Genomic DNA, 115,343 nt, shown 5'->3' on the forward strand with positions numbered 1-115,343 from the left:
GGCATTCAGCGCCAGGATGTTGGTCTGGAAGGCGATGCCGTCGATGACCCCGATGATCTCGGCGATGCGCTTGGACGAGTGGCTGATCTCCTGCATCGTGTGCACGACGTTGCCGACCATCTCGCCGCCTCGCGTGGCGGCGGCCGCGGCCGACGACGCCATGCGGTTGGCTTCCTGCGCGGTCTCGGCGTTCTGCTTGACGGTGCTGGAGAGCTGCTCCATCGAGGCCGCGGTCTGCTGCAGGTTGCTGGCCTGTTCTTCGGTGCGCTGGCTCAGGTCGGCGTTGCCGGTGGCGATCTGCGACGAGCCGGTGGCGATGCTGTCGCTGCTGGCGCGCACCTGGCCGACGATGCGGCAGAGGTTGTCGTTCATCTGGCCCAGCGAGCGCATCAGTTCGGCCATCTCGTCGCGGCCCTCGGCCTCGATGCGGCCGCTCAGATCGCCTTCGGCGACGGCGGCGGCGACTTCCACCGCACGGCGCACCGGCCGCACGATCGAGCGCGTGATCAGCACCGCCGCGGCGATGCCCAGCGCGAAGGCGGCCACCACCATCGCGATCAGCGCGATGCGGGCCTCGGAGTAGGTGCTCTTTGCCGTCTCGGCCTGCTGGTTGCTGAGCTTGAGGTTGTAGTCCCACCAGCGGCCGACGGCGGCGTGCGCGGCCTCGTAGGCCTTGGCCGAGGCGCCGGCGAGGTAGGCGGTGGCGTCTTTCTGCTTGCTCACGTCGCTGGCCGTCTTGCGCGACAGCGCCTGCAGCGTCTGCCAGCTCTCGAGGTAGGCAGCGACGGCCTTGCGCGTCTCGTTGAGCAGTTGCCGGTCCTGGTCGTCGGAGAGCAGCGACTTCTCGTACAGGTCGATCTGGGCGAGCACGGTCTTCTGGCGCTCGGCGATCAGGCCTTCCATCTTGTCCATCTCGCCCGTCTCTTCGGCGAGGATGTGGCGCGCCTCGAAGCGGCGTGCATCGCCCAGCGCCAGCGCGATCGTGTGCTGGGCCTCGTAGGACGGCACCAGGTTCACCGCGTAATAGGTGGAGTTGTCCGCCAGACGCGACATCTGGAACGCGGCCAGTGCGGCCATCGCGCCGAGCAGCGCCAGCAGGAGTCCGAAGGCGAGCGACAGCCGCTGGCCGATCTTGAGTGAGCTGAGCATGGTGATGGTCTCGTCGTGGGTGGGCACAGCGTGCGTCATGCGCCAGGGCAGGCTCTGGCGCATTCGCCCGTCTCCGGGGGGGCGGCCCGGTGTGGGTCTTGTCGTGTCGATCAGATCTTTCTGGTCATCGGCACGTCGTCCATCCAATTGATGAGGGAAGACCCGTCGATCGTGAACGGCGTCATGCCCGGCCCCGGCTTGGGGGGCCAGACCCTGGATCAGAAGCTGGTCCAGTCGTCGGCCCCGGCCGGCGCCGGGATCCGCTCGGCCGGCACGGCGGCCGGCGCTGCCTTGCGACGCGAGGCCGCGGACACCACCGGCGGCGGCGTGCGCGGCGGAGCCGCGGGGCGCGGCGCGGCGACGGCGGTGGCCGCTGCGGCGCTGGCGGCTTCCAGCTTGAAGACGCCGACCAGTTCGGTCAGTCGCGCGGCCTGGATGCGCAGACTCTCGGCGGCGGCGGCGCTTTCTTCGACCAGCGCGGCGTTCTGCTGCGTCACCTGGTCGAGCTGGCCGACGGCGTCGCCGACCTGGCTGATGCCCGAGGACTGCTCGACGGTGGCGTTGGTGATCTCGCCGATCAGCTGGCTGACGCGCTGCACCTGCGACACGATGTGCGTCATCGATTCGCCGGCCTCGTCGACCTGGCGCGTGCCGATCTCGACCTTCTCGACGCTGGCGCCGATCAGGCTCTTGATCTCCTTGGCCGCCTCGGCCGAACGGCTGGCCAGCGTGCGCACCTCGCCGGCCACCACCGCGAAGCCGCGGCCCTGCTCGCCGGCACGGGCGGCTTCCACCGCCGCGTTGAGCGCCAGGATGTTGGTCTGGAAGGCGATGCCGTCGATCGTGCCGATGATCTCGGCGATCTTGCGCGACGAGTGCGCGATGTCCTGCATCGTCGTGACCACCGTGCCGACCAGCGCCCCGCCTTGCGAGGCGGCGTCGGCGGCGGCGCCGGCCATGCGGTTGGCTTCCTGCGCCGTCTCGGCGTTCTGCTTGACGGTGCTGGAGAGCTGTTCCATCGACGCCGCGGTCTGCTGCAGGTTGCTGGCCTGCTCCTCGGTGCGCTGGCTCAGGTCGGCGTTGCCGGTGGCGATCTCGGAGGAGCCGGTGGCGATGCTGTCGCTGCTGGCGCGCACCTGGGTGACGATGCGTGTCAGGCTGTCCTGCATCGCGGCCAGCGACTCGAGCACGCTGTTGCGGGGCGCTTCGGCGGCACCAGCCACCGGGCTCAGGTCGCCCGAGGCCACGCGTTGGGCGATCTGCCCCAGTTCACCCGGCTCGGCGCCGAGCGAGCTGCGCAGGCTGCGCACCAGCGCCCAGGTGACGGCGGCGCCGATGACGGCCATCAGCACCGCCAGCGAGGCCAGCAGCAACGAACTGCGGCTCGAGGTCTCCAGGGCTGCCTGGGCGACCTCCTTGGCCTTGGACTGCTGCAGGCGCGTCGATGCATCCACCGCCTTGAACAGGATGCGCTGCTTCTCCAGCACCGGGCCCATCAATAGCTTGCCGGCGGCGTCGCTGTCGCCCTTGGCGTCCAGCGCCAGCGCCTCGTCGAGCAGGCCGTTGTAGACGGGCCGCGTCTCGCTGATCGTCTTCATCAGCGCCCGCCCCTCGGGCAGCACGACGATCTTGTCCAGTTCGTCCAGCAGCTTGGAGTTGTCGGCCCGGGCCTCGGCGATCTTCTTGCGTTCGCCGTCCTCGAAGGCCTTGTCGTTGCTGACGATGACGATGTTGCGCGCGTAGCGCGCGATCGCGTTCAGGTTGTCCTTGACCTGCGAAAACTTCTCGACCTTGACCATGCGGTCGCTGGCGACTTCGTCGATCTGCCCGGCCAGGCCGCGCAGCTGCACCGTCGCGACGACCGCGGCGATGACCCCGAGCATGGTGACCGCGGCGAAGCCCAGGGTCAGTTTGGTGGCGACCTTCATCGCCGGTTTCTGCAAGCTCACTCGATACCTCCGCAAGGCCACGCGCCGTCAGAAAGATGAGATCTGACGGCTGGAACGATTCCAGAAGTATCCTGTTAAAAATGGTAAAAATGAACCGGTGGCGACGATCGCTTATGTGATTTCGCTCACGGCGGGATGCAGGCATCGCCGCTGCGAGAGCTGTCCTGCGGCCGCACCGAGGCCCGGTGCCGGCCCCGGGCTTCAATGCCGATGGCGGTCCGGATCGCGCGGCGTCTGCACCCTGACCTTCACCTCGACGCTGCGGCGTGCTCGAAACGCAGCGTCAGCGGGAAGCGCTCGCCGTCGCGCAGCGGCGCCGACAGGCCGAACAGCGGTCGGCTTCGTGGCCGCGGTTCGTGATCGCGCGGAAATAGACCGCGCCGGTCTTCAGCCCGGCGGCGTCGGCGTCGCGTAGGGGTGGTCGATCGCAAGGTCGCCGGCGTGTGCGCCGTGGGCCTGCGCGCGCTGGCGCCGATGGCGGCGAGTGCCAGGCAGAACTGGCGGCGGCCGAGGGACGACACGGGCCGCACGCGGTCGTCGAATCGCGTCTTCATGGAGTTCTCCTGCGTCGCCCGGCCACGCGCGGCGGCTCGGCGCGTGCGTGGCGGGCAGGGCGGGTCGCTGCCGGGCAGCGACCGCATCAGAAAGCGCCGCGGTGGCCGCGGCGCTGCCCGTGCAGACGCGTGGAGTCGATGGGCCGCACGAGGCGGCGCGTCATCGGCGGCAGCGGCGGCTCAGTCGCCCAGCTTGGACAGGTCGCGCACCGCGCCCTTGTCGGCCGAGGTGGCCAGCAGCGCGTAAGCCTTCAGCGCCGCCGAGACCTTGCGCGGGCGCGGCTGCATCGGCTTCCAGCCGACGACGTCCTGCTCGGCGCGGCGCGCGGCCAGCGTCTTGTCGTCGACGAGCACGTCGATGCGGCGGTTCGGGATGTCGATGCGGATGCGGTCGCCTGTCTTCACCAGGCCGATCGTGCCGCCGGCCGCCGCCTCGGGCGAGCAGTGGCCGATCGACAGCCCCGAGGTGCCGCCGGAGAAGCGGCCGTCGGTCAGCAGCGCGCAGGCCTTGCCCAGGCCCTTGCTCTTGATGTAGCTCGTCGGGTAGAGCATCTCCTGCATGCCGGGGCCGCCCTTGGGGCCTTCGTAGCGCACGACGACGACGTCGCCGGCCTTCACCTGGTCACCGAGGATGTGCTCGACGGCCTCGTCCTGGCTCTCGACGACGTGCGCCGGGCCTTCGAAGACCAGCAGGCTGTCGTCGACGCCGGCGGTCTTCACGACGCAGCCGTCCTCGGCGAGGTTGCCGTACAGCACCGCCAGCCCGCCTTCGCGCGAGAAGGCGTGCTCGATGGCGCGGATGCAGCCTTCGGCGCGGTCCAGATCCAGGCTGGGCCAGCGGCTGGCCTGGCTGAAAGCGACCTGGCTGGGGATGCCGGCCGGGCCGGCGAGGTAGAAGTTCTTCACCGCCTCGCTGGGCGCACGCGCGATGTCCCATTCGTCCAGCGCGTGCTTGAGCGAGGGCGCGTGCACCGTCGGCACGTCGGTGTGCAGCTTGCCGGCGCGGTCGAGCTCGCCGAGGATGGCCATGATGCCGCCGGCGCGGTGCACGTCTTCGATGTGGTACTTCTGCGTGTTCGGCGCCACCTTGCACAGCTGCGGCACCGAGCGCGACAGGCGGTCGATGTCGGCCATCGTGAACTCGATGCCGGCTTCCTGGGCGATGGCCAGCAGGTGCAGGATGGTGTTGGTCGAGCCGCCCATCGCGATGTCCAGCGTCATCGCGTTCTCGAAGGCCTTGAAGCCCACCGCGCGCGGCAGCACCGACTCGTCGCCGCCTTCGTAATAGCGCTTGGCGAGTTCGACCACCAGATGGCCGGCGCGCTTGAAGAGCTGTTCGCGGTCGGCGTGCGTGGCCACCACCGTGCCGTTGCCCGGCAGCGAGAGGCCCAGCGCCTCGGTCAGGCAGTTCATCGAGTTGGCGGTGAACATGCCCGAGCAAGAACCGCAGGTCGGGCAGGCCGAACGTTCGACCTCGGCGACGGTCTCGTCGGAGACCTTGGGGTCGGCGGCCATGATCATCGCGTCGATCAGGTCGAGCTTGCGCAGCTCGATCGTCTGCGTCGCCGGGTTCGCCAGCCGCGTCTTGCCGGCTTCCATCGGGCCGCCGGAGACGAAGACCACCGGGATGTTCAGCCGCATCGCGGCCATCAGCATGCCTGGGGTGATCTTGTCGCAGTTGGAGATGCACACCAGCGCGTCGGCGCAGTGCGCGTTGACCATGTACTCGACCGAGTCGGCGATGATGTCGCGGCTGGGCAGCGAATACAGCATGCCGTCGTGGCCCATCGCGATGCCGTCGTCGACGGCGATCGTGTTGAACTCCTTGGCGACGCCGCCGGCGGCCTCGATCTCGCGTGCGACGAGCTGACCCAGGTCCTTCAGGTGCACGTGGCCGGGCACGAACTGGGTGAAGCTGTTGGCGATGGCGACGATCGGCTTGTCGAAGTCGCCGTCCTTCATGCCGGTGGCGCGCCACAGCGAGCGCGCGCCTGCCATGTTGCGGCCGGCGGTGGAGGTCTTGGAACGGTAGGCGGGCATGGGCGGCACTCGTGGCTGGGTTGTCCTGGCGGCGACGGCCCCGCAGCGCGGAGCGGGCCGGTCCGCGATTCTCGCGCAGGCGTGCGCGGGTGGCCGGGCCGACTTGTATACCGTTGACAGTTGGAGGGGGCAGCCGGCCGCGCACCGCCGCGTGCCCGTAGCATCCAGGGCCGCCCCAGGCCTTGCCGCGAGACCCGCATGCACGTCGCCATCCTGACCTTCGAAGGTTTCAACGAACTGGACTCGCTCGTCGCGCTGGGCATCCTGAACCGCGTGAAGCGGCCCGACTGGCGGGTCTCCATTGCCTGCCCGACGCCGCAGGTGCGCTCGATGAACGGCGTCGTGCTGCAGCGCCAGGCGACGCTGGAGGAGGCCTGCCGTGCCGACGCCGTGCTGGTGGGCAGCGGCATGCAGACGCGCGAGGTGGTGGCCGACGCGGCGCTGATGGCGCAGCTGCAGCTGGACGCGCGGCGGCAGCTGATCGGTGCGCAGTGTTCGGGCACGCTGGTGCTGGCCAAACTGGGCTTGCTGGCGGGCGTGCCGGCCTGCACCGACACGATCACCCGGCCCTGGGTGGAGGAAGCCGGCGTCGGCGTGCTGAACCAGGCCTTCTTCGCCCAGGGCAACGTCGCCACCTCGGGCGGCTGCCTGGCGTCGCAGTACCTGGCGACCTGGGTCATCGCGCGGCTGTTCGGCGTCGACGAGGCCCGCGCCGCGATGCACTACGTGGCGCCGGTCGGCGAGAAACAGGACTACGTCGAACGCGCGCTGGGCCACGTCGCGCCCTTCCTGCCGGCAGCGGACGGCGGCAGCGTGCATCCCGCCGCCTGAGCCTGTTCGATCGGCTCGGCCTCGCGCCGCCCCGCTACGATGCGACACCGAGTGCCGATGGCTCCTGGGAGGTGGCTTGGCTCGCGATGTCGCCTGGGTGAAGGTCTTGCTGCTGGGCGGTGCCGTCGCCGCGCTGGCGCTGGTCTTGTGGCCAGGCGCCCAGGACACGCCTGTTGGGGGCGGTGTGGTGCTGGCGTCCGATTCGCCGTCCGTCGCACCCGCGGCAGCCGCTGCGTCGATGACCGCGCCTCCCGCGGCGCTCCGGGTAACGGATGGCCCGTCGATGGCGAGGGAGGTCGCGCCCCCGAGCTTGGCCGCCGAGGTCCGCCGGCTCTCGGCCAGCGGTGATCCGCGGGAGTTGTTCCGCGCCTATCGGCTGGCCCGCGCCTGCCTCGATGCCATGTCTGCTGCCGTGCGGTCCCGTCCGAAGGGGGCGGCCCTGGCCGGCGAGGCCCTCTCGCAGGAGCTCAACCGGACCTGTGGCGATCTGACGGAAGCCGATCTGGAGTCGCGCCTTCGCCTGGTGGAGCGCGCGGCCGCCGAGGGTGTCCCGACGGCGGCGGTCTGGATGATCGCGGAAGGGCCGGACGGGGATCCGGATGCGCTGCAGACCCAAGGCTCGGACCCGCTGGTGCAGGCCTGGAGAAGTCGTGCGCTCGACTATCTCCGGCTCGCCGCGCTCAAGGGCGATGCGCTGGCCTTGCTGTCGATGGCGAATCAGTACGAGAGCGGCGAAGGCATCGTCGCCGAGCAGAACCCCGCGCTGGCGATGCAGTACCAAGTCGCCTTCCAGCGCGTCGATGAAGCGAACACCGGCAGGAAGTCCTGGGGCGCTGACTGGGAGATCGCAGGTCTGAGGAGCAGCATGCCGCCGGCCCTGGCCGCTTCCGCGCAAGCTGCCGGCGAGGCCTTGGCGGCGCAGATCCTGGCGGCCAAGGCCGCTCCGGGTGGGACTCGGTAGACGGCACCCGTCAGAACGTCACGCCGGCCACCAGGATGACGTTGGCGTAGGGCGTGCACTCGCCGGTGCGCACGACGACCCGGGCCTGCTGAGTGAGGCGCTTGAAGTCCTCGTGCGCCAGGGTGCGGGGCGTCAGCGCCAGGTGGCGCGAGTACCAGCCCGGGCAGGCGCCGCCGGCGCGGTCCAGCGACTCCTGGGCGAGCCAGGTCGACTCGACCTGCATCTCGCCCAGCACCGCGGCGAGCACGTCTTCCAGCCCCGGCAGGCCGGCGCGCACGGCGAGGTCGATGCGTTGCGGGCCGGGTGGCACCGGCAGGCCGGCGTCGGCGATCACGACCATGTCTCCGTGGCCGAGGGCGGCGATGCAGCGCGCCAGCTCGGGGTGCAGCAGGCCGTTCTTCTTCATGCTTGGCTCCAGGTTGCGGGTGCGGCGCCGGCGGGCAGCGGCACGGCGGGCGGGGGTTCGGCGCAGGCCAGGGCGCTGTCGCGGTGCGGGATGCTGGGTTGCGCCCCGGCCGTCTGCACGCACAGCGACGCGGCGCGCAGGCCGGTGCGGGCCGCCGTGTCGAGGTCGCGGCCGGCCATCAGTTCGGCGACGACGGCGCCCAGGAAGGTGTCGCCGGCGCCGGTGGTGTCGACCACCTGCGCCACCGGCACGGCCGGGTGCAGGCGTTCGCCGCGGGCGTCGCTGACGACCACGCCGTGTTCACCCAGCGTGACCAGCACCTCCGCGCAGCCGCGCTCGCGCAGCGTGCGCGCGGCGCGAGCGGCGGCCGCGGCGTCGGCCACCGCCGTGCCGGTGTAGGCCCCGGCCTCGCTCTCGTTGACGATCAGCAGCGACACGAGCGGCCACCAGCTCTCGTCCAGCGGCAGGCTGGGCGACGGGTTCAGCACCACGCGCAGGCCGCGCCGCTGTGCCGTCTCGGCCACCTGGCGGGCCGTGGCCAGCGGCGTTTCGAGCTGCATCACCACGGCGGCGCAGCCGTCCAGGGCCTGCTCGCAGGCGCTGTCGTTCTCGAAGGCCAGCGTGGCGTTGGCGCCCGGGTGCACGACGATGCGGTTCTGGCCGCTGGCCTCGACGACGACGACGGCGGTGCCGGTCGACGCCTGGGCGTCGCGGCGCAGCCAGCGCACGTCGATGCCTTCGGCGCGCAGGCCGTCGGCGAGCCGCTCGCCCGGCGCGTCGGCGCCGACGCAGCCGATCATGCGCACCGGCGCGCCCATGCGGGCGCAGGCGACCGCCTGGTTGGCGCCCTTGCCGCCGTTGACTTGCTGCAGGCCGTCGGCCTGCACCGTCTGCCCGGCTTCAGGCGCGTGCTGCACACGCAGCACGAGGTCGAGGTTCAGGCTGCCGACGACGGCGACGGTGGGGCTGCCGGCGGACGGGCTGGGGGGCGGGGAGGAGGCTGGCATGGCGTTGTCCTAGAGGGCAGGTGCGGCGGCGGCCACGCGCGGGGCGGCGCTCGACGCGCGCACGACGAGGCTGGGCGCCAGCGCGCGGGTCTGCGCCTCGTGCCGCCGGCGCTCGATGCGTTCGATCAGCAGATCGACCGCCAGGCGGCTCATCTGCTGCTTGGGTTGGGCGACGGTGGTGAGCGCCGGATGCACCCAGTGCGCCAGGTCGACGTCGTCATAACCGACGATCGACACGTCCGCCGGCGCGGCCAGCCCGGCCTGGGCCAGCGCGCCGAGGGCGCCGATCGCCATCGCGTCGTTGCAGGCGAAGACCGCCGTCGGCGGCTGCGGCTGCTGCAGCAGGCGCTGCATGGCATCGAAGCCGCCTTGCGCGGTGAAGTGGCCGTACTGCACCTCGGGCGCTTCGCCGGCCAGCCCGGCTTCGGCCAGGACCTCGCGCCAGCCGGCTTCGCGTTCGCAGCTGACGGCCGTCGCCGGGCTGTCGCCGATGCAGCCGATGCGCCGGTGGCCCAGGCCGACCAGGTGCTGCACGGCCAGGCGCGCGCCGGCGCGGTTGTCGTTGCAGACGGCGTCGAAGCGCATGCCGGCCAGCGGCCGGTCCAGCAGCACCACCGGCATGCGCAGGCCGTCGAGCTGGGCCAGCACGGTGGCGTCGTCGCCGGTGGGCACCAGCACCAGGCCGTCGATGCGGCGCTCGGCCAGCACCTGCAGATAGGCGCTCTGGCGGCGCGGGTCGTCGTTGGAGTTGCACAGCACGACGTGGTAGCCGGCGCCGAAGCCATGGTCCTCGACGTACTGCACGATCTCGGCGAAGTACGGGTTCGACGAGTTCGGCGTCATCATGCCGATGGTGTGCGTCTGCCGCTGCTTGAGGCTGCGCGCGATGGCGCTGGGCACGAAATCGAGCTCGCGCATGGCGGCCTCGACACGCGCGCGCAGCGCGTCGCTGACGTGGCGCGTGCCGTTGAGCACGTGCGAGACGGTGGCCACCGACACCCCGGCGCGTTCGGCCACGGTGCGGATGGTGCTGGGGGACGATTTCGAGGTCACGGCGAGCCGGGTTCCGGGTAACGCTGGTGCCGACCTGACGCCTCAATGGCGCGCCGCCTGGCTGCGCTGGCGCAGCGTGTCGGCAATGACGGCGGCGACGATGACGAAGCCGGTGATGATGCGCTTGCTCGGGTCCGACGCCCCGATCTGCGCCAGCCCGGCGTCGAGCACCGCGATGATCAGCACGCCGAACAGCGTCGTCACGACCGAGCCGCGCCCGCCCATCAGGCTGGTGCCGCCGATGACCACCGCGGCGATCACCTGCAGCTCGATGCCGGTGCCGGTGTTCGGGTCGGCGGCTTCCAGCCGTGCCGACTGCATCAGCCCCGCCAGCCCGGCCAGCAGCCCGGTCACGGCGAAGACGGCGATGCGCACCGGCCGCGGGTCGATGCCGGCCAGGCGCATGGCTTCCTCGTTGGTGCCGATGCCGATGATGTAGCGGCCGTAGGTGGTGCGCGTCAGCACGAGCTGGCCGACGACGACCAGCGCCAGCGCGATCAGGAACGCGACCGACATGCCGCCCCACACCGGCGCGGCCAGCGCGGCCATGGACTGGCCGACGTACTGGGTGCGCGAGTCGGTCACGAGGTAGGCGCCGCCACGCAGCGCTTCGAGCATGCCGAGCGAGACGATGAACGACGGCAGCCGCCAGGCCACCGACACGGCGCCCGTCACGGCCCCGCAGGCCAAGCCCACGCCCAGCCCGAGCAGCGAGGCCAGCCAGGGCGCGGTGCTCCAGTTCAGCATCGCGCTGGCGGCCACTGCCGCCGACAGCGCCATCACCGAGCCCACCGACAGGTCTATGCCGGCCAGGATCAGCACGAAGGTCATGCCGACGGCCATCACCGTCAGCGCCGGGATCTCGTTGACGATCGACAGCAGCGTGTCGCGGGTGAAGAAGTATTCGCTGAGGCTGGAGAACAGCAGCACCATGCCGACCAGCACCGCCGTCAGCGCCAGATAGGTGCCGGCCTGGCCGCGCAGGGCCGACCAGGCGCTGCCGGGCGTTGCGCGGGTGTCGGGGGCTGCGTTCATCGTCGTTCTGTCCTGCATGGGGAGGTGTTCAGTGGGCGGCCACGGGCGCGGGCTTGGAGGCCGCGGCGCCGCCGGTTTCGCTGAAGGCGGCTTCGAGCAGGCCCTGCTGGGTCCATTCGCCGCGCTTGAAGATCGCCACCAGGCGGCCGCCGCTCATGACGCCGATGCGGTCGCTCAGCGCCATCAGCTCGCGCAGGTCGCTGGAGACGACGAGCAGCGCCTTGCCGGCGGCGGCCATCGCGTCGAGCTGGGCGTACAGATCGGCGCGTGCGCCGACGTCGACGCCGCGTGTCGGCTCGTCGAGCAGCAGCGCCTTGCAGTCGCGGCGCAGCCAGCGCGCGAACACCACCTTCTGCTGGTTGCCGCCCGACAGCGTGCCCACCGGCTGCTCGGGCCCGGTGCAGCGCACACGCAGCGTGTCGACCCAGCGGCCGGCTTCGCTGCGTTCGGCGCGCTGGCGCAGCCAGCCCAGCCCGGCGGTGAAGGCGCGCAGGTCGCCCAGCGTGGTGTTCACGCGCACCGACTGCGGCAACAGCAGGCCTTGCGACTTGCGGTCCTCGGTGACGAGGCCCAGCCCGGCGGCGATCGCCTGCTGCGGCGAGCGCCAGCCGCAGCCTTCGTAGGCCACACGTTCGCCGTCGTACAGCGTCAGCCGGCCGCGGTCGGCGCGGTCGGCGCCGAACAGCAGGCGCAGCGCCTCGGTGCGCCCCGAGCCGACGAGCCCGGCCAGGCCCAGCACCTCGCCGGCGTGCAGCGTGAAGTCCAGGTCGCGCACGGCCTGCCCGCGGCCCAGCCCCTGGGCGCGCAGCACGGCGGCGCCGGCCGGGCGCGCCGGGCGTTCGGCGTGGTCGTCGACCTCGTGGCCGACCATGGCCTGCACGATGTCGGTTTCCGCCACGCCGCGCATCGGCCGCAGGCTGACCAGCGCACCGTCGCGCAGCACGGCCAGCGTGTCGGCGATGCGCAGCACCTCGTCGAGGCGGTGCGAGATGTAGATGACGGCCACGCCGCGGGCCTTCATCTGCTCGATCTCGCGGAACAGCTGCTCGATCTCGCGCGGCGTCAGCATCGCCGTCGGTTCGTCGAGGATCAGCACGCGCGTGCCGTCCTGCAGGTTGCGCGCGATCTCCACCATCTGCTGCTGGCCGATGCCCAGCGCGGCCACCGGCAGCATCGGGTCGATCTGCGTCAGACCGACGCGTGCCAGCTGCGCGCGCGCCTGCGCGGCCAGCGCGCCGCGGTCGACCCAGCTGGCGCGGTTGGGCAGGCGGTCGATCAGCAGGTTCTCGGCCACCGTCAGGGTGGGGATCAGGCCCAGCTCCTGCAGCACCATGCGCACGCCGGCGCGCTCGGCCTGCGTGCGGCTGCGCGGCGCATGCGCCACGCCGGCCAGAGACATGGCGCCGCCGCTGGGCTGCTCGAGCCCGCAGATGATCTTCGACAGCGTGCTCTTGCCGGCGCCGTTCTCGCCCGTCAGCGCCAGCACCTCGCCGGCGCGCAGCTCGAAGGACACGTCGGTCAGCACACGCGCCGCACCGAACGACTTGGCGATGCGGTCGACCCGCAGCACGACTTCGCTCACGTCGAAGGGACTCCGTTGAAACGTTGGCGGCCGGCGCGATGACGGGCGTCAGCCCATCCACCGCGCGGCCGGGGGGCGATTACTTGCTGCCCTTGGTCACCAGGACGACGTCGGTCTTGACCTGCGCCGGCATGTCGGCCTGCTTCTGCTTGGCCTGCAGCGCCTTGAGCGCGGTCTCGATGCCGAACACGGCCTGCTTGGCGCCGTACTGGTCGGCGGTGGCCAGCATGCGGCCGTCGGCCAGCATCGGCTTGACGGCCGAGATGTTGTCGTAGCCGACGACCAGCACCTTGCCCGTCTTGTTGGCCGCCTTCACGGCCGCCACCGCGCCGATCGCCATGCTGTCGTTGCCGGCGAGCAGGGCGCGCAGATCGGGGTGCTCGCGCAGCATGCCGGCGGCGACGGTGTTGCCCTTGTCGATCTCCCAGTCGGCCGACTGCACGCCGACGACGGTGATGCCGGCGGCCTTCATCGCGTCCTGGAAGCCCAGCGTGCGCTGCTGGGCGTTGAAGGTCGTCGAGACGCCTTCGAGGATGCCGACCTTGTCGCCGGCCTTCAGCGACTTGGCGAGGTAGTCACCGACCAGGCGTGCGCCGGCGCGGTTGTCGGGGCCGACGAACGGCACCTTGAACTGCTTGTCGGCCAGCGCGGCGGCGTCGAGCTGGTTGTCGATGTTGACGACCAGCACGCCCTTGTCGGCGGCGGCCTTGAGCGCGGGCACCAGCGCCTTGGAGTCGGCCGGCGCGATGACGATGGCGTCGACGCGCTGCGCCACCATCTGCTCGACCATCTTGATCTGCGCGGCGGTGTCGGTCTCGTTCTTGATGCCGTTGGCGATCAAGGTGTAGGTCTTGGCGTTGGCCTTCTGGTGCGCCTTGGCGCCGTCTTCCATCGTGCGGAAGAACTCGTTGGCGAGCGACTTCATCACCAGGCCGATCTTGGCCGGGGCGGGGTCGGCGGCGTAGGCCGGAAGGCTGACCAGGCCGCCGAGGGCCAAGGCGGCGGTGACGAGCGTCAAGCGACGAGTGGTGTCCATCCAAGATCTCCTTCAGAACGAGTTGTAGCCGGCGGCCGCCGACGATTTGCTGTGAAGCGGGCCTCTGACGACGCCGCTCGGCGACCTGGCGATGACTCCATCGGCGGTGCCGAAGCGTTGGGCTTGAGACCTGCTGGGCGAGATTTGGACACCGAAAAAACGTTTACGCAATCGTTTTTCTGAGCTCCGGATTCAGGGTTTTCCCTGGGGTGGGAGGGTGTATGGACCGGGGAGATGGGTAACACCCGTGCGAGGACATGGGTGACAAAGAGGACGTGGTCAGCCCACCGCGTCCAGCTCGATGGCATCGAGCTTGTGATGGCAAAAGTAGACATCGAAGGAGCCATCGCGATCAAGGCGAGGCCGCAAGGCGACGTGCTGACCGATCAACGCCTTGCCCACTCGCAGCTTGAGGCCCCGGATGCTGATGCGACCGCCGTCGCCGACGCGTCTGACGATGTCTTCGGGGCCGTACTCGACGTCAGGAAGCTTGCCGGGCATTGAGCGCATGCTGGCGCTGTAGCGACTGGCTGGCGTCTGCATACCCAGGGCTTCATGCGGGCGCTCGAAGTTGTAGACGTGACGCCAGGAGTTGAAGTGCTGCTGGACATCGGCCAGGTCGCGAAACTTGCGGCCCAGCAGCACTTCGGCGGCCAGCGTGCGGTGGAAGCGTTCGTCTTTGCCGTTGGTCTGCGGATGAGCGGGTCGACTGTGGCTCAGGCGCACTCCCAGGCGGATCAGCCACACGCCCAAGCCCGTGAGCGCACCCACGGTCGGTGCGCCCCAGGGCGGGCCGTTGTCGGCATTGATGCGCTCGGGCAGGCCATAGCGCCGAAAAGCATCTTGCAGGGCCTGCCGCACCGGTTCGCGTCGTTCACCGGCCAGAGCCTGCAGCACGAGGTTGAAGCGCGAGTGATCGTCCAGCACGGTCAGCGAATGGCAGCGCTGCGTGTCGGTGGCAAAGTGGCCCTTGAAGTCGATCTGCCACAGCGCATTGGGCGACTCGTGCTCGAAACGCTGCCACGCGGTTGCCGCTGCGCTCGCGCCGGGGCTGATCAAGCCGTGGCGCTTGAGCACCGAATTGACCGTACTCGCTGCGATGCACACGCCTGCGTCGCGAGCCAGTACATGGGCGATCTTGCGGCCACCCCACGCCGGGTGCTCGCTTCGAACGGCCAACACCTGGTCCTGCAGCTCCTGCGCTGTGCGAGATGGCGAATGGCATGGACGACGAGATCGGTCCTCCAAGTCCTCGCGGCTGAGCCACTTGTAGCCCGTCTTGCGGCTGATCCCGAACCGGCGAAACAGCTCACTGACGTTCGCATCCGCTTGGCGGGCCAGACCGACGAACTCCTGTCTTTGATCCTTCACGGTGACTGCGCTCCACGGCAACTTCGTTCTCCGCTGGCTAGGCAGGAAAAAGTGTCACCTATGTCCTCGCACACCTGTCACCTATGTCCCCGGTCCATACAGGAGGGTGGTGGGGGCGGTGGTGGGGTCGGCGCCGAGTGCTTGGGGCGTGGCGTTGAGCGGCGGCGGGCGCACTGTCGAGGGCAGCAAGTCGTAGTGCCAGTTGGGCGCTGATCACCTCTTGCGGGGAGTGCTTGCAGGCGAGCGCGAGGGGATGCGTGCGCTCGTTCCGATGACGATGCTGTTCGAGCCTGACGTCTCGCGCTTGTCTTGCCAGCCTTGGCTTCCGATCTGGACGTCTGCACGCCGGGGAGCAGACAGTCGCAAGTGCGCGGGGGAGACTGCTGTACGGCGGGAGGCGTGCGCCAGCAATGCAACACGGGACGACTGCTGACGGCCATGACCAGTCCGTTGCCGACGACAGGTTGCGGTCGGATTTATCGCCCCCACTGAAGAATAATGTGTTGTGGCCAATCAGTTAATATTCTGTCCCCGCGGGACTCGTTGGGCCCGTGTCGGAGCTGGCAAAACGGAGCGACAAGGCCGGCGGCCTGGTTGCTGCGCTGTCGCTTGTCGCGGTGTGAATCAACTTATTTCAGGGTGTCGGTATGCATCACATTCAGCGCAGAATCTACGGGCTAGTCGCTGCGTGGGTCGCGGTCGGTTTCATGCTGTCAGGATGTTTCGGTGGAGATGCCCTGTCGTATGCCGATCAGAGTAAATTGACCATCAGCACATCGTCTGCGGGACCCAGCCCGTTCATCCAGAACGTCGAGTTCACTGGGCTACAATTGGGGCGCATTGCCTTGATCAGTTTCACGATCCGGCCCCACTCCGGATCGGCATCGAAGCCGGTTAACGTCACGCAGTACAAGTCCCACCTCGTTAGCAAAGGCTATCTGTCCAGTGACGCGAAAAGCATGCAAGTTCCCGTGTTTGGTTTGTACGCTGGCGGCACCAACACGGTTGACTTCTCGGTCGAATTTGAGGATGGGTCCCGCCTTGCATTTACCAAGGAACTGACGACTGCGGCATATGTCGATCCCCTGGCGATCTACGACCGGCTGCAAGTACTGAAGACCCGAGCTGCAGGCGATCAGATTGGATTCGACTACTTCGCGCTGCAGTCCGGTAGCGGTACGCCCGCGATCTACGACACGGATGGGCAGCTTCGCTGGGTCGGTGTACCGCCAGTGGTCAATGCGGCTCACTCGGTTTTCAAAGCCGGTGGATTCGTCATCGGTGGCAGTGATGGTATTTCTAGCATGATGCTTACCCGACTGGAGCTCGACGGCACATCGACCAGTAAGCTCTTGGTGGCTCCGCCATATATCAACTTTCACCACAATCTAGATTTCGGAAAGTTCGGCTACCTCGCCGAATTCGATGCCCTTATCAATGGTGTGAACTATATTGAAACCAATCTGGCCGAAATCGCTGACGATGGCAGTGTCATAAGCAATTGGGATCTGGGAAAGATCATTGGTGACTTCATGACGCAGTACGGTGACGATGCGACGCAATTCGTTCGGCCTGGAGTCGACTGGTTCCATATGAACGCGGCGCTATACGATCCGCAGGACGACTCCGTCGTCGTGTCAAGCCGCGAGAACTTTCTGATCAAGTTGGGCTACAAGACTAAGGAGATCATCTGGATTTTCGGTGACCCGACCAAGTATTGGTACACCTTTCCGTCCCTGCGCAGCAAGGCCCTGGTCCTGACGGCGGGGGGGCTCTATCCTATTGGTCAGCACGGCATCAACATTTCCCCTGACAAGTATCTGCTGCTGTTCAACAATGGGCTACAGAGCGCGCAGCAGCCGGTCGGTGCGCCGGCGGGGGAATCGCGGAACTACAGTGCGGTCGTGTCGTACAAGATCGATAATGCGAACCGCACTGCCACTGAGAATTGGCGCTTCGACTACGACAAGTCCATTCTGTCCGACATCTGCTCGAATTCTCAACAGGTACTCGATGGCAGTGTTTTCGTCAACTACGCTTCAGCCAGCAACCGCACGAAAAGCAGGCTGGTCGGGCTGAATCCGCAGCACCAAGTCGTGTTTGATTTCGAGTTGCCGACGACACTGTGTCAGACGAGTTACCACGGTACGGTTGTACCGCTCGAAGCGCTGACACTGAGGTAGGTTAAGGCCTGCTGGCCAGGTGTTGAAGGGGCAGGAGCCAAAAGCAGTTGAGCGACCGCTTCAGCGTTGCGACGCAGGCCAAGCGGAAGTCTGCAACGGGTCGATAGCGGCAGGTGGCGCATCTGCGGGGCTAGCTGCCGCAGGTCGCTATCTTCGGCCGGACCAAGCCGCGCGACGTGCCGAAGTTCCGCTGGGTCAACTCCGTGCTCGGCAACCAAGCGAGCCCTCGACGGTGGTCACTTCAGCCTTAGGTGGCGCAAGTACGCCGACCCGCACCTCGCAGGTGTCAAGCGACATCGAGAACTGACCCCCCGGCGACATCCAGAAGTGACCCCCGGGTGGTGGTTCAGTTGGTTGTTGCGGGGTTCGCTCCGGCCTGGTTAACCAGGCCGGAGCGGCGCTTGGTCCGCAGCCGGTAGCTGTCGCCGCGGATGGTGAGGACGTGGCTGTGGTGCAGCAGCCGGTCGAGGATGGCGGTGGCGACGACGGCGTCGCCGAAGACGCCGCCCCACTCGGCCACCGAGCGGTTGCTGGTCACGAGCATCGAGCCGCGCTCGTAGCGGCGGCTTACGAGCTGGAAGAACAGGTGTGCGGCGTTGGCCTCGAACGGCAGGTAGCCGAGTTCGTCGACGACCAGCAGCTTGGGCTTGGCGAAGTGCACGAGCTTCTCCTCCAGCCGGCCTTCGACGTGCGCCCGCACCAGCTGCGTCACCAGGCTCGTCGCTGGCACGAAGAGCGTGCTGTAGCCGCGCACGATGGCCTCGCGCCCGAGAGCGACAGCCAGGTGCGTCTTGCCGACGCCGGGCGGCCCGAGCAGCAGCACGCTGTCGCCGTTGGCAACCCAGCGCGAGGTGGCCAGCTCGCGGATCTGCTTGGGGTCCACCGACGGCTGCGCGTCGTACTCGAAGCCCTCCAGCGTGCGCACGCAGGGGAACTTGGCGATGGACATGCCCATCTGGATGCGCCGCTCGTCCTTGCGGGCGACCTCGGCCGCGCACAGCATCGACAGCGCCTCGCGCAGGTTCAGCTCGGCCCGCGCGGCCTGGTCCAACAGCGTGTCGAGCTGGTCTCGGATGGCGGTGAGCTTGAGCCGCGTAAGCATGGGCTCGAGCGCGTCGAGTTCCTCGGTCTTCTTCGACGCGGCCATCACCAGCTTCCTCCGGCGACGGCCTCGTACTGATCGAGCGGGCGCTGCAACTCGCCAGGCACCGGGGCTATCGGCGGCGGCATCTTCGGTAGCCACGTCATCCCGGCCAACTGGCCGCCGACGATGCCCACCAGGTGGCTGCGCTCGATGACGCTGCAGCGCCGCAGCGCGCTCTGCGCGTGGCAGGCCACTTCCTGGCCGGCGTAGAGCACTCGCACCTGACGCTCGGCGACGACGACGGTGACCGTCTCGCCGATGAGCCGCCACGGCACGCTGTAGCGGTTGGTGTCCAGCTCGATACAGGCGTCGGTGTGCACGCGCCGCGTGACCTCGCGCACCTGCAGGAACGGCGCCTTGGACGGCAGCGGCCGCAACGCGGCGCGCTCGTGCCGCTCGAAGCGCTGCAGCGGCGGCTCGCCGGTGCTGCCGTGGATGCGCACGTCGGCGACTTCGCGCACCCAGCGCTCCAGGTGCGCCTGCAGTTCCTCGACGCTGGCGAAGCGGTGCCCGGCGATGGCGTTGCGCTTGACGTAGCCGACGCCACGCTCGTCCTTGCCCTTGGTCCGCGCGCGATACGGCGCGCAGGCCCGCGGCGTGAAGTCCCAGTAACGGCAGAACGCGTGGAAGCGGTCGTTGAAGCGCACCTCGCGCGTCTGCGCGTTGTGCTCGGTGACCAGCGGCTTGGCGTTGTCCAGCAGGACTTCGTGCGGCACGCCGCCGAAGCGCCGGAAGGCGCCTTCCAGGCCGTGCAGCCACGACGACTGGCGCTCATGCAGGAAGACGGCGACGTGACAGCGCCGGCTGTAGCCGAGCGTGGCGACGAACAGGTGGATGCGCAGCGGCTCGCCGTCCACGATGACTGACGTGCTGCCGAAGTCGATTTGCAGTTGCTGGCCGGGCGCGGTCTCGTAGCGCACTGTGGCCACGCTCTCGGCCCGCAACTCCCGACGCAGCGGCTCGACGGCACGCTGGACGGTGCGCAGGCTCACGCGGATGCCCAGCTCTCGCTGCAGGTCCTGGCGCACGACGTCGGCGTTGCCGCGGTGCTGCCGCAGCCGCTCGGCCAGCCACTGCCGGTGCGGCTCCAGGACGCTCTCGCGGTGCGTCGTGCGCATCGGCCGCCAGCCGCCTTGCCGCAGGTACTCGCGCACCGTGTTGCGGCTGCAGCCCAGTTCCCGGCTGATGCGCTTGGCTCCCCATCCCAGCGCCTGCAGCGCCAGCATCTTCTGCACCTCCTGTGGCGCCAGCATCGTGTCGCTCCCCGGGCCTCGTTGGACCGGCTGAGCTTGGAACACTTCCTCCATCGACCTCTCCTTCGTCAGCGAAGGGGGTCAGTTCTCAATGACGCCAGGGGGGCAGTTTTGCGTGTCGCCCAACAGCAGGCTTTGCCTACCGCTTCAATGGACACTCAGGCTGGCGTGGCATCGCTCTCTCGACCGATCGTCCACGGCACTGTCCTGCGCCGCTCCGCCGCTCCGCCGCATCCGGGCCGCTGAGGAGACGCGGGTTCGCGGGCCGCTTTCGGTACAGGCGGATACCGCCAGACGGCCTGCGCCTGTCTAGCTTTCCGGAAACGGAAAATTTGGCCGATCGGCAGTTAACCCATAAAGCGGCAGACGGCCACCTCATGGTTGGCGGTATATGGCCTTGTGACGTTAAGTGATTGCTGGCCTCGAAATCAAGCAAAAGATGGCCGGTTGCCCCCGTTGGAACCGATGCTGGCGGTGCTCAAATAAAGAATATCCTGGCGAAGCGGAAGAAAATAAACCAATTAGTGGCAAAAAATATTTTGCCCTAGATGGCCGCCTTGCCACCTCGCGCCAAGAGGCTGGTTGGGCGGGTATATTGAGGGGTGCCTGCGTCGGTTGCTGGCGCCGCAGTTTAGCTGACTTGCTTCGAGCTTGCGTCCACTTGATCCGTCTGAAGGGGTAAGTTCCTGATCCTGAGAGATAAGGCCTTCGGTCGCCTCCGTGATCGCGGGAGAGCATCTATTCAATAACAGTGGCTCGGATTATCTTGGGCAGGCGAGTGTTGAGAATAGTGCAGCGCAGTCGCTGGCCTTCACGGAGTGATCGCACATCGACGCCGGGGGTCTCGGGGGTAATAACATACTGTCGGCCCGTGTCGTCGTTTGCGCGCGCCTGTTCGATTTCGTCGAAGAGGTTGGCGATGACAGTGACTTCGATTGTCAGGTGAGATTCTCTTGGGGTGGTTTCTATGGTCGAAGGAGTGCTTCTGTTGGTCTGATTCTCGATAATTACGGCAGGATATCCCAACTCTCCTTCTGGCAGTTCCTTGGCGTCGGGGTAGAGTCGTCGCATGTGGATCGCTGGGGCCTCGCACAGACGGCAATGAGTCAACTCGTACCGGCGTTCTTCGGACAAGGTGCTCATGTCTGGAGTCTTGACGAGTTCATGAATCACTCCGCATGCTCGGCAGACAACGAGCTTCAACTGTTTATCCCGAGGGGTTCGGTGTTGATCAGGCGCTGTTCAAGTTTCGCGGTCAGATCGCCCAGGCCGAGGTCACCGCTGTTTCTGGGGTCGAACGCTTCAACAGCTATCCACTGCTTCTCTTGTCCTTCGTGAACATAGCTAGCGAGATCGTCGATCAGCAGCACGTCTTCGACGTCGCAGCCGTCGATAAATCTTAGATCCTTCGTCGCCCCGGACCAGCTGATATATTCGACTTCGAGAAACCAGTCTGGCGCCACGCTTTCATTTGTTAGTGTTTTGGCGATCTCGCGAAACCGACCCTCGGGGACGGAAGTAAATATCACAATCCGCGGGAATAGCTCTTTGCATCGCTTAAGAAAAGAGAATAGTCCTGGGCGCGGGATCTGGGAGACAGCAGAGCTGATGAGGGTGAACTCGAGGTCGAGCGCCAAAACGGTCGGGCGCCTGGGAGGTGCACTGTCCTGGGTCAACTTCTCCGTGCTGCTGGAGGTGATGTCTCCTGCCGTTCGCGGCGTCCGAGTTTGCGGGGTGGCGACTTGTCTCTCAGGCTTCGTTGGCTTCATGTCCGATCTCCGGTGGTCGCGAGGATTCTCGCGCGAGAGATCTCGGTTGGTGCCTTAACACTACTGCCAGTGTGTGACGCATGAGAACTGTGTGCACGTTTTCTTATATACGTTGTGTTAAGTGGCGAGCCTTCGAGTGATACCGGTTGTCAATCGCTCCGCGGGGTATTAGGCTTGCGGAATTCCCGCTGACTTTCGTCTCGATCGGGCCCCCTATTTATGAGGGGGGTGAGAGATGAGGGGGGCCGCGTATGGGAGTAGGGCGAGCTTCGGCCGGAGGCGCGGCGGCAGCTGTGCATGGGCCGATGGGAAGCTGCTGCGCATCTCAATGCGCCGCCGTTCAGAGCTCCGAGAGCGCGCCCGCTTTGGGGTTGAGGGGTCGGCGCCTGCGCGCTTCCCGGTCGGCGCGCGCGAACTGCTCCCGTGCCAAGCGCTGCCGTCTTCCGGCGGCAGAGACGTCCACGCCCGAGATATCGAGTGTCTCGACGTCCAGGGCCAGCAGGCAGGCTATGAAGAAGCTCGCCTGGAACTTTTTCCGGTTGACCTTGCGGTTCAACCGCGCCGGCGTCTCGACGAACCCCAGGGATGCCAGCCGTTCCGACAACTCGGCATAGCTCAGCTTGCGGCTGCGCATCTGCTCTTGGATCAGGCGCTTGGCCGCCGATTCCAGCTCTTCCTGCGCCGCGGACTGGGGCAGTGCTGCTGCCAAGGGAGGGGCGATTTGGGAGGGAGTACTCATGACAGGTCGGCGGTGGACAGCGGTCGTTTGCGACCGATTTTCGCGCCATCGGGCATCGGGCTTCCTACATCCCCCGTATGAGACCTTCCCTCAACCCGTCGGCGCTGACCAAAGAGCGCTTGACCGAGCTCTTCGATTGCCTTGGTGTGCCCCCGCAGGGGCGGCAGCTTGTCCAGCGCGCGATGGTCGAGGCACCCGTACGCGATGTGTACAGCAGTGGCCGCAACGTCGTTTCGCACTTCCACAGCCGCAAGAACGGCACCTGGATCGGCACCGAGAGCCGGCACGTTGAGTTTCCTGCAGCGGTCGTCTACGAGAACGACGCCAAGACGCTGGCCTACTTTCCCCAGCCCTTCACACGGGTCATCGAGCACGTCGAACCCGATAGCGGCGAGGTTCATACCCTGCGCTACACGCCGGACTTCTTGGTGCTGCGCGACGACGGCATCACCGTCGTTGAGTGCAAGCCCCATGCGACGCTCCTCAAGGAGTCAGCGAAACGCCCCTTCAAGTACCGGCTGGCAGACGACGGGAGCTGGTACTCGCCACTTTTCGAGGCTGTGTTCGGCGAACTGGGGTTGCAGTATCGCGTCATCTCGGACTTGGCCTTCTCGAAGGTCTGGGTCGAGAACTGCCTGCACTTGGCCGACTACTTGGGCGAAGCGGCGGAGCCGTGTCCAGATGAGGTCTTGACGCAGGTGCGCGCGCTGCTTGCTCAAGAGGGACGGATGACGCTGCATGAGCTAGTCAATGCCCCGTACAGCTTCTCTGCTGACCACTTGCTCAAGGCCGTCGCCGACGGTGCTCTCGTCGCAAACCTGCAAGAAGAGCCTCTGTACGAGCCGCGCTGCGCCTGGCTCTATCGCGACGAGGTCTATCGAGACTTCGTGCTCTCGCAGCGGGATGTTCGCCGTCCCGGCAAGCCGAGCTTTGTCGTCGACATCGGACCAGGGGCCTTGTTCAGGTACAGCGGCGAGACCTTGACCGTTGCCCTCGTCTCCGATGACCGGGTGGTCTTGAACAGACCGACCGGCGGGACGTTCGACGTCAGTCGAGAGTGGTTGCTCCGCGCCCTAGAAGGAGGTCAGGTGGAGTCGGTCGCAGGTGCAGACGGCGGACAACTGCGCTTCCACGACTACTCGGATGCGCAATTGGCGACGGCACTACATCGCAGGCGCCAGTTGGAGGGGGGAACATTTGGAGCGCTCCCCAGTGCGCGAACCATGAGCCGGCTGCGTGCTAAGGAGGCTGCTGCACGTGCTTCGGGAGGCAACGAGGATCTTGCCCTGGTCCCGATGACCCATCTGCGTGGCAATCGCACGCCCCGACTGGATCCAGCCTTGGTGGAGATGATGAGGCAGGTCCACCAGAGTGAATGGAGAGACGCCTCGGCAAAGAACTATCGCGCGTGCCACAACGCGCTGGTGGCGCTGTGCGCCAGCAAGGGCTTGAAGGCGCCCTCGTATCCGACCTTCATCGGCTTCATCAAACGCGCGGGCAGCGACGCCGACGTTCGCATCCGGCAAAGCTCTCGGTATGCGTACCAGCAGCAAGCCTTTGTCGACTCGATCGAGTACGAGGCCCCGGTTCACGGTAGCCGGCCGCTGCAGTACGTCCACATCGACCACACGCAGGTCGACCTGGAGTGCCTCTCCTCGCGCACGGGCCGGCCTCTCGGCCGGCCTTGGTTGACCTTGGCTGTCTGCGCGACGACTCGCGAGATCGTCGGCCTGTACTTGACCTTCGAGCCGCCATCGTACCGCTCGGTAATGATGGTCATTCGCGACATGGTCCGACGTCACGGGCGGATGCCCGAGTTCGTCGTTGTCGACAACGGGTCCGATCTGCGCAGCATGGCGTTCGCCGCGTTCCTGCAGATGATGGGCACGCATCTGCGTGCGAGGCCAAAGGGCTCGCCGCGCCATGGCGCCGTGATGGAACGGCTCTTCGGCAAGGCCAACACCGAGTTCATTCACAACCTGGCTGGCAACACCAAGGCGACGAGGCACGTCCGCATGGTCACCGGGAAGTCCTTGCCAGTCAACAACGCTGAGTGGACCCTGGAGAGTCTCTACTACGGACTCTGCTACTGGGCGTTCACGCACTACGCCGAAGCCGATCATCCCGCGCTGGCCGCGTCTCCGAAGCACACCTTCGAGCGTCTGCAGCGCGAGTGCGGGAGCCGCCCGCAGCGGCGGGTGCTGTTCAACCGCGACTTTCTGATCGCGACATGTCCGCCCGCGGATCGCGGTGGTGTCCGCATGGTCAACCGCCAGACCGGTGTGAAGGTGTTTGACCGGTTCTACTGGCACCAGGCTTTCCGCGATGCCGCTGTGGCGGACACCCAAGTGGATGTGCGGTACGACCCCTTCGACGCCAGCTCGGTGTACGTGCGTGTCAAGCAGCAGTGGGTTCAAGCACGCCATCGCGCACTGGCTCAGCTGCCGTCCATGTCTGAGGCGGCGTTCAAGACTGTCAGCGAAGAATACCGTCGTCGCTTCAAACCTTCGGTCAACCAAGAACACGATCTCCAGCGACTAGTCGAGTTCCTCTCGACGTTTACACCGGAGGGCGCCACCGCGGCGCACATGGAGCGACTTGCTCAGAGTGAGTCCTTGGTGGCGCAGTTCGGGGATGGCCCGATTACGCCGCCTGAGCGCGCGACTGGACCGCAGTACCTCGCCAGAGGGGCGGTGTCTGAGCCTTCGCTGAAGGCGCCCAAGTTCGCCGATCTCGGTACCAAGTCCGCCGACTCACAGCCTGATGCGGCCTCCGGGCAATCTGAACCGCTTCTCGACGACTTTGACAGCTTTTGACTTTGAAGACCCGCGCTATGCAAGTTTCCACTGATACCCCTACGCAGTCTCCTGGGATGCCTCACGCAGAGCGCCGCGTGACGGCAGACCACGCCGTGACGGCGCTCTCGGCACATCGGGTTCGCCATCCGCGCATCACTGAACGCCTCAACGACTTGTCCGCCCTGATGTACCCGGTGAGCACTGACGACATCATCCTCGTTTGCGGGCCTTCCGGAGTCGGCAAATCGACGCTGTCCAGGTTCTTGGTCGAGGACGCGGTCAGAGGCTCCCAGGCGGCGATGAACCGGGATGCAGGTCTCGTTCCAGCCATCTACGTCGAGGCACCCAGCTCGGGGGAACGCGAGTTCAGTTGGGCGCTGCTGTACCAGAACATCCTCAGCCAACTCGAAGGTGAGTTGCCGATGCGCCGGCATGCCTACAGCGTAGATCCGGCAACGAACCGCCTGTCGATTCTTCCGGGCTTGAGCCCCAACAGCCTGGCGGCGCTTCGCACCGCTGTCGAGCGCGCGCTCCGCGATCGGGGCACCACCCATGTCGTCATCGACGAGGCTGCACACATCATGCAGCACCAGAACACTCGGCGGCTGACGGCGAACATGAACACGCTGAAGTCCTTGTCCAACCGTTCCGGCGCGCAGTTCGTGCTGAGCAGTTCGTACGACCTCTTCCAGATGATGAGCTTGTCCGGGCAGCTTGCGCGTCGAACCCAGGTCCTTCACTTCGATCGCTACCGCCAGGACAACGATTCGGACGTGCGCGCGTTCCGAAGCTGCGTCCAGTGGTTCGAGAAGCAGCTGCCCGAGCTGTTCGCCGGTCGGCTCTTGCCCTACAGCGAGGTCCTGCACGACAACGCCCTGGGCTGCATCGGGACGCTGCGAGACGTGCTCACTCGTGCTGCGCGCTTCATGGCCGCGAAGGGTGGCTGGTCGCCAGAGCTGCTCCGGCGGTGCTTGCTCACAGACGCACAACACAAGCGGATCTTGGAGGAGATCCTCGAGGGCGAAGAAGCCATCAACCCCGGCATCTCTCATACCGCGATCCGGCCGCGCAGTCCGAAGAAGGCCGCTTGAATGATCACCCCGCTTCAAGTCTCGCCTCTACGCTCGAGCCTCCACGCGCTGGCGCCCATGGGGCTCGGCACCCCGGATGTCGAGAGCCTCGTGAGCTACTACTGCCGCCTGGCTGTCTCGCATGCCACGACGACCGATGAACTCGGGCGCTTCGTCGCCCAGGCAATGCGTCTCGAGTTGGCGCCCGAGTTTGACTGGCACGCTCGCCAGCTCTCCGGTCTGCGTGATGCGGCGATGAGCTGGTCGTCGGCCTTGTCGGCGCTAACCGGCGTCGCAGGTCTAGACGGACTGACGTTCTTGCCTTGGCGCGAGGTCATTGCGCAGAACGGACGCTCGCTTGTCGCGTCTGGGCAGTACTGCCCGCTGTGCTTTGCCGAGGACCTCCAGCAGGCTCGCAAACCGTACTTCCGCCTCGCGTGGGAGTCTTCGCAGTCGACTGTCTGTCACCGCCACGGTACGCAGTTGCGGCAGCAATGCCCGTCCTGTGCAAGGACGAACATTCGACATGCCGCTGCGGTGGTCGTGCCCGGCTGGTGTACGAAGTGCGGCGAGTTCCTGGGGCGCGCGATTGAAGATCCGATTCCGCAGGCAGACGTTGGCGCACTTTGGAAGGCTCGGCAGATCGCGCAGTTGGTGGCCGCACAGCATTCGCTGACGACGCAGCCTTGCCGAGCCTCGATGCTCCGAGCCGTAGAGCAGATCATGGCGGCTATGGACGGCGGCCAGGCCGCAGCGTTCGCGCGCCGCCATGGCTTGGGGAAGAGCACTGTGCACCACTGGCTCAAAGGCCCAGGTACACCGAAGCTCGACGTCAGTTTGAGCATCGCGCTCCACAGCGGATTGAGCCTGGTTCACTTGCTTACCGGAGACTTGAGCAACTGGACACCGCCAACGTGCAACGCCCAGCTTGCCCTGCCGCTCGAGCTGCCGGCCCGGCCGGATCGGGCACCGGCTCGGCAGCTGGATTGGGGTGACATCGAACAGCAGCTTCAAGCGATTCTTCAGCTGCCCGAGCCCATCCCAGTCCTGGAGGTGGCGCGTCGCCTGGATGTCGAAGCGCGCCAGTTGTACTTGCGCGCCAACCGCTTGACTCGAGAGCTGGGCGCGCGCTGGGTCTCGTATGCGCGCTCCCGCCGGGACCTGCGCTTGGCCGTTATAGGTCCGCACCTGGAGGCCATTGCTCGCGATGTGCTGGCCGAAGGCAAGTCGCTGAATCGGCGCGAGGTAGCGAAGCGCATCTCGCCTGAGATGCTGGCCAGCGTCCCGAGACTTGACGCAGTCTTGAAGGACGTGCAAGTGCGGATGCTGGCCGAGCAGGGGGCCTGCGGGTCGGGAACCGCCCATTGACGCGGCCCGGTGCCGCCATGTCGCGTCATGGGGCTGTCGCGTGTCTATACGGTGAGTACCTCTGCGACTTACGACATCCTGCAACGCGAGAAGCTGCAGCGTCCTGGCAAGGCGTCCTCGGCGAGGGCGATGTCGACCTCCGGCGCGGCGCGCCGGAGGTCAGTGTAGGCAGCGAGAAATCTGTCCTTGGCGATCGCCTTCGGCGATGCTCCCTGGACATGTCCAACGACGCTGTGGGCTTGCCGCCCCGGTACCGTGCGCTCGGTCTCTGGCAATCTGGCAGCGAGCGGCACGTTCAAGCGAGCTACTGTGGAGAGCAGCTTTAACAGCTCGGCGGTTGTCCTTGATGAACCGCGCTGCATGAAGATCAAGGGGGCCAACCGTTGCGCTCTGCGGCAGCTACGTAGGTACCAGCACTTCGCCCGTCCCGGCGGAGAGGCTGGGCCTACCCGCAACGCGGCGCCGAGCAGCAACCAGGCCGGAGGCTACGGCCTCCGGCAAAGCGCCACGCTTCAACAGATGCTCCGGGTAGGCCATACAGCTCTAGATGCCCGAGGATGGATCTACAGGCGAGGCTGCTGTCGACGACTCGATCTCGAATCGTCCCGTGCCCTCGTTGCCCAGGCGCTACGCGCCTTTACGCGGGAATGTGCACGTTGCCAACCGGGCCCAAGCCGTGGGTTGACCCTTGGCCGGTCAGGAAGAAGACTGGCCTCGTCGAGGGAGGCGCTGCCTCTCAAGGAGGTGTCGGTTGTCACAGGTGAAGCTCGTCAAGGGGGCAGATGAGCGTCTGCTCTACCTCGACTTCGATGGCGTTCTACATCACGAAGCGGTGATCTGTACGCGCAAGCGGGGCATACACGTCTCTCCGAGCGAAGCTCCCGGCCGGGTGCTGTTTGAGTGGCTTCCGCTGCTCGAGGAGGCGATAGAGCCGTACCCCGCTCTGAGGCTTGTTCTGAGCACGAGTTGGTGTGTGCGTCCTGGGTACGGCAAGGCTCTGAAGCGCCTGCCGGCAGCGCTGAGGCCGCGCTTCCTCGGTGGAACGTTCCACCGTCGTGTCCACGGCCTCGCGCAGGCGGACTTCCGCGCGACACCGCGCTGGGCTCAAATCTTTAACGACGTACAGCGTCGCCAGCCGGCCGGATGGCTAGCGGTTGACGATGACGTCGCGGACTGGCCAGCGAGACTGCGCCGGCATCTCGTGGCTTGCGAAGGGGACACCGGGCTCTCGGCGCCGGCTGCTCTAGAAGAACTGAGAAGCAGGCTGAGTGGGTTGTTCGATTCCAGCTGACCGCCGATCTCGAAGGAGGCTCGAGCGCGATGCATCTGGGCTTGGCACGCCATCTTCTGCCAAGCACTACCTCTCTCGGGGGCGCAGTCCCGATGGCAGCGAGCGTATGTCTGGAGGGCAAGTTGTCAAAGATCACCACGGTTTCTACAAAGGGCCGCGTCAAAATTCCGCGGAAGGTGAGGAAGCGCCTCGGCTTGCGGCCGGGAGACAAAGTCTCGTGGGTTCTGCTTAGCGACGGGACACTAGTCGTCAGGCCGAAGACGCGGCGCCTGAGCGAGCTATCGGGTTTACTAAGAGGTGCACATCCAAGAGATGGGGCTCTCGCAGTCGAGGACATGAAGGTCCGATGATGAAGATCGGATGCACTTCCGAGATGCTGCGGCGCTGGGTGCACCGCAGAGCCAGGCCATTTGGGAGGGCGTCACAGGTTCAGTCGGATGCCATAGAGGTCTTCGGAAGGTAAGGCAACACTTCCGGCCTGTTGAGCAGCGCAATCTGCTGGGCCTCCGGAGGTGCCTCTTGTCCAGCAAGCAGTCCCAGCCGTTTGAGCGTGTAGAACAGCAGCGCTTGTCTGCAGTCGAGGGTGACTCGTCCGTTCGTCATACCGTAGTCCAACTCGATGACGCGCTGGGCCGCAACGGACAAAGCTGGGTTGGGGCCGAGCAGCAAGCTGACCTTGCGATGCCACGCCTCGTCCTTGTCGCCGGCGACAGCAGTCTCATCGGTAGCTCGTGCTTCGATGATGCGTGCAATTACGAAGTCGAGGTACTGCTCTCGACGGTGGCAGTGGGCCCGGACGTGCCAGCGAAAGCCGTCGAACGCAATCGCATGCGGAGACAGGTGTCGTTCCACGGGCTCCATTGATGACATTGACTGGTAGCTGACTTGAACCTGCTTTCCCTCACGTATGGCCGCCAGCAGCGGGAGCAGAACCTCGGCGGGGACTTGACGACCAGGGCTGGCTGTCAAGCCTGTCGAGGGGGTCCAACCGATAAACGTCAGCTCGGGCTGGAGTACCCCGGCAGCCTGAGCCAGCAGTTCGTTGAGGAACCGCTGAGGGGTGTTGCTTGGGTAGAGGGGCTTGAACCGCTCCCCCGCCAGGTAGACCCGCGCGCTGCGGTCGTACACGGCATTGTCCGGAGCGAGTTCCACATATCTGGCGATGTCGAGCGACGCCTGTGGCACCGAGATGCCGAAGAACGTGGTTAGGTCGCTACGGTTGATGCGACCATCCCAGCGCAAGCGGACGTCGATGAACTCCAGCCGACGTTCCTGCCCCCACCGACTGGTGGTCTTGGGCTGCTTGGGCGATTGAGTCATCTTGTGCGTGCTCGGCCGGGCGGGGCTGTCCGAACAGCCAGTATGCGTATAGAAAAAATACCCATACAATAAGCATACGGTCTCTCAAACAAGAAGGCAAGTCAAAGGGTGGCGATGCAGGGACGAGCAACCAAGTACCAGCTTTGTCGAATGGTGCTCATTAACGCTGGGACGAACATGCATGTTCCCAGTGGGCGCATCACGGCGATCGACCCTCGAGGCGGGGCCGCAGTGCTTGGGGACAACGGGGTTGGCAAGACCACCACTTTGCGCATCCTCCCGCTCTTCTTCGGGCACCTTCCCAGTCAAATCGTTGCCGCTGGCCACGGCCAGGAGGCCATGGTTCGATTCGTCTTGCCGACCGACGCCAGCGCCATCGCCTTCGAGTACCAGCGTGGCTCGGACGCTGAGCATGACCTGCGCTTGGCTGTCATCCGGCGGCGCGCCGATGACCCCGATGTGCCGTTCTACCGCCTGTACCGGTGCGGCTTCCGCAAGGAACTCTTCGTCGATGAAGGGCGGTTCCTGAGCGATGACGAAACGCAGCTCAAGGCGACCGAGCTCAACATCCCGACCACCGGCAAGTTGACAACATCCGAGTACCGCTCGGTCATCTTGCGAACGCCGGCCGTCTCCAAGGAGCGAGAGAAGCTTCGCCGCTTCGCCATCGAGTGGTCATTCGGCCCCAAGCAGCTGGACAACCTGGACCGTGTCGTCGCGGCCATGGTGAAGAAGCACATCAACTTCGCCGACATTGTCCAGGTCGCGGTTAGCCTGGTTCAGCACGACCTGGGGCAGGGTGCCGAACGCGCCAAGCTGACGTTCAAGCAGGGGAAAGCGCCCATCGAGCGCTGGCTGCGTAACCGCGAGGCCTGCGCAGAGGCCTTCCGACTCGCGCCTGAGTTCGCCGAGCTGGATGACGACCTTCGCGACCTCCGCGCTGCCGAAGCGCGTTACCGGGCATGCCGTGCTGACGTCGCCGCCCTGACGATGGCGCGCGTGCAAGAGGCCGACGGGCTGAAGAAGACGCTGGAGCACTTGGCGGCAAATCGGGCGGTAGCGCTTGAAGCCGAAGGGGTGAAGAGAACTGAGCTGGCGCGCGCCGCGTCAGCCGCCGCGAGTGAGTCGGCCACTGCGAAGGCTGAGTTCGATGAGGCACACCTCCAGGCGCGACGCTTCGAGACGGGTAGGGCGGCCGATTGGGAGAAGCTCGTAGAGGAACTCCCGAGCCTGAAGGCTCGCGTCCAGACGCTCGAGTCCCAAGTTGGCGCGGCAGAGGCTGTGCAATCCGAGGCGACCGCCAAGTACGCAAGGCTGCAGGAAGAGGCCAAGACCCGAACCAGCGAGCAGTGCCTTGCTCTGGAGCGCACCAAGGGTCCCCACCGCGAGCGATTGGCGGAAGCGCTCCGTCAGATTGCCGCCGCAGAGACGGGTGCTCTGACGCTATGCGACGAGGTGGCTGTCGCCCGACGGCAAGAGCTGGACGACCAGATGGAGCCCCTGCAGGGGCAGCGCGGCACCTGGGAGACGCGTCAGTCCAACCCCGCGGCCTCTGACGAAGCGCTTCGGGAGGTGCAGGAGGCTGAGACCCGGCTTGAGCGGCATCTGGGAGATGTCAATCAGGTCCAGCAGGTGGCTGGCACAGCCCAGACCGAGCTTCAGGCAGCAAGTCACGCGTTCGAGCGCCAAGAGGCAGAGCTGCGCAAAGCGCGCTCTGACTTGGCTTCGGCCAAAGCCCAGCATGCCGAAGCACTGGCGAGGCTCAACCCTCCAGAAGGGACGTTCCTGGCAGCCCTTCGGGCGCATCCAAGTGACGACTGGAAGCGCAATCTCGCGAAGGTTGTCAACCCGGAGCTTCTCAGCCGAGATGACCTGGACGTCGCCGCGGTCGAAGATGCGGCGAACACTCTCTACGGCTGGAGGCTCAACACGGGCGTTATCGGTGCGCCGGACTGGGCTGATGATGCGCTGGCGCGCCAGTCAGTCGAGACCGCCAGGGCAAGGGTGACCACGGCAGAAGCCAGGGTGGCGGAGCAAGAGGCTGAGCTTGCCAAGCGTGGCCGCAACCGTGACGACGCGACACTCAAGGTGCAGACGTCGCAGGCCCGGCTGGCCGTGCTTAAGAACCAGACGGAAGAGCGCCGAAGTCAGCGCGACGCTGCCCGTCAGCGAGTCGATACGGAGAAGCGGAACGCCCGCGAGAGGGCTGCGGCCGAGCTGGCGAAGGTGCGGACCGCCATTGACGAGTTCAAGAAGCAACTCAAGACGCTCGGCGTCGAACACGCCACCTCTCGCGCTGCCGTCAGGGCAGCACATGACAAACAGCGCGTCGACGCCCAGCGGCTGTGCGACGAGGCCGTGGCCGCCATCGACGCCCAAGCGGCTCGACTCCAGCAAGAGCTTGAGGCGACGCTTCGCAGCCTCGCGGAGCAGCTGAACGAGCACCTCAACAGAGCGGGTGTTGATGTTCAGCGCCTCGACGGGCTGCGAACCGAGGTGAAGGGGCTGCGCAAGGGCATCCGCGAGCGGGAAGACAACCAGGCACTGGTGGAAGCCTGGAGGGTTTGGCTCAAAGCGGGCGGCGCAACGCGCGTTGAGACCCTTAAGGCGGCAGCAGCCAGGTCAGCTGAAGCTTCCCGGGTAGCGGCCGCAAAGGTCACCGAGTTCGAGCAAGCAGCCGAGAAGTTGGGCCGTGAGTACAACGCTACCGTGGCCTTGCATGAGCGTCGGCTGGGCGACGTCGCTGACGAAATCAAGGTCCTGCAGGAGATGGATGAGTCGTTCGGCGACTACCTGGCAAGCGGAACTTCCGTCATCGACCCGAACACCTCGGCTCGCGACCTGCGGTCTAAGGTGCGCACCGTCCGTACGGAAATTGACAAGCTCGAAGAGGCCATCAATCGACGGACCTCGACTCTGCGGCAGACCTTGACCGCCAAGAACAGCCTGGTCAAGGAGTTGGTCGACACCAGCCTGGAACAGGCCAGCGGGGACGGCATCATCAGTCGCGCGACGGCGCTCTCCATTTGCTACCGGCAGGTCGGGCCCCAGGTTGCGAACGACGTCAACCTCACCTTGCGCACGCTGCTGGCGAACATCGGTGCGTTCCAGAAAGCCATTCAGGCTTTCGAGCGTGAGGTGTCAGCTTTCAACCGTCGCCTGCAAGAGGGGCTCACCGAGGTCAAGTGCTTCGAGCGGGTCAAGGACCTGCGCCTGGACATCGTCACCAACTTTGAGGGCCTGGGGTTCTACAAGAAGCTCTCGCGCATGGAAGAAGTCGTTCGCCTGCACGCAAGCGAGGTCGGCAAGGACTACACGCGCGAACTCCCGCCGGACGAAACCGCCCGTGCTTTGGGTGACTTCATGAGTGTTATCGGCGCGGACGGCAACGTCGAGGTGAACCTCTCTCAGCACATCACGCTGAAGGGGAGCGTTTCCGACAACGGGCAGCACAAGGAGTTCAAGCGCGCCAGTGAGTTGGAGAACATTTCTTCGGAGGGCTTGACGTCGCTCGTCCTCATCACGCTGATGACAGCTCTTCTCAACACGATCCGCGGGACGGAGCCGGTGCATGTGCCTTGGGTCACCGATGAAGTCGGCAAGTTCGACCCCAAGAACTTCCGCGCGCTGATGCAGATGCTGCGGGACAACCGCATTGACGTGGTTACGGCCTCGCCGGAGCTCGGGCCGGCGCAACAAGCCATGTTTGCGCAGCGGTACCTGTTCGAGGACCGAGGTCGGATTCGTGAGTACAGGCCTCTGGAGGCTCTCGTCGCTGCCGCAGCGACTGCTGCAGAGGAGGTCCAGCCATGAACTCACGTGTCCTGAAGCTGTTGCTCGCCGGCGAGTACATCTGCTCGGTTCGCTATCGCGATGAGTTCAGCCTTCTTGATGACGATGACGAACAAGAGGCCGTGAACACCTGGCTCGAGAGCCTGAACATGAGACTCGCCAGGCTCGGGGAAGACGGTGCATTTTTTATGGCACCGGCGTACATCGGGGTGAAGGAAATCACCCAGGTCAAGAACGAGCTGCTCAAGTTCCGTGACGAGTATGGGCCGGCCGTCCTGCTGCTTGACTTCATTCGGCAAACCGATGCGGGTAGCGTCTTCCTGAGTCCCGGCGAGTACATCGCGCTGTACCAGCTTGACGCCGCGGTGTCGCAATCGACGATGATGGAGACCCAACTCAAGAGCCTCCTGAGCGTCATCAGCAACGCCTCGCAGCGAAACACCAATCACGAGAACCTGCGGCGACTCTTGGACCAGTTGGTCAAGGACGGGTACGCCATCCTGGTCAACAAGGACTCGGGCACCTACCAGGTCACTGGCAAGATTGAGCAGCTGTACGCAGTACTTCAGTTCTTGGACGAGAACAAGGTCATCCCCGACACCGAGGTCGATGACCGCGAAGCGGACGAGGCGGGCGAGGACCTCGTCGACGCTGCCCAGGCAGACGAGGGGACGGCAACGTGAGCGAGCGTGGCGACCAGGTTCAGAAGCTGCTGGCAAGCCTTGCCAAGCACGCGGACCTCATCGCCGAGGCATTCGACGGAGCCGTCTCCGGCGGGGACAAGCAGCGGAACGCCGGGATTGAAGCGCTGTTCGGGCTGGGCGTCCTCAAGCCTTACGACGAGGACAGCTACCGGCTGAATCCTCGCCTGCGCGAGTTCTTCGCTGACTACTTCTCAAGCTACCACGCCTTCCAGGCGCTGCGCAGAGTGTCAGGCACGATGCAGCAAGCGCAGGAGCAATGGCGAGAACTGCGTCGGCTCAAGAGGCTCGGTGCTTCGAAAGACGTCGCCCGCCTCTACGCGGCCTTCGATGAGTCCATCGTGGAGATGGCGTACTCCATCGAGCACAACCTCGCCATGCTGCACTCGCTGCTGTCGACCCAGTACGGCAACGTCGATGACCTGAGCTCGAAGCTGCGGCAGAACCGCTACTACTCCAAGCAGGTCACGCAGTTCCTTCGCGACGTCAAGGGCATCGACGCGTTTGTGGAGCAAATCGCTGAAGAAGCCGTTGCTTCAGGGATGACCGATGTCAGGCACTTGGTCACCCGACGGCTCGGGGCACGATGCCTGAACTGGACCTCGCAAATCAAAGACGCGCAGGCCGTCATCAGCAAGCGGCTGTTCGAGGCCAAACTGATGGAGGACCGCCTAAAGCGGCTGTCGCGCTTCGCGCTATGGCTGACGCGCCACAAGACGGCTGACGGCTGGGACCTCGCCGTTGAGAACAGCGCCAGCGAAGCTCTCTTCAGGCCGGAGTGCATCGAGCTTCGACCGCAGCCAGACGTCGCAGACACCGACCCCTCTGCCTGGGACAACCTCCTCGTTGCGGTTTCCAAACTTCCGCCCAAGAAGGCCCCGCCTGCGCCGAAGGCTGAGGAGGGTCCACAGCTCCTGCTCGAGGACGAAGCCAACGAGGTGGTGGAGGTCGTTGACCCAGCGCGAAAGGCGCTGCGGGAGCTTGTGGCCCACGCATCCCAGTTGGACGCGCCAATCTCGTTGCTGCATTGGAAGCGAGCGAGGCCTGAGCTGGCCGATGTGAGCGACGAAGCGTGGCTGATGTTCTCCTGCTTGCAGCTCAAGGGCGGCGGGATGCGGCTGAGCTTCGTCGAGCAGCCTGTGCTTGACCCGTTCCCCGTCAACGAGGCGTTCTACGACGTCGAGGTTCGAAGACCGTTGCATGAGGCTGCCTGATGACGTTCACATCGCAGCAGATTCAGTTCCTCCAGCGCCTAGTCAGCGAGCGACCCAGTCAGCGGCGCGTGGGTGACGTGTCGCGGCACTTGAGCGAGCACTACAGCCTTGGAACGATGGTCGGACGCCAAGTGGAGTACCGCGACGAACACTTGCGGATGGCTGAAGCGCTCCTTCGAACCCACGACCTTCCGGTGAGTCCGATGGCTCCCTCCGCGACCCGTGCCGATGTGGCGGCGTTCGGGGGGGTGTCCGAGAAGGCGCTGAGCGCTGCACCCCACGCCGGGTCCATCGGCGTGAAGTGCGTTGGCTCGTGCACGCTGGACGGATTACCACTCCGCACGCCGGATGGCACATACCTGGTCGTGACTCCGGAAGTCGCGCGCCGCATCAGGTGTGACCGACTCATGCTGGTGGAGAACCTAGAGACGTTTCGACAGCTCGAGCGATACGGCTGGATTGACTACCTCGGGTGTTCGGTGCTTGTCATCTATCGAGGGGACTCCGTGCTGTCTACCGGTGAGGCTCTCCAACTGCTGCGGGTCAGGCGGGAGCCCGTCTGGGCGTTTGTCGATTTCGACCCGGCGGGTCTGGTCATCGCGAACGCGTTGCCAACGGAACGCCTTGAAAGAATCGTTCTTCCCGAGCAGGCGTGGCTTCGCAAGGCAGCGAACACCTCTCGCGGTCGCCAACTGTTCGAGGAGCAAGAGGCTAAAGCACGTCCAGGCCTAGAGCGCGCTGTTCATCCGGAAGTACGTAGGGCTTGGGCTGAATTGACCGAGCTGCGCAGTGGCGTGACCCAGGAGCGGATGCTGTCCATTCGGGGGGAGGCGAAGACCGAATGAGCGCTGGCTGCTAACTGGCGGCGCTATTCTGTGCGTACTGCCCCGGCAGAGGAGCGACCAAGGGAGGCTGAGACTGTGGGTAAGAAGAAGAGCTCTAACACGAGCAGCGGTGTTGTCATCCTGTTGATTGGCGCAGTGGCGCTGATTGCAGCCATTCCCAAAGAGGTCTGGATTGGTGCGGCCTTGCTCGCTGGGGTCGGCATCGCCGTCTACCTCTACTCCAAGTCAAAGAGCTATCGGTCGCCTGCAGTCGATGAACGTCCCTCTGCGCTCGAGTCGCGCCCCGCGACCAGGCCTGAAGTGGCGCCCCAGAGGGTCGCCGCGCATACGATTGCTCGCTTCAGTGAGGTTGACGAGCCCGTCAGCACCGGCGCAGGGCAAGGCCGGGTCTCTGCCTTCCGCATCCCGGCAGCTCCCAAGGGGTTCGGTCAAGCATCCTGGGTTCCTCCTGGGCAGTCCGTTGACGTCGGTGGTGTGACCATCCCGGGTGGAATGGTCTACGTCGGCACAAAGCTGCAGACGCCTGCTGGTGCCAACGACCCCTGTCTCATCGACCCGTCGAAGTCGGTCGCTCGGCAGGGCGACTACACCGAGCGGCAAATGGGTTACTGGCCCAGCTACTCGGAGATTTCCGGTGGGGCACGCCGGGCCTACCTGAACTGGTTGGCAGGCGGGCGCAAGGGCCCAGAAGCGGACATCGGCTACGTCTTCCTGTTCTTCTACGGCCTGGAGCGCCGTGCCATCATCGACGCGACGAAGGACGAGGCCGCTCGTGCGGACTGGCCCGCAATCGCCGCTGAGCTCCGCCGCCTTCTCGGCATCTACGGTGACAAGTCTGGGTCGTTTCGCGGCTACGCAGCAGCATTGCTCGACTGGGTCGCCCTTGCAGAGCACCCGGTGCGCCTCTACGAGAAGCCCGTCCTCTCTTTCCCCAAGACCTACGAGCTTCCACTTTACGTACGGCTGGCGTTAGGTCAGGCCGCAGTGGACGGCGCGCCAGTTCCTGTTCACCTCGCACTTGCCTGGGCTCGACTCGAGCCGAACATCTATCTTCGGACGCCGGCCACTCGGTGCGCGGCTGAGTTTGAACAGCTCTTCGCCGCCAAGTACGCTGAGGCCTTCGGCGCCGGCATGGTCATGCCGCGCAATCGCACCAAGCTCAAGCTCGTCTACCGACCGGCCTCTGCAGGCTTCCGCGGGTACGACGAGTTCAAGCTCACGTTCCGCGAGACGCCTGACGTGACAGTGCTGACCGCTCCCGTGAAGAAGCTTCAGGAGGTGGTCGAAGCAGCAACGAAGCCGTTGGAGCCATTCAGTCGGCTGGTCGGCAAGAGTCCCGAAGCCAAGGACTCCCTCGAGGCGTTGCTGCAACTACCAGCGCCACTCTGGCCTGACAGGGCCAAGAAGACGCTACAGGACCTCAAGACGAGCATGGGCGACGGCATGGTTGCGATGCCATTCCAGGACTTGCTGAGCTCTCTTGGGGCCAAGACGGCGTTCACCAAGGACAAGACCATCTCGCTTGCCCGAACGCTCGAATCCGCGAACGTGGGCCTCGAGCCCGATGTACTTGCTGGGGCCAAGGCGCCGAAGCCTGAAGATAAGGTTGTTCTGTTTGCTCTGCCACCGGCTGAGCCGCAGTCTCGCGTGAATGGGCCGTATCTCGCGGCTGCGCTGACGTTGCAGCTAGCCTCAGCTGTGGCCTCGGCCGACGGCGATTTCGGCACCAAGGAGATGAGCCACCTGCGCGAGACTGTGCTGTCGTGGAACCACCTCACACCCAGCCAAACGCGCCGTCTCCTGGCGCACTTGCGGCTGTTGATGCAGGCTCCGGCATCGTTGACCTCCCTGAAGAAGAAGCTCGAGCCGCTTAACTTGTCCATCAAGGAGACGATTGCCGCGTTCATGGCAACGGTCGCGCAGTCAGACGGCGTTGTGGCCCCGGCCGAAGTCAAGATGCTGGAGAAGGCCTACAAGGCCCTCGGTGTGGACGCGAAGAAGGTGTTCTCCGATGTTCACGCGGTCGCAGCTGGCGTGACACCGACCGCCGCAACGGTAGCCAAGGTCGAAGAGTCGGGCTTCAAGCTCGACCCGACTCGGGTCGCTGCGCTCCAGAGGGATACCGAAAAGGTGTCGGCGTTGCTCGCCAACATCTTCACCGAGGCACAGGAGCGCGGGGAGGAGACAGCGGCTGAATCCGTGGAGGAGGAACCGGGCACCGAGCCGACGGAGTCGACTGAGGTGGCTAAGGGCCTCCTTGGTCTGGATGAAGCTCACTCGGCGCTCGCCCGGATGATGCTGTCACGCCCGCAATGGAGTCGGGAAGAGCTGCTTGACGTTGCGGCGGACCTCGACTTGATGCTCGACGGGGCGCTCGAACACATCAACGACGCCGCGTTCGATACACACGACATGGCCCTGTTCGAGGGCGACGACCCCGTGACGGTGAACGCTGAGATTGTGGAGAAGGTGGAAGCATGACGACGACGATTCGCCCCAAAGACCGCGACGCTGTCATCCAGTCGCTGCGCGCCGGTGTCGTGCCCCGCATGGGGCAGCACCTAGTACAGGTAGGCCGCACCCGGGAAATCGAGACGCTTGTCAGCGACATTGAACGCATCGCCGACGGTGGGTCGGCCTTCCGAGTCGTCATCGGCGAGTACGGTGCCGGCAAGACGTTCTTCCTCAACCTCGTGCGAGCGGTGGGGATGGAGAAGAAGCTTGTCGTCGCGAGTGCTGACCTCAATCCGGACCGGCGGCTGCATGCCAGCGGAGGCCAAGCCCGTTCGCTGTACGCAGAGCTGATGCGCAACCTCTCGACGCGCACGAAGCCAGATGGCGGCGCCTTGAGCGGCATCGTCGAGAAGTTCATCGCCACGGCCAAGTCCGAGGCGAAGGGCTCCGGCCAGACCACTGAGGCCGTGCTGCGCCAAAAGCTGGACCAACTGACCGAACTGGTGAACGGCTACGACTTCGCCGACGTCATCGCGGCGTACTGCCGCGGCTTCGAGGAGGGCAACGAGCAGCTGAAGTCGGATGCAGTCCGCTGGCTGCGCGGTGAGTTCTCGACCAAAACAGACGCCAGGCAGGCGCTGGGCGTGCGGACCATCGTCGACGACGCAGCCGTGTACGACCAGTTGAAGCTGATGGCGCGATTTATCCGCCTTGCCGGGTTCTCCGGGCTCCTCGTGAGCCTGGACGAGCTTGTGAACCTCTACAAGCTCGCAAACACGCAGGCACGCAACTCCAACTACGAGCAGATTCTCCGCATCCTGAACGACTCTCTGCAGGGAACCACAGTGGGTCTGGGCTTCGTGCTCGGCGGAACGCCAGAGTTCTTGCTCGACACTCGACGGGGCCTCTACAGCTACCCGGCGCTCCAGAGTCGACTCGCGCAGAACACATTCGCAACCAACGGCCTGGTGGACTTCAGCGGGCCGGTGGTGCGACTTTCGAGTCTCACGCCGGAGGACTTCTATGTCCTCTTGCAGAAGATTCGCGGGGTGTATGCCTTCGGTGACCCCACCAAGCACCTGTTGCCCGACAACGGGGTGATGAGCTTCATGGAGCACTGCTCCAAGCGCGTCGGCGACGCCTACTTCCGCACGCCGCGTACGACCATCACTGCCTTCATCAATCTGCTGGCGGTGCTGGAGCAGAACCCTGGTGCAGCCTGGCAAGACTTGCTTGGCGGCATTGATGTCGCTGCCGATACGGGCGGCGCTGGCGACCAGGCGGTTGAGGCAGAAGACGGCGACGAGTTCAGCTCGTTCAAGATGTGAGCCTGGATCGAAGGAAGCGGTAGGTGTCCGACTCCAGTTCTTTCCACCTCCTCGATGAGCGCATCCAGCGCTTTATCTGGGCGGAGGGCTGGGAGTCGCTCCGGGAGGCCCAAGAGGCTGCCATCCCCCTGATCGTCAAGGCTGACCGAGACGTCATCGTGGCCGCTGCCACCGCAGCAGGTAAGACAGAAGCGGCGTTCCTTCCCGCCTTGACGCATTTGATGGCGTTGGAGCCGCCGGGCCTCATCGTCTACATCAGCCCGCTGAAGGCTCTCATCAACGACCAATTTGGTCGCCTGGACCGACTCTGCGAGCAGTTGGAAGTGTCGGTTTGGCCGTGGCACGGCGACATCTCTTCATCCGTGAAGACGCGGTTCTTGGCCAAGCGGCAAGGGGTCTTGCTCATCACCCCGGAGTCACTCGAGGCGCTTCTGTGCAACCGCGGCACGACGATTCGCGCAGCCTTCGAGCGACTGACCTTCTTCGTGGTCGATGAGCTTCACGCTTTCATTGGCGCAGAACGTGGCAAGCAACTGCAGTCGCTGATGCATCGCATCGAACGTGTCCTTGGTCGAACCGTACCTCGCATCGGGCTTTCTGCCACCCTCGGCGACATGAGCCTTGCTGCCGGGTTCCTGCGGCCTGGCCGTGGGGCGGCGGTGGCGATGGTGGAGTCGAAGTCCGCCGGAAGCGAGCTCAAGATTCTGGTCAAGGGCTACGAGGAACCCTTGGTTGTTTGCCCAGAAGAGGGCGAGGACCCACCGGAGCCGACGACACCGGCTCAGATTGCTGCGCATGTCTTCAAGGGCTTGAGAGGCTCGAACAACTTGGTGTTCCCCAACTCCAGGCGCGAGGTGGAGAGGTACACGCACTTGCTCAATAAGCTCTGCACGGCGCAGCAGGTACCGAACGAGTTCTGGCCCCACCACGGTAGCTTGTCCAAGGAAATTCGCTCGGAGACCGAGTCCGCGCTCAAGCAGAAGGAACGCCCCGCTACCGCCATATGCACGAACACGCTCGAGCTGGGCATCGACATCGGGGCGGTCAAGAGCGTCGCGCAGATTGGCCCGCCTCCCTCGGTGGCAAGCCTTCGTCAGCGCCTTGGCCGCTCGGGACGAAGGAAGGGCGACCCTGCAATTCTGCGTGGCTACTGCATCGAGGACGCGCTGGGCGGAAAGTCGTCTATCGCTGACGACCTTCGACTTGGAACAGTGCAGATGGTGGCGATGATTTCGCTGCTGCTGGAGGGGTGGTTCGAGCCACCGCGGTCGCATGGAGCACACCTCTCGACGTTGATTCAGCAGGTGCTGTCGTTCATCGCTCAGAACGGCGGAGCCACCATCGGTCAGCTCTATAGCTTGCTGTGCGCCCCGGCCACGCCATTCGCGGGGGTCTCAAAGGACGAGTTCATTGAGCTCGTCCGTCACCTCGGGCAGAAGGAACTGCTGATGCAGGACTCTGCGGGCACGCTTCTTCACGGGCGCGTGGGTGAGAAGCTAGTCAACCACTACACCTTCTACGCAGCGTTCGCGACAGACGAAGAGTTCCGCATCGTGGCTGGCGGCAAGACACTGGGTACTCTGCCGGTGTCGCAGGCGCTCGTCATCGGTCAACGCATCCTGTTTGCGGGCAAGACTTGGCGAGTCGAGGACATCGACGAGGACCAGAAGGTCATATTTGTTGCCCGAGCTGGCGGGGGCGCTCCGCCGCTGTTCTCTGGTGGGGCGGGGAGGACCCACACGCAGGTGCGGCAACGGATGCGCCAGCTGTTGGAGTCAGCGGAGGTGCCGCCCTACTTGGACGAAGTCGCGAATCGGTTCTTGGTCGAGGGCCGAGCTTGCTACGCAAGTCGCGGGCTCGGGCAGGCGTACTGGGTGGACCAAGGTTCGGAGCTGCTCTTGTTGACTTGGCTCGGAGATTCCGCAAACGAAGCGTTGGCTTGTTTGCTGCAGCGTCGCGGCTTCATCGCTACTCCTGGCGGCCCAGGAGTGCAGGTCCTGAAAGGCAGAAGTACCACCGAGGCCGTCGTAAGCGTCTTGTTCGACGCTGCCGTTGACGAAGCGCCGCCATTGGACATGCTGCTGGCCAAGACAAAGAACCTACAGCGTGAGAAGTGGGATTGGGCATTGCCGGACCCCTTGCTGCGAAAGGCATACGCGAGCCTGTACCTAAACATGGGCGAGGCGCTTGCCTGGCTTCGAGCGCTTCCGAATCGAACTTGCGATGACTGACGGTTCAGCAGACCCTACGTGGATGTCGCGGCGAAACCCGATTAGCAGGGGTTCCTTTGCCAGCAAGATGGTCTGCTGAGGAACGGCGGCGATGGCAGGAAGTGCTCGACCAGGTTGCGAGGCAACCGGCGAGCGATAGCCTGCCGGATGGGCCCGTCGTATCGGCCCAAGGAGCTGGGACGTCAGAGAAGGCGGCGGCGAGCGAGCTGGCTGCGCCCTCCGCCGTGCCAGCGGAATGTGAGGACACCGTCCGGCTGGACGAGTTCGACCGGCTGTTCGGCGCCAAGGCGCCCCAGGTCGAACTCACGCATTCGGTGCCGGACGCGCCGGTGCACGTGGAACAAATTGCTGCTCGCACTTCGGCACAAGAGTTCAGTTTGCCGAAGCCGCCTGCGCCAGAGCGTCCCCGATGGTATGGCCCCACCCACACTGTTGAGGTGCGCGGTCTCGTCCTGCCAGGACTACTGAGCGTCGCGCTGAAGCCTCCGCCCAAGGGCGTAGTGCTGCACCCCGCAACCGTCGCGGCGTGGATGCCTGCAGACCTCGGTGTGCCAACAGACGGCGTTGAACCTATCCGGGATGTCTGGTCCATCCCCAGCTACGCTTCGCTGACCGTCGCCCAGCGAGGCTTGTATCTGAAGTGGCTCGCCTCCGGTAGGGAGCTTTCCGTGCCGGCGCATCTGGCACTTCTCTTTGTTTGCGGGCTCGAGTCTAGGGTCGTCGAGGCAGGCCCGACCGCCCTCGCGGACGAGGAGCGCCGGGCGATTGCATGGGCCTCTCGGGACGTTGTCGCTCGGTTTGGGAGTGCGTTGCCGCAGCTTCGCGAACACTGCCTTAACCTGGCGGGCTTCTTGGATGCGGTTGACGCGCCAGCCCGCTGGTACTTGCTCGATGTCCCAGAACTCGCAGAGACCTATGACCCTTCGGCCCCTTTGCAAGTGGCCCTTGGGCAAGCGGCCCGTGACGGCGCGTTCCTTCCCCCCGCTTGGGCGCTTGCATCCGTGCTGAGTGACGTGCGTGTGCCAAAGAAGACGCCCGTTGGCCGCTGCCCCGAGGAGATGCGCGAACTGTTCTGTATCCACTTTCAGTCAGCTTTTCCAAAGGGACTGAAGGTGGAGCGCAGGCCGTTCAATGCGCTCAAGGTCGTCTACCGGGGTACGCCTGACCGACGTACGGGTGCGCCGGCAAGCACTTCGGTTGTTGTCCCGTCCGCTGACCAGACTTGGTTCACACAGGACCAGGTTCAGGCTATCAGAGAGGCATTTGACCGATGCGCTGATGAGTTGTCGGCGTACAGTAGATTCATCGGCCGCATGCCTATCGCAAAGGGTACTCCCGATGCCGAAGTGCGCCTGCCGCTAAGCCTCCTTCGGCGGCGGCTTGCCGCCAACTTCGAGGTGCTGAGTGCAAGTCTCGGTCGACGCAAAGAAGTGTCATTGGACCAAGCTTGGATGGCTCTGTGGGGGAAGCTGCCCGAGCGCAAGGACAGTACGTCTTTCTTGCGCGCACTGCTTGAGGCGGAGGGGTTAACTGTCGTCGCGACGTTGCCGGTGTCTACCCAAAGGGCGGGCGTCCCATCCCCTCCAGGGCGGCCGTTCCGGCTAGACCCAGAGAGGCTCGAGAGGGTCCGCAAAGACGAGGCTGCTGCTACCAAGCTGCTCTCGGCTCTCTTCACCGACACAGCGGAACAGGCCACGCCTGCATCGCCGGCGACCGTGCATGTCGACCCGGACCGGGCGTTGTTTCCGCAGCTCGATGACGACCACTTCCGGCTCTTGATAAGCCTACTCAATGCAGACGCCTGGACTCGGGAGCGACTGAAACAAGCGGCCAGCCAGCTCGGCCTGATGTTGGATGGTGCGCTGGAGGTCATAAACGATGCCGCGTTCGAGCTGACTGGCGGGCCTCTGGTGGTTGACAACGGTGACTTGGGGGTGGATTCGGCGACTGCTCGCCAGATCGGTGGAGCGCTGGTGTCGTTTCGGCAGGCGCTCCGTTGAAGTCAAATCTGTTGAGGGGCGCTGAAGCCCCCCTCGAAGGTTCAGCTTTGCCCCTGCAGGTGGAGAAGCTGTCGTCCAAGGCGTTGAGATGAGGGGCAAGTTGCCCAAGTGGGCGCCTTCTTCCCAGTGCCCGGTCTGGACTCCTCACGGCTGATGGTAAAAACGTGTTGCAATTTGCAATACGGGTCCTTGACGCATGAACGCTGAGAAATCGGTCGGACTGACCTTCCGGGTGACACCGAAGACCAAGCGGCTCCTCGTCGCAGCGGCTGAGTACGAAAAACGCACCTTGACCAACATTGTTCGAGGTGCTTGTGGCGGAGTTCTGCCAGCGCGCGGGGATAGTGGAAGCTGAGGCGAGGAACGCCCCGAAGAGGGCCGCAAGTTCAGGGAAGAAAGTGCATGAGTGAAACTGCGAAGCTGCTAGGCGGCATCCACCCGTCTCTGCAGACCCTTCATGGGCTGCCGCTGTGGGTCTTCCTGTTGGTCGTCCTGCTGACCAGTATTTTCCTTCTGGGTTACTTGCTCAAGGGAACGCAGGTCTGGTGGCAACTGAGGTCAACTGTCCGCGCGGTGCGGTCCTTTGGGGGGCAGAAGGCGCCGCCAGACCCGAAGGCGGTTGGTCGGGCCTTCCAGTCGGAGCCCCTGAAGCACCTATGGGAAGAGTACGACGACACCTTGCATGAGCTGCGCAAAGCAGCCTCTGGAGAGGTTGCCCTCGTCGAGGTCCGGGCAACTGTGCCAGCCGAGGCGATGTTCACGAGGGATGTACTCGTGGACAGCCGGCTCTTCGACGACTTCACCCGTCACCTGCCTGGCGTTCTCACTGGCCTAGGCATTATCGGTACCTTTGCAGGGCTGCTCGCTGGCCTGCAGGACTTCAAGCCATTTCCTATTGAGGAGGCGGTCAAGGGGCTGGGGCCGCTGCTGCTCGGGGTTCAACATGCTTTCGTTGCCTCGGGCGTGGCCATCGGCTGCGCCATGGTTGTCGTGTTCGTCAGCCGATTCACACTGGCGTACCTGTATGGGCTCGTCGAGCAGCTAACGCATGGCATCGACAGCCTCTACTCCACCGGCGCCGGTGAGGAGTACTTGGCCCGGCTCGTCAGGTCCTCGGAGCAAAACGCAGCCAGTACCGCACAGCTCAAGGACGCGCTTGTGGAAGACCTCCACAAGATGATGACCAACCTGGTTGACCGGCAGATTGCCGCTCAGGAGGCCTCAACGCTAGCGCTGGGCAAGCACATCGGCGAAGCCATCTCGACCGCTGTCGCAGGACCCATGGAGCGAATGGGCAACGCCATGGAGGCGACCGCCCGCGGAAACGGAGAGCAGGTCAACTCGATGCTTGAGACCTTGCTCACCGGTTTCATGGCCAAGTTGGAAGACACCTTCGGCGGGCAGATGAGGGGCATCAACGAGCAGATGCAGCGCTCCATGGACTCGATGGCGGCCGTGCAAGCCTCGCTGCAAGGGTTGCTCGCAGACATCAAGCAGACCAACGAGCATGCGGCAACACAGATGTCCGGCACTCTCGAGGAGGCCATGAAAAGGGCAGCGGACAACCAGCAGCTGCTGACTGACCAGATGCGGGAGTTCGTTCAGGACTTCCGGCGCCTTGTGACCGAGGAGCAGAACAAGTCCAAGGCCGCCATGGACGAGGCCGTGATGAAGGTGTTAAGAGAAGTCGCCGTCGCGATTGAGGGCCTGGAAGGTGCTCGCAAGGCATCAGCTGCCGAGGAGGCGGGGCGCAACGACCGCTTGGCCTCGCAAACCAATCAGCTGGTTGGGGGGCTCACCGCTCAGGTCGAGGCGCTTCTGGGTGCCGTCTCCGACCAAGTAGCCAAGACTCAGCGCAACATTGACGCACTGTCGCAAGTCTCCCTCAGCGCTATCGACGGCATGAACCACGGAGCGCTGACGATGAGCAGTGCTGCTCAGCGATTTGAGACCGCGGGCAGCGCGGTTTCGACGGTCTTCGAGCGCTCCACGAAGGTTGCCGACACGCTTGCCTCCGCGTCAGCTGCACTCCAGGCGGCATCCACGGCGGTCCAGCGCGGGTTCGAACAGTACGACTCGACCAGGCGAACCGTGGACTCTCAAGTCGCGGTACTGACTGGCCTGATTGAAGCGGCCAAGAAGGAAGCTGGCGTTTCCCAAGAGTTGGTCGCGAGCATCAAGGCAAGCGCTGATTCCATGCGCGCGGCCGAAGCACAGAGCCGGGAGCACCTTGCGGGCGTCAATGCGGCACTGCTGAAGGCTTTTGAGGACTTCGGGATTCAGCTGGTAAGTCGCATCAAGGACGCCATCGCTGAGACGGACCGCCATCTAGCCCAGGGCACGGGGCACCTGAACGGAGTTGTGCAGGAACTCGCCAATGCGGTTCAGCGCATGAAGAGGGCCTGAGATGCTGACCAGTATCGTCCTCAAGCGGCGCGGCAAGCCTGAGGGGGAAAGTCCGTTCTGGATTTCATTCTCTGACCTGATGTCGGCCTTGATGGTGCTGTTTCTGGTCGTGATGGCGGTGACGCTGGTTGCGGTGACGCAGAGCATTGATGCGGCAACGCGCGCGTCCATCGAGCGTAGCCAGGCCATCAGCAAGCTGATGTCGCTTATTGCCGAGGACTCGAAGAAGAGTGGGGTCGGCGTAGACCAAAGCAACTTCCGCATCGACCTGGGCAAGGACGTCAGGTTCGATAGTGGCAGCTACACCATCACTCCTGCGGCGCGTCAGTTCCTGCGAAGCTACGTCCCGGTTCTGCTGAAGGCCAAGGACACACCAGAGGGGAAGCGCTGGCTGCGTAGCGTGGTCATCGAGGGGTTCACCGACGAGGACGGCACGTACCTCTACAACCTCCTGTTGAGCCTGGACCGTAGCAGAAGCGTCGTCTGTGCGTTGTTCGAGGGTGCCAGCGGGAGCGAGGGCCTACGTCGGGACCAGCTCCAGAAGGTGCAGGAGCTGTTCCTCGTAGGGGGCTACTCCTTCAACTCCATCAAGAAGGACAAGGCTGAGAGCAGGCGGGTGGAGTTCAAGGTGGACTTCTGGGGCCTCGAGGAGACTCCGGTGCCGCCCAGTGACGTTCTGAAGGACAAGGAGTTTGGGAAGTGCTAGCCGCTCAGGCCCTCCAGGTCCTCACCCGTGACCTTGCGGCTTGCATAGCGAGGATGGGCCTGGGCGGTGGCAACTTCGGAGTGCCCGGCCTGGTCGAGAAGCCTGTACGGGAAGCCGAGCGAATCTTCCAGGGCTATGCCAAGGCACAGCCCAGGCAGGAGGACTCGTACGCAGCAGCCCGCGCCTTCTTGCGAGGTCAAAGGCTCGATGCTTGGCAGCGCGACCTTGTCGCCAGCGCAGTTGCCCAGCCCATCCGGGAGGCTGGCGACGAGACAGCTCTGGGGTCCCAGCGGTTCGACACGCTTCTTGGCGAGTACCAAGCGGAGGCTGAACGAGGCGACCTTTGGCGCCTGACCTGGCACGGCTTGCTTTACTCCTACTTCCAGTACGACATCAGTGCGGCCGGTGGCACTGCTGCCCAAACTGGGTGGGAAAAGCTAAGGGCATTTCTCGAGCGGACCTGGCCGCTCATCGACCGACAGGTTGGAGCTGGTCTCGTCCCGGACTGGGTGCATGTGCTTCGCAAGGAAGGGGCTGTGCTGTCCAGAAGCCCAGTCGACAAGTACGCGCGAGGGTACCTTCGAGGCGACTCCGCAGCAGTAGACCAACTGGCGGAGGACCTGGGCATCCCTCCGTCGTCTTGGTTCTGGCACGCACTCGTCCTGGGGGCTGTAAAGCGGGCGACCGCCGACTCCGATGCCGAGTTCCAACGTCTGGTGCCGCAGCTGATTCAACTCATCAAGACAAGGCCCGGCTTCCGGGACGAGGCGCTTGAGTACATTCTTGTGCGGTATCACGCCTGTAGAGCCGCGCCGCAGGACGAGCTGCTTCGCGACTTCGTATGCGCTCCGGCCGTTTGGAGGAACCCGAAGCTCAAGGCAGCAGGGTATGCCACCGCATGGAACCGTGTTCCCGAGCCCGTTTGGCAGATGGTGCTGGGCTGGGTCAACGAGCGCAATCTCAAGGACTTCTTCGACATTCTTGCCGCGCGCAACCAAGCCGATGAGGGTCGGCTGGCGTTCTGGTCGCAGTACCTGAAGCAGATTACCTGGACGAGGCTCGTCTTCGGCGCTGACACGATGGCGCTTCAGCGAAGAAGCCCGGAGGTCAGGAACCTCATCGCACGCGAGGAGGGTGCGTACGCGCGGCTTGACGGCAAATCGGAGGTTGACGCTTTCATGATGCAGATTGGGTCCTACCTCATCGTCGAGTTCAGCAAGAAGCCCAACGCCTGCTACGCCTACAAGGTTGATGAGCTGCCGTTCGAGCCCTACGCGAAGCACTACGACGGCGGAACCACCGACCTTGCGTATGGCTACCGCGGAGAGAAGGCTGCCCGAATCGTCCACACGCCGGGTTGGCAAGCTCGTGCTGCGGAGGAACTCCGACGACTCGGCATTCGGCCGGACCGGCCCGATGCGCAGCGCGTCGTGGGCGGAGGCGCAGCCACTGGCTCGGCTACAGCAGGCGGGTCAAGACCGGATAGCGCTTCGCCTGGTCCCGACATGCCGGCGCTTGAGGCGTTGATGAGGCGATTCCGAGGGGCCACGATTGATGACCGACGCGGTCCTGGGGGCGGCCGACTTTGGGTGGAAGACCCATTGCAGAGGGTGCAGCTTGGCTCTGAGTTGAAGGCTCTGGGCTTTAAGTGGGCGAATCCCCGCCAGGCTTGGTACTACCCGGAGAGCTGATGGGACTCTTTGACTTGTTCAAGCGCGCGGTCCGCGCGAAGTCTGATGAGCCTCAGCTCCAGACCTCGTGGACACCGGGCGGCGTGCGCATCGAGTTCGCTTCACGCCTTGCGTCGCCCACACCTGACGGACTCCTTGAGGCTATCCACGACGCCGGGCCGGATGAAACGGTGTTGGGCGCGTACCTCGCACAGTTGGCGGCAGAGGACAGGTGTCTTCTGAGCCCGGATGGAGCGTTGGTGCGATGGGAGGACGTTTTCGCCCTTCAAGCGATGGCGGAGCATGCGGGAGCTTTGCGGCTGCTTGGTCTGCCACCCCAGGGTCCGCTCAGACCGGTCTTGGACTGCACAGGCGGCCTTTCGGATGCCGACTTTGAGCTCGAAGTTGCTGGGTGGACCGATGGCTCCCAGCAGGTAAGGCCAGACTCAATTGTTGGTGCTGTAGCGTCTGTTGCCGGCGAGGAGCAGCTGCTGTCTGCGGCTGCATGGGCCACGCTCACCGAAGTTGAGCGCTTCAGGGCGCGCGATGCATCGGGTCGCGCCCAGCATGAGCAGGAGCTTGCGTGGGGCCGCATTCGCCGGCTTGCCGACAAGGCCGGCGCCCTCTACGCGAGCACCTTCCTTGAAACGACCTTGGTGCTCACGCCGGATTCGCTTCGTCTGCCCCTGACAAGGGAGGAGACGCCGTTCGGACGCGTCGTGACGGTCGGCCCCACCTTTGACGGTGCGCCCGACGGCTGGCTCAAGGCGTTCGATGGGTTCAACTCTGTTCAACAGCACTATGACTTGACCAAGGGCGGCGGGCGGGTCCGTGTTGTCATCTCGGAGCCCGTGCGCAAGGTTCTGAGCGTCATCAAGCGCGAGATGCCTGGTCGGAAGGTGTCGGGCGCCAAGGCAGAGAAGTTCATCCACAACCCGTTTGCGTTCCTGGGGGACGTAGCTCACGAGGTTCTTCGCGAGGAAGAGTTCGAAGCCGATAGAGCTCAAGCTGGTGCGGTGGCGGCAGTCTTCAGCATTGTTGGCCGCTACGAAATAGGGCGTATCAACTCTGTTGACCTAGTGGTTACCGAGCACTTCGGAGACGCCCATTCGCGGACAGACAGCAAGCCATTTGCCTCGCCGGAAGAACTGGAGCAGTTCCTGCTGGCCCTCAAGGCGGCGCTTGAGCAGGAGCGGGAACGGTTCCCCTGGGACGAGTACGACTTGGACATCGACGGGGAAACCACGATCCAGTTCGAGGCCGGGCTGCAGCTTGCCCACGTCTGGCGGACCCAGCCAGCCCAGCGCATCAGCTTTGAAGATGTGTACGAGCTTGAGGGCTATAGCGGACGCATCGAAGGAATCGGTGCTGCCAAACCCATCTACGTACCGGTGTTCCAGAGGGACAAGAAGGAGGGCGAGGACGGGGGCTGGTTGCCGTCAGACTTAACGCCCATGGTCAAGGTGACGCTCCAGGGCCACGAAGGGGATGTGCTGATACCGCTGACCAAGGAGTGGGTCCAGGCGTTCGATGAGCAGGTCACCCAAGCCGAAAAGGACGGGCGAGCTGAGGTCAAGAACGACAGCCTTCCGACAGCGGTGTCGACCCAGCAAGCCCGGGCCTTTGCCGACGCGTTCCAGAACATGGTCGGAGCGCAGGACCGCATCAAGCGCGATGGTGGGTCCAAGCAGAAGGAACGCAAGGGTCCGCGGCAGACCTTGCTGGTCAAGACGAACTTCCACGGTGTGGACTACCTGGAGGAACGCAGAGCCTCGCTGGCACTACCGGAGGGCGCTGCCGCAGACTTGCCGCGCTGCCTGAGGCCCGACATTGAGCTGAAGAAGCACCAGCTCTATGGTGTCGCCTGGTTCCAGCATCTTGTGGGCAAAGGCACTTCGCAGTGCCGTGGCGCGCTCTTGGCCGACGACATGGGGCTGGGCAAGACTCTGCAGCTCCTGTCGCTGCTGGCTTGGTACTACGAGCGAAACCCGACCAGCGCTCCGTCCGTCATTTTTGCCCCGAAAAGCTTGCTTGAGAACTGGGCCAACGAATCCAAGAAGTTTTTCACTCAGTCGTTTCCCGAGGTCGTAGTGCTGTACGGGGATGCACTGAGCTCGCGCAAGCAGCCACTGGGCCTTATCGACAGTCAGTTGCAGGAAATGGGCATCGTCGAGCTACTCAAGCCCGACTGGGCGGGTAGCTCCAAGGTCATCGTTACCACCTACGAGGTGTTGACCGCTTACGAGTTCTCGCTGGCCAAGCAGCCCTTCGCGCTTGTCATCTGCGATGAGGCGCAGCGAATCAAGACGCCCGGTACCTTGGTCACGCTGGCTGCCAAGAAGCTCAAGGCTGACTTCCGCATCGCTTGCACCGGAACGCCAGTGGAGAACTCGCTGGCCGACCTGTGGTGTTTGTTCGACCTGGTTCAGCCCGGTCTGCTCGGCGCGTTGGAGGAGTTTGGCAAGACCTACCGCCGCCCCATCGAATGCGAGAGTGAAGACCAAGTTGAGGCGCTCAAGCGTCTGCAGGCTGCGATTGCTCCTCAGACGCTGCGAAGAACCAAGGCCGACATCGCCGCAGACCTGCCGAAGAAGTACTTCGCCGCCAAGAAGTCCTCAGAGGCAGCGCTCGCGTTCAAGGACTGCCTCGGTGAAGAAGAGCGTCTTGAAGTGCAGCTCACCGAGCACCAGCGCATGCTCTACAAGGGTGGCCTCAAGAAGTTGCAGGACGCAGCGCAAGAGTCCAACGGCCGCAAGCGTGCACAGCTTTCCTTTGGTGCCTTGCATCTGATGAGGGCGGTTTGCGCAGAGCCCTACTGCCTGCCGGGAAGCAAGTTCCTGGTCGACAAAGGGGGGCGTGAGACTCATCTTGCAAACTCGCCAAAGCTTGCCTGGTTGCTCGACAGGCTCCAGGAGGTGCGAAACGCCGGCGAGAAGGCTATCGTCTTCACCGAACTGCGCGAGGTCCAAGCTGCCCTGTACTACTTCCTGAAGGATGCCTTTGGACTGCGACCGTTCATCATCAACGGAGACTCGCAGGGCCGGCAGGGCTACATCGACCGCTTCTCTGCGACGTCGGGCTTCGATGTCATCATTCTTTCAACTCTCGCTGCGGGCGCCGGCCTGAACGTGACGGCGGCCAACCACGTCTTCCACTTCACCAGAGCGTGGAACCCGTCCAAGGAGGCGCAGGCGACAGACCGTGCCTTCCGCATCGGTCAAGAGCGTGACGTCTTTGTGTACTGCCCGACCGTCGTGGCCGATGACTTCACGACTTTCGAGGTTCGACTGGACCAGTTGCTCAAGCGCAAGGCCGGTCTGGCTGGCGCCACACTTGACGACGGCGGACTGACGTCCATGCTCAACGGCTCAGGCAAGGATGCCAGCTATCGAGAGCTCGTGGGCGATGGCGACGGCGGTGAGGCCGTTCCCAAGAGGTTCCTTACGATAGACGATGTCGACCGCATGGACGGGGACTCGTTCGAGGCGTTCTGCTGCTTGCTGTGGGCCAAGCAAGGGTTCGATGCGACGGTCACACCCAAGCGGGGCGGTGATGGAGGCATCGACGTCGTTGCGCTCAAGGGCACCGAAGGTGACCTTCTGCAGTGCAAGAGTTCCAAGTCGGCGGAGGTGGGCTGGGATGCTGTCAAGGAAGTGGTTGCCGGTGCGGCCCGCTACCAAGCTAGGTTCAAGGGGACGCGCTTTCGTCGCCTGGCGGTGACGAACCAGCACTTCAACCGGGGAGCAATCGAGCAAGCCGAAGCCAACCGGGTTTCGCTGGTCACTCGTCCCAGGCTTGAGGAACTCCTCGGAGCTCATCCTGTCAGCAACCATGAGTTCGACGAAGCGCTTCACAGCTTCGTGGAGTTCGCTGCCGAGGCATGAGCTGGAGGTCTGTCCCGGCCCGCAGTTGCTGGCCTGCTCGCCAGGCGCGCAATCGGCACCCATGGCAAACCTGGCTGCTGTACTGAAGTCTGAAGTTGGTCGCCTTGCCCGCAATGAAGTGCGAGCCGAAACTGAAGCCTTAAAGAAGACGGTAGCTGCTCAATGAGCTGAACTCGCTGGGCTCAAACGCAAGTTGGCCGTTCGAGAAGACGCTGGAGGTTTTAGCTCGAACTGCAAGCGCTTCCAAGCCGCCGCAGGAACCAAGCGTGAGCGACGAGGAGGGCGGCCGGTTCCGCTTCCGCGCCGCTGGCATGACCGCCAACCGCAAGCGCCTCGGGCTGTCGGCTGGGAACTTCGAACTGCTGGTCGGTCCCCTATTTGGGCGGTCTTCCCGCAGCTTTGCCATCAGCTTTGCCCTTCTCTGTGGCTATGGCACTCAAGTAAGCCATAAGGGTTGTCATTGCTGCTGTCCCAAGCGTGGTGGCAACTGTGCGCAGCTTAGCGGAGTGCATTTCGCAAAGTTCATTTGCATAATTCTTCGTTGCTTTGGCGTAATTTGTGCAGCCGGGCATGCGGCATTGATAGATTGTGTGCTTGCAGTGCGGGCATCGAAGTTTGTTGCGTGCAAGTCTCTTGCCCTGTTCAACAAACTCGGGTTGGACATCTTTATTACAGAACGGGCAATTGCCGAGCTCCATAAACTTCGGTCGATCAGCTGGCGCGACTGCGTTCTTAACTAGTGGCTGCTGGTTACGTTTTGGCATAGCTGCGCAGGTCGGAAGTAGGCCACGATAAGTGCTGCAACCTTCAAAGTGTGCCGCGCGGGACGTCGCGATGGAAGGGAGGCGCTGGCGAGAGCGAGGGGGCAGAGACGCTAACAGGCCCTTGAAGAACTGATCTCGCGCACGTTCCAGCCCCTCAAGATGCGAGGCCCCGAGGTGATCCAGTACGTCGCGGCGGCGGGAGCGGCCTTCCGTAGGCCTTCAAGGCGCCATTTCTCGCCCCGAAGTCGGCAGTTCCGCGGCTCTTGTCCCCCACTACGCCCTGCAGACGCACTGCGGCCAAGCCGCGCAGTTGCGTGAGGTTGTAGGCGGCCATCGTCAGCGTCAGCAACTGGTCCACCTTATCCAGTCCGCGCAGCATCACCTATCGCATCCGGCCAACGACCTTGTCCCAGCCGAAGCACTGCTCGATGCACTTGCGCCGCCGCGGGCTGACGGCGTCGCCGCCGTGCCGCTTGGTGCGCCCGTCGATGGCGCTGCCGCCTCGGCGGCCCAGGTTCTGCGCGACGTGCGGGGTGACCTTGTTCTCCCGGCAGACCGTGATGAAGCCGCGGGTGTCGTAGGCCTTGTCGGCGCCCACGGTGATGCGCCATCCCGCGGCTCTCTGAGGGGCTCGACGAACTAGTGATTGATACATTTTCACGCCATTACTTGATCGGCGTCATCGTGACGTTTTCCCGGTCGAGCACGCTAGCTAATAGTCCTTGAAAGCGGCACTTGCAACTGGGCGTCTGGATAGGAGGTTCAATGTTCGATTAGGGTTGTGGATTCAACCGGTCGCGAAGGCTCGCTGCCGGGCAAAAGCAGCCATTTGAACGAAGCGTCCCCATGTTTGGCAAGCATCCATGTCAATATCTTGGTTAATTTGATGCCAAAGGAATAGCCTTGAAGAAGAAAATCATACCTTTTAACGGGTCTGAGTCATCTTATGGTCGCGACTATAAGCTGGAACATACTGAGCGGGAATCAAAAAGAAATATTGAATCGACTGATATATGGTTGTATCTGGGTGCCGATGTGGTAGATAAAAATTTCGCCAAAATTGGCATTACGATGGGGGACCTCGCGTCAAGATCGTATAGTTCAAGCCGCCCAACTTATTATTTGTTTTGCGCCTTCAAATTTAAGTGCAACGTATCCGCGCAGGAAGTTAAGCGTGTAGAAGTCGATGTGTTGTCAAGGATTGATGGGCTGCATCGTAATAAGGATGGCTCATCTAAGAGGATGGTTCATTGCGAGTCGGGTGTGCCTTCAGAGTGTTTTTATCCTGTAGAGTTTTTTGCTTTTTTCAAAGATCTGCATGATGAGATTTATGATCATCATCGAGGTAGCTTCGTGATTTCTGGCTATGAAAACGAATGCGGCGTAGAAGATGGAGAGTTTGTTGACTGTATTTTTAGCCCGCTCCAAGAGAGGCGCCATAACGAATATAGAAAAATGATTCTCCGATATGATTAAAAATTGAAGCCGATATGAGAATAAAAGTGACGGCTGACTGCTCTGGGTCGAGTCGAGACCGTCGCGCGAAAAGGGACCGGTCGTTGACGGCCAATGCCTCCCCGGCGGTGACGCCGCGGGAGTCGGCTGTCTGACGGTTTGCCGACGCCCACGGCATTGCCGTTCGTAGCGGTGAAGGTCGGCTTGGTGCAGTGACCGTGAGTTCACCCAATGACCGCCACCGGCCGCAATCGCTGCGAAGCTGCCTTCCGTAGCCTGGCGCACTGCGGATCGCGCCGCCCGCCAGGCGCGGATCCGCCGATCAAGCGAGTCCAGAGTATTGCGAGACGGCCGCTCCGGTAGGTCTGCGATGTAGGTCGGCGCAGCGTCGTTGAGGGCAGCAAAGCCCACGAAGGTCGGGGCAGAGGCTTGAACGCCTAACATCACTGATTCGATAGTTTTGGAGAACCAGTTGGGTGTCTTGCAGGATGCAGTCGGCGCCGGTGCGCGTGAACGCGCTGCCCAGGAGATCCGCGAGCTTGTTGCTCGCTTCGCGATCAGCGAGACGGACCTTCGCCGGGCACTGAGCGAAGTCGAGCGCGAACGCGAGAGGCGGGCACTGGTGGAGAGCCGCAAGGCTGAGCAGGACCATCGGCGCGCACGCGAGCGGGCCCTGCATGTTGCGCGGCAACTGGTCGAGTTCTGGCGCATTGAGCCACGGGAGCTCGCCGCGCGTCAGCCGCGCGCAGCACAGGTCGAGGCGACGCCAGCGGTTCGGTACCGACACCCGGTTACCGGTGAGTCTTGGGACGGTCTAGGCGGTCAGCCTGAGTGGCTGCGCCGGGCGCTGGGTAAAGAGGGCTACCGCGTCGCTGAACTGCAACCTGGCACCGACGACTTCGCTCGCGCTGCGGCGACCCGGGTTCGGTCCGAGTAGCGGTACTGCTGAGTCTCAGCCGCGCTGGGGCCGTCGCTCTGAAGCCGGGCATTGCATAGGGGCCGCAGAATCAAGCCTTGGCGAGCGGGAGCCGACGGCAAGCTCCGAGCTAAACTGCGCGTACTTTGCGTCCGAGAGACCCGGAAAGGCGTCCCGGTGACCAGGCCTGTGCACAGGGCCTGGAGTGATGAAGAAAATGTGCGTCCTAGCGAGGGGAACCTCGGACAACGCGACCGATCAAGGTGTCGGAAGCTGGGTGCACAGCCGTCCTTCCTTGGATGCAAAGTCTTTTCTTGAGTCCAGCTGACGAGCATTCGCGGCTTGGACGTCGCGTCAGCAGCCGCGAATGTTTACCTGAAGTCCCGACTCTCCGTCGTCAGCCTCCCGAGCAGCGGCGTCAAGTCCTCGACGTGTCCAGCGATCAAGTTGCGGACGTCGCCTTCTCGCTGCCACCGGCCTTTCACCGCCATCAGCCGCGCCCTGAGCAGCGGCCCACGTAGCCGTTCCTTCACCGCCCGCCAGACGATGACCTGAACGCTGCCCGTCTCGTCTTCGAGCGAGACGAACATCGTTCCGTGCGCGGTCTCCGGCTGCTGGCGCACCGTCACGATGCCGCAGGCGCTCACCAGCCGCCCGTCGGGCAAGTTGTGGAGCTGTTCTGCCGTCATCAGCTTTCGGGCTGCAAGCAGCGGCCGCAGGATCGCCAGCGGATGACGCCTCAAGGTCAGCCCGGTGGCCGCGTAGTCCCAGACCACCTCTTCGCCTTCCGGTGCCTCGGGCAGTTCCAGGTAGGCCTCGTCGACCGGTGCCTCGCGCAGCAGCTTGGGCGTTGACCTGAGCGCCGCCGCCTCCCACACCTGTTGCCGCCGGTGCCCGGCCAGGCTCATCAGCGCGTCGGCGCCCGCCAGCAGCGTCATCTCGTGCTGTTCCAGCCCGGCCCGGCGGGCCAGGTCCTCGGCGCTCGTGAACGGCGCCGCTTTCCGCTCCTGCAGGATCCTTTTGGCCGACTCGAGCTTCAGCCCCGCGATCATCCGCAGCCCCAGGCGCACCGCGGGTGGATCTCCGTCGCCCTCCAGCGTGCAGTCCCAGTCGCTGTCCATCACGTCGGCGCGCCGCACCTCCACGCGATGGCGTTTCGCGTCCTGGACCAGCTGACTGGGTGAGTAGAACCCCAGCGGCTGCGAGTTCAGCATCGCCGCCAGGAACTCCGCCGGGTGGTGGCACTTGATCCAGCAGCTCGCGTAGACCAGCAGCGCGAAGCTCGCCGCATGGCTCTCGGGGAAGCCGTACTCCGAGAACCCCTTGATCTGCTCGAAGATCGCCTCGGCGAAGGCCTTGTCGTAGCCACGCGCGGTCATCCCGTCGACGATCTTGGCGTAGTAGTGCTGCAGCCCGCCCTTGCGCTTCCAGGCGGCCATCGCTCGTCGCAGGCCGTCGGCCTCCCCCGGTGTGAACCCGGCGGCCAACATGCTGATCTGCATGACCTGCTCCTGGAACACCGGTACACCCAGCGTTCGACCCAGCGCCTGCTCCAGTTCCGGGCTGGGGTAGCTCACCGGCTCCTTGCCCTGGCGCCGGTTCAGGTAGGGGTGGACCATGCCGCCCTGGATAGGCCCGGGCCGCACGATGGCGACCTCGATCACCAGGTCGTAGAAGCGCCGCGGCCGTAGCCGCGGCAGCATGCTCATCTGCGCCCGGCTCTCGATCTGGAAGACGCCGACCGTGTCGGCCTTGCAGATCATGTCGTAGGTCGCCGGGTCCTCAGACGGGATGTCCTGCATCCCGAAGGCCCAGCCCTTGCGCTGGCCGATGAAGTCCAGGCTCTTGCGGATCGCGGTCAGCATGCCCAGCGCCAGCACGTCGACCTTGAGCAGACCCAGCGCGTCGATGTCGTCCTTGTCCCACTCGATGACAGTGCGGTCGGCCATCGCCGCGTTCTCGATCGGCACCATCCGGGACAGGGGGCCCTTGGTCAGCACGAAGCCGCCCGGGTGCTGCGACAAGTGCCGCGGAAAGCCGATCAACTGGCCGGTGAGCTGGATCAGCTGCCGCACGGCCAGGTCCTGCAGCGACAGGCCCAGCTCGACGAGGCGCTCGGTGCGGATGTTGATGCCGTCCCACCAGGTATGGCCCTTAGCGACCTGGTCGATGACCGCCTCCGGGAACCCCAGTGCCTTGCCCACGTCGCGGAGCGCCGACTTGGGACGGTAGGAGATCGCCACAGCGGTCAGGGCGGCCCGCTCGCGCCCGTACTTGGCGTAGAGGTACTGGATCACCTCCTCGCGCCGCTCGTGCTCGAAGTCCACGTCGATGTCCGGCGGCTCGTTGCGCTCCTTGCTGATGAAGCGCTCGAAGAGCACCGACATGCGCGCCGGATCGACCTCGGTCACGCCCAGGCAGTAGCAGACCACCGAGTTCGCCGCGCTGCCGCGGCCCTGGCACAGGATGTGGCGCGACCGCGCGAACGCCACGATGTCGTAAACGGTGAGGAAGTAGTGCTCGTAGTGCAGGTCGGAGATGAGCTCGAGCTCGTGCTCGATCTGGGCCTGGACCTTGGCCGGCACGCCCTGCGGCCAGCGGCGACCGGCACCTTCGTAGGTGATCTGGCGCAGATAGGACGCCGGCGAGTGGCCCGAGGGCACGACCTCATCCGGGTACTGGTAGCGCAGTTCGTCCAGCGAGAAGTTGCAGCGGGCGGCAACCACCAGCGTCTCGGCCAGCAGCTTGTCCGGGTAGGTCTGCGCCAGGCGCAGTCGGGTGCGCAGATGACGTTCGGCGTTGGGCTGCAACGCGCTCCCACACTCGGTCAACGGCTTGCCCACGCGCGTGGAGGTCATCACGTCCTGCAGCGGCTTGCGCGAGCGCACATGAAAGTGCACGTCGCCGGTGGCCACCAGCGGGATGGCCGACAGCTCGCTGGCCTGGCGCAGCCGCAGCAGCCAGACCTCGTCGTCGAGCTGGCGCAGCAGCTCCACCCCGAGCCAGCAGCGCCCGATGAAGTGCGTCAGCAGCCAGCCTGCCAGGGCCAGCAGTTGCTCGTCGCCGGCCGATCGCTCGGTTGCGGCGATGACGACGCAGTCTGCCAGCTCGGCGGCGTCGAAGTCTTCAACCGCCAGCCGGTAAGTGCCCTTGTCGGAGCGGCGGCGCAGCCGGGTGATGAACTGGCACAGGTTGCCGTAGCCGTTGAGGTCGCACGCCAGCGCTACCAGGTGGAACGCTGGCAGCGACGGCTCCGAACCCGGCTGGACCTGGAACTGCGCCCCGACGAGCAGCTTCAGGCCGATCTTCTTGGCCGCCACGTGTGCGCGCACCATTCCCGCCATCGAACATTCGTCGGTCAGCGCCAGCGCCGCGTAGCCCAGTTGCTGCGCGCGCTCGACCAGTTCCTCGGGCAGGCTGGCGCCTTGGAGGAAGCTGAAGTTGCTGACGCAGCGCAGCTCGGCGTACTGGGGAATCGCGCCGGACCTGCGGCCGCCGTTCTCGGCAGTGACGTGAGGCTCGTCCATGGCCGCTCACGCGAAGACCCCGTGCAGGTACCAGGCGGTCTCGTCGTTGGCCAGCCGCTCCTGGTAGATCCACAGCACCCCGGCGTGCTCGCTCAAGGCCACCCAGTAGTCGCGCTGTACGTTGGCGGTGGTCGCGGCTTCGCCTTCGCCGATGCGGTGCCACCACCCGCCTTCGACTCGGTGCGGGCCGGTCAGCAGCAGCAGCACGCCCTGGTACATCGGCCGGGGGCCGCGGGTGGCGAGCTTCAGGGGTTCGGGCAACACCCAGCTCGGCTGGGGCATCGCCTTGATGGCCGCGCTCTTGCGCGGCCGGGGTGCGGCAGCCGGCTGCCACATCTGCATCCATTCGACCCGGTGGTCGTCGACGATCACCGGCCGCAGCACGCGGTCCGGCCCCAACCGGGCGGCGATGCGCTCCAGCACCAGTTGCAGCGACTCCCCGTCCTGCGCCGGGTCGGGCAGCAGGCTGGCGCTGGCCGCTTGCAGCGGCACGACTTCGTCCGCCCTGAGTTCGAGGTCGCCCACCGGCGCCGCGAGGCTCACCTTGGCCAGGTGCTCGGCCAGCAGCCGGCACAGGTGCTCGAGGTCGCGCGTCGGCGCCGCGGTCCGGATCGTCAGCTCGCCACCCTCGCCCGCATCCCGGGACCGCATTGAGTCGTGCGCCCAGCGCAGCGTGTAGGCCGTCGTGCCGCAGTGCCGCGCCGCCAGCCAACCGCAGAGCTGCTGCAGCAAGCGCCTCGCCCCGAAGAGCAGGGCCGGCGCCGTCTCGACCCGCGACATCAGCTCCAGCCGGGATTCGAAACGCTCGGGCAGCGCGACCCAGGTGTGGACGCAGGGCAGCAGCCCGTAGGCCTGGTCGATCGCGGCGAGCAATTCCTTGTCGAAGCGGCGGCTGACGCCGCCCCGGGGCAAGCGGCGGATGTCGCCCAGCGTTTTGCAGCCCAGGCGGGCGAGCGTCGCCTGGTGCGGGCCGACGGCGCTCAGGACGCCCATCGGCAGGCTGTCCAGGAGGTCCGGCAAGGCACGCTTGAAGCCGTTCTCGACGCCGACGCGGGCCAAGGCCAGGGCGGCGAGGCTGGTGCCGGCCCAGGCCACGGCCTTGACGCCCTGGTCAGCGGCCTCGTGCACGACCTGGTCGCGCAGCGCCGTCTTGCCGCCGAACAGACGCACGCTGGCCTGCACCTCCATCAGCACCGCTTCGTCGCACACCGTGACCCGGGGCGTGAACTGCAGCGCCCAGACCGCCAGGCCCTGCAGCGCCTCAGCGGACGGTGGCGTGCCGTCGGGCCGCGAGGGAAGCAACAGGGCTGCCCAGAGCATGAGGGGCCACCTTGGAGGGGACGTGAAGGAGCCGGCTGGGGTGCCGCAGCCGCGGCGTCAGCACCGCGCCCAGCCCGCCGGGAATCGACGCCAGCTGGATCACGCCGTCGTATGCCGCACCGCGGCGTTTGAGCAGCCGCAGCTGCAGTTCCCAGTCCAGCCCGAAGCTGGCCAGCACCCGCAGCGGGGCCGCCGAGGGCTCGTGCTGGGCCGACGAGGGCCGAAACAGGAAGACTGGACCGTCGCAGGCCGGAGCGCAGACTTGCAGGCGGCGGATCTGTTCCGGGCGGGCCTGCGGCAGCCAGGCGAGCACCGCGCCGCAGGTACCGGCCTTGACCAGCTGTTCGGTGCACCACAGCCGCTCAGACGGGGCATCGGCCTGGATCCAGACCAAGTGGGCATCGTCCAGGCCTTCGTGGCGCAGTCCTGGCAGGTGCGGGGTCTTCGGCGGACCGACCACGACCACCGAGCCACCCCGGCCGACGACGGCGCGCAGCGCCGGGCCGAGCAGCCGCCACTCCAGCACCGAAGGCTGCGGGCACAGCAGCTCGGTCAGCGACCGGCAGGGCCAGCCGCCGCCAGGCAGCTCGCGGTCCAGCGCCTCGAAACCGCTGCCCAGCACCGGGCCGGCCTGCAGGCCCAGCTCGGTGCCGCGCCACAGCGCCGACTCGACTTCGGGCGGCAGCTCACCCGGCTGCGAACGCCGTGAGCGGGACTGGACGGGACGGTTGAAGGCCTGGACCGGCACTTCCCCGTCGCTGCCGGCCCATTCCAGGGCGGCAGTCATGTGGACTCCGGTACTGTATGGATAGCCAGTATGCCACCAGGAAATCCGGGATGCCAACGGGGCTGGGGCGCGGGCGTTCCGTACACTGCACCGGACCGCGGGCGTCGGTCGAAGGGAAGGCTCAGCGATGTGCTACAGCGCCATGGTCGTGGCCGACTACATCCGCTACACGCGGGACTACGGCGTCGAGCTGTCGATCCAGGACTTCTACGAGCTGTTCCACCGTCGTCATGCCGACCCCAGGATCAAGATCCCGAAGGCGATGGAACTCGGCTTCGCGGGGAACGAGGCGGCCGCGGGACAGCAGATCAACGCCCTAATCGCCGCGTTCAACGCCGAGCAGACGATCAAGCTCGAGCAGGAGTTGTTCAAGCAGCGCAAGCGGCTCGCCGACGCCCAGAGGAGTCTGGCGGCCAAGGTGACTAAGACTGCCGCGGACAGCGAGCGCATCGCCAGCGACAAGGTGCGCTGGGCGCTGGCCAAGCTGGCGGACCTGCGGCGGACCACCCTGGAAGACCGCGACGCCCGCATCTTCCCCGGGCACTACGCGCCTGTGATCGTGATCGAGGGCGGGCGCCGCGTTTTGAAGCCGATGCGTTACCAGTGCCGGCCGGCGGGCAAGCCGGCGTTCTACGACCAGAAGTACCCGGGGACCTACAACGCCCGCCGAGACAACCTGGGCGGGTTCTGGAAGGACCTGTTCGGCTACTCGCACGGTCTCATGCTGGTCAACGCGTTCTTCGAGAACGTCGATGCGCACAAGGTCCAGGGCCGAGAGCTGGCTGAAGGCGAGAAGCCGACCAACGTGGTACTGGAGTTCCGGCCCCAACCGGTGCAGGACATGCTGGTGGCGTGCCTGTGGTCGCGCTGGTCGGCGCCGGGCGAGCCGGAGCTGCTGTCCTTCGCGGCGATCACCGACGAGCCGCCGCCCGAGGTGGCGGCCGCCGGCCACGACCGCTGCATCGTGCCGATCCGACCCGAGCACATCGACGCTTGGCTCAGTCCGGACCCGAAGAACCTGAAAGCGCAGTTCGAGATCCTGGACGACCGGGCACGGCCGTACTACGAGCATCGGCTGGCGGCGTAGCGCGACACCCTCATGATCCGATACGAGAAGGACTTTGAGCGCTTCGTGCCACTCCACGGGATCGGGTCACACACCGATGCCCGGGCGTCCCATCGCGGCGAGCCGGATCCGCGGACGCCGACCTTGCCCTGAACCTCAAGACCATGGCCGCCACTCACAGCCCTGCCGCCGAGCGCAACCGCGGCCCGATCTTGGCCGAACTGCAGCGCGTGCTGCCGAGTACCGGGCTGCTCCTGGAGATCGACAGCGGCAGCGGGCAGCATGCGGCTTTCTGCAGCGAGGGCCTGCCGGGCTGGCAGTGGCAGCCGACCGAAGCCGACGCCGCCGCGCTGGACTCGATTGCGGCCTGGTGCGCAGGCTTGCCGAGGGTCAGGCAGCCGCTGCTGCTGGATGTGCGCCAGCCCGTCTGGCCATGTCCCGAGCCGGTGGACGCAATCCTCTGCGCCAACCTGCTGCACATCGCGCCGTGGGCGTGCTGTGCGGCGCTGATGCGGGGCGCGGCCCTCTTGGAAGACGGTCTTCCGACCGCTCCGGGCAACTTGGCTTTCGACGCCGATCTGAAGCGGCGCAATGCCGAGTGGGGGATCAGGCGGCGGGAGGCCGTGGAGGCAGAGGCGCGGACGGTAGGACTGGCGCTGCACGAGCGCGTGGTGATGCCGGCAAACAATCTCCTACTGGTGTTCGGACGCGGAGGGGACCCCATCCCGAGGGACTGAATTGCAGTGGGAGCTGTCCGAGGCCTCAGGTTGTCATCGTCACGATGACCGCCGCCTTGCAGTCATCCGCTGCAGCACAGGCGCATCGGACTGAGGGACCGGAGTCCGGCGTGCTGCGGACATCGCCGGTGCCGAGTCGACGCATGTTCCCGAACGACCGCTTTCCGACCGCCTGAACTGGCGGTCTCGACCCAGAGCAGTCGATCGCGGCTCCAGATGGGCAGCTCGAAACTTGACGTTCGGGGCTGGCGTAGGCCAGCGCCAGCTTCCATCGCACAGCTGACTTCCGGAACATATAGCTAAAGAAACTGGCACCCGTCTCTCTGGGGCGTCACGATCGTCGTGCGCCGGATGGCCCGCGTGACCGCGACGCGCAGCGCCAGCCGCGACTGCGCGATGCGCCTTGCGTCGGCGTTCGCAGCCACGATCCGCCCGGAGTAGGTGCCCTCATAGATCACGACCTCGTCAAACTCCTTCCCCTTGGCCTTGTGGATGGTCATCAGGTGCAGCCCGCGCCACTCCTTCTGCGCGACGACGAAATGCTCCTGGAGCAGGGCGTCGCGAAGCGCCTCCTCTGCACCGAGATAGTCACCCTGCGTCCTCCACATCTCGCTAAGCGCTGTGCGCAGCGCAGAGCCCCTGTGCAGCAGGCGGAGAAAGCGAGCGTCCTCGGCCACGCGGGCCACTTGGGGCGCGGCCGAAGCGGCGATCAGCGCGCGCACGGCGGACCAATCTTCCTCGGGGTTCCCTGAGAGGCAGAGATCCGCGCGTTCCGCCGCAATCCTCTGGCACTCCATGACGACGAGCTTCCTGTTCTTGCCTCGGATCTTTCCAGTCGACATATATGCGCCGATGGCGCCAGCGAGGTCCATCTCCACCTGCGCCGGAGCCTTGTTTCCACCACGGCCACGGATGTGGGTGTGCAGCGTGGCGACTAGGCGTGACGCCAGCGCCGCGATGTCGCCGCCTTCCAGCAACACTGCGATGACGTTCGCCGCCAGAGACGGCGACTCCGCGTCCATCGCAACGTCATGCCGAAGTGCAGGCAGGCCATCCAGGTCAGACGACAGGTACTGCGAGAACTGCAGCATGAACGCCTTCGACGGCACGAGGACGGACACCGATGTGTTTGGCTGGTCGCGCAGACGCCGCAGCGCGGCGAGAACCTCCGCCTTCGCCCGAAAGTGCGGGCTCTGGTTCCTGCGGAAGCCATAGCGCACGATCTTCACGTGCGTGTACCGTCTGCCGCGGTTCCGATCGGTCAACAGGTCGTTGCCGAAGGCGGCTATGTCCGTTCCGTTGCTGCGGTGGTTCTCGCCCGAGAAATCGAAGCTCCCCGGTTGGAACGCCTCGACGAACTCACCCAGGCGGCGGGGATCGGCACCGCGGAACTCGTAGATCCGCTGGTCGGGGTCTCCGAGCGCGATTAGGCGGCTATGCCGACCCAGCTGACGGATCATCGCCCATTCGTCGGCGTTTGTGTCCTGGAACTCGTCCAGGATGACCATGGGATAGGCGTCGCAGTAGATGCCCGCCAACCGGGCGCTGCGCTGGAAGAGCTGCGCGACCAGCCGCGCGAACAGGTCGAAGTGCAGCCGCCCCTCCTGCTCGAATAGACGAAGCATCTCCTGCTCGCGGACGCTTGCGTCCACGTCCGCAAAGTGGGCCGCGGCCTCCGGCGGCGGCAGAAGGGTGATGGACCTCGCGGTGTTCAACAGATAGCCGTGGCTGCGCAGGATGCTCCATGCGAACCCGTGGTACGTGTTGATCTCGAGGCGCTTGAGTTTTTCCGGCGAGATGAGCTCGGCCGCCTTCTCGAGGATTCGCGCGACCGTTGGCCTTGCAAAGCTCAGGAACAGCACCTTTTGGCCTGGGTTCAACGCTCCGTGGGCAACCTGCTGCTGGGCTTTGACGAGCGCCACGTGAGTCTTGCCGGCGCCCGGGCCAGCTAGGGCCAATGCATGTCCGGGGCAGCCCAGGAAGGCGAGCTTCTGCGGACTCCAGACCATGGACTTCAGGCCGCTGCGGCTTCTGCTGGGGGCGCAGGCGGCGGAGCCGGAGACGGAGGCGGTGCAGGCGGCAGAGGCTCCACGACCCGGAAGACTCCGTGCAGGCAGCTTGAGATGTATTCAGGCATCTCCTGCCAGCCCGCGCAGGACGCCAGCAAGTCGGCCGCTTGGCCGCTGCCCTTGCCCCAGGCGAAGTACTGCGACAGCGCGTTGGCTATCGAAGCACTATCGGAGTCTGCCCTCGGTGTGACGGGGATCAAGTGCTGCGGCCAGTCGCCGTCGGCAACCACGCCCAGCGCGTAGCGCCGGATCGCGTTCTCGCTAGTACCCTGCAACACCAGCGACTCGAATCCCTTCATATGCGATTCGTACGGGTAGTCGACAGCGGCACGGATAAGGGCAAGCTGTGTCTCGTCCTGCTTGTCGAACACAGCAAAGACGGTCTTGCCCAGCCCCCTAAAGAAGTTGCCTAGCGGCGCGACTTGGGAGTCCGACTTGGCGTCGATGATCGCCACGCCGAGCGCCTCGAGCGACTTGAAATACTGGGGATCGGTCTGGCTGAGTCTGCGCGCGGCGGTCGGCAGCGCGTCGTACTCCGTGCGGCCCTCGACGATGAGGACGTACTTGGCGAGCAGAGCCTCGCAGAAGCGCGCCCGGAACTCCGCCTTGTAGGTCTTCGGCTTAATCGTGGGCGGCAGGCTGGCAGGGACGGAGGTCAGCACGCCACTCACGCGCTTCAGCACTTTGATCTGAGCGGGTTCGAACTCCTCGAGCACGAATGGAGAGTGCGACGTAAAGAGGGCCTGTGCGGACTTCTCGCGCACGCTGTTGACGATGCGCTTCTGAGTATGCGGAGGCAGCGCCGTCTCTGGCTCCTCCATGGCGAAGATGACGTTCTGCTTGAGTTCGGCAATGATGGACAACAGCGCAAGCACCAGTGTGTTGATAGTGCCGGTGCCCTGATGCTGGTACGGAGCGGCGTAGCTGCTGCCGTCAGGGCGCTTCACGCCGGTACCCATGAATACTGTAAGCGTGCGACGCAGGGTCTCGCGGGTGAGATCCGAGACGCGCATGTGCGGATCCTCGGCCCAGTCAGACGGAACGAACTTCTTGATCGAGGCCTGCACCGCGGCCAGTAACGTGGTGACGCCGAGTTCGGGTTTCTCGGCGACCGGTAGGGTGCGCAGAGACACTAGCAGTTCCTCCCACATCTTCAGACGCGACTCTTGAAGGCGCAGGATTACGTCAAGCAGCGACCCCCGTTCCAGACTGAGTGCGCGCGAGCCGGTACGTACCGTTCGCAGGTAGAGAAATCCGCACTTGCGCTTGTCGGAGGCGCGAAACGTCGGGTACTCGCCGGCGCCAATTGGGGCGGGCAGGGCGAAGAACGTGTTGCCAAGGAAGTCGTCTTCTTCAGCGTCGTACGCGCCGCGAAAGAACACGCGCAGCGCAGGCCCAACACCTGCAGCATCAGTTCCTTCGACGGGCGGGCCGGCTAGCAGCACCTTCGCGTTCGTATCCCACCATTCGATGTGTTCACGAAAGTGCCGGAGCTGCTCATCGTTAAGGTCCGCAACGATGACTTCGACCGACAGTGGGATCGCCTGGCCGTCAGCGGTTAGGTATTGGCCGGCGTAGAAGTCGTGCTCGTCGACGACGGGACGGCGTGAGAGTCGCTCCGGGCCCAACACGAGGTCGATCGCCTCAAGCAGCGTGGACTTGCCAGCGTTGTTGTCTCCGACGAGCACGCTGTGGCCGTCGAAGTGGACAGTACCCTCCGCAATCCCTCGAAAGTTCGCGACCTTGATCTGAACGATCTTCACGAAGCCTCCCTCGCCTGCGGCTTGTTATCGCGGCCGCTTTCGCATGATTGTGAACCGGTCGAGTTTCCTCGCGACACTGGATCGAGATGGCGCGGTTGCTGCAGCGGTTGCAGTCGTAGCTGGCGATCCTGCCATAAGGGAGCCCAGAAGATTCGCTGCCGCAAAGCGGCCGTCGGCGGCTGGCAGCTCGTGGCCGGGACCGTCCGGACGGCGCGGCACCCGTAAGCCGCCGATCGCCCCTCACCAGTCCGCCGGACTTGGCGTCGCGGCGATAGGCTCCGGACGCAGTCAGATCTCAGTCTGTTCCGAGATCTCCAGCGCGTCGTCGACCTCGATGCCGAGGTACCTCCTCACTGTCGACTCGAGCTTGGAATGACCGAGCAGTAGCTGGACGGCCCGGAGGTTCTTCGTCCGCCGGTAGATCAGGGTCGCCTTCGTGCGCCGCATCGAGTGCGTACCGTAGTCCGCGCGATCCAGGCCGAGGTCATTGACCCACCGGCCGAGGATGCGCGCGTACTGACGGATCCCCAGGTGCGGCGATTCGTGGATACGGCTTGGAAACAGGAAGTCATCGGACTTCAGCCCGGCCTGCTGGATCCAGGCCTGAAGTGCTTCCCGGGTCGCTGGCGTGATCTTGAATTGCACGGGTCGCAGCGTCTTGTGCTGCATCACGATGGCCCGCGTCGCGGCCTAGTCTCCATGGCAGACGTCGCGGACCTTGAGGCCGATGAGGTCGCAGCCGCGCAGCTTGCTGTCGATGCCGAGGTTGAAAAGCGCGAGCTCGCGCACCCGGCCCTCCATCTGCAGGCGCACCCGCAGCGCCCAGATGTCCTTGACCTTGAACGGCGACTTCTGCCCGACGATCTTGCCCTTGTTCCAAGGTTCGCGATGAACGACGGTGGCGTTGGCTTCCATGATGGGCTCCCATCAAGTTGTGGGCCAACCAAGATCCGCCTTCGACCTCTCGATGTCGTAGCACCTGCGCAAGAGCGCGAGGCCGGCGGAGTCAGCGACGCGCCGCCCAGCGACTGGCCGCTTTCGGGCGCACTTGGCTACAGGCGGTCCCGGCCAGGAGCGGTCGCTCGCGGGCGACCCCTTATGGCGGATTCACTTGGCCCTTGGGACAAGTTGCCGGTCGGCTGACTACCGTCTTCCGCGTCGGAAAGAACCCGTCAATTTCGGTAGCAAGAATAGCCCAATTCTATCTGCATCGCCGTCGAAGCAAGGAAAGATAGATCGCCCTTCAGAGCCGCTCAGACTGGACGGAAACCATAGCCTGGGACTGCGCGCTGTTTTGGCGCGCCGCCACCCCTTGCACGAAATCATTTATCAACACACATGCACGAGAAGTTTGTTGGGATGCGCCCTGCGTTTCCGCCCTCATTTATCGCGCAGCCATTCTTTTCACCAACCGTGGTAAAACCGGCTCTATCGGCAGTATCATCGGTTACGCCGGGCGTTGCCGGTGCCGAGCAAACGTAGCTTTCCGGATTTCCGGCGATCCTTCCCAGCAACACAGGCAATTTACCGTCTGGACAAACCGCATCGCAAGTCTTCTCGTTGGCCTTGACCCAAATAGGTTCGGCAGCCGCTGCTAAAGACGTCGAAATCAAGATAAAGAAACCCGCCGCAATACGAATTAGATTGATCATTGCAATTCCTTCGCTAGGCCATTCGTTCGAAGGGCGAAGAGAGAAGCAGCATCATTCTCTGCCTCCGCCTTCGTGAGAACGCACTATAGTCGAAAGCGCCGAAGAGGGGCGCTATTGTCTAGGGGTGATGCCAAAACTTCGGGAAGGTACGATGCGGGTTACTTTTGCCGCCAGGTGCCAAACCCGACGGCAAGAATTCCGTGGACTAAAGTGTCCCGGCGAAGAGACACTCACAGCCAGCGTCAAAGCGCGGTTGCGACCGGCAGGTTCGGCTCTACAAGTCAAGAGCGAATGTCTCTTCTGGGTCAGCTGTGACCAGTCAGCGCGACGCTGAGCTGACATCGGCGCCGGTCACCTACCCCCTAGTTCAAGCGACGGCTGTCGGCGAAGCCGCCCGCAGAGCGGGCCCTGCCATGACAAGAAATCCATGACCGTCCACTGCGCGGCTGGCCGGCGCCCCACGCGCGCTGTTATCTCGCGTACTAGGGATGCGCCACCGTCGCTGCACGTGTTGAAGTCGCCTGTTATCGAGCATCGGTAGCAAATCACATAGCGTAGTCACACGCAGTAGCCGCGCATCGTTTGGCGCACAACATCAAGAAGATCGCGACTCGGGCGGGGAGATCGGCGAAGACCAGGGTCGGGCCGCGATTCGAGCGGCAAGTCCTGAGCTGGGCGTCAGTGAAATGAAGCTTCTTCCTGCTTCATCCGACGCCCCAACAACGGGAAGACATAGGGGACAAGATGATGAGTCAAGCTAAGGGCAAAGCATTTCCCTCGAAGTTAGGTTTGGCAAAAGGTGACGCCGGTGACGACGTTGCACTTCTGCAAGCCTATCTGCAGAAATTTGGCTACCTTCGCATTCCTTCTCTCCGTGAAGAGTTTGTTGCTGCGAGAATCCACGCCAAGCCCCCTGTAGGCGAGCTGGGTAAGTTCGATGCCTCAACACATGAGGCGTTGCTAAGGTATCAGGCCTTCTTTGGGTTGCCAGCCACCGGCGTTCTCGACCAAGCAACCGTGGACGAAATTAGGAGGCCGCGATGTGGGTTTCCAGACTTGCCTAGCGATGCACTTGCCGAGTTCGCCTCCCAGGGAAGCCGTTGGCAAAAACTAAATCTGACTTACGGATTCTCTGAATTCTCGCCTGACTTGGATTCCAATCAAGCACGTGGCGCGGTTCGAGCAGCCCTTGACCTTTGGGCCAATGTCACCTCGCTTACCTTCACCGAGGTATCAGCGACAAATAACCCCGACTTCATCATTCGCTTCGTTGCCGGTGACCATGGAGATGGCTCGCCCTTCGATGGGGTAGGTCGCGTTCTGGCCCACGCATACTACCCACCGCCCGCGGGTGGCGGTCTCGCCGGCGATGCACACTTTGATGAGTCGGAAACGTGGACTGTGATACTACCCCCGCCAGCAAATACTATTGACTACGTTACGGTAGCGGCGCACGAGTTTGGCCACTCCTTGGGGCTCGCTCACTCGCAAATTGCAGGCGCGTTGATGTTTCCAAGCTACTCAGGACCACATCGCTTCCTGCATCAGGATGACATTGATGGAATACGGTCCATTTATCCGTGGGGGTGGGACCATGTGTATCGGCAGGTCGATCCGGGCTCAGGGATCGGTGGCTTTGATCTCCGCTCACCTGGCGATCGAGTATTCGCTTTTGACTACGAAGGCTCTGGCCGCCTTGATCATCTGGTCTTCTTCCGCCCTGGCACTGGGGCCGTATTCATACTCAAGAACGCGGGTGGCACGTTCTTGCCGGTCTACTCCCAAGTGGATCCAGGCGCCGGCATCGGCGGCTTTGATCTTCGCTCGCCGCTTGACCGAGCCTTTGCGTTCGACTACGCCAAGACGGGGAAGCTCGATCACCTCGTCTTCTATCGGCCTGGAACAGGGGCAATCTTCATCCTCAAAAACAATGGCGGTTCCTTCGCTCCTGTGTACTCACAGGTCGACCCGGGCGGCGGTATTGGTGGCTTCGACCTGCGCTCTCCTGCCGACCAAGGCTTCGCCTTCGACTACGACGGCTCCGGGCTCCTTGATCATCTGGTCTTCTTCCGCCCTGGCACTGGGGCCGTCTTCATACTCAAGAACGCGGGTGGTACGTTCTTGCCGGTCTACTCCCAAGTGGATCCAGGCGCCGGCATCGGCGGCTTTGATCTTCGCTCGCCGCTTGACCGAGCCTTTGCGTTCGACTACGCCAAGACGGGCAAGCTCGATCACCTCGTCTTCTATCGGCCTGGAACAGGGTCAATCTTCGTCCTCAAAAACAATGGCGGTTCCTTTGCTCCTGTGTACTCGCAGGTTGACCCCGGCGGCGGTATTGGTGGCTTCGACCTGCGCGCTCCTGCCGACCAAGGCTTTGCCTTCGACTACGAAGGCTCCGGGCGCCTTGATCATCTGATCTTCTTCCGCCCTGGAACTGGGGCCGTCTTCATACTCAAGAACGCGGGCGGCACGTTCTCGCCGGTCTACTCTCAACTGGATCCAGGCGCCGGCATCGGCGACTATGACCTGAAGGCTCCCGCCGACATCGGTCTGGCATATGACTACAAGAGTTCTGGAAGACTCGATCACCTCCTTTTCTGCCGTCCCGGTCGGGGCGCCATTTTTATTCTTGAGAGAGAGCTATAGGGACGCTGGTGCCTGCCGGTGTGCCCGATGCAGGGCCCCTTCGGCCGCCTTGCACGGGTTTTAACGGCAGCGACAGGCGCGAGCGGCAGCTTCGTGGCGACGAATTCAAGCCAGTGGATGGCACATTCGGGTCGCGACCGCCAGTTCAGGCGGTTGGCAAGCGGTCTGCCGCGATCACGTGCCGGCTGGCGCTCGGCGGTGTCAGCAGCACGCCGGACTACGGACACTCAATCGGATGCGCCCGCGCTGTATCGAATGACCGCAAGACGGCGGTCATCGTGAGGGCGACCACCGGCGGCCTACGACAGCACCCGCTGCACTGCAGCCGTCCAGCCACTAGCAACTGCCCTAGACTGGATGCGGTCATCCATGCCCCATCTGGCCGGCGTCCGCGTCGCAGCGTGCGGTGAGCGTGTCGCCGTCGGCGATGCCGATGTTCAGGCATGAGAGGACAGCTGCAGCGAGGGGCATCAAACCCTCAGCGCATGCAGGGTGCCGCTGGAGCGACCGAGGGCTCAGTTGTGCACGCTTACGGTCGTCACGTTGCCGTCGTCGTCCATCGGGTGCTTGAAGCTCCCCAGGAAGACGGCGGAGCCGAGCAGCCGGTTGTACTCGTCGACGAAGAATTGGCGCTGATCCCACGCCTCGAAGCACTTCCGGTGCATCACAGCGTCGGAGTACTTCCAGAGCGGGTGGTCGGAGGAGTCGAGGAACTGGGTCGTGGCGACGATGTCCCGGTCGTCTTCGATCACATGCTCACAGAGGGGGCACGTCGTCACGCCGGGAAACAGGATAGCCATCAGTTCGCTGGGTCGCAGAGTCGGTTCCGGATTCTGCGACGGTCAGCGCCGGCCCGGCGCAAGGCTGCAGCGGAGAAATCCACCCACCGCCGGACGGCCAAGGCATCGCTCGCGCCGCGGTGGCTCCAGAGGTCGGCGCTTCCCTCGCCACGGGGCACCCTGAAGCGGGATGCCCAGGAGCCGCAGAGGTTGCAGCATGGCGCCGCGCCGGGACAGTGGCAGCCGCTGCAGCGGTTGCTGGCCGCGGACCCTCGGGCGAGCGATCGTGCCGGTGCTCCGCGCTATCCTGCGCTGTCATCTGAACAGCCGGCGCGACACATGTGCACCCCGGATCTGGAGCGCCTGCGAGCAGCATTTATCGCCTTTCGAGTCGAGTCGGTCGAGCTTCGGGCGCTCTACGACACTCACCAGGCGCTGTTCTCCTCGGGTCAGGATGTGGACGCGCTTCTACGCGAGATAGCGCCGCTCTTCTTCTCTGATTTGAGCCGCATGCTTGTACAGCAATGGATCCTCGGCGTCGCTCGCCTGACTGATCAGGCGCGGAGCGGAAGGAAAAACCCGCGGAACAACCTCACGGCGGCGCAGTTGTTGCAGCAGTTGAAGGCGCTTCCGCCAGAGGCCCTGGGCGGCGAAGGTCCGCAGGCGTTGGATCTGATCGACCGCTGCAACGAGCGGCTCGACTCCTACCGCGCGCTCATCAAGGACGCTCGAGACAAAGTGGTGTCGCATGCCGACTTGGAGGTCCACTTGTCCAGCGCGGTCCTGGGCGAGCATGCGTCGGCAGAAGTCGATGGCTTCCTGGACTGCCTGCAGGAGTTCAACGATCTCGTAGGTAATGCCTTGGGCGAGGGCTTGCTCGACTTCACAGGCACGGGCGGTCCTGGTGATGCCTACGACCTGATCCGCGTGCTGAAGGCAGCGCACCATGCCGAGAGGTAGGCCCACAAGGAACATCGTGCAGCGAGATCAGGCCTGCCGCCAGATCAGATCAGTCGCAGACGACTGGTGGGCCTAAGCGAAAACTACAGCGCAGGAGCCGCCTCGAAGTTGTCCTCGGAGCCAAGTTCACCGTTCCGCCGCCTCGCCCGGCGTTCGGAACAGCCAGGCGTCTTCATCCTCGCGCTCGATCGGGCACGATTGCGCACTTGTCCTGCTGGCCGGCCGGCGTCACGGGCTGGATCGTGACGGCGATTCTTCCTTCAACGGCCTGCTAATGCCGGCCGGGCTGTCGACTTCGCAGCAGTGGCGAAGAGGATGAGCTCTGGAGCGTCGCTTCTCGAGGGAGGGCCTGCCGATGAGCGGGTCGTAGACGACCGGCCTCGGTCATTTCTGATCCTTCGAACTGCGGGCATCGTCTTCCCGCATGTTCGTTGACGGTACCGCTCCAGGTCCCGCACAGCCGGGATCCGGCCGCTGAGGAACATGACAGCAAGAGCGGGGCTCTCTGACCTTTGCAGCGCACGCCAAGCTGAAGTTCAGAGATTGGGTGCGCCTAACACATTTTTAGAGAAAGGCAAAATGTGGCCGATCGGCAGTTAACCCATAAAGCGGCTATGCGGCCACTTTATGGTTAACGGCACAGGCCTAAGTGCTTGTCCTGCCTGGACTTTTGGCGGAAGCGGTGAGATTCGAACTCACGGACGGTTGCCCGTCGCCGGTTTTCAAGACCGGTGCAATCGACCACTCTGCCACGCTTCCTGGGTCGTCCGGCGTGATGCCGGAGCGGCCGATTCTAGGGCGGCGCGGGGCCGTTCAGGCCCCCGGTCGCTGCGCCTGGCGGCAGCCGACCTGAACCAGCTCCTGGCGGCCGCCGTCCACGCGCACGGCGCTGAGCTGGCCGCCCCAGACGCAGCCGGTGTCCAGCGCCATCAGCTCGGGCTCGATCACCAGCCCCAGCGTGCTCCAGTGGCCGAAGGCGATCGGCTCGCCGGCGCTCCTGCGGCCGGGCACCTCGAACCAGGGCATCAGCCCCGGCGGCGCTTCGGCGGCGCCGTCCTTGGTCTTGAAGTCCAGCGTGCCGTCGGCGCGGCAGAAGCGGATGCGCGTCAGCGTGTTGACGACGAAGCGCAGCCGGTCGGTGCCCGCCAGCGCGTCGTCCCAGCGCGCCGGCTCGTTGCCGTACATGCGCTGCAGGAAGGCCTCCAGCTCCGGGCCGCACAGGCAGGCCTGCACCTCGGCGGCCAGGGCCAGCGTCTGCGCCGCGTCCCATTGCGGCACGACGCCGGCGTGCACGCACAGCCAGCCGGCCTCGACGTGCGCCAGCGGGCGATGGCGCAGCCAGTCCACCCAGGCCGCGGCGTCGGGCGCGGCGAGGATCTCGCCCAGCGTGTCGTTGCGGTGCAGCGCCCGCACGCCGTGGGCCACGGCCAGCGTGTGCAGGTCGTGGTTGCCCAGCAGGCACACCGCCGCGTCACCCAGCTCGCGCAGCCGGCGCAGCACGGCCAGGTTGGCCGGGCCGCGGTTGACGAGGTCGCCGAGCACGACCAGCCGGTCGCGCGACGGGGAGAAGCCGATGTCGGCGAGCAACTGTTCCAGCGCGTCCGCGCAGCCTTGCACGTCGCCAGCGAGGTAGATCATGGCGCGGATTCTGCTACGCTCGCCCGCCTCCCCACAGCCCGTCGCCGCCGTGTCGCGGCGGCTCGAATGGACGTTACCCTTCTCGTCTTCCTCATCCTGCTCAACGGCGTGTTCGCGATGTCGGAGATGGCGCTCACCGCGTCACGCAAGATCCGGCTCCAGGTGATGGTGGAAGACGGTGCCCCCGGCGCCCAGGCGGCGCTGGCCCTGCACGAGAACCCCACGCGTTTCCTCTCGGTGGTGCAGATCGGCATCACCTCCATCGGCATCCTCAACGGCATCGTCGGCGAGAACGCCTTCTCGGCGCCGCTGGCCGACTCGCTGATCGAGCTCGGCGTGCACGAGCACACCGCGCGCATCGGTGCGACGGCGATCGTCGTCGTGCTGATCACGATCCTCACGATCATCTTCGGCGAGCTGGTGCCCAAGCGCCTGGGCCAGCTCTATCCGGAGACGGTGGCGCGCCTGGTGGCGCGGCCGATGAACTGGATCTCGCTGGGCGCGCGGCCGCTGGTGCTGCTGCTGTCGGCGTCGACCAACGCGATGCTGCGCCTGCTGGGCATCCGCGACGACGGCCAGCGTGCGGTCACCGAGGAGGAGATCGCCGCCAGCCTGGAAGAAGGCCTGGACGCCGGCGTCATCGAGGCCCAGGAGCACCAGATGGTGCGCAACGTCTTCCGCCTCGACGACCGCCAGATCGGCTCGATGATGATCCCGCGGGCCGAGATCGTCTGGCTCGAGGCCGAGGCGCCGATCGGCGAGGTGCTGGCGCAGATCGCCGAGCACGGCCATTCGCGCTACCCGGTGTGCCGCGGCAGCCTGGACGACGTCATCGGCGTGCTCGGAGCGCACGCGCTGCTGCTGCCCTTGTCGCGCGGCGAGACGCCGCAGCTGCAAACGCTGCTGACGCCGCCGGTCTTCGTGCCCGAGACGCTGTCGGGCATGGAGCTGCTGGAGCACTTCCGCCAGTCGCGCGCCGACCTCGTGTTCGTCGTCGACGAGTACGGCGCGGTGCAGGGCGTGATCTCCGAGCGCGACCTGCTCGAGGCGATCACCGGCGAGTTCGGCAACCAGACCGACGAGGACGCCTGGGCCGTGCAGCGCGAGGACGGCAGCTGGCTGATGGACGGGCTGATCCCGGTGCCCGAGCTGAAGGACCGGCTCGAGCTGAAGGAACTGCCCGACGAGGAACGCGGCCGCTACAACACGCTGGCCGGGATGGTGATGCTGCTGCTGGGCCGGCTGCCGAAGACGGCCGACTCCGTGACCTGGCAGGGCTGGCGCTTCGAGGTCGTCGACCTCGACGGCAAACGGGTCGACAAGGTGCTCGTCTCGCGCACTGACAACACAGGAGAAAACGAATGATCAACCCGCTGCTGCACCGCAAGCCGGTGCCCGTGGACCGCAACGAGCACCGCTCCGTCCAGCTGACGCTGCCGGTGCAGGACTGGAGCATCGCCTCCGAGCTCAACTCCGTCTTCATCGCCGCGTCGGAGTTCGCCGACGTCGCGCGCGAGTTCCCGATCCTCTTCGTGCAGGCCGGCACCGACGAGGCCGGCAAGCCCGAGATCGCGCCGATCGCCGTCTTCGGCCTGGTGCAGAAGCAGAACCTGTTCGTCGAGCAGGGCGGCTGGCGCGCGACGTCGATGCCGACCACGCTGCGCATCTATCCGTTCTGCGTCGGCCGCGTCGACGCCGAGCGCTGGGCGGTGTGCCTGGACGCCGGCTGGAGCGGCGTCGTGAGCGAAGGCGGTCATGCGCTGTTCGGCGCCGACGGCGAGCCGACCGACATGCTCAAGGACGTCGGCCGCCAGCTCGAAGCCTTCGAGGCCGTGACGCAGCAGACCCGGGTGCTGTTCCGCCGTCTGCGCGACCTGGATCTGCTGCGCCCGATGCGCTTCGACGCCAAGCTGCCCGACGGCAGCACGCTGGGCGTCGACGGCTTCCTGACGGTCGACGAACAGAAGCTCCAGGCGCTGGACGCGGCGACGGTCTACGAGCTGTTCAAGTCCGGCCTGCTGGGGCTGGTGCACGCCCACATGGTGTCGCTGGGCCACGTGCGCAAGCTGCTGGACTGGCACATCGCGCGCCTGCCGGCCGCTCCCGCGGCCTGAAGCTCAGGTGACGGCGTCGGCCTCGGCCGGCGCCGGCTCGCCGAACATCAGCGCCTCGACGCGGCGCGCGTCGTTGGTTTCGCGGATGCGCGCGAAGGCCTCGCCGGCCTCCGGAAAGCGCCGCCGCATCAAGCCCAGCCACTGCTTGAGCCGCCCGGCGCGGTGGCGCGCCTCGACGCGCGTGCCGACGCTCGCCCAGAAGCGCCGCAGCTCGGGCTGCAGCGCGTCCCAGCCGGGCACCGGCTCGCCGCGGATCGCACGCGCCAGCCCCGGGTCGGCGACCATGCCGCGGCCCAGCATCAGCGCGTCGCAGCCGCTCTCGGCCAGGCAGCGGCGCGCGTCGTCCACCGTCCAGACCTCGCCGTTGGCGACCACCGGCAGCGCCACCGCCTCCCGGATCTCGGCGATGCGGTGCCAGTGCGCCGGCGGCCGGTAGCCCTCGGCCTTGGTGCGCGCGTGCACCACGAGCTCGGCGGCGCCGCCGTCGGCGATCGCATGCGCGCAGTCCAGCATGCGCGAGTCGTCCAGGTGGCCCAGCCGCATCTTGGCCGTCACCGGCACCGCGGCCGGCACCGCGCGCCGCACCGCGGCGACGATGGCGTGCACGAGCTCGGGCTCGTCGAGCAGCACCGCGCCGCCGCGATGCCGGTTGACCACCGGCGCCGGGCAGCCGAAGTTGAGGTCGACGCCGGCCGGTGACAGCTCGGCCAGGCGCGCGGCGTTCTCGGCCAGGCAGACCGGGTCGCCGCCCAGCAGCTGCGCACGCACCGGCGTGCCGGCGGCGGTGCGGCCGCCGGTCAGCAGCTCGGGTGCGATGCGCGTGAACACGCGCGCCGGCAGCAGCTGGTCGGTGACGCGGATGAACTCCGACACGCAGAGCTCGACGCCGCCGACACGCGTCAGCACGTCGCGCAGGCTGCAGTCGAGCAGCCCCTCCATCGGGGCGAGCAGCAGGCGCGGGGCGGCGGGCGGGGCAGGGCGCAGGGTCATCGGGGCGCGCATGATGCCGCAAGCCGCCGGTCGCGCCCGCGACGCGGGACAATCACCGCTTTTGCCTCGTCGCCCGTGGGCGACCTGCCGCCGATGTCCGTCCTCCTGAAAAAGCCCACCGCCCGTGCGACGCCGATCCGCGTCGTCGACCGTTCCACCGTTGCCGAGCAGCTCGCCGCCGCCCCGGCGCCGACGCGCCGCTGGCTGGAGGCCACGGGCTTCACCGGCGCGCCCGACACGCACGCGCTGGTGCCGGCAGCCGACGGGGCCGTCGCCGAGGTCTGGGCCGGCGTGCGCGCGGCCTCGCATCCGTGGGCGCTGGCGGCGCTGCCGCGCGCGCTGCCGGCCGGCAACTACCGCCTGTCGGCCGACGGCCTGGCCGTCGCGCCCGAGGTGGCGGCGATGTCCTGGGAGCTGGGCGGCTACCGCTTCGACCTCTACAAGCCGGCCAAGAGCGAACCGGCGACGCTGCTGCTGGCCAAGAGCGCGGCGGCCGAACGCGGCCTGCTGCTGGCCACCGCCATCGCCTCGGTGCGCGACCTCGTCAACACCCCGGCCGAGCACATGGGCCCGGCCGAACTCGCCGAGGCCGTGAAGCTGGTCGCCGAGCAGCACGGCGCCGAGTTCCGCCAGACGGTGGGCGACGCGCTGCTGAAGGCCGGCTTCCCGGCGATCCACGCCGTCGGCCGTGCCGCCGCACGCGCGCCGCGGCTGATCGAGCTGCACTGGGGCGACCCCAAGCACCCGCAGCTGACGCTGGTCGGCAAGGGCGTGTGCTTCGACACCGGCGGGCTGGACGTCAAGTCGCCCGAAGGCATGCGCCAGATGAAGAAGGACATGGGCGGCGCCGCCAACGCGCTGGGCCTGGCGCAGATGGTGATGGCGCTGGGCCTGCCGGTGCACCTGACGCTGCTGATCCCCGCGGTCGAGAACGCGATCGCCGGCAACGCCTACCGCCCCGGCGACGTGATCCGCACGCGCAGCGGCCTGCACATCGAGATCGGCAACACCGACGCCGAAGGCCGCGTCATCCTCTGCGACGCGCTGGCCTATGGCGCCGAAGCCAAGCCCGGGCTGATGATCGATCTGGCGACGCTGACCGGCGCGGCGCGCGTGGCGCTGGGCGCACAGTTGCCGGCGCTGTTCTGCCGCGACACGGCCACCGCACGCGAGCTCGTCGACCTGGGCCTGGAACTGAACGACCCGCTGTGGCACATGCCGCTGTGGCGCGACTATCACGGCGGCATCGAGAGCGAGATCGCCGACATCGTCAACACCGGCCGCGGCCCGCAGGCCGGCGCGATCAACGCCGCGCTGTTCCTCGAGGACTTCGTGCCCGAGGCGCTGCCCTGGCTGCACGTCGATCTCTACGCCTGGAACGACGCCGCGCGCCCCGGCCGCCCGGCCGGCGGCGAGGCGCAGACGCTGCGCACGCTGCTCGCCTGGCTGGAGCGGCGCTACCGCTGATCAGGCACGCGCCGCCCCCGGCGCGGCCGGCCGGCGCGGCGGCACGACGACGCGCAGCGCGCGTGCCGGCGCCACCGGAGTGCCCACCGGCTGCGCCGTGCCGGGCGTCACGCGCCGCGGCTGGCGCGCGGTGGCGGCTTCGACGGCACGCTCCAGCAGCCGCAGCACGCCGGTCTCGCCCAGACCGAAGGCCAGGGCCTGCCAGCGCTGGTTGACGCGGCGGTCGGCCCAGGCGTCTTCCAGCGCCTGGCGCACGGCCCGCGGGTCCCGGCCGGCCCGCGCTTCGATGACGCGTGCGGCCAGCGCGCCGGCCAGCAGGTGGAAGTCGTGGCGCAGCGCGTCGCCGCCTTCGGGCGGCAGCAGCGCCGCCAGGCGGCGAATGCGCTCGCTCCAGCCGCCCGAGGCGAACTGCAGCGTCACCAGCGCCTGCAGGCGCTGTGCGGCGTTGACCGGCCGCAGGCCCGGCGGCGGCAGCACGCGCAGCGGCACGCGCACCGATTCGACGAAGGGCAGCGGCGTCGCCAGGCTGGCCAGCACCGCCAGGCGCCAGGCTTCGGCCGGCGTCAGGCCGCCGGGCGCTTCGGCCAGGCCGGCCTGGGCCTGCGCCGCACGGCGCAGCAGCGCCGCTGCGTCCAGGCCTTCGCGGGCCGCCTCGGCCTGGGGGCAGAGCATCGCCAGCGCGCCGGGCGCGTAAGCCGGATCGGAGCCCAGGCGGGCGACGACGGGCGCGTCGGCGCCGCCGAAAGCACGCCGCGTCACCGGGCAGTGGCCGGTTTCGATCTCGGAGAGGTGACGCCATGTGACGCGCCCCGGATCGAGCGCGACGCCGCGTCGCCAGGCATCGGTGCGCAGCGCCAGCCAGCGCCGCACCAGGCGCGTGGGGGTCAGCGTGCGCCGGCCGAACACCGCCTTGGCGGCGCGCCAGCCCTGGCCCACCGGCGTGCCGTCGAGCAGCAGCCCGGGCGCCGGCACGAGGCCGTGGCGGGCGTGGTCCCAGCCCAGTTCGAAGCCGCTGCGGTCGCAGGCCTCGGCCTGCGGGTCGAAGTCCAAGATCGCCTGGTTCATCACGGTCTCCCGGTCGGCGGCCGGGCCCGATGCCCGACGCTGGAAGACAGTGTGGAGGCTCAGTGGCTCATGGGTGGAGCCACCACTGTAAAGAAATTCAGGGGTTGGGCCGGCGCCGGAACAGGCGCGACAGCGCCCAGGCGACCAGCAGGCCGGCGGCGTCGGCCAGCATGTCGGCGGCTTCTGAGCTGCGGCCAGGCACGTAGGCCTGCACCAGCTCGATCAGCACGCCGTAGCCCAGCATCGCCGTGGCGATGCGGGGGAAGCCCCATCCGGGCCAGGCTTTCCAGGCCACCAGGGCCATCGAAGCGAAGGCAAACGCGTGGTTGGCCTTGTCCCAGCCGACACTCGCCTCGGGCGGCGGATGCGGCGTGAACGCCAGCCACGCCACGCCCGAGCCGAGCAGCACGAACAGCAGGCGCCAGGCGAGGCGGGCGGATGGGGGTGGAGTCAGTCAGCGATCCTTGCGCAGCACACCGGTCGGCGACGTGTTGCCGCCGAGCAGGAACACAGTGTAGACGCCGTAGGACTGCAGGTTCGTGTCCTCCTGGGTGAACAGGTATTCGCCGCCCGAGGACGTGGTGACGTCGACGCGCGCCTCGTCGTCGGTGGTCGCGGTGACGAAGCTCGACGCGCTGCCGGCCGCGACGTCGGTGATCAGTGCCGCGTAGTCCACCGACAGCGTGATCGGGGCCGAGGTCGAGGCGGCGTTGATCAGGCGCACGCGGTAGCGCGTCGACGCGGTCGGCAGGCGGTTGTCGTCGTTGATCAGCGAGATGGCGGCGTCGCTGCCGGCGCTGCCGTAGGCCAGCAGGGTGTAGTCGGCACCGGGCTTGAAGGTCTGCGTCGCCGAGCTGATCGTCGTGCCGCCGATCTTGACGGTCAGCGTGCTGCTGCCGGCAGCGATGCGCTGGTAGCTGCCGACCGAGGGCGAGACGAGGGTCGCCAGCGTGCTGCCGTCCAGCGTCGCGTTGACCGTGCCGCGCGACTCGGCGCCGGCGATCACGCGGATGCGTGCCTGGGTGTTCTTGGCCAGCGTCATGTCGCCTTGCTGCACCAGCACCGCGCCGTTGACGAGCACGCCGCCGGTGCCGGCGGTGATGATCAGCGTCGAGTACTCGTGCTCGTTGATCGTGATGCCGCTGACGTCCAGGCGCACGTCGTCGGAGTCGCCGGCGGTCGTCACGCGCAGCCGGTAGGTGCCGATGCCGACGTCCTTGTAGCTGCCCAGCGTCGCCGAGCTGACGCTGCTGGCCAGGGCGCTGGCGTCGGCCAGGTCGGCGTCTTCCTGCGTCAGGTAGACGTCGAACGAGCCGGCGTCGGTGGTCGCGTTGTAGACGCGCAGCTGGCCGTAGCCGTCGTCGATGTCGTCGGTGTCCGAATCCTCGGGCAGCGTGACGAACTTCAACGCCCCGCTGCGGCCCCAGACGACGCCGGTGTAGTGCTTGCTCTTGGCCAGCGTGTAGCTGCCGGTGACGAGCGTTGACGTGGCGCCGTTGGCGCGCACCTTCAGCGTGTAGGTGTCGGCGTCCAGCTTGGTGTAGCCGGTCACCGCGTCGGCGGCCACGGCCGAGAATTCGGTCGTGCCGTCGACGTCGACGTCGACCGAGTCGACATCGGAGCTGGCGTTGAGCACGCGCAGCTGGGCCGAGCCGCTGCTGCTACCGCCGCCGCCGCAGGCGGAGAGCACCAGGGCCGAAGCCGCGAACAGCGCGAACAGGCCGCGCCGCGCGAACAGGGAAAGCATCATCGTCGTTCCTTCGAAGGTCTGGCGCCTTCGGGCGCCGCCCGGCGATTGCAGCGCGGGCGCGCGACGCGCACATTGCCTGGCCGTTGCCGGCGGCGACGATCGATGACGCGAGATTTCCCGCCACCCGGGACGCGGGCAACGCGAAAATCAACGCTGCGCTACATCCGGAAACACGGCGCGACTAGGCTGCCGGCCATGGACACGACCCCGCACCACCTCTTCGTCGTCGAGGACGACCCCGCGATGCGCGACATGCTGTCGGCGTACCTTGAACGCCAGGGCCTGTCGGTGACGCCGATGTCCAGCGCCGAGGAGATGATGCGGCGCATCCACCGTCGCCGGCCCGACCTGATCGTGCTCGACGTGATGCTGCCCGGCGAGTCGGGCGTCGACGCCTGCCGCCGCCTGCGCGCCGAAGGCGACCGCGTGCCGATCATCCTGCTGACCGCGCGCACCGAGGAGGTCGACCGCGTGCTGGGGCTGGAGATGGGCGCCGACGACTACCTCGGCAAGCCGTTCTCGGCGCGCGAGTTGCTGGCGCGCATCCGCGCCGTGCTGCGCCGCACGAGTTCGCTGCCCGGCGTGCCCGCGCCCAGCGACCGCGAGGTGCGCATCGGTGCGCACACCTTCGTGCCGGCGACACGCAGCCTTCACGCCGCCAACGGCGAGCTGCGCGTGCTGTCCACCGTCGAGTACTCGATCCTCGCCGAGCTGGTGGCCAACCCGCACGTGCCGATCTCGCGCGAGCGCCTGCTGTCGGTGTCGCACACGCGCGGCGAGGAGCTGCTGGCGCGCACCGCCGACGTCGCGGTGATGCGGCTGCGCAAGATCGTCGAGCCCGACCCGGCGATGCCGCGCTACATCCAGACGGTGCGCGGCCACGGCTACATGTTCGTGCCCCACCTGCCGCGGCCGATGGCCGCCTGACGCCGGCATGGGCAACGCCGCCACCGGCACGCTCGTCGGCCGCCTGACGGCCGGCGTCGCGCTCGTCGGCGCGCTGGCCTTCCTGACGCAGGCGCTGGTCCTGCATTTCTGGCTCTCGCCGCTGTTCGACGAGCTCGGCAACGAGACGGCCGCGCACGCGACGACGATCGCCACCGCGCTGGCGGCCGCGGCGCCCGCGGACCGTTCGGCGCTGGCGCGGCGCCTGTCCGACGAACGGGTGCAGGTCGGCATCACGCCGCCCTGGGGCCCGACGCTGAACCTGGACGAGCACGGGCCGGGCTCGCCCGAGGACGGCCATCGCAACGGCCCCGACGGGCCGCAGCCGGCCGTCTCGTCGCTGATGGGCTCGCCCGGCAACGGGCCGCTGGAAGGCCTGCAGCGCGAGCTGCAGCGCCGCCTGGGTTCGGACGCCGTGGTGCGCCACGGCCCGGGCCCGGCGGGCATGCGCACGCTGCTGGTCGGTCTGTCGGTGGACGGCCAGCGCTGGTGGATCTCGTTTTCCAACCAGCTGCCGCGGCCGGCGCTGTTCGAGACCCTGCTGGCCTGGCTGGGCGTGCTGTCGGCGCTGGTCTTCGTCGCGCTGCTGCTGTCGGCACGCTACGTGGCGCGGCCGATCCAGCGCCTGGCCGACGAGATCGCCAGCCAGCGCGCGCCGCTCAAGCCGATCGCCGAACACGGCCGCGGCAGCGACGAACTGCGCTCGCTGGCGGCGTCGTTCAACTCGCTGGTGCGCGTCGTCGAGGCCGGGCGGCAGACGCGGCAGAACCTGCTCGCCGGCCTGTCGCACGACCTGCGCACGCCGCTGGCGCGCCTGCGCCTGCGCGCCGAGACCCAGTGCGAGCCCGCGGTGGGCGACGCGCTGATCGCCGACCTCGGCTCGCTCGAGCGCATCGTCGACCAGTTCCTCGCCTACGTGCAGCTGGAGCGTGCCGAAGGCGTGGGCCGCGACGCGCCGCTGGCGCGCACCGTCGAGGACGTCGTGCGCCGCCACGTCGAACACGGCGAGCCGGTCGAGGCGCAGATCGCGCCGTTGGACTGGCTGATGCCGGACCTGGCGGTGCAGCGCCTGGTCGGCAACCTCGTCGACAACGCGCTGGCCTACGGCCGCGCGCCGGTTCGCGTGGAACTCGTCGAGCACGAGGGCGGGGCGCTGCTGCGTGTGCTCGACCACGGCCACGGCATGAGCGCCACCGAGTTCGAGCTCGCCCAGCAGCCCTTCGTGCGCCTGTCGCCGGCGCGCAGCGGCGAGGGCCATTGCGGCCTGGGGCTGGCGATCGTCGCCGAGATCGTGCGCCAGTGGGGCGGCGAGCTGCGCCTGGCGCCCAGCGGCGCGACGACCGGCATCGAGGCGACGATCCCGCGGCGCTGAGCGCGGCCGGCACGCAACGCGGCGTCATCTTCACGGCTTTTGCTGCCGCTGTTCGGCGTTTCGGCCGGCGGCGGCGAGGAAGACGATGCTGTCCTCGGCGGACCGTCAGCCGCCGCTGGAGAAGAACATGACCCGACCCCCTTGCGCCGGCCTGCCGCCGCCGGACGCCACGGCCGCCGACGGCGCGGCGGTGGACGACGACGCGGCGCTGGCCGCACTGTTCGACGCTTTCCGCGACGGCCGCAGCCCCGCGGCGCAGATCGCCCAGCGGCTGCGCCGCGTGCTCGCCGAAGAGGGCGAAGCGCCGCGTGTGCGGCCGGGCACGTCGCGTCCGTCCTAGACTTGCGGCCCCCGGCCCACGAGGCCGGCATGGAGCCGCGATGGGTGCACCCGAATCTTTTGAATCTCCCGATCTCGACCCGCAGGAAACGCGGGAATGGCTGGAAGCGCTGCAGGCGGTCGTCGCCGACGCGGGGCCCGAGCGCGGCCTGTTCCTGCTCGAGCAGCTCGAGCGCCAGGCCCAGCAGCTGGGCGTCGTGCCGCACGTGCCGCCGTACTCGGCCTACCGCAACACGATCCCGCTGGAGCGCCAGGGCGCCTACCCGGGCGACCTGCGCCTCGAGGAGCGGCTGACCGCCGTCCTGCGCTGGAACGCGCTGGCGATGGTCGTGCGCGCCAACGAGGCCTACGGCGAGCTCGGCGGTCACATCGCCAGTTATGCCTCGGCCGCCGAGATCTTCGAGGTCGGCTTCAACCACTTCTTCCGCGGCAGCGCCGACGGCCAGTCGGGCGACCTCGTCTTCTTCCAGCCGCATTCGGCGCCGGGCATCTACGCCCGCGCCTTCCTCGAAGGGCGGCTGAGCGAGGAGCAGCTCGCCAACTATCGCCAGGAGATCGCCGGGCCCGGGCTGTGCTCGTACCCGCACCCCTGGCTGATGCCCGAGTTCTGGCAGTTCCCCACCGGCTCGATGGGCCTGGGGCCGCTGAACGCCGTCTGGCAGGCGCGTTTCATGCGCTACCTGCAGGCGCGCGGGCTGCTGCAGAGCGAGGGCCGGCGCGTCTGGGGCGTGTTCGGCGACGGCGAGATGGACGAGCCCGAGTCGATTGCCGGCCTGACGCTGGCCGCGCGCGAGCAGCTCGACAACCTGTGTTTCGTCGTCAACTGCAACCTGCAGCGCCTGGACGGCCCGGTGCGCGGCAACGGCCAGATCATCCAGGAGCTGGAGTCGCTGTTCAAAGGCGCCGGCTGGAACGTCATCAAGGTGCTGTGGGGCAGCGACTGGGACGCGCTATTCGCGCGCGACACCCAGCACGTGCTGCTGAAGGCGCTGGCCGGCACCGTCGACGGCCAGTACCAGACGCTGGGCGCCAACGACGGCGCCTACAACATCGAGCACTTCTTCCGCGTGAACCCCGAGGTGCAGCGGCTGGTGGCGCACATGAGCCCGGCCGAGATCGACGCGCTCAAGCGTGGCGGCCACGACCTGCGCAAGCTGCACGCCGCCTTCGCCGCGGCCCAGGCGCACCGCGGCCGCCCGACCGTCATCCTGGCCAAGACCAAGAAGGGCTTCGGCATGGGCGGCGCCGGCGAGAGCCGCATGACCGCGCACCAGGCCAAGAAGCTCGACGTCGAGGCGTTGAAGGCCTTCCGCGACCGCTTCGCCTTGCCGCTGGACGACGCCGACGTCGCGGCGCTGAAGTTCTTCAAGCCCGCCGACGACAGCCCCGAGATGCGTTATCTGCGCGAGCGCCGCGCCGCGCTCGGCGGGCCGCTGCCGCGGCGCAACGCCGCCGCGCCGGTGCTGCCGGTGCCGCCGCTGGCGGCCTGGGGCAGCTTCGCGCTCGATGCCGACGGCAAGGAGATGAGCACGACGATGGCCGCCGTGCGACTGCTCGGCGGCCTGCTGAAGGACCCGGTGCTCGGCCCGCGCGTCGTGCCCATCGTCGCCGACGAGGCGCGCACCTTCGGCATGGCGAGCCTGTTCCGCCAGATCGGCATCTACGCGCCCGGCGGCCAGCGCTACGAGCCCGAGGACGCGGCCTCGATGCTGTACTACCGCGAGTCGGCCGACGGCCAGCTGCTGGAAGAGGGCATCAACGAAGCCGGCGCGATGAGCTCGTGGATCGCCGCGGCGACGAGCTACGCGGTGCACGGCCTGCCGATGCTGCCGGTCTACATCTACTACTCGATGTTCGGCTTCCAGCGTGTCGGCGACCTGATCTGGGCCGCCGCCGACCAGCGCGCGCGCGGCTTCCTGTTCGGCGCCACCGCCGGCCGCACGACGCTGGGCGGCGAAGGCCTGCAGCACCAGGACGGCTCCAGCCTGGTCGTCGCCGCCACCGTGCCGACCTGCCGCGCCTGGGACCCGGCGCACGCAGGCGAGCTGGCGGTGATCCTGGAACACGGCCTGCAGCGCATGCTGGTCGAGCAGCGCGACGAGTTCCACTACGTCACGCTGACCAACGAGAACGTCGCGATGCCCAGCCTGCCCGAAGGCGTGCGCGAGGACCTGCTGCGCGGCCTGTACCGGCTGGAGGCGCACGGCGACGGCCCGGCGCGGGTGCGGCTGGTCGGCTCGGGCGCCATCCTGCGCGAGGTGCAGGCCGCGGCGCGCACGCTGGCCGCCGAGCACGGCATCGCCTGCGAGGTGTTCAGCGCCACCAGCTTCTCCGAGCTGGCGCGCGAGGCGGCCGAATGCCGGCGCCTGGACCGGATCGAGCCGCAGGATGCGCCGCGCGTCTCGCACGTCGAGCGCCTGCTGGCCGGCGACGCGCCGGTGGTCGCGGCCACCGACTACGTGCGCGCCTGGCCGCAGCTGATCGCCGAGTACGTCGACGCGCGTTACGTCACGCTGGGCACCGACGGCTTCGGCCGCAGCGACACGCGCCGGCGCCTGCGCGAGTTCTTCGAGGTCGACGCTGCGAGCATCGTGCAGGCTGCGCTGCAGGCGCTGCGCCGGCCGCGGCGGGGCTGAATACGACGACGCCCGGGTCGCGGCCCGGGCGTCGTCTTCACCGGGCCTCTCGGGGCCCGGAACCGGTCACAGGTTCAGCGCATACGGCAGCAGCGGCACCAGGGCGATGGCGGCGCTGGCCAGCATCGCCAGGCGGTCGAGCTGGCGCAGTTCGGTCTCTTTGGCAACGGCAGTTTCGTGACGCATGGCAGTTTCTCCGACGGTAGGTGAGGGACGCTAGAGGCAGACAAACGCGCTGGTCATTTGGTGACTGCGCGGTCACGAAATATACGGGTCGGGCAAAACCGCGTCGGACGGCTGTTTCTTGCCCGTGCGGGTGGTACGGGCATCGTGCGGCAGCGCGGCACCCGCTCGCGCTCCTCGGTGAGCCGTCTGTCCGACGAAGCACTTGCGGAACCTTCGCCAAAGCGTGCTATAGTCATGGGCTTACGCCGCCGGTGTAGCTCAGTTGGTAGAGCAGCGCATTCGTAATGCGAAGGTCGGGAGTTCGACTCTCTTCACCGGCACCAAACAGCAAAAAGGCCTGGCTTCCCGCCAGGCCTTTTTCGTTTGCGTCTCAGAGCCGGTCGAGCGGGATCTTCAGGTAGCGCACGCCGTTGTCCTCGGGCGGCGGCAGGTGGCCGGCGCGCATGTTGACCTGGACGGCCGGCAGCATCAGCGAGGGCAGGCGCAGCGTGGCGTCGCGCGCCCGGCGCATGGCGACGAAGTCCGCCTCCTCGATGCCGTCGCGCACGTGCAGGTTGGCGTCGCGCTGTTCGCCGACGGTCGTGAAGGCGAGAGCGTCGCGACCCGGCGGCGGGTAGTCGTGGCACAGGTACAACCGGGTCGGCCTGGGCAGCGCGAGCAGCCTGCGGATCGAGCGGTACAGCGTCGCGGCGTCGCCGCCGGGGAAGTCGCAGCGCGCGGTGCCGACGTCCGGCGCGAACAGCGTGTCGCCGACGAAGACGGCGCAGCCGTCTCCGGACGCGACGACATAGCTCACGCAGGCCGGCGTGTGGCCGGGCGTGTGCAGCACCGTGACCGGCAGCGAGCCGATCTCGAAACGCTCGCCGTCGTCGAACAGGTGGTCGAACTGGCGGCCGTCGCGCGCGAAGCCCGGCCCGGCGTTGAACAAGTCGCCGAAGATGCGCTGCACGGCCGTGATCTGGCGTCCGATCGCCACCCGGCCGCCGAGCCGGCGCTGCAGGTACGGCGCTGCCGAGAGGTGGTCGGCATGCACGTGCGTCTCCAGCAGCCATTGCACGCGTGCACCGAGCGCCTGAACGCGGGCGATCAGGCGCTCGGCCGAGTCGGTGGAGGTCCGTCCCGACGCCGCGTCGTAGTCGAGCACGCAGTCGACGATGGCGCAGTGCCCGCTGGATCGGTCGAGCACGAGATGGCTGCAGGTCGAGGTGGCGCTGTCGATCAGCGATTCGACGTGCAGCGCGGCGGCAGGATCGTTCACGAGCGCGGGCTCCCCGGCGGGCCGCGCGGCGGCGGCGGTGGCCCATGCTAGCGAGGAGCGTGCCCGTGCCGGGCCGGCACGACTGCGGAGGCCTCGCGCGCCGCTGACGGGCTCAGCGCAGGTCGTCCAGCAGTGCCAGCCCGCCGTCGCGTGCCGCGGTGCGTGCGGCGTCCAGGGTGCCGAGGCTGGCGCCGATGTTCAACGCGCCCGGGTAGCGCTTGGCGACGAAGGCGCGCAGCAGGCGGTCGTTGCTCGCGTCGTAGACCTCGACGGCGTAGCTCAGCGAGCCCGAGAGCGAACCCTGTTCGTCGTAGGCGCTCTTGATCGAGTTGCGGATCAGCCCGATCGGCAGCACCTTGGTCAGCGTCGCCAGCACCGGCGTGTTCTTCTCGAAGCCGGTGAGCGTCAGGCGCAGCTTCAGCGTGCGCGGGCCCGGCTCGTCGACGATCGTGTAGCGGCGGCGCAGCGCGGCCTCGAAGGAGCTGCGCAGCGCCGCCATCACCTGGCGCTTGTCGTCGTCGCTGGCGTCGCCGAACTGCGCGTCGGCGCCGGCGTACAGCACCACCGGCTGCAGCAGCACGCGCGTGTAGTCGTTCCAGCGGGCATCGCTGGCCCGGAAGGAGTAGGGCTGGCGCGGGTCGGCGCCCGCGGGGCTGGGCGCGAGATCGGCGGCCGAGGCCAGCGCCGTCCGCGGCAGCGGGCGATCGGGCGTCGCGCAGCCGGCCAGCACGAAGGCCGCGCACAGCAGCGCGGCGGTGCCGTGCGCGCTCAGCACTTGCGGACGACGATGCTGCCGATCGAGTAGCCGGCGCCGAAGGAGCAGATCACGCCCAGGTGGCCGGCGGCCAGGTCGGCGCGGTGCTCGTGGAAGGCGATGATCGAGCCGGCCGACGCGGTGTTGGCGTACTCGTCCAGGATCAGCGGCGCGATGTCGCCGCCGACCTCGTGGTCGACCAGCTTCTTCAGCACCAGCTGGTTCATGCCGACGTTGGCCTGGTGCAGCCAGAAGCGGCGCACCTGGGTCGGCTCGTGGCCCAGCGCCGCCAGGTGCGAGGCGATGTGCGCGGCGGCCATCGGCACGACTTCCTTGAAGACCTTGCGGCCCTCCTGGCGGAACTTCTTGTCGCGTGCGTCGGGGTCGGCGTCCTCGGCCGAGTTCATGAAGCCGAAGTTGTTGCGGATGGCGTTGGAGAACTTCGTCGCCAGCTTGGTGCCCATCACCTCCCAGCGGTCGGCCGAGGTGGCGGTGTCGGCGGCCTCGACGACGAGCGCGGTGCAGACGTCGCCGAAGATGAAGTGGCAGTCGCGGTCGCGCCACTCGATGTGCGCCGAGGTGATCTCGGGGTTGACGACGAGCACGCAGCGTGCGCTGCCCGACTTCACCGCGTTGACCGCCTGTTCGAGCGCGAAGGTCGCCGAGGAGCAGGCGACGTTCATGTCGAAGCCGTAGCCGCCGGCGCCGATGGCGTTCTGGATCTCGATGGCCATCGCCGGGTAGGCGCGCTGCATGTTGGAGGCCGCGCACAGCACCATGTCGACGTCGGCGCCGGTCTTGCCGGCCGCGGCCAGCGCCTGGCGTGCGGCGTCGGCGGCGATCTCGGCCATCAGCGACAGCTGCTCGTCGGGCCGCGGCTCGAAGCGCGGATACATGCGCGCCGGGTCGAGCACGCCGTCCTTCACCAGCACGTAGCGCTGCTTGATGCCCGAGGCCTTCTCGATGAACTCGACGCTCGACGAGGCCATCGGCTGGCGCTCGCCGGCGGCGATGGCGTCGGCGTGGCGTTCGTTCTGCAGCTCGGCGTAGCGGTTGTAGGCCTCGACCAGCTCGGCATTGCTGATGACGTGGGGCGGGCGGTACAGGCCGGTGCCGCTGATGACGACTCGGGTCATGGGTGTGTGACGGGGTGATGAACGGGCAAACGCGCCAGTGTAGAGCCGCAGGCACCGTCGCGGTGCGCTGCGGTTCGAGTCTCCGCTCCAGAGCCGTTGCGCCGGCTGTCCGGCCGGGCCACGATGGCCGCATGGCGACACCGACCGAGCCCCAGGCCGACGTCCCGGCGGCGCATCGACGCCTGGAAGAGCACGAACAGGCGCGCTGGCAGGACTTCTACGCCGACCGCAGCCGCAACCGTCCGTTCTTCGTCGACGAGCCCGACGAGAACCTCGTCGACTGGTGCCGGCGCGGCTGGCTCGCACCGGGCGCGGCGCTGGACGTCGGCTGCGGCAACGGCCGCAACGCGGTCTTCCTGGCCGAACAGGGATTTGTCGTGCAGGGTGTGGAGCTGTCGGCGCAGGCGCTGGCCTGGGCCGCCGAGACGGCGCAGCGCCGTGGCGTCGAGCTCCAGCTCCGGCAGGCCTCGATCTTCGAGCAGCCGCCCGCTCCCGCAAGCCTCGATCTCGTCTACGACTCCGGCTGCTTCCACCACATCGCCCCGCACCGTCGGCAGGACTACGTCGCCTTGCTCGCTCGCGCGCTGCGCCCCGGCGGCCGGCTCGGGCTGGTCTGCTTCAGGCCGGAAGGCGGCAGCGGCCTCGACGACGAGCAGGTCTACCGCCAGGGTTCGCTCGGCGGTGGCCTGGGCTACGATGAAAGCACGTTGCGCACGCTGTGGGGCGAGGCCTTCGAGATCATCGAGCTGCGCCGCATGCACGAGCCGCCGGCGGGCGCCGCCTTGTTCGGTCTGGGCTGCCTGTGGGCGATGCTGGCGCGCCTCAAGCCAATCCCGTGATCGACTCGCGGAAACGCTTCAGCGAGATCCCGAACAGCACGGTGCCGATCGCCGCGATCGCCAGCAGCTGCGGCCAGACGACGTCCAGCCCGGCACCGCGGTAGAGCACGGCCTGCGCGGCGGCGACGAAGTGTGTCGTCGGCGCCGCGAGCATCACGTCCTGCACCAGCGCCGGCATGCTCTCGCGCGGCGTGACGCCGCCGGACAGCAGCTGCAGCGGCAGCAGCACCAGCACCAGCAGCATGCCGAAGCGCGGCATCGAGCGCGCCATCGTCGCCAGGAAGATGCCCAGCGAGGTGGTGGCGAACAGGTGCAGCGCCGCGGCCAGCAGGAACACCGCGACCGAACCTTCGACCGGCACCTGCAGCACACGCTGCACGACGAAGGCCAGCGAGAACCAGGCCGCGCCCAGCACCACCAGGCCCATCGACCAGACCTTGGCGACCATGATCTGCGCCGGCGTCACCGGCATCACCAGCAAATGCTCCAGCGTGCCGTGCTCGCGCTCGCGCAGCAGCGCCGCGCCGGTGAGGATGATCGACAGCATCGTGACGTTGTTGATCAGCTCCATCAGCGAGCCGAACCACATCGACTCGAGGTTCGGGTTGAAGCGCATGCGCATCGCCAGCTCGACGCCGGTGGCCGCGCCGCCGCGCTGGCGGGCGACGAACTCGGCGACCTCGGCGGCGACGATCTGCTGCACGTGGCCGCCGCCGGTGAAGGCCTGGCTGATGCGCGTCGCATCGACGTTGAGCTGCACCGCCGGCTTGCGCCCGGCGAGCACGTCGCGCTGGAAGCCCGGCGGGATGTCGAGCACGAAGGTGTAATCGCCGCGGTCCAGCGCCGGGTCGACCTCGGCGATCGTCAGCGGCGCCGGCGTGCGGAACTGCGGCGGGTAGAAGGCCTGGGTGATGCGCTGCGACAGCGGCGAATCGTCCTCGTCGACGATGGCGATCGTCGCGTGGTGCAGCGGCTCGGGCATCGCGGTGGCCGCGGCGTAGATCGCCACCGTGAAGGTGTAGGCGATCAGCGCCAGCATCATCGGGTCGCGCAGCAGGCTCCAGAACTCCTTGATGCCCAGGCGGTAGACGGTCGCGAACCAGTCTTTGCGCATCATCTTTCCTGCTTCTTCAGCAACACCAGCGCCAGCCCCAGCACCACCGGCACCGTGAGCGCCAGCGCCCAGTACGACGGCGCCAGGTCCGCCGCGTCCAGCCCCTTGGCGAAGATGCCTCGGCTGATCGTCAGGAAGTGCGTCGCCGGGTAGACGCTGCCGATCACGCAGCCCAGGCCTTCGAGCGAGCTCGTCGGGTGGATCAGGCCGGAGAACTGCACCGCCGGCAGCACGGTGCCGATGATCGTGACGAACATCGCCGCGACCTGCGTGTTCGTGAAGGTCGAGGCCAGCAGCCCGAAGCCGGTGGCGATGACGACGAACATCAGCGCCGCCAGTGCCAGCGACAGGAAGCTGCCGCTGATCGGCACGCCGAAGACGGCGACCGCCAGCACGCTCATCAGCACGAAGTTCAGCATTGCCAGCAGCACGTAGGGCAGTTGCTTGCCGAGCAGGAACTCGGCGCGCGTGACCGGCGTGACGTAGAGGTTGACGATCGAGCCCAGCTCCTTCTCGCGCACCACCGACAGCGCCGCCAGCATCGACGGGATCATCAGCAGCAGCAGCGGGATCACCGCCGGCACCATCGCCGGCAGGCTGCGCACGTCGGGGTTGTAGCGATAGCGCAGCTCGATCGAGCTCGGCGCGGCCAGCGTCGCGCCCAGGCGCTCGCGGGCCTGCGTCGCCAGCCACTGCAGGTGCATGGCCTGGACGTAGCCGCGCACGGTCTCGGCGCGTGTCGGCATCGCGCCGTCGATCCACACGCCCAGCGTCGGCGTGCGCCCGTGCAGCAGGTCGCGCTCGAAGCCGGGCGGGATCTCCACGGCCAGCGCGATCTCTCCGGCGCGCATGCGCCGGTCCATGTCGGCATGGCCGGCCAGCGGCGGTTTCTCGATGAAGTAGCGGCTGCCGGCGATCTGCAGCGCGTAGTCGTGGCTGAGCACGGTGTCGTCGCCGTCGAGCACGGCGAACGGCAGGTCCTCGACGTCCATGCTGATGCCGTAGCCGACGATGAACATCAGGATCGCCGTGCCCAGCAGCGCCAGCGTCGCGCGCACCGGGTCGCGGCGCAGCTCCAGCGCCTCGCGCGAGCTGTAGCTCAGGAGCCGGCGCAGGCTGAACCAGGCGTGGCGTCTGGGCGCGGCCGCCGGCACCGGTGCCGGCGTGGTGGCCGGCTGCGGCGCGGCGGGCGCGGGTGCGGCGGCGGGTGGCGCGGCATCGCCGGCGGCTTCACGCAGCCAGGCGATGAAAGCCTGTTCCAGCGTCGCCGCGCCGCGGGCTTCGCGCAGCGCCTGCGGCCGGTCGCTGACCAGCACACGGCCGGCGTGCATCAGCGAGATGCGGTCGCAGCGCTCGGCCTCGTTCATGAAGTGCGTGGAGATGAAGATCGTCACGCGGTCGCGGCGCGCGAGTTCGATCAGCAGCTCCCAGAAGCGGTCGCGCGCGATCGGGTCGACGCCCGAGGTCGGCTCGTCGAGGATCAGCAGCTCGGGCCGGTGGACCATCGCCACGGCCAGCGACAGGCGCTGGCGCATGCCCAGCGGCAGCTTCTCGGGCAGGGTCTCGGCTTCGGCCTGGAGGTCGAAGCGCTCCAGCATCTCGTCGACCCGCGCGCCGATCGCCTCCTCGGGCATCTGGAACAGGCGCGCGTGCAGCACCAGGTTCTGGCGCACCGTCAGCTCGCCGTAGAGCGAGAAGGCCTGCGACATGTAGCCGACGCGCCGGCGCGTGCCGATGTCGGCGGCGTCGACCTCGTGGCCGAAGAGCCAGGCCCGGCCTTCGCTGGCCGGCAGCAGGCCGGTCAGGATCTTCATCGTCGTCGACTTGCCGCAGCCGTTGGAACCGAGGAAGCCGAAGATCTCCCCTCGGCGGATAGCGAGGTTCACGTGGTCGACGGCGGTGAAATCGCCGAAGCGCATCGTCAGCCCCTGGGCCTCGATGGCGATGCTGTCGTCGCCGTCCTCGGCCAGCGGCGGCACCGTGACGGCACGGTGGCCGCGGCGGCGCTCCTCGGGCAGCAGGGCGATGAACGCCTGTTCCAGCGCCGCGGCGCCGGTGCGCGTGCGCAGCTCGGCCGGCGTGCCGGTGGCCAGCACGCGGCCGCCGTCCATCGCCACCAGCCAGTCGAAACGTTCGGCCTCCTCCATGTAGGCGGTGGCGACGACGACGCTCATCTGCGGCCGGTCGACACGCAGCGAGTCGATCAGGTCCCAGAACTGCGAGCGCGACAGCGGGTCGACGCCGGTCGTCGGCTCGTCGAGGATCAGCAGGTCCGGGTCGTGGATCAGCGCGCAGCACAGCGCCAGCTTCTGCTTCATGCCGCCGGAGAGCTTGCCCGCCGGGCGGTCGAGGAAGGGCGAGAGGCCGGTGGCCGCGGTCAGCGAATCGATGCGGCGGCGGCGCTCGTCGGCGCCGTGGCCGAAGAGGCGGCCGAAGAACTGCAGGTTCTCCTCGACCGACAGCGTCGGGTAGAGGTTGCGGCCCAGGCCCTGCGGCATGTAGGCGATGCGCGGGCAGGCGGCGCTGCGGTGCGCGGCGTCGGCCATGTCGCCGCCCAGCACCTCGAGCCGGCCCTGCTGCAGCGCACGCGCGCCGGCCACCAGCGACAGCAGGCTGGACTTGCCGACGCCGTCGGGCCCGATCAGCCCGACCATGCAGCCCGCGGGCAGCGCCACCGACACCTCGGCCAGCGCCTGCACCGCGCCGTAGGCCAGCGTCAGGCCCTCGGCGCGAACGACCGGCTCGGTCACGGCTTGACCTTCGTCGCCAGACGTTCCGGCCAGGGCTGGGCCGGGTCGGTGCGCACCCAGGCGACGCCGGGCAGGCCGGTCTTGACCTGGTCGCGGTAGCGCTGCAGCAGCTCGGGCGCGATGCGCGCCTTCACGCGGAACATCATCTTCTGGCGCTCGCTCGCCGTTTCCACCGTCTTCGGCGTGAACTGCGCGGTGCTGGCGACGAAGCTCACCTGCGCCGGGATCACGACGCCGGGCGCGGCGTCGAGCAGCAGGCGCACCTCGGAGCCCAGCGCCAGCCGGCCGGCGGCGGCCTCGGGAACGAAGAAGGTCATGTAGACGTCGGCCAGGTCGACGAGGTTGAGCACCTTGCCGCCGGCGCCCACCACCTCGCCGGGCTGGGCGACGAGAAACTGCACGCGGCCGGCGCGCGGCGCGACGAGCACCGTGTCGTCGAGCTCGGAGCGGATGCGCGCCACCGTGGCACGCGCCGCCTCGACGGTGGCCAGGGCGCCGTCGACCTGGGTGCGCGCGGCCGAGGCCGCGGCCTCGGCGGCGGCGACCTGCGCGCGCGCGGCGACCAGCGCCGCCTGCACGCCGCGCACGCGGGCGTTGTCGTCGTCGACTTCCTGCGCCGACGAGGCGCCTTCGGCCTGCAGCGAGGCCGAACGTTCGCGCCGGCGCGTCGCCGCGTCGAGCTCGCTCTCGCGCTGCGCCACCTGGGCCTCGGCGGCGCGGCGGTCGGCCTCGCGCACCGCGACCTGGGCGCGTGCGCTGGCCACCGTGCTCTCGGCCTGCGCCAGCCGGGCCTTGGCTTCGTCGTGCTGGGCCTGCAGCGAGCTGGTCTGCATCGTCGCAAGCGGCTGGCCGGCGCGCACGAAGTCGCCTTCGGCGACGCTGATCCTCTCGACCCGGCCGGCCATCTTGGCTGCAACGTCGATCTCGGTGGCTTCGAGACGGCCGTTGCCGGACACGAGGCCGGGCTCGTCGCCCGAGCCGCGCGCCCTCAGCGCCAGGAAGGCGACCGCGGCCACCACCGCGGCCAGCACGATCCAGGTCGAGTACTTGCGGAGTGCTGCGTTCATGGCGTGACGTGATCCGGTTCGGAAGAGGAAGAGACGGTGGTGCCGCCGCCCAGGGCGGCGAAGAGCGCGACGCGGGCGGCGAGCGCGCCGCGCCGGGCCTGCACCTCGGCCTGCTGCGCGGCCAGCAGGTCGCGTTCGGCGTCGAGCACGTCGAGGAAGCTCGACGAGCCGGTGTCCCAGCGCAGCCGCGCCAGCCGGGCGCGCTCGCGCTGCGCGGCCAGCGCATCGCCGGCGATGACGACCTGTTCGTCGACCCAGTGCCTGGCCGACAGCGCGTCGGCGACGTCGCGGAACGCGGCCTGCACGCTCTTCTCGTACTGGGCGACGGCGATGTCGCGCCGCGCCTCGGCGAGGTCGAGGTTGCGGGCCCGCAGGCCCCAGTCCCACAGCGGCAGCGAGATCGACGGCGTGAACAGCCACTGCCGGCTGCCCGACTCGAACAGCCCCGACAGCTCGGCGCTGGCGCTGCCCCACTGGCCGGTCAGCGTGACCTGCGGGAAGAAGGCGGCCCGCGCCGCGGCGACGCTGGCACGGCTGGCGCGCAGCTGGGCCTCGGCGGCGACGAGGTCGGGCCGGCGTTCGAGCAGCGTCGCCGGCAGCCCCGGCGCCAGCGGCGCGAGCGCGGCCAGCGCCTCCAGCCGCGGCAGCGGCTCGGGCAGCAGCGGGCGCGCGCCGGCCAGCAGCGCCAGCGCCTCGACCTGGGCGGCGCGTTCGCGCTCCAGCGTCGCCACCAGCGACTGCGCCTGCGTCAGCAGCGTGCGCACCTGCAGCAGCGTCAGCTTCGAGCTCGAGCCGACCTCGACGCGGCGGCTGGTGATGCGCAGGCTCTCGCTGCGGCTGGCCACCGTCTCGCGCGCCAGCGCCAGGCGTTCGTCGAGTTCGCAGAGGCTGAAGTAGCCGTCGGCGACCTGGGCGACGAGCTGCAGCTCGATGGCGCGGCGTGCAGCCTCGCTGGCCAGCCAGCGCTCGCGCGCGCTGTCCGACAGCGCACGCAAACGGCCGAAGAGGTCGAGCTCCCAGCTCGAGAAGCCGAGGCCCGCGGTCTGCGCGCCGGCCGTCTGGGCCTGGCGCGTGAGGCTCAGGTCGGCCGGCGCGTGGTAGCGGATGCCGCGCGCCTGCGCGCCGATCGTCGGGCCTTCCTCCGCCCGCTGCAGGCCGTAGCCGGCAGCGGCTTCGTCGACACGCCGGGCGGCGATGCGCAGGTCGCGGTTGTTCGCCAGGGCCTGGGCGATCAGCGCCTGCAGGCCGGGTTCGGCGAAGTACTCGTGCCAGCCCGGCACGGTGGCGCCGGCGTCGGCGGCGCGGATGACCGCCGGCGGGGCGGCGGGCGGGACTGGCGCCGCGCCGCGGTCGGGCGGGGCGGCGCAGCCGGAGGCCAGGGCCGCGATTGCCAGCATCGCCAGGCGATGTCCAGGCACGCGGCGGGAGACGGCATCCGCCAGGGTTCGGATCATGCGTAGTCCTTCCTTGGAGTCGATACTAACGACCGATCGGTCGTTAGTGAACCCTTTCCGTAGTGGAGGGATAACATTGCGCATGGACTCCGTTTCGGCCCCTGCCGGTGCGCCGCGCCGCCGGCTGTCGCCCGCGGTGCGCATGCAGCAGATCCTCGACGCCGCGCTCGTCGAGTTCTGCGAGCGCGGCTACGTCGACACGCGCATGGACGACATCGCGCGCCGCGCCGGCCTTTCCAAAGGCGGGCTGTACGCGCATTTCGACAGCAAGGACGCGGTGTTCGAGGCGCTGCTGCGGCGCTCGCTGGCGCCGCCCTCGCTCGAAGGCATGCCCGAACCCGACCCGAGCGTGCCGCCGCGCGAGTTCGCCGCCTGGCTGGTCGACCGTCTTTACGCGCAGTTCACCAACCCGGCGGGCCTGCGCGTGCTGTGGCTGATGATCGCCGAGCGCGAACGTGTCGGTCACCTGCTGGAGCTGTGGGACTGCCAGGTGATCGGCCCCTACGAGGCGGTGCTGCAGCGGGCGCTGGCCGCGCGCGAGGCGGCCGGCGCGCGGCCCAGCGTGCTGTCGCGTGCGCCGTGGCTGGCCTTGTCGCCGCTGATCCACGCGACGATGCGCGAGCTCGTCATCCGGGCGCCGGGCGCGGCCGAGATGGCCCAGTGGCGCCAGGCGCACGAAGACCTGCTGGTCGAACTGCTGGACCCGGCGTCGCGCCTGCCGGGCTGAAGCCGCCGGCGCCCGGCGGGGCCGTTATGCTCCGCCGCCATGCTCGAACCGCTGCCGCTGGACGTCGCCACGACCTGGGTGCTGGTCGGCCTGGTGCATCTGGCGCTGGGCATGGCGGTCTGGAACGTGCTGACCGGGCGCCACGACCGCCGCAGCACGCTGCTGTGGTGCTCGGGCTCGGCGATGGCCGGCGTGATGATGCTGGTCTACGCCGCGCGCTCGACGCTGCCGCATCTGCCGATGATCGTGCTGGCCAACGTCTTCGGCTACGCCGGATTCGCGTTGCGCTGGTCGGCCCTGCGCCGCGAGCGCGGCGTGCCCAACCCGTGGCTGCGCGTGCTGCTGCTGGTCGTCGTGGCCTGCATCACGGTGCCGGTGCTCGACGCGATCGACGAACGTGTGCGCCTGCTGGGCAGCCTGACGATGAACATGATCGCCTCGCTGGCGCTGTGCCACGAGGCGCATGCGCTGGGCCGCGACCGCATCAGCCGCAGCGCCGGCATGGTGAGCTGGAGCTACGGCATCGTCGCGCTGGCGCTGTTCGCGCGCCTGGTGGTCGTGTTCGCGAGCTGGGCCGCGCTCCCCGGCGCGATCACGATGTCCTTCGACACCGAACTGCTGCTGCTGGCCTGGATGCTGGCCTCGCTGTGGGGCAACCTGGGTTACGTCGGCTTCGCGATCGAGATGACCGAACGCCGCGCGCGGCTGCGTGGCGCGCAGCTCGCCGACGCCACCGAGCGCCGCGAGCAGGCCGAGCAGCAGGCGCAGGCGCTGCGGGCGCTGTCCGACGAGCGCCACGAGCTGCTGCGCGTGATCTCGCACGAGGTGCGCCAGCCGCTACACAACGCCCAGGCGGTGCTGCAGGGGGCCGCCGACGCGCTGCAGGACGCCGCCGCCCAGCCCGGCCTGGACCGCGCGCGGGCGGTCCTGCGCGAGATCACGCGCTCGCTGGACAACACGCTGGCGGTGTCGACGCGGCTGATCGAGGAGCGCGCGCCGCCGCTGCGCGACACCGACCTGGAGATGCTGATCGAGCTCGTGCTCGGCGACCTGCCGGCCGAGGGCCGCTCACGGGTGCGCGTGCGCCGCGACAGCGCCGTGCGCACCGCGGCGATGGACGTCGGCCTGATGCGCCTGGCGCTGCGCAACCTGCTGAGCAACGCGCTTGCCTACGCGACGCCGGGCAGCCCGGTGACGCTGAGCGTCAGCGACAGCGAGGAGCCGCTGGCGCTGGTCTTCGAGGTCGCCGACGAAGGGCCGGGCATCCCGCCGGGCCTGCTGCCGCGGCTGTTCGAGCGCGGCGTGCGCGGCCGCCACGACGTGCACGGCCAGGGGCTGGGGCTGTTCATCGTGCGCCGCGCGCTGCAGATGCAGGGCGGCACGGCCGAGGTGCGCAGCGGCGCCGGCGGCAGCGTCTTCACGCTGACCGTGCCGCAGGGGCAGGAGACGGGCTGAGCGCGCGCCGCGCTCAGAGCGACTTCAGCGGCGCGCGGAAGACGTAGCCGACACGCGGCTCGGACTGCAGCGGCACGAGGCTGGTCGAGGCCTTCTCGATGCGCCGGCGCAGGCGGTAGATCGTCGCGTGCAGCGTGTTGTCCAGCGTGCTGGTGTTGTCGCGGCCCAGGCGCTGGATCAGCGTGTCGCGCGTGACGACGCCGCCCTCGGCTTCGAGGAAGCAGCGCAGCACGGCGATGTCGGTGTCGCTCAAGTCGACCTTGGCGCCGTCGGGCGCCTGCAGTTGCGCCGCGCGCAGGTCGACGACCCAGCTCTGATCGCGCTGGCCGCGCATCACCGCGCGGCGCTGCAGCGCGCGGATGACCAGCAGGATCTGCTCCATCGAGACCGGCTTCTCGAGGTACATGTCGGCGCCGGCGTCGACCACCGAGGCGAAGGTCGAGGCGCCGACCTTGCCCGAGACCACCAGCACGCCGGCGTCGGTGCGCCGGCGCAGGATGCGGATCAGCTCGTCGCCGAAGACCCCGGGCAGCATCAGGTCGACGACGTAGAAGTCCCAGCCGAACGGTGATTCGCTGGCCAGCAGGTCGTTGCTGTCGCCGAAGACCCTCACCTCGACACCCTGGTCGCGCAGGAACGCGGCGAAGCTGTCGGTGAAATCGACGTCGTCGTCGATCAGGGCGATCGTCTTGGGAAGCATGGTCTGGTGGCGAGAGCCGGATGTGATCCCCGGCAAGTCTAGTGCCCGGGCCAGAAAATACACCTAGGACTAGGGATTGCCAGTATCACTCCACGTTACGGTGGTACTCCGTGACGCGTTCGACTTCGTTGCGCGAGCCGAGCATCACCGACACGCGCTCGTGCAGCTTGGCCGGCACGACGTCGAGGATGCGTTCGCGGCCGTTGGTCGCCGCGCCGCCGGCCTGCTCGACGAGGAAGGCCATCGGGTTGGCCTCGTAGAGCAGGCGCAGCTTGCCCGGCTTGTCGGGCTCGCGCTCGTCCCAGGGGTACATGAAGATGCCGCCGCGCATCAGGATGCGGTGCACGTCGGTGACCATGCTCGCCACCCAGCGCATGTTGAAGTCCTTGCCGCGCGGGCCGGTCTTGCCGGCCAGGCATTCGTCGACGTAGCGGCGCATCGGCGGCGCCCAGTGGCGCATGTTGGACATGTTGATCGCGAACTCCTTCGTGTCCTCGGGAATGCGGATCTCCGGCTGGGTCAGCACCCAGGAGCCGGTCTCGCGGTCCAGCGTGAAGGCGACGACGCCGTTGCCCACCGTCAGCACCAGCATGGTCTGCGGGCCGTAGATGCAGTAGCCGGCCGCCGCCTGGTGCTTGCCGGGCTGCAGGAAATCGTCCTCGCTGACGCCACGCGTGTGGCCCACCTTGCGCAGCACGCTGAAGATCGTGCCGATCGAGACGTTGACGTCGATGTTGCTCGAGCCGTCCAGCGGGTCGAACAGCAGCATGTACTCGCCCTGCGGGTAGCGGTTGGGCACGACGTGGATCGAGTCCATCTCCTCGCTGGCCATCGCCGCGAGGTGGCCGCCCCACTCGTTGGCCTCGATCAGCACCTCGTTGCTGATGATGTCCAGCTTCTTCTGCACCTCGCCCTGCACGTTCTCGCTGCCGGCGGTGCCGAGCACGTCGCCCAGCGCGCCCTTGTTGACGGCGATGGCGATGCGCTTGCAGGCGCGCGCGACGACCTCGATCAGCAGGCGCAGCTGCGCCGGGATCATGCCGTGCTCGCGCTGCTGCTCGACGAGATACTGGGTCAGGCTGACGCGTCTCATTGCTGGGCCTCCAGCGCGCGGCCGAGCACCTCGCGCACGTCGTCGCTCAGGTCGGGCTTGGCGGCCACGCGCACCAGCGCCTCGCGCGCGGCGCTGCGGTAGGGCTCGGCGAGCGCCGTCCAGCGGTCCATCACGCGTGCCAGGCGCGCGGCGACCTGTGGGTTGATCGCATCGAGCTCGAACATGCGTTCGGCCCAGAACACGTAGCCGGCGGCGTCGGCGCGGTGGAAGGCGGCCGGGTTGTTCATGCACAGCTGGAAGATCAGGCTGCGCGCTCGGTTCGGGTTCTTCAGCGAGAAGTCCGGGTGCTTGAGCAGCGCCTTGGCGCGCGCGAACGAACGGCCCTGGCCGGCGCCCAGCGGCTCGCTGGCCTGGGCCTGCAGCGCGAACCACTTGTCGACGACCAGCGGCTCGCCGCCGGCGATGGCGTGGAAGCGCTCCAGCGCCGGCTCGGCCAGCTCGGAGTGCGAGTGCACCAGCGCGGCCAGCGCGCCGATGCGGTCGGTCATGTTGCTGGCGTCCTTGACGCGCTGGTAGGCGCGGCCCGGCCAGACCGGGTTGCCGCTGCGCACCGAGTGCAGGCACAGCATCGCCAGCGCCAGGTTGGCGAGCGCGCGGCGGCCGGCCTGGGCCGGCGTCGGCGCGTAGCCTTCGCGCACCAGGTTGGCCTCGAAAGCTACGGCCCAGTCGGCGTGCAGCGCGCTGGCGAGCTGCTCGCGGAACTGCTCGCGCACGGCGTGGATGCGCTGCGGGTCGAAGGTGGCCAGCTGCTCGGCGACGTAGCCTTCGCTGGGCAGCGTCAGCGCCATCTCCTTGAACGCCGGGTCCAGCGCCGGGTCGCGCAGCACGCTGCGCATGGCCTCGACGAAAGCCTCGTCCAGCGTCACCGGCGCCGTCTCTGCGACCGCCGCCAGCAGGCGCGCCAGCGCCAGGCGCTGGCCGGCTTCCCAGCGGTTGAAGGCGTCGCTGTCGTGTGCCAGCAGCGTCAGCAGCTCGGCGTCGGCCAGGCCGTCGTCCAGGATCACCGGCGCGCTGAAGCCGCGCAGCAGCGACGGCACCGGCTCGGCGTCGACCTCGTCGAAGACGAACTGCTGCTCGGCGCTGTCGAGCACCAGCAGGCGCTCGGCGGCGAGCGTGCGGCCGTCGCGGCCCAGCAGCGCGGCCAGCACCGGGATCACGAACGGCTCCTTGGTCGGCTGGCCGGGCGAGGGCAGGGCGGTCTGGGCGAGCGTCAGCGTGTAGCGGCGGGCCTCGGCGTCGTAGACGCCACGCGCCTTCAGGCGCGGCGTGCCGGCCTGCGAGTACCAGCGCTTGAAGCTCTCCAGCCGGGTGGCGAGTTCGCTGCCCGGGTTGGCGTCGGCGATGGCTTGCGCGAAGTCGTCGCAGGTCACGGCCTGACCGTCGTGGCGCTCGAAGTACAGCGTGATGCCGCGTTCGAAGCCTTGGCGGCCCACGAGCGTCTGCATCATGCGCACGACCTCGGCACCCTTCTCGTAGACGGTCGGGGTGTAGAAGTTGTCGATCGCGGCGTAGCTGTCCGGGCGCACCGGGTGCGCCATCGCGCCGGCGTCCTCGGGGAACTGGCTGGCGCGCAGCGCACGCACGTCCTCGATGCGCTTGACCGCGCGCGCGGAAGGCGCGCCGGCCATGTCCATCGAGAACTCCTGGTCGCGGAACACCGTCAGGCCTTCCTTCAGCGACAGCTGGAACCAGTCGCGGCAGGTGATGCGGTTGCCGGTCCAGTTGTGGAAGTACTCGTGGCCGACGACGCTCTCGATGCCGGCGAAGTCGACGTCGGTCGCGGTCGCGGGGCTGGCCAGAACGTACTTCGTGTTGAAGATGTTCAGGCCCTTGTTCTCCATCGCGCCCATGTTGAAGTCCTCGACCGCAACGATCATGAAGCGTTCGAGGTCCAGCGGCAGGCCGAAGCGGGCTTCGTCCCAGACCACCGAGGCCACCAGCGAGGCCATCGCGTGCTCGGTCTTGCCGAGGTCGCCGCGGCGCACGAAGACCTGCAGCAGGTGCTCCTTGCCGGCGCGGGTGCGGATCTTCTGCTCGCGGCACACCAGATCGGCGGCGACCAGTGCGAACAGGTAGCTGGGCTTGGGGAAGGGGTCGTGCCAGACGGCGAAGTGGCGGCCGTTGTCCAGTTCGCCCTGCTCGACGAGGTTGCCGTTGGACAGCAGCACCGGGTACTTCTTCTTGTCGGCGCGCAGCGTCACCGTGTAGACCGCCATCACGTCGGGGCGGTCGAGGAAGTAGGTGATGCGGCGGAAGCCCTCGGCCTCGCACTGCGTGAAGAAGCCGCTGCCCGAGGTGTACAGGCCCGACAGCTGGGTGTTCTTCTCGGGGCTGCAGGTGTTGCGGATCTCGAGCACGAACTGCTCGCCGGCCGGCGGGTTGTCGATGACGAGCAGCTTGTCCTCGTGGCGGAACGAGACGCTCTCGCCGGCGGCCATCACGCGCAGCACGGTGACGTCCTCGCCGTGCAGCTTCAGCGGCTGCGGCTCGGCGGCGGGGTTGCGCTCGATGTGCAGCTTGCTCGAGACGATGGTCTTGACGGGGTCCAGGTCGAAGCAGAGCTCGACCTTGCGGATCCAGTACGCCGGGGCGGCGTAGTCCTGACGGTGCACGACGATGGCGGGGCCTTCACGCATGGTGGGGTTCTCGCGGAATGAAAGTGGTCGGGTCGACGCCAACGAAATCGGAGATCGTGGCGAGGAGGTTCGGATAGCCGTCGAAAGCACTCGGCGGCAGGGTGGTGGCCAGCGCCACGGCGTCCATGCCGGCGCGGCGCGCGGCTTCGACGCCCAGCGGCGCGTCCTCGAAGACGAGGCAGTCGGCCGCGGCGACGCCCAGGCGGCGAGCGGCTTCGACGAAGATGTCCGGGTGCGGCTTGCCGCGCAGGCCGTCGGCCGGGCTGGCGACGGTGTCGACGAGGCGGTCGAGGCCGAAGCGCTGGAAGACGATCTCCAGGTTGACCGCCGGCGACGCGGTGCAGACGGCGAGCTTGAAGCCCGCCGCCCGCGCTTGCTGCAGGAAGACCTCGGCGCCGGCGATGTACTGCAGCGCGCCGGCCGCGGCCTCGCGGTACAGCGCCTCCTTGCGTTCGGCCAGCGCCGCACGTTCGGCCGGCGGCATCGCCGGGAACAGGCCCAGCAGGACCTCGTCGTTGGCGCGGCCGGCCGTCTGCTCGAAGAAGCGGGCGTCGTCGAAGGGCAGGCCCAGTTCGGCGTGCCAGCGGCCCCAGGCCTGCTGGTGGATCGGCATGCTGTCGATCAGCGTGCCGTCCATGTCCAGCAGCAGCGCGGCGTAGCGGCGCGCCGCCATTACAGGCCCTGCTTCAGGCTGGCCTCGATGAACGGGTCGAGGTCGCCGTCGAGGACCTTCTGCGTGTTGCTGATCTCCACGCCGGTGCGCAGGTCCTTGATGCGGCTCTGATCGAGCACGTAGCTGCGGATCTGGTGGCCCCAGCCGACGTCGGTCTTGCTGTCCTCGAGCTTCTGCTGCGCTTCCATCTGCTTGCGCATCTCGTGCTCGTAGAGCCGGCTGCGCAGCATGGCCCAGGCCTCGTCGCGGTTGCGGTGCTGCGAACGGTCGTTCTGGCACTGCACGACGATGCCGGTCGGGATGTGCGTCAGGCGCACCGCCGAGTCGGTCTTGTTGATGTGCTGGCCGCCCGCGCCCGAGGCACGGAAGGTGTCGGTGCGCACGTCCGCCGGGTTGATGTCGATCTCGATCGAGTCGTCGACCTCGGGGTAGACGAAGAGGCTGGCGAAGCTGGTGTGGCGCCCGCCCGCGGAGTCGAACGGGCTCTTGCGCACCAGGCGGTGCACGCCGGTCTCGGTGCGCAGGTGGCCGAAGGCGTAGTCGCCCTCGATCTTCAGCGTCGCGCTGCGGATGCCGGCCACGTCGCCTTCGGTCTCTTCCATGACCTCGGCCTTGAAGCCCTTCTTCTCGCAGTACTTCAGGTACTGGCGCAGCAGCATGCTGGCCCAGTCGCAGGCCTCGGTGCCGCCGGCGCCGGCCTGGATGTCGATGAAGCAGTTGCTCGGGTCCGCCGGGTTGGAGAACATGCGGCGGAACTCCAGCCGCTCGACCGTCTCGCGCAGCGCGTGGGCCTCGGCTTCGATCGCGGCGAGGCCGTCGAAGTCCTCGTCGGCCTTCGACATCTCGAACAGCTCGAGGTTGTCGGCGAGGTTGCTGGCGAGGTGGTCGATCGTGCCGACGACGTCTTCCAGCGACTTCTTCTCGCGCCCCAGTTCCTGGGCGCGCTTGGGTTCGTTCCAGACGCTGGGATTCTCCAGCGCGGCATTGACTTCGTTCAGCCGCAGAGCTTTGCGGTCGTAGTCAAAGATACCCCCGGAGCTGCTCGGTGCGGGCACTCAGGTCGGCGAGCAGCGTGCCGATCGAGTTGATGTGTTCGATGTCCATGTGTGGTCTTGGTTTGGCGCCTCGCAGGCGCAAACGACCATTTTCTCATGCCGATCTGCATCAGCGAGCATCGGGATCTGCCTGAGTTTCATTCCAGGAACGACGCCAGGCGCCGCGCCAGCGCCTCGGGCTGGTCGTGGTGCACCATGTGACCGCAGGGCGCGAGCCGTTCGCGTTCGAGCCGCGGCACGACGGCCAGGCGCGACTCGAAGTCCTCGCGCGGGTAGCGGTGGCCCCACCAGATCTCGAACTCGCCGAGGTCGCCTTCGACGAAGAGCAGCGGCGCGGCGATGCGGCGCCAGGTCGCCACCGCCTCCTCGCGCCGGTACAGCACCGGGTTGACGCGTTTGTGAGCCGGGTCGGCGAGCAGCCGCCGGCGGCCCTCGGGCGTCGGCGCCGACCACTGCGTCGCCAGCCAGGCCGCCTTGTCGGCCGCCAGCAGCGGGTTGTTCTTCTTCAGCCGCGCGGCGACCTCGGCGCTGTCGGCGTAGTCGCGCAGCACCGGCGCCGTCTTCAGCTCGTCGAGCCACTGCACGAGGCGCGCCGGCGCGTCGTCGGGCGCGGTGGCCGGCAGGCCGTAGCCTTCCAGGTTGACCAGCCGCCGCACCCGCTGCGGGCGCAGCGCGGCGTAGCTCATCGCGACGTTGCCGCCCATGCTGTGGCCCAGCAGGTCGACGGCGCCGTCGGGTACCAATGCATCGAGCAGCGCGTCGAGGTCGGCAAGGTAGTCGGGGAACCAGTAGGCGTCGGTCGGTGGCGCTTCGGTCAGGCCGAAGCCGCGCCAGTCGGGCGCGAAGACCTGGCGCTCGCGGCCCTCCGCCTCGGCCAGCGCGTCGACCAGGAACTGGAACGAGGCGCCGCAGTCCATCCAGCCGTGCAGCAGCACCAGCGGCCGCGTGCCGGCCGGCGCGCCGTCGCCCCAGCGGCGGACGTGATAACGCAGGCCGCGCAGCGCGACGGTCTGGGCGGCAGGTGTGCGCCGCGGCGCATAGCAGGCGTTGTCCATGCGCCGGATGCTAGGCGTGTCGCCGCCGGCGCGCCGGTCCTGCACGCGACAATGCCGCGATGACCACGCCCGCCTTCTCCCTGCGCCCGGCCGAGCGGCGCGACCTGCCGGCCATCGTCGGCCTGATCCGCGAACTGGCCGAGTTCGAACAGCTGTCGCACCTCTGCCACGCGACGCCCGAAGCGCTGGAGCCGCATCTGTTCGGCGAGCGCCCGGTGGCCGAGGCGGTGGTCGCCGAAGGCGGCGGCGCGGTGATCGGCTTCGCGCTGTTCTTCACCAACTTCTCGACCTTCCTCGCCCGTCCCGGGCTGTACCTGGAAGACCTGTACGTGCAGCCGGCCTGGCGCAGCCACGGCATCGGCCAGGCGCTGCTGGAGCACCTGGGCGCGCTGGCGGTCGAGCGCGGCTGCGGCCGCTTCGAGTGGAGCGTGCTCGACTGGAACGAGAACGCGATCGGCTTTTATCGCCGCATGGGCGCGACGGTGATGCCCGACTGGCGCATCTGCCGCGTCGCCGGCGAGGCGCTGCAGCGCTTCGCGCGCTGATCAGGCCAGCGCCAGCTGCATCAGCTCGTCGGCCGTGAACTCGCGGCCGAAGGCGTGGTCACCGACGACGCCGGAGACCGTGTGCACACGTTCGGCGGTGTCGACACGCAGCGGCGCCGGCAGCGCCCGGCCGCCGGGGCCGATCAGGCAGGCGACGATCGGTGTCGCCACCGTCGGCCCGCGGCCGACGACGACGCCCAGCGCGCCCGAGACCAGGCGCACGAAACATCCCGGCGGGTAGATGCCGAACTCCTTGACCAGGGCCGCGGTCATCGGATGGCCGGGGTCTTGCATGAACATCTGGCGCCCGGCGACGTCGGCGGCCAGCGCGCCGCGGTGGCCGCGTGCGGCGAGCTTGGCGGTGTAGGTGTCGACACGCCGCACCAGCGAGGCGATCTCGCCGACCTCGGTGGTGCCGGTGGGGTAGCCGCTGCCGTCCTCGCGCTCGTGGTGGCGTTCGACGGCCAGCAGCCAGTCGCGGTCGGTGATGCCGGCCTGCTCCAGCATCTCGCGGCCGCGCAGCGGGTGGCGCAGCACGGCGGCGTGCTGCGCCGGCGTCAGCGGCGTGCGCTGCTCGGCCAGTTCCCCCTGCAGCTCCAGCATCGCCAGGTTCATCGTCAGCGCGGCCTTGAAGCAGCGCTCCAGGGCCTCGGCGTCCCAGTTCAGCCGGCGCGCGACGAGGTAAGCGGTGATCGCCGCGCCGACCGAACGGCGCACGCCGTAGGCCGCACGTTCGCCACCTTCCTGGCGCAGCACCTGGAAGATCGCCAGGTCCGGGTCGCGTTCGATCAGCGCCAGCACCGGCTGCGCGGCCGAGTCCAGCGCGTCGCGGAAGCCGGGCGCCGGCGAACTCTGCAGCACCTCGGCGACGCGGCCCAGGCCTTCGCGCCAGAAGGACGGCAGCTGCTCGCGCGGCAGCTGCGCCAGGCGTTCGCGGTCGCCGAGCAGTTCGGTGAGGTCGACCAGCGCGCCACGATCGAGCAGGGCCTGCAACTGCCCGGCGGTCGTGACACGGTGGCCACGCGCCAGCAGCAGCGTGCTGTCGGCGTTGCGCACGTTGAACGGCAGCGGCTGGCCGACCTGGATGCGGTGGGCGACGGCGGCAAGAGCGGTGTAGGACATGTCGGTCCGGTGTGTTCTTCGGCCGCGGCACTGACTGACGGTGACGCCTCGGCCTGCTCTCGTGGCATTTCGGCGCCTCGCCGCCGAACTTGATGGTTCTCGGTGTTGAACCGGGTTCGCGCCGCGGCAGGGCGCTCCTAAGCTGGCCCGATGCACGACACCGATGCGCGCGATTCCAGCGATTCCTACGAAAACCTGCACCGCGTCTGGCGCTGGCGGGTGCCCGACGAGTTCAACATCGCCGAAGCCTGCTGCACGCGCTGGGCCGCCAGCGGCCGCAACGCGCTGCGCTGGGAAGACGAGGGCGGCGCCTCGGGCCGCCTGAGTTACGCCGAGCTCGAGGTCCAGGCGCGTGCCTTCGCCGCCGGGCTGGCGGCGCGTGGCGTCGGGCGCGGCGACCGTGTCGCCATCGTGCTCGCGCAGCGGCCGGAGACCGCGGTCGCGCAGATGGGCGTGGCGATGCTGGGTGCGCTGGCGATGCCGCTGTCGGTGCTGTTCGGCCCCGAGGCACTGGTCTGGCGCCTGGCCGACAGCGGCGCGCGTGTCGCGGTCGCCGACGAGGCGACGCTCGCGCACCTGCTGCGCCTGCGCGCCGAATGCCCGGCGCTGGAGCTGATCGTCGGCGTCGGCGCGGCCGAAGGCGACGCCGACTGCGGCTGGCGGGCGCTGCTGGCGGCCGGCGCGGCCGGCTTCGAGCCCGCGCGCACGCGTGCCGACGATGCCGCGGTGCTGATCTACACCAGCGGCACCACCGGCCCGCCCAAGGGCGTGCTGATCCCGCACCGCGCCCTGCTGGGCAACCTGCCGGGTTTCGTCTGCAGCCAGAACGGCTTCGCCGGCGAGGCGGTGTTCTGGAGCCCGGCCGACTGGGCCTGGACCGGCGGGCTGATGGACGCGCTGCTGCCGACGCTGTTTTTCGGCCGCGAGATCGTCGCCTTCCGCGGGCGCTTCCAGCCCGAGCGTGCCTTCGAGCTGATGCAGCGCCACGGTGTCACGCACACCTTCCTGTTCCCGACGGCGCTGAAGGCGATGATGAAGGCCGTGCCCGCGCCGGCCGAGCGTTATGCGCTGAAGCTCGAGGCCGTGATGAGCGCCGGCGAGGCCGTCGGCGACGCGGTCTTCGCCTGGTGCCGCGACGCGCTGGGCGTGCCGGTCAACGAGATGTTCGGCCAGACCGAGATGAACTACCTCGTCGGCAACTGCGCGCGCAGCGTCGACGAGGCCGGCCTCGCCGTGCCCGGCTGGCCGGCGCGGCCCGGCAGCATGGGCCGCGCCTACCCGGGCCACCGTGTCGCCGTGATCGACGACGAGGGCCGCGAGTGCCCGCCCGGCGTGCCCGGCGACGTCGCGCTGCACCGCCTCGACCGCCACGGCGACCCGGACCCGATCTTCTTTCTCGGCTACTGGCGCAACGAGGCCGCGACACGCGCCAAGTACACCGGCGACCCGGCGGCGAGCTGGTGCCGCACCGGCGACACCGCGGTGATGGATGCCGACGGCTACCTCTGGTACCAGGGCCGCAGCGACGACGTCTTCAAGGCCGCCGGCTACCGCATCGGGCCGAGCGAGATCGAGAACTGCCTCGTCAAACATGCCGCGGTGGCCAACGCCGCGGTCGTGCCCAAGCCCGACGCCGAGCGCGGCGCGGTGGTGAAGGCCTACGTCGTGCTGGCGCCGGGCGTGCAGGGCGACGCGGCGCTGGTCGGCGAACTGCAGCAGCACGTGCGCGAGCGCCTGGCGCCTTACGAGTACCCGAAGGAGATCGAGTTCATCGAGGCCCTGCCGATGACGACCACCGGCAAGGTGCAGCGCCGCGTGCTGCGGCTGCAGGAGGAGGAACGCGCCCGCCAGCGCGGCGGTGGCTAGCAGGGCCCGGCCAGCTTGGGCGGCAGGCGCGACGCGTTGTTGAACGGGTCGAGCACGGTGGCCTGCGAGTCCTTGACGAGGATGCAGTCGTTTCCGCGCCGGAAGCGCCGGCTGCCGTCGGGCAGCAGCTCCTCGGTCCAGTCCTTCTCCAGCGTCTTGGCGATGCGCGCCTCCAGCGTCGGGCGCTGGGTGTTGGCGCGCGGGTCGTCCAGCGCCGGCGAGCGTTCGGCGCGCGCCGCGGCGCCGCGGGGCAGCGTCAGCTGAAGCGGCGCGGGTTCGGCCGGCCGGGGCGTCGGCGCCACGGCTTCGGCCGCGGGCAGGGCGGTGGCGGCCGGCGCCTGCAGCGTCGGCACGGGCCGGGCCGACGGGCGTGCATCGCCTGACGGCGTGGCGTCGCGCGTCGGCGTCGCTGCCGGCTCGAGCAGCAGGCGCAGCCAGACGACCGGTGCCGCCGCCGGGGTCGCCAGCCGCTCTGGGGGCGGCGCGAGCTTCAGCAGGCCGGCGATCAGCAGCCCGTGCGCGGCGAGCGCCAGCGCCAGGCCACGGCGGCGCCGGCCGCGCGCGGGCGCGGCGAAGGCGGTGTCCAGGGTGGCGGTGGCGGCCATCGGCGGCGATCGTAGGTCACCCGCTGCCGGTGCCCGGACCGCGCCTGCGGCACACTTCCAGCATGGAAAGAACGACTCTCGGCCTCGGCGGCCCGCGCGTCTCGCGCATCTGCCTGGGCACCATGACCTTCGGCGAACAGGTGGGCGAAGCAGACGCCCACGCCATCCTCGACCGTGCCGTCGAGCTCGGCATCGACTTCCTCGACGCCGCCGAGATGTACCCGGTGCCCGCGCGTGCCGAGACCCAGGGCGCGACCGAGGCCATCATCGGCCGCTGGCTGGCCGCCCGCCCCGGGCTGCGCCGGCGCCTGGTGATCGCGAGCAAGGTCGCCGGGCCGTCGCGCAACATGCCGTGGATCCGCGGCGGTGCGCTCGACCTGACGCCGGCCGACATCGTCGCCGCCTGCGACGCCAGCCTGGCGCGCCTGCAGACCGAGGTCATCGACCTCTACCAGATCCACTGGCCCAACCGCAACGCGCCGATGTTCGGCGGCCTGTACTTCGACCCGACGAAAGACCGCGAGCAGACCGGCATCCGCGAGCAGCTCGAAGCCCTGGCCGGCCTGGTGAAGGCCGGCAAGGTGCGCCACGTCGGCCTGTCCAACGAGACGCCCTGGGGCCTGCTGGAGTTCGTCCGCCTGGCCGAGCAGCACGGCCTGCCGCGCGTCGTCAGCGTGCAGAACCCGTACGCGCTGGTCAACCGCAGTGCCGACAACGGCCTGGACGAGGCGCTGTACCGCAGCGGCGTCGCGCTGCTGGCGTATTCGCCGCTGGGTTTCGGCGCGCTGACCGGCAAGTACGACGCCAGCGGCTTCGAGTCCGCGCCGGCTTCCACCGGCCGCCTGGCGCAGTTCGCCAGCATGCGGCTGCAGCGCTGGGCGCGCGACGAGGCGCTGGCCGCGGCGCGCGAGTACAACGCGCTGGCGCGCCGCCACGGCCTGACGCCCACGCAGCTGGCGCTGGCCTTCTGCTACCGCAACTGGCGCGTCGCCAGCACCATCATCGGCGTGACCAGCATCGCCCAGCTCGAGGAGGACGTCGCCGCATGGTCGGTCGAGCTGTCGCCCGAACTGCTGGCCGAGATCGATGCGATCCGCTGGCGCCACCGCGACCCTGCCCAGTGAGCCCATGGCCAAGAAGAACGCCCACGTCAGCGAGACGCCGGCGACGCAGTTTCTGCGCCGCGCCGGCATCGAGTTCAGCGAACACGTCTACGACTACGTCGACCACGGCGGCACCGCCGAGTCCTCGCGCCAACTCGGCGTGCCCGAGCACGAGGTCGTCAAGACGCTGGTGATGCAGGACGAGCGTGCCCAGCCGCTGGTCGTGCTGATGCATGGCGACCGCCAGGTCAGCACCAAGAACCTGGCGCGCGAGATCGGCGCCAAGTCGGTCGAGCCGTGCAAGCCCGAGGTCGCGCAGCGCCACAGCGGCTACCTCGTCGGCGGCACCTCGCCCTTCGGCACGAAGAAATCGATGCCGGTCTACGTCGAGGCCAGCGTGCTGGAGCTGCCGCGCATCCTGATCAACGGCGGCCGCCGGGGCTTCCTGGTGGGCATCGACCCGCGCGTGCTGCCAGGCGCCGTCGGCGCCCGGCCGGTGCACTGCGCGCTCGCCGGCTGATCACTCGCCGGTCAGCGCGGCCGCCAGCGCCTCGGGCGTCAGCGGTTTGAACAGCAGCGGGATGCCTTCGGGCACCGGCCCGAAGCGTTCCAGCGACGCGCCGCTGTGGCTGGTCGCCAGCACGATGCGCATCTTCTGCGTCGCGGGGTTCTCGCGCAGCTTGCGGATCATCTGCAGGCCGTCGAGGCCGGGCAGGTCGATGTCGGTGATCAGCCAGTCCGGGACCTCACGGCCGGCGTCCAGCAGGGCGGTGAAACCGTCGGAGAAGACGCGCAGGCGCGCTTCCGGGCGGAGTTCGGAGAGATGCGACTCGATGAGCGCGGCCGTCACCGGGTCGTCTTCGACCAGCATGATGGACTCGACGCCGTCGGCGGCTTCGATGCGCGAGCGCCGTTCGGCGACCATGCGCTCGACGGCTTCGGCGTCCAGGCGGCGGTGGCCGCCCATCGTCTTCCAGGCCGGCAGGTGGCCGGCATCGACCCACTTCTGGATCGTCTGTGGTGAGACACCCAGGCGCTCCGCCGCCTGGGCCGTTGTGATCGTTTTTCGTTGCATTCAGGCGCTGCCGGGGTTGTCGTCGAAAAAAGGGGCTCCCTGGGCGGACCCGCCCACCCGACGCCACGGTCCCGGGGCGGCAGTCCCCGGAGGTGTCGTCATTTCTTCGCGAGCCGACTCTGAATCATCTCACGAATGAGCATGCCGACCGGGCTCGTCGGGCGCACGGATCCTGGTCAAACACTGTAGCCGCCCGCAGGCCCGAACGCTGTCACACGTGTGGCGGCGACGCGCCGGAGCCGGTGCCACGCGACCTTACACTTGCGCCCCATGTTCTCGCTCCCTGCGGCGGCCGCGATCCTGGCCGCCTACCTGCTCGGTTCGCTTTCGTTCGCCGTCCTCATCAGCCGCACGATGGGCCTGGCCGACCCCCGCAGCTACGGGTCCGGCAATCCGGGCGCCACCAATGTGCTGCGTTCCGGCAACAAGAAGGCGGCGCTGATGACGCTGCTGTTCGACGCCTTGAAGGGCTACGTGCCGGTGCTGGCCGTCGTGCTCTTCGGCGCGCGCTGGGGTCTTGACCCGTCGGTCGCCGCCTACGTCGGCCTGGCGGCCTTCGTCGGCCACCTGTGGCCGGTGTTCTTCCGCTTCCAGGGCGGCAAGGGCGTGGCCACCGCGGCCGGCGCGCTGCTCGGCCTGAACCCGGCGCTCGGCGGCGCGGTGCTGCTGGTCTGGCTGGCCGTCGCGTTCACGACGCGCTATTCGTCGCTGGCCTCGATCGCCGCGGCCTTCTGCGCGCCGCTGGTGCAGGCGCTGGTCTGGGGCGTTGACGCCTCGCTGCTGGCGCTGGTCGGCATGAGCCTGCTGCTGGTCTGGCGTCACGAAGGCAACATCCGCAAGCTGCTCGCCGGCACCGAGTCGAAGATCGGCCAGAAGGCCGCGCCGCCGGCCGCGCACGCCAAGGCCTCGGCGCACCCGCCGCGCCACGTCCATCCCCACGCCCCCAAGACCGGCCATGGCCGGAAAGGACACCGCAAATGATCCAGCGCTTCGACGTCGGCCCCCGGCTGTCGGAAATGGCCGTGCACAACGGCGTCTGCTATCTGGCCGGCCAGGTCGCCGCCGACGACACGCAGGACATCGCCGGCCAGACGCGCCAGGTGCTGGCGGCGATCGACGCGCTGCTGGCCCGCGCCGGCAGCGACAAGTCGCGCCTG

General features: G+C 67.3%; 88 protein-coding genes, 2 tRNA genes and 2 pseudogenes (2 of these 92 running past the window's edge). 44 read left to right on the top strand and 48 right to left on the bottom strand.

Annotated features, from left to right (window positions below; all coding sequences use genetic code 11):
* The 4 genes from RGE_RS08670 to ilvD all read right to left on the bottom strand — a co-directional run.
* Positions 1-1,212, bottom strand: the 5' portion of a protein-coding gene (locus RGE_RS08670) for a methyl-accepting chemotaxis protein (protein ID WP_014427966.1). Its footprint begins 597 nt before the window's first position; only the first 1,212 of its 1,809 coding nucleotides appear in the window; the start codon lies at positions 1,210-1,212; its stop codon lies off the left edge, out of view.
* Positions 1,213-1,367: 155 nt separating this feature from the next.
* Positions 1,368-3,077, bottom strand: a complete 1,710-nt coding sequence (locus RGE_RS08675) for a methyl-accepting chemotaxis protein (RefSeq protein WP_014427967.1) — start codon at positions 3,075-3,077, stop codon at positions 1,368-1,370.
* Between the two features lie 269 nt (positions 3,078-3,346).
* Positions 3,347-3,652, bottom strand: coding sequence for a copper chaperone PCu(A)C (locus RGE_RS23985; protein ID WP_014427968.1), 306 nt, complete (start codon positions 3,650-3,652; stop codon positions 3,347-3,349).
* A gap of 180 nt (positions 3,653-3,832) precedes the next feature.
* On the bottom strand, positions 3,833-5,692 hold the full coding sequence (ilvD, locus tag RGE_RS08680) for a dihydroxy-acid dehydratase (protein WP_014427969.1): 1,860 nt from the start codon (positions 5,690-5,692) through the stop codon (positions 3,833-3,835).
* 198 nt (positions 5,693-5,890) lie between these two features.
* On the opposite strand from ilvD, the gene RGE_RS08685 reads away from it, so the two are divergent.
* Together RGE_RS08685 and RGE_RS08690 are read left to right on the top strand one after the other, a co-directional pair.
* The gene (locus RGE_RS08685; protein WP_014427970.1) at positions 5,891-6,523 is read left to right on the top strand and encodes a DJ-1/PfpI family protein; all 633 of its coding nucleotides are present in this window, start codon (positions 5,891-5,893) and stop codon (positions 6,521-6,523) included.
* 97 nt (positions 6,524-6,620) lie between these two features.
* The gene (locus RGE_RS08690; protein ID WP_148280140.1) at positions 6,621-7,484 is read left to right on the top strand and encodes an SEL1-like repeat protein; all 864 of its coding nucleotides are present in this window, start codon (positions 6,621-6,623) and stop codon (positions 7,482-7,484) included.
* Between the two features lie 10 nt (positions 7,485-7,494).
* On the opposite strand, the gene rbsD is transcribed toward RGE_RS08690, so the two are convergent.
* From rbsD to RGE_RS08725, 7 genes are all read right to left on the bottom strand, one after another.
* On the bottom strand, positions 7,495-7,890 hold the full coding sequence (rbsD, locus tag RGE_RS08695; protein WP_014427972.1) for a D-ribose pyranase: 396 nt from the start codon (positions 7,888-7,890) through the stop codon (positions 7,495-7,497).
* Complete coding sequence (rbsK, locus tag RGE_RS08700; protein WP_014427973.1) at positions 7,887-8,897, bottom strand: ribokinase; 1,011 nt, start codon at positions 8,895-8,897, stop codon at positions 7,887-7,889. The genes rbsD and rbsK overlap by 4 nt, the downstream gene beginning before the upstream one ends.
* A 9-nt stretch (positions 8,898-8,906) precedes the next feature.
* Positions 8,907-9,950 (bottom strand): LacI family DNA-binding transcriptional regulator, encoded by a 1,044-nt coding sequence (locus RGE_RS08705; RefSeq protein ID WP_014427974.1) that lies wholly within the window; start codon positions 9,948-9,950, stop codon positions 8,907-8,909.
* A gap of 42 nt (positions 9,951-9,992) precedes the next feature.
* Positions 9,993-10,985, bottom strand: coding sequence for an ABC transporter permease (locus RGE_RS08710; protein WP_081487607.1), 993 nt, complete (start codon positions 10,983-10,985; stop codon positions 9,993-9,995).
* Positions 10,986-11,013: 28 nt separating this feature from the next.
* Positions 11,014-12,567, bottom strand: a complete 1,554-nt coding sequence (locus RGE_RS08715; protein ID WP_014427976.1) for a sugar ABC transporter ATP-binding protein — start codon at positions 12,565-12,567, stop codon at positions 11,014-11,016.
* Positions 12,568-12,646: 79 nt separating this feature from the next.
* Entirely contained in the window at positions 12,647-13,603 is a 957-nt protein-coding gene (locus RGE_RS08720; RefSeq protein ID WP_014427977.1) for a sugar ABC transporter substrate-binding protein, read from the bottom strand.
* Between the two features lie 279 nt (positions 13,604-13,882).
* Entirely contained in the window at positions 13,883-14,995 is a 1,113-nt protein-coding gene (locus RGE_RS08725) for an IS481 family transposase (protein WP_014427979.1), read from the bottom strand.
* A 626-nt stretch (positions 14,996-15,621) separates the two neighbouring features.
* Between RGE_RS08725 and RGE_RS23580 the strand changes: the two genes are divergently transcribed.
* Positions 15,622-17,157: an aryl-sulfate sulfotransferase gene (locus tag RGE_RS23580; RefSeq protein WP_014427980.1), complete on the top strand. Its 1,536-nt coding sequence runs from the start codon at positions 15,622-15,624 to the stop codon at positions 17,155-17,157.
* A 346-nt stretch (positions 17,158-17,503) separates the two neighbouring features.
* Here RGE_RS23580 and istB read toward each other — a convergent pair whose 3' ends face one another.
* The 5 genes from istB to RGE_RS08750 form a co-directional block, all read right to left on the bottom strand.
* The gene (istB, locus tag RGE_RS08735; protein WP_014426902.1) at positions 17,504-18,304 is read right to left on the bottom strand and encodes an IS21-like element helper ATPase IstB; all 801 of its coding nucleotides are present in this window, start codon (positions 18,302-18,304) and stop codon (positions 17,504-17,506) included.
* Complete coding sequence (istA, locus tag RGE_RS08740) at positions 18,304-19,554, bottom strand: IS21 family transposase (RefSeq protein ID WP_014426901.1); 1,251 nt, start codon at positions 19,552-19,554, stop codon at positions 18,304-18,306. The genes istB and istA overlap by 1 nt, the downstream gene beginning before the upstream one ends.
* Before the next feature lie 738 nt (positions 19,555-20,292).
* Positions 20,293-20,697, bottom strand: coding sequence for a hypothetical protein (locus RGE_RS23990; protein WP_148280141.1), 405 nt, complete (start codon positions 20,695-20,697; stop codon positions 20,293-20,295).
* A 56-nt stretch (positions 20,698-20,753) separates the two neighbouring features.
* On the bottom strand, positions 20,754-21,323 hold the full coding sequence (locus RGE_RS23585) for an NIF family HAD-type phosphatase (RefSeq protein WP_014427983.1): 570 nt from the start codon (positions 21,321-21,323) through the stop codon (positions 20,754-20,756).
* Between the two features lie 340 nt (positions 21,324-21,663).
* Complete coding sequence (locus RGE_RS08750) at positions 21,664-22,032, bottom strand: DUF6471 domain-containing protein (protein ID WP_014427984.1); 369 nt, start codon at positions 22,030-22,032, stop codon at positions 21,664-21,666.
* Between the two features lie 107 nt (positions 22,033-22,139).
* On the opposite strand from RGE_RS08750, the gene RGE_RS08755 reads away from it, so the two are divergent.
* The 5 genes from RGE_RS08755 to RGE_RS23595 all read left to right on the top strand — a co-directional run bounded on the left by RGE_RS08755 (position 22,140) and on the right by RGE_RS23595 (position 28,939).
* Positions 22,140-24,878: a Mu transposase C-terminal domain-containing protein gene (locus RGE_RS08755; protein ID WP_014427985.1), complete on the top strand. Its 2,739-nt coding sequence runs from the start codon at positions 22,140-22,142 to the stop codon at positions 24,876-24,878.
* A gap of 77 nt (positions 24,879-24,955) precedes the next feature.
* On the top strand, positions 24,956-25,951 hold the full coding sequence (locus RGE_RS08760; RefSeq protein ID WP_232504997.1) for an ATP-binding protein: 996 nt from the start codon (positions 24,956-24,958) through the stop codon (positions 25,949-25,951).
* A complete protein-coding gene (locus RGE_RS08765; protein WP_014427987.1) occupies positions 25,952-27,298 on the top strand; it encodes a TniQ family protein in 1,347 nt (448 codons plus the stop codon).
* Positions 27,299-28,058: 760 nt separating this feature from the next.
* A complete protein-coding gene (locus tag RGE_RS23590; protein WP_232504998.1) occupies positions 28,059-28,589 on the top strand; it encodes an HAD domain-containing protein in 531 nt (176 codons plus the stop codon).
* A 92-nt stretch (positions 28,590-28,681) separates the two neighbouring features.
* Positions 28,682-28,939, top strand: coding sequence for an AbrB/MazE/SpoVT family DNA-binding domain-containing protein (locus tag RGE_RS23595; protein WP_014427990.1), 258 nt, complete (start codon positions 28,682-28,684; stop codon positions 28,937-28,939).
* A 79-nt stretch (positions 28,940-29,018) separates the two neighbouring features.
* On the opposite strand, the gene RGE_RS08770 is transcribed toward RGE_RS23595, so the two are convergent.
* Entirely contained in the window at positions 29,019-29,909 is an 891-nt protein-coding gene (locus RGE_RS08770) for a helix-turn-helix transcriptional regulator (RefSeq protein ID WP_043783928.1), read from the bottom strand.
* Positions 29,910-30,086: 177 nt separating this feature from the next.
* On the opposite strand from RGE_RS08770, the gene RGE_RS08775 reads away from it, so the two are divergent.
* From RGE_RS08775 to RGE_RS23995, 13 genes are all read left to right on the top strand, one after another.
* Complete coding sequence (locus RGE_RS08775) at positions 30,087-33,722, top strand: ATP-binding protein (protein WP_158443086.1); 3,636 nt, start codon at positions 30,087-30,089, stop codon at positions 33,720-33,722.
* On the top strand, positions 33,719-34,384 hold the full coding sequence (locus RGE_RS08780) for a condensin complex protein MksE (RefSeq protein ID WP_014427993.1): 666 nt from the start codon (positions 33,719-33,721) through the stop codon (positions 34,382-34,384). The genes RGE_RS08775 and RGE_RS08780 overlap by 4 nt, the downstream gene beginning before the upstream one ends.
* Complete coding sequence (locus RGE_RS08785) at positions 34,381-35,616, top strand: hypothetical protein (protein ID WP_014427994.1); 1,236 nt, start codon at positions 34,381-34,383, stop codon at positions 35,614-35,616. Before RGE_RS08780 ends, RGE_RS08785 begins: the two co-directional genes overlap by 4 nt.
* Positions 35,616-36,461 carry a DUF7281 domain-containing protein gene (locus RGE_RS08790; protein ID WP_014427995.1) on the top strand — a complete coding sequence of 282 codons (846 nt, stop codon included), beginning with the start codon at positions 35,616-35,618 and terminating at the stop codon, positions 36,459-36,461. The genes RGE_RS08785 and RGE_RS08790 overlap by 1 nt, the downstream gene beginning before the upstream one ends.
* Positions 36,462-36,536: 75 nt before the next feature.
* Positions 36,537-38,942: a tellurite resistance TerB family protein gene (locus tag RGE_RS08795; protein ID WP_014427996.1), complete on the top strand. Its 2,406-nt coding sequence runs from the start codon at positions 36,537-36,539 to the stop codon at positions 38,940-38,942.
* Positions 38,939-40,243 (top strand): ATP-binding protein, encoded by a 1,305-nt coding sequence (locus tag RGE_RS08800; RefSeq protein WP_014427997.1) that lies wholly within the window; start codon positions 38,939-38,941, stop codon positions 40,241-40,243. The genes RGE_RS08795 and RGE_RS08800 overlap by 4 nt, the downstream gene beginning before the upstream one ends.
* Before the next feature lie 23 nt (positions 40,244-40,266).
* Positions 40,267-42,474, top strand: coding sequence for a DEAD/DEAH box helicase (locus RGE_RS08805; protein ID WP_014427998.1), 2,208 nt, complete (start codon positions 40,267-40,269; stop codon positions 42,472-42,474).
* A 101-nt stretch (positions 42,475-42,575) separates the two neighbouring features.
* Positions 42,576-44,474 carry a TerB N- and C- terminal domain-containing protein gene (locus RGE_RS23600; RefSeq protein WP_148280144.1) on the top strand — a complete coding sequence of 633 codons (1,899 nt, stop codon included), beginning with the start codon at positions 42,576-42,578 and terminating at the stop codon, positions 44,472-44,474.
* A 402-nt stretch (positions 44,475-44,876) separates the two neighbouring features.
* On the top strand, positions 44,877-46,880 hold the full coding sequence (gene zorA, locus RGE_RS08815; RefSeq protein WP_014428001.1) for an anti-phage ZorAB system protein ZorA: 2,004 nt from the start codon (positions 44,877-44,879) through the stop codon (positions 46,878-46,880).
* Between the two features lies 1 nt (position 46,881).
* The gene (locus RGE_RS08820; protein ID WP_043783932.1) at positions 46,882-47,586 is read left to right on the top strand and encodes an OmpA/MotB family protein; all 705 of its coding nucleotides are present in this window, start codon (positions 46,882-46,884) and stop codon (positions 47,584-47,586) included.
* The gene (locus RGE_RS08825; protein WP_014428003.1) at positions 47,580-49,277 is read left to right on the top strand and encodes an EH signature domain-containing protein; all 1,698 of its coding nucleotides are present in this window, start codon (positions 47,580-47,582) and stop codon (positions 49,275-49,277) included. The genes RGE_RS08820 and RGE_RS08825 overlap by 7 nt, the downstream gene beginning before the upstream one ends.
* Positions 49,277-53,140: an SNF2-related protein gene (locus RGE_RS08830; protein ID WP_014428004.1), complete on the top strand. Its 3,864-nt coding sequence runs from the start codon at positions 49,277-49,279 to the stop codon at positions 53,138-53,140. Before RGE_RS08825 ends, RGE_RS08830 begins: the two co-directional genes overlap by 1 nt.
* A 266-nt stretch (positions 53,141-53,406) precedes the next feature.
* A complete protein-coding gene (locus RGE_RS23995; RefSeq protein ID WP_014428006.1) occupies positions 53,407-53,880 on the top strand; it encodes a hypothetical protein in 474 nt (157 codons plus the stop codon).
* Between the two features lie 316 nt (positions 53,881-54,196).
* Here RGE_RS23995 and RGE_RS24000 read toward each other — a convergent pair.
* Positions 54,197-54,508: pseudogene (locus RGE_RS24000) on the bottom strand (transposase); the annotation flags it as partial.
* 299 nt (positions 54,509-54,807) lie between these two features.
* Between RGE_RS24000 and RGE_RS24005 the strand changes: the two are divergent.
* Together RGE_RS24005 and RGE_RS08840 are read left to right on the top strand one after the other, a co-directional pair.
* Complete coding sequence (locus tag RGE_RS24005; RefSeq protein ID WP_148280145.1) at positions 54,808-55,380, top strand: hypothetical protein; 573 nt, start codon at positions 54,808-54,810, stop codon at positions 55,378-55,380.
* A gap of 439 nt (positions 55,381-55,819) precedes the next feature.
* Positions 55,820-56,296: an H-NS family nucleoid-associated regulatory protein gene (locus RGE_RS08840; protein ID WP_014428011.1), complete on the top strand. Its 477-nt coding sequence runs from the start codon at positions 55,820-55,822 to the stop codon at positions 56,294-56,296.
* 350 nt (positions 56,297-56,646) lie between these two features.
* Here the strand turns inward: RGE_RS08840 and RGE_RS08845 are convergent, their stop codons facing one another.
* Genes RGE_RS08845 through imuA form a run of 3 tightly spaced genes read right to left on the bottom strand, consistent with a single transcriptional unit; the run spans position 56,647 to position 61,909 of the window.
* A complete protein-coding gene (locus RGE_RS08845) occupies positions 56,647-59,802 on the bottom strand; it encodes an error-prone DNA polymerase (RefSeq protein ID WP_014428012.1) in 3,156 nt (1,051 codons plus the stop codon).
* A 6-nt stretch (positions 59,803-59,808) separates the two neighbouring features.
* Positions 59,809-61,122, bottom strand: a complete 1,314-nt coding sequence (locus RGE_RS08850) for a Y-family DNA polymerase (protein WP_043783935.1) — start codon at positions 61,120-61,122, stop codon at positions 59,809-59,811.
* Entirely contained in the window at positions 61,064-61,909 is an 846-nt protein-coding gene (gene imuA, locus RGE_RS08855; protein ID WP_014428014.1) for a translesion DNA synthesis-associated protein ImuA, read from the bottom strand. The genes RGE_RS08850 and imuA overlap by 59 nt, the downstream gene beginning before the upstream one ends.
* 127 nt (positions 61,910-62,036) lie before the next feature.
* Between imuA and RGE_RS08860 the strand changes: the two genes are divergently transcribed.
* Both RGE_RS08860 and RGE_RS08865 read left to right on the top strand, forming a co-directional pair.
* Complete coding sequence (locus RGE_RS08860; RefSeq protein ID WP_014428015.1) at positions 62,037-62,996, top strand: SOS response-associated peptidase family protein; 960 nt, start codon at positions 62,037-62,039, stop codon at positions 62,994-62,996.
* Positions 62,997-63,139: 143 nt separating this feature from the next.
* Positions 63,140-63,712, top strand: a complete 573-nt coding sequence (locus RGE_RS08865; protein ID WP_014428016.1) for a DUF938 domain-containing protein — start codon at positions 63,140-63,142, stop codon at positions 63,710-63,712.
* Positions 63,713-64,011: 299 nt separating this feature from the next.
* Here RGE_RS08865 and RGE_RS08870 read toward each other — a convergent pair whose 3' ends face one another.
* The 4 genes and pseudogenes from RGE_RS08870 to RGE_RS24010 form a co-directional block, all read right to left on the bottom strand.
* Complete coding sequence (locus RGE_RS08870) at positions 64,012-65,721, bottom strand: UvrD-helicase domain-containing protein (RefSeq protein WP_014428018.1); 1,710 nt, start codon at positions 65,719-65,721, stop codon at positions 64,012-64,014.
* A gap of 5 nt (positions 65,722-65,726) precedes the next feature.
* Positions 65,727-67,544 (bottom strand): ATP-dependent nuclease, encoded by a 1,818-nt coding sequence (locus RGE_RS08875; protein WP_014428019.1) that lies wholly within the window; start codon positions 67,542-67,544, stop codon positions 65,727-65,729.
* 288 nt (positions 67,545-67,832) lie between these two features.
* Positions 67,833-68,459, bottom strand: a pseudogene (locus RGE_RS08880) (tyrosine-type recombinase/integrase).
* Between the two features lie 407 nt (positions 68,460-68,866).
* Positions 68,867-69,196: a hypothetical protein gene (locus RGE_RS24010; RefSeq protein ID WP_014428022.1), complete on the bottom strand. Its 330-nt coding sequence runs from the start codon at positions 69,194-69,196 to the stop codon at positions 68,867-68,869.
* Positions 69,197-69,943: 747 nt separating this feature from the next.
* Here RGE_RS24010 and RGE_RS23605 point away from each other — a divergent pair.
* Positions 69,944-71,842, top strand: a complete 1,899-nt coding sequence (locus RGE_RS23605) for a matrixin family metalloprotease (RefSeq protein ID WP_081528217.1) — start codon at positions 69,944-69,946, stop codon at positions 71,840-71,842.
* Between the two features lie 515 nt (positions 71,843-72,357).
* Here RGE_RS23605 and RGE_RS08890 read toward each other — a convergent pair.
* On the bottom strand, positions 72,358-72,642 hold the full coding sequence (locus RGE_RS08890) for a hypothetical protein (RefSeq protein WP_043783939.1): 285 nt from the start codon (positions 72,640-72,642) through the stop codon (positions 72,358-72,360).
* Positions 72,643-72,960: 318 nt separating this feature from the next.
* Here RGE_RS08890 and RGE_RS08895 point away from each other — a divergent pair, with 318 nt between their 5' ends.
* Positions 72,961-73,581 carry an AbiU2 domain-containing protein gene (locus RGE_RS08895; protein WP_043783940.1) on the top strand — a complete coding sequence of 207 codons (621 nt, stop codon included), beginning with the start codon at positions 72,961-72,963 and terminating at the stop codon, positions 73,579-73,581.
* Positions 73,582-74,252: 671 nt separating this feature from the next.
* Here RGE_RS08895 and RGE_RS08900 read toward each other — a convergent pair.
* Together RGE_RS08900 and RGE_RS08905 are read right to left on the bottom strand one after the other, a co-directional pair.
* A tRNA-Ser gene (locus tag RGE_RS08900) sits at positions 74,253-74,340 on the bottom strand.
* A gap of 54 nt (positions 74,341-74,394) precedes the next feature.
* Positions 74,395-75,219, bottom strand: a complete 825-nt coding sequence (locus RGE_RS08905) for a symmetrical bis(5'-nucleosyl)-tetraphosphatase (RefSeq protein WP_014428026.1) — start codon at positions 75,217-75,219, stop codon at positions 74,395-74,397.
* A 66-nt stretch (positions 75,220-75,285) separates the two neighbouring features.
* On the opposite strand from RGE_RS08905, the gene RGE_RS08910 reads away from it, so the two are divergent.
* The gene (locus tag RGE_RS08910; protein ID WP_014428027.1) at positions 75,286-76,584 is read left to right on the top strand and encodes a hemolysin family protein; all 1,299 of its coding nucleotides are present in this window, start codon (positions 75,286-75,288) and stop codon (positions 76,582-76,584) included.
* Positions 76,581-77,333: a SapC family protein gene (locus RGE_RS08915; RefSeq protein WP_014428028.1), complete on the top strand. Its 753-nt coding sequence runs from the start codon at positions 76,581-76,583 to the stop codon at positions 77,331-77,333. The genes RGE_RS08910 and RGE_RS08915 overlap by 4 nt, the downstream gene beginning before the upstream one ends.
* Before the next feature lie 3 nt (positions 77,334-77,336).
* Here the strand turns inward: RGE_RS08915 and RGE_RS08920 are convergent, their stop codons facing one another.
* On the bottom strand, positions 77,337-78,323 hold the full coding sequence (locus tag RGE_RS08920; protein ID WP_148280146.1) for a tRNA dihydrouridine synthase: 987 nt from the start codon (positions 78,321-78,323) through the stop codon (positions 77,337-77,339).
* 93 nt (positions 78,324-78,416) lie between these two features.
* Here RGE_RS08920 and RGE_RS08925 point away from each other — a divergent pair, with 93 nt between their 5' ends.
* A complete protein-coding gene (locus RGE_RS08925) occupies positions 78,417-79,790 on the top strand; it encodes a leucyl aminopeptidase family protein (protein ID WP_043785015.1) in 1,374 nt (457 codons plus the stop codon).
* Here RGE_RS08925 and RGE_RS08930 read toward each other — a convergent pair whose 3' ends face one another.
* From RGE_RS08930 to RGE_RS08940, 3 genes are all read right to left on the bottom strand, one after another.
* Positions 79,791-80,855 carry a hypothetical protein gene (locus RGE_RS08930; RefSeq protein WP_043783943.1) on the bottom strand — a complete coding sequence of 355 codons (1,065 nt, stop codon included), beginning with the start codon at positions 80,853-80,855 and terminating at the stop codon, positions 79,791-79,793.
* Positions 80,856-80,952: 97 nt separating this feature from the next.
* On the bottom strand, positions 80,953-81,264 hold the full coding sequence (locus RGE_RS08935) for a VanZ family protein (RefSeq protein WP_014428032.1): 312 nt from the start codon (positions 81,262-81,264) through the stop codon (positions 80,953-80,955).
* Positions 81,265-81,309: 45 nt separating this feature from the next.
* Positions 81,310-82,605, bottom strand: coding sequence for a DUF4397 domain-containing protein (locus tag RGE_RS08940; protein WP_014428033.1), 1,296 nt, complete (start codon positions 82,603-82,605; stop codon positions 81,310-81,312).
* Between the two features lie 195 nt (positions 82,606-82,800).
* Between RGE_RS08940 and RGE_RS08945 the strand changes: the two genes are divergently transcribed.
* From RGE_RS08945 to RGE_RS08965, 5 genes are all read left to right on the top strand, one after another.
* Complete coding sequence (locus RGE_RS08945) at positions 82,801-83,532, top strand: response regulator (RefSeq protein WP_014428034.1); 732 nt, start codon at positions 82,801-82,803, stop codon at positions 83,530-83,532.
* A gap of 7 nt (positions 83,533-83,539) precedes the next feature.
* Positions 83,540-84,922: a sensor histidine kinase gene (locus tag RGE_RS23135; RefSeq protein WP_014428035.1), complete on the top strand. Its 1,383-nt coding sequence runs from the start codon at positions 83,540-83,542 to the stop codon at positions 84,920-84,922.
* A gap of 127 nt (positions 84,923-85,049) precedes the next feature.
* Entirely contained in the window at positions 85,050-85,262 is a 213-nt protein-coding gene (locus tag RGE_RS08955) for a hypothetical protein (protein ID WP_043785020.1), read from the top strand.
* A gap of 40 nt (positions 85,263-85,302) precedes the next feature.
* A complete protein-coding gene (mdeB, locus tag RGE_RS08960; RefSeq protein ID WP_014428037.1) occupies positions 85,303-87,897 on the top strand; it encodes an alpha-ketoglutarate dehydrogenase in 2,595 nt (864 codons plus the stop codon).
* Between the two features lie 433 nt (positions 87,898-88,330).
* A tRNA-Thr gene (locus RGE_RS08965) sits at positions 88,331-88,406 on the top strand.
* A 47-nt stretch (positions 88,407-88,453) separates the two neighbouring features.
* Here the strand turns inward: RGE_RS08965 and RGE_RS08970 are convergent.
* The 3 genes from RGE_RS08970 to RGE_RS08980 form a co-directional block, all read right to left on the bottom strand.
* The gene (locus RGE_RS08970) at positions 88,454-89,341 is read right to left on the bottom strand and encodes an MBL fold metallo-hydrolase (protein ID WP_014428039.1); all 888 of its coding nucleotides are present in this window, start codon (positions 89,339-89,341) and stop codon (positions 88,454-88,456) included.
* A gap of 112 nt (positions 89,342-89,453) precedes the next feature.
* A complete protein-coding gene (locus RGE_RS08975) occupies positions 89,454-90,116 on the bottom strand; it encodes a DUF3313 domain-containing protein (RefSeq protein WP_014428040.1) in 663 nt (220 codons plus the stop codon).
* On the bottom strand, positions 90,110-91,231 hold the full coding sequence (locus RGE_RS08980; RefSeq protein ID WP_014428041.1) for a beta-ketoacyl-ACP synthase III: 1,122 nt from the start codon (positions 91,229-91,231) through the stop codon (positions 90,110-90,112). The genes RGE_RS08975 and RGE_RS08980 overlap by 7 nt, the downstream gene beginning before the upstream one ends.
* A 131-nt stretch (positions 91,232-91,362) precedes the next feature.
* On the opposite strand from RGE_RS08980, the gene RGE_RS08985 reads away from it, so the two are divergent.
* The gene (locus RGE_RS08985; protein WP_014428042.1) at positions 91,363-92,070 is read left to right on the top strand and encodes a class I SAM-dependent methyltransferase; all 708 of its coding nucleotides are present in this window, start codon (positions 91,363-91,365) and stop codon (positions 92,068-92,070) included.
* Here the strand turns inward: RGE_RS08985 and RGE_RS08990 are convergent.
* From RGE_RS08990 to RGE_RS09005, 4 genes are read right to left on the bottom strand one after another with little or no spacing between them, the layout of a single operon-like run.
* Positions 92,054-93,184 (bottom strand): ABC transporter permease, encoded by a 1,131-nt coding sequence (locus RGE_RS08990; RefSeq protein ID WP_043783946.1) that lies wholly within the window; start codon positions 93,182-93,184, stop codon positions 92,054-92,056. The two genes, RGE_RS08985 and RGE_RS08990, sit on opposite strands and share 17 nt — an antisense overlap.
* Positions 93,184-95,934 carry a ribosome-associated ATPase/putative transporter RbbA gene (gene rbbA / locus RGE_RS08995; protein ID WP_014428044.1) on the bottom strand — a complete coding sequence of 917 codons (2,751 nt, stop codon included), beginning with the start codon at positions 95,932-95,934 and terminating at the stop codon, positions 93,184-93,186. Before rbbA ends, RGE_RS08990 begins: the two co-directional genes overlap by 1 nt.
* Entirely contained in the window at positions 95,931-97,001 is a 1,071-nt protein-coding gene (locus RGE_RS24015; RefSeq protein ID WP_014428045.1) for an HlyD family secretion protein, read from the bottom strand. The genes rbbA and RGE_RS24015 overlap by 4 nt, the downstream gene beginning before the upstream one ends.
* A complete protein-coding gene (locus RGE_RS09005; protein ID WP_014428046.1) occupies positions 96,998-98,455 on the bottom strand; it encodes an efflux transporter outer membrane subunit in 1,458 nt (485 codons plus the stop codon). Before RGE_RS09005 ends, RGE_RS24015 begins: the two co-directional genes overlap by 4 nt.
* 82 nt (positions 98,456-98,537) lie before the next feature.
* On the opposite strand from RGE_RS09005, the gene RGE_RS09010 reads away from it, so the two are divergent.
* Both RGE_RS09010 and RGE_RS09015 read left to right on the top strand, forming a co-directional pair.
* Complete coding sequence (locus RGE_RS09010) at positions 98,538-99,182, top strand: TetR/AcrR family transcriptional regulator (protein WP_014428047.1); 645 nt, start codon at positions 98,538-98,540, stop codon at positions 99,180-99,182.
* A 39-nt stretch (positions 99,183-99,221) separates the two neighbouring features.
* Positions 99,222-100,637, top strand: a complete 1,416-nt coding sequence (locus RGE_RS09015) for a sensor histidine kinase (RefSeq protein ID WP_014428048.1) — start codon at positions 99,222-99,224, stop codon at positions 100,635-100,637.
* A 13-nt stretch (positions 100,638-100,650) separates the two neighbouring features.
* Here the strand turns inward: RGE_RS09015 and RGE_RS09020 are convergent, their stop codons facing one another.
* The 6 genes from RGE_RS09020 to RGE_RS09045 all read right to left on the bottom strand — a co-directional run bounded on the left by RGE_RS09020 (position 100,651) and on the right by RGE_RS09045 (position 107,870).
* The gene (locus RGE_RS09020) at positions 100,651-101,337 is read right to left on the bottom strand and encodes a response regulator transcription factor (protein WP_014428049.1); all 687 of its coding nucleotides are present in this window, start codon (positions 101,335-101,337) and stop codon (positions 100,651-100,653) included.
* A gap of 85 nt (positions 101,338-101,422) precedes the next feature.
* Positions 101,423-102,430: a class 1 fructose-bisphosphatase gene (locus RGE_RS09025; RefSeq protein ID WP_014428050.1), complete on the bottom strand. Its 1,008-nt coding sequence runs from the start codon at positions 102,428-102,430 to the stop codon at positions 101,423-101,425.
* Positions 102,427-105,087, bottom strand: coding sequence for an aminopeptidase N (gene pepN / locus RGE_RS09030; protein ID WP_014428051.1), 2,661 nt, complete (start codon positions 105,085-105,087; stop codon positions 102,427-102,429). Before pepN ends, RGE_RS09025 begins: the two co-directional genes overlap by 4 nt.
* A complete protein-coding gene (locus RGE_RS09035) occupies positions 105,080-105,760 on the bottom strand; it encodes an HAD family hydrolase (RefSeq protein WP_014428052.1) in 681 nt (226 codons plus the stop codon). The genes pepN and RGE_RS09035 overlap by 8 nt, the downstream gene beginning before the upstream one ends.
* Positions 105,760-106,864, bottom strand: a protein-coding gene (gene prfB / locus RGE_RS09040; protein ID WP_148280147.1) for a peptide chain release factor 2 whose coding sequence is annotated in 2 segments (ribosomal slippage) — positions 105,760-106,782 and positions 106,784-106,864 — 1,104 coding nt in all. Because the reading frame shifts where the segments join, the coding sequence is not laid out codon by codon here. The genes RGE_RS09035 and prfB overlap by 1 nt, the downstream gene beginning before the upstream one ends.
* Positions 106,865-106,952: 88 nt before the next feature.
* On the bottom strand, positions 106,953-107,870 hold the full coding sequence (locus RGE_RS09045; protein WP_043783949.1) for an alpha/beta hydrolase: 918 nt from the start codon (positions 107,868-107,870) through the stop codon (positions 106,953-106,955).
* A gap of 59 nt (positions 107,871-107,929) precedes the next feature.
* Here RGE_RS09045 and RGE_RS09050 point away from each other — a divergent pair, with 59 nt between their 5' ends.
* A complete protein-coding gene (locus RGE_RS09050) occupies positions 107,930-108,415 on the top strand; it encodes a GNAT family N-acetyltransferase (protein ID WP_014428055.1) in 486 nt (161 codons plus the stop codon).
* Here the strand turns inward: RGE_RS09050 and RGE_RS09055 are convergent, their stop codons facing one another.
* Positions 108,416-109,537, bottom strand: coding sequence for an HD-GYP domain-containing protein (locus RGE_RS09055; RefSeq protein WP_014428056.1), 1,122 nt, complete (start codon positions 109,535-109,537; stop codon positions 108,416-108,418).
* A 150-nt stretch (positions 109,538-109,687) separates the two neighbouring features.
* On the opposite strand from RGE_RS09055, the gene RGE_RS09060 reads away from it, so the two are divergent.
* Positions 109,688-111,403, top strand: a complete 1,716-nt coding sequence (locus RGE_RS09060) for an acyl-CoA synthetase (protein ID WP_014428057.1) — start codon at positions 109,688-109,690, stop codon at positions 111,401-111,403.
* On the opposite strand, the gene RGE_RS09065 is transcribed toward RGE_RS09060, so the two are convergent.
* Positions 111,400-112,008: a hypothetical protein gene (locus tag RGE_RS09065; RefSeq protein ID WP_014428058.1), complete on the bottom strand. Its 609-nt coding sequence runs from the start codon at positions 112,006-112,008 to the stop codon at positions 111,400-111,402. The genes RGE_RS09060 and RGE_RS09065 overlap by 4 nt on opposite strands.
* Positions 112,009-112,070: 62 nt before the next feature.
* Between RGE_RS09065 and RGE_RS09070 the strand changes: the two genes are divergently transcribed.
* Positions 112,071-113,132: an aldo/keto reductase gene (locus RGE_RS09070; RefSeq protein WP_014428059.1), complete on the top strand. Its 1,062-nt coding sequence runs from the start codon at positions 112,071-112,073 to the stop codon at positions 113,130-113,132.
* 4 nt (positions 113,133-113,136) lie between these two features.
* Positions 113,137-113,631 carry a Cys-tRNA(Pro) deacylase gene (ybaK, locus tag RGE_RS09075; protein ID WP_014428060.1) on the top strand — a complete coding sequence of 165 codons (495 nt, stop codon included), beginning with the start codon at positions 113,137-113,139 and terminating at the stop codon, positions 113,629-113,631.
* Here the strand turns inward: ybaK and RGE_RS09080 are convergent, their stop codons facing one another.
* Positions 113,632-114,186, bottom strand: a complete 555-nt coding sequence (locus RGE_RS09080) for an excisionase family DNA-binding protein (RefSeq protein ID WP_014428061.1) — start codon at positions 114,184-114,186, stop codon at positions 113,632-113,634. It lies immediately after the preceding gene.
* Between the two features lie 270 nt (positions 114,187-114,456).
* On the opposite strand from RGE_RS09080, the gene plsY reads away from it, so the two are divergent.
* Together plsY and RGE_RS09090 are read left to right on the top strand one after the other, a co-directional pair.
* Complete coding sequence (gene plsY, locus RGE_RS09085; protein WP_014428062.1) at positions 114,457-115,167, top strand: glycerol-3-phosphate 1-O-acyltransferase PlsY; 711 nt, start codon at positions 114,457-114,459, stop codon at positions 115,165-115,167.
* Positions 115,164-115,343, top strand: the 5' portion of a protein-coding gene (locus RGE_RS09090) for a RidA family protein (protein WP_014428063.1). It continues 165 nt past the right edge of the window; the window shows 180 of its 345 coding nt (coding positions 1-180); its start codon is at positions 115,164-115,166; its stop codon lies beyond the right edge, outside the window. Before plsY ends, RGE_RS09090 begins: the two co-directional genes overlap by 4 nt.

The sequence above is a fragment of the Rubrivivax gelatinosus IL144 genome, assembly GCF_000284255.1.
GTDB lineage: Bacteria > Pseudomonadota > Gammaproteobacteria > Burkholderiales > Burkholderiaceae_C > Rubrivivax > Rubrivivax gelatinosus_A.

Coding starts and splice junctions, on each gene's coding strand:
- rbsK (WP_014427973.1), bottom strand. CDS start 8,897: ATGCCAGCCTCCTCCCCGCCCCCCAGCCCGTCCGCCGGCAGCCCCACC.
- RGE_RS08865 (WP_014428016.1), top strand. CDS start 63,140: ATGGCCGCCACTCACAGCCCTGCCGCCGAGCGCAACCGCGGCCCGATC.
- RGE_RS08720 (WP_014427977.1), bottom strand. CDS start 13,603: ATGGACACCACTCGTCGCTTGACGCTCGTCACCGCCGCCTTGGCCCTC.
- istB (WP_014426902.1), bottom strand. CDS start 18,304: ATGGCCGCGTCGAAGAAGACCGAGGAACTCGACGCGCTCGAGCCCATG.
- RGE_RS23135 (WP_014428035.1), top strand. CDS start 83,540: ATGGGCAACGCCGCCACCGGCACGCTCGTCGGCCGCCTGACGGCCGGC.
- RGE_RS08990 (WP_043783946.1), bottom strand. CDS start 93,184: ATGCGCAAAGACTGGTTCGCGACCGTCTACCGCCTGGGCATCAAGGAG.
- RGE_RS08920 (WP_148280146.1), bottom strand. CDS start 78,323: ATGACCCTGCGCCCTGCCCCGCCCGCCGCCCCGCGCCTGCTGCTCGCC.
- RGE_RS08790 (WP_014427995.1), top strand. CDS start 35,616: ATGACGTTCACATCGCAGCAGATTCAGTTCCTCCAGCGCCTAGTCAGC.
- RGE_RS23580 (WP_014427980.1), top strand. CDS start 15,622: ATGCATCACATTCAGCGCAGAATCTACGGGCTAGTCGCTGCGTGGGTC.
- RGE_RS08845 (WP_014428012.1), bottom strand. CDS start 59,802: ATGGACGAGCCTCACGTCACTGCCGAGAACGGCGGCCGCAGGTCCGGC.
- RGE_RS09035 (WP_014428052.1), bottom strand. CDS start 105,760: ATGGCGGCGCGCCGCTACGCCGCGCTGCTGCTGGACATGGACGGCACG.
- RGE_RS08780 (WP_014427993.1), top strand. CDS start 33,719: ATGAACTCACGTGTCCTGAAGCTGTTGCTCGCCGGCGAGTACATCTGC.
- plsY (WP_014428062.1), top strand. CDS start 114,457: ATGTTCTCGCTCCCTGCGGCGGCCGCGATCCTGGCCGCCTACCTGCTC.
- istA (WP_014426901.1), bottom strand. CDS start 19,554: ATGCTGGCGCCACAGGAGGTGCAGAAGATGCTGGCGCTGCAGGCGCTG.
- RGE_RS09050 (WP_014428055.1), top strand. CDS start 107,930: ATGACCACGCCCGCCTTCTCCCTGCGCCCGGCCGAGCGGCGCGACCTG.
- RGE_RS08755 (WP_014427985.1), top strand. CDS start 22,140: ATGAGACCTTCCCTCAACCCGTCGGCGCTGACCAAAGAGCGCTTGACC.
- RGE_RS08860 (WP_014428015.1), top strand. CDS start 62,037: ATGTGCTACAGCGCCATGGTCGTGGCCGACTACATCCGCTACACGCGG.
- RGE_RS08890 (WP_043783939.1), bottom strand. CDS start 72,642: ATGGCTATCCTGTTTCCCGGCGTGACGACGTGCCCCCTCTGTGAGCAT.
- zorA (WP_014428001.1), top strand. CDS start 44,877: ATGAGTGAAACTGCGAAGCTGCTAGGCGGCATCCACCCGTCTCTGCAG.
- RGE_RS09055 (WP_014428056.1), bottom strand. CDS start 109,537: ATGTCCTACACCGCTCTTGCCGCCGTCGCCCACCGCATCCAGGTCGGC.
- RGE_RS08945 (WP_014428034.1), top strand. CDS start 82,801: ATGGACACGACCCCGCACCACCTCTTCGTCGTCGAGGACGACCCCGCG.
- RGE_RS23985 (WP_014427968.1), bottom strand. CDS start 3,652: ATGAAGACGCGATTCGACGACCGCGTGCGGCCCGTGTCGTCCCTCGGC.
- RGE_RS23585 (WP_014427983.1), bottom strand. CDS start 21,323: ATGAAGCCAACGAAGCCTGAGAGACAAGTCGCCACCCCGCAAACTCGG.
- RGE_RS24015 (WP_014428045.1), bottom strand. CDS start 97,001: ATGAACGCAGCACTCCGCAAGTACTCGACCTGGATCGTGCTGGCCGCG.
- RGE_RS09010 (WP_014428047.1), top strand. CDS start 98,538: ATGGACTCCGTTTCGGCCCCTGCCGGTGCGCCGCGCCGCCGGCTGTCG.
- pepN (WP_014428051.1), bottom strand. CDS start 105,087: ATGCGTGAAGGCCCCGCCATCGTCGTGCACCGTCAGGACTACGCCGCC.
- ilvD (WP_014427969.1), bottom strand. CDS start 5,692: ATGCCCGCCTACCGTTCCAAGACCTCCACCGCCGGCCGCAACATGGCA.
- RGE_RS09070 (WP_014428059.1), top strand. CDS start 112,071: ATGGAAAGAACGACTCTCGGCCTCGGCGGCCCGCGCGTCTCGCGCATC.
- RGE_RS08910 (WP_014428027.1), top strand. CDS start 75,286: ATGGACGTTACCCTTCTCGTCTTCCTCATCCTGCTCAACGGCGTGTTC.
- RGE_RS08905 (WP_014428026.1), bottom strand. CDS start 75,219: ATGATCTACCTCGCTGGCGACGTGCAAGGCTGCGCGGACGCGCTGGAA.
- RGE_RS24010 (WP_014428022.1), bottom strand. CDS start 69,196: ATGATCAATCTAATTCGTATTGCGGCGGGTTTCTTTATCTTGATTTCG.
- RGE_RS09060 (WP_014428057.1), top strand. CDS start 109,688: ATGCACGACACCGATGCGCGCGATTCCAGCGATTCCTACGAAAACCTG.
- RGE_RS08940 (WP_014428033.1), bottom strand. CDS start 82,605: ATGATGCTTTCCCTGTTCGCGCGGCGCGGCCTGTTCGCGCTGTTCGCG.
- RGE_RS23990 (WP_148280141.1), bottom strand. CDS start 20,697: ATGAGCACCTTGTCCGAAGAACGCCGGTACGAGTTGACTCATTGCCGT.
- RGE_RS08675 (WP_014427967.1), bottom strand. CDS start 3,077: ATGAAGGTCGCCACCAAACTGACCCTGGGCTTCGCCGCGGTCACCATG.
- RGE_RS23605 (WP_081528217.1), top strand. CDS start 69,944: ATGAGTCAAGCTAAGGGCAAAGCATTTCCCTCGAAGTTAGGTTTGGCA.
- RGE_RS08955 (WP_043785020.1), top strand. CDS start 85,050: ATGACCCGACCCCCTTGCGCCGGCCTGCCGCCGCCGGACGCCACGGCC.
- RGE_RS08820 (WP_043783932.1), top strand. CDS start 46,882: ATGCTGACCAGTATCGTCCTCAAGCGGCGCGGCAAGCCTGAGGGGGAA.
- RGE_RS08775 (WP_158443086.1), top strand. CDS start 30,087: ATGCATGTTCCCAGTGGGCGCATCACGGCGATCGACCCTCGAGGCGGG.
- RGE_RS08800 (WP_014427997.1), top strand. CDS start 38,939: ATGACGACGACGATTCGCCCCAAAGACCGCGACGCTGTCATCCAGTCG.
- RGE_RS08925 (WP_043785015.1), top strand. CDS start 78,417: ATGTCCGTCCTCCTGAAAAAGCCCACCGCCCGTGCGACGCCGATCCGC.
- RGE_RS08930 (WP_043783943.1), bottom strand. CDS start 80,855: ATGAACCAGGCGATCTTGGACTTCGACCCGCAGGCCGAGGCCTGCGAC.
- RGE_RS08770 (WP_043783928.1), bottom strand. CDS start 29,909: ATGACTCAATCGCCCAAGCAGCCCAAGACCACCAGTCGGTGGGGGCAG.
- RGE_RS08765 (WP_014427987.1), top strand. CDS start 25,952: ATGATCACCCCGCTTCAAGTCTCGCCTCTACGCTCGAGCCTCCACGCG.
- RGE_RS09020 (WP_014428049.1), bottom strand. CDS start 101,337: ATGCTTCCCAAGACGATCGCCCTGATCGACGACGACGTCGATTTCACC.
- RGE_RS08685 (WP_014427970.1), top strand. CDS start 5,891: ATGCACGTCGCCATCCTGACCTTCGAAGGTTTCAACGAACTGGACTCG.
- RGE_RS09045 (WP_043783949.1), bottom strand. CDS start 107,870: ATGGACAACGCCTGCTATGCGCCGCGGCGCACACCTGCCGCCCAGACC.
- imuA (WP_014428014.1), bottom strand. CDS start 61,909: ATGACTGCCGCCCTGGAATGGGCCGGCAGCGACGGGGAAGTGCCGGTC.
- RGE_RS09080 (WP_014428061.1), bottom strand. CDS start 114,186: ATGCAACGAAAAACGATCACAACGGCCCAGGCGGCGGAGCGCCTGGGT.
- RGE_RS08980 (WP_014428041.1), bottom strand. CDS start 91,231: ATGACCCGAGTCGTCATCAGCGGCACCGGCCTGTACCGCCCGCCCCAC.
- RGE_RS08870 (WP_014428018.1), bottom strand. CDS start 65,721: ATGGTCTGGAGTCCGCAGAAGCTCGCCTTCCTGGGCTGCCCCGGACAT.
- RGE_RS08915 (WP_014428028.1), top strand. CDS start 76,581: ATGATCAACCCGCTGCTGCACCGCAAGCCGGTGCCCGTGGACCGCAAC.
- RGE_RS09005 (WP_014428046.1), bottom strand. CDS start 98,455: ATGATCCGAACCCTGGCGGATGCCGTCTCCCGCCGCGTGCCTGGACAT.
- RGE_RS08830 (WP_014428004.1), top strand. CDS start 49,277: ATGGGACTCTTTGACTTGTTCAAGCGCGCGGTCCGCGCGAAGTCTGAT.
- ybaK (WP_014428060.1), top strand. CDS start 113,137: ATGGCCAAGAAGAACGCCCACGTCAGCGAGACGCCGGCGACGCAGTTT.
- RGE_RS09025 (WP_014428050.1), bottom strand. CDS start 102,430: ATGAGACGCGTCAGCCTGACCCAGTATCTCGTCGAGCAGCAGCGCGAG.
- RGE_RS09015 (WP_014428048.1), top strand. CDS start 99,222: ATGCTCGAACCGCTGCCGCTGGACGTCGCCACGACCTGGGTGCTGGTC.
- RGE_RS09065 (WP_014428058.1), bottom strand. CDS start 112,008: ATGGCCGCCACCGCCACCCTGGACACCGCCTTCGCCGCGCCCGCGCGC.
- RGE_RS08895 (WP_043783940.1), top strand. CDS start 72,961: ATGTGCACCCCGGATCTGGAGCGCCTGCGAGCAGCATTTATCGCCTTT.
- RGE_RS08710 (WP_081487607.1), bottom strand. CDS start 10,985: ATGAACGCAGCCCCCGACACCCGCGCAACGCCCGGCAGCGCCTGGTCG.
- RGE_RS23595 (WP_014427990.1), top strand. CDS start 28,682: ATGGCAGCGAGCGTATGTCTGGAGGGCAAGTTGTCAAAGATCACCACG.
- RGE_RS08985 (WP_014428042.1), top strand. CDS start 91,363: ATGGCGACACCGACCGAGCCCCAGGCCGACGTCCCGGCGGCGCATCGA.
- RGE_RS08850 (WP_043783935.1), bottom strand. CDS start 61,122: ATGCTCTGGGCAGCCCTGTTGCTTCCCTCGCGGCCCGACGGCACGCCA.
- rbsD (WP_014427972.1), bottom strand. CDS start 7,890: ATGAAGAAGAACGGCCTGCTGCACCCCGAGCTGGCGCGCTGCATCGCC.
- mdeB (WP_014428037.1), top strand. CDS start 85,303: ATGGGTGCACCCGAATCTTTTGAATCTCCCGATCTCGACCCGCAGGAA.